This window comes from Pedobacter sp. R-06 (assembly GCF_049913135.1).
Classification (GTDB): Bacteria; Bacteroidota; Bacteroidia; order Sphingobacteriales; family Sphingobacteriaceae; genus Pedobacter.
The window spans coordinates 2,133,647-2,248,989 of the sequence record NZ_CP183977.1 but is presented as its reverse complement, the minus strand read 5'-3'; the positions used below and the strand labels follow the sequence as shown (position 1 = coordinate 2,248,989).

Sequence of the window (115,343 nt, the reverse complement as noted above, 5' to 3'; positions counted from 1 at the left end):
AATAGAAAAATACTGGTTATCAAAATTACTTGATAAGCAGGCTTCAATACTTGATGATGTATTGATCGATATAGAATCTGATCTACGAATAGATGAAATTGCCCGGAAGTATAATTTTTCAAGACAGTATCTGCATAAGCTATTTATAGCCAACATAGGCAAATCGCCTATAGAATATCGGAAAATCCATAGGTTTAGAAATTCAATTACAGATCAGGGGAAATCCAAAAATTTAACCGAATTGACATATAACAATTCATTTTACGACCAATCTCATTTTATTAAGGATTTTAAGCAGTTTACCAATATTAGCCCTAACACGTTCTTTCAAAAGGTAGATACCAGCAAAGAAAATATCTGGCTTTTTATTTAGCGGTTACATTCTTACAATTTTTACTCTTTCCCCAGCAGTAGTTTTGTTGAAACTGTACACTGATTCTCTTAAAGACAAGCAATGAAATTAAAACTGACTCTCCCATTTGCGCTGACATTCTTAGCATTAACTTTTGTAATGCATGAAGCTCACGAAATAGTACATACCACCATAGGAAGGCTAATTTGTGGCTGCTGGGGAAACAGAGACTTTAACGTTTGGTCTTTATGCGGAAATTGTTCCGAGCAAATACCCTATTCTGTACTATCTACGTTTGCCGGCCCCATTTTCACTTATCTGATGATCTGGCTTGGAACCTATTTAATGAATAATCCAAAGGACCCCCAAAAAGTACTGGGGTTTTCATTGGTTTTCGCAAATATACCTTTTACAAGAATTTTTGGGTCCGTGACAGGGGGTGGCGATGAAGTTTGGGGATTAAACCTAATGTTACATAATCATAATGTGGCTTGGCTTCTTGGCACTATTATAATACTTTCTGTTGTCATCTACCCACTTTATAAATGTTTTAAACTAATTGGAAACGAAAGTCCGGTTGTATGGTTTTTAGTATTTTTATTAATCCCGGGTCAGATAGATACCTGGGTAATTTTAATTATTCTAAATTCTTTGCTACAAAAAGGGCTTTTAAGCAATTACTGGATATTAGGGTCACCGGTTCTTGTAACGGTTTGGACAGCTAGCATAACATTAACCTATATTTTGACTAGAAAAAACATTTATAAGTTAGCTGATAACAATAATATTGATTATTAGAAATAAACACCCCAATGCGGTTCTAAACAAGTATGCGTTTACGTACATTACCAAAGCCTTGCTACAAGCGAACTATTTCCGATCAAAATAAGGTAAAATGTAATTGATCATGATGTCAAAAGGCAGTTTTGACTTTGGAGAATTATAGCTATTTCCATTAAATGATACAACCATGTTTAAATCTTTTACCACCATTATATACTGTCCGCCATTTCCGGAAGCGAAAACAATATTGTAGGTAAAGTTTTTGGTCTTTGCTTCTTCATTATACCATGTGTAAGAATAATACGTGGGCTGAGGAACTGCAATACTGTTTTTAGATATTGCCACATTGGAAAAGTCTTCAATTTTATGGCGTTTTTCTGTCATAACTTTTATCCATTTTTCAGATACTATTCTTTTACCGTTGAAAACACCATCGTTTAATACTAACTGCCCTATTTTATTTAGGTCTCTGGTAGAAATATAGAAAGAACCTGCTGCTGTTTCGTGCCCCATTGGGTCTTTAGTCCATCTATAGTTGGTAATGCCTAATGGTTTGAAAAGGTAAAGGTCTGCAAAATCCGAAACTGTCATGTGGGAAGCATGAGCAATTATGCCTCCTAATAGCATTGCATTTATTGATGTATAATCCCACCGGGTCCCCGGTTTGTTTTTTAAGGGCAGGTCAAGACAAAATTTTATCCAGTCTTGCTTAGTTTGCATGTCGTCTTCACAATCCTTGGCCCCGTTCCATTCTTCGCAGTCAAAGCCAGATTTCATCTCGAGTAAATTTTCAATGGTCATACTGTCTTTTAGAATATTCCAATTCCCATAAGGTTTATATTCAGGAAAAAAAGAATATACTTTTGCATTTATATTTTTAATAAATCCTTTGTCAATAGCAATACCGATTAATATTCCTGCAACAGACTTAAAAGCAGAACGGGTATCATGCAGACTGTCTTTGCTAAATCCATGAAAATAATTTTCATATATCCGCTTACCGTCTTTGGATATAACAAGCCCTTCAAGGTTGGTATAAGCGCCGTTACTTACTGCAATTGATAGCTCTTCTAATTTATTTGCAGCTGTCTTTTGTCCATGCGCTGCAGAAAAAAACAGAATTAATAAAATCAGTGTTATGAATTTGCTCATTATCTATATTGTTTGAGTTCGAAATCGGGCTATAGCTGTCGGGCTTTATGCAGGCTATGATCCATTACCAAAGCAGATAAGAACTTCAGATCAAAACATAAAACCATCTCAAATTCAATGCTTTAAAAAGATAAAACAAATTATGGACTGTTTTGTAGATGCACAAAGTATCCTCTATCAAATCTACAAAATATATAAAATCAAAACATGATAATGAAAACAAATCTTCCATTAATCAATATCAGATTGTTTTACGCTACAAAACCGAAGCATAAAGTTGTGGAAATAATAAAAGCTTCTTTGGTTTTATCGAATTGACCAAGATCTATTTCCGGTGAAATACCCAGTTTAGCCAAAACTGACATTTCTCCTTTGAAATTCAGGAGACATATAATTAAATTTTCGGCTACAAGAAAACATTTTTCGGCTACAAGAGTACAGAAACGAAATCTGAACTTTGCTTCATTAAATTATATCAAAATGAAAGTATTTGTTACAGGTGCTACAGGTTTCGTAGGAACTGCGGTAGTAAAGGAATTATTAGCCCATGGGCACAAGGTTTTGGGATTGGCTCGTTCGGAAGAATCAGTAAATAAATTGATTGCAGCCGGCGCCGAAGCACACCGCGGAGATTTAAACGATTTTGAAAGTTTAAAATCAGGAGCTATCGCTGCAGATGCAGTGATTCACTTAGGATTTGTTCACGATTTTACAAGATTCGAGGAAATGTGTACACTTGATGGAAAAGTGATTGAAACAATAGGTGAAGCTTTATTGGGAACAGACAAATCTTTTCTCATCACTTCAGGAACTGCACTTTTTTCAAAAGACGGAATCACAACTGAAAAAGATCTTTCCGCAAACAATCCGCATCCCAGAATTGCAACAGAAAATGCAGCCGATGCCATAGCCGCAAAAGGCGTGAAAGTTGCCGTTGTAAGACTCTCTCCTTCTGTTCACGGTAAAGGAGATTTAATCGGTTTTGTTCCGACATCGATTCATATTGCGAAAGCAAAAAGAAAAGCTGCGATTATTAATGGAGGCAATAATTTCTGGCCTGCTGTTCACAGGCTAGATGCAGCAAAATTGTACCGGTTAGCTTTGGAAAAACCTTTCATAAGCGGAACAAGATATCATGCAGTTGCAGAACAGGGAATTCCGTTTAAAGACATTGCAACCTTTATTGCACAAAAATTGCAGATTCCAGTTGTTTCCCTAACAGCCGATGAAGCAGCAGAACATTTCGGCTGGTTTGCACATTTTGCAAAGCTTAGTAATCTGACTTCAAGTGAAGCAACTAAGGCTGCATTAGGTTGGAATCCTCAACATCCAACCTTGATGGAAGATTTACAAAATGATGTTTATTCCTTTGAGATAAAATAGTCTGTAACTTTATATTCGTTAAATTTGATTAAATATTAAACTGATGTATGATGCGCCAATAAGAATAAAAACCATCTCTCAATTCCATACTTTGCGTGGCTTGCCAAAGCCAAAACATCCGCTCATCAGTGTGATAAATTTTGAAGATATGGCGCCGGCTTTGGAAAGCGGAAAGCAGAGTCTGATGTTTGATTTTTATATGATTTCTGTTAAACGAGATATGAATCATAAATATAGATACGGGCAGCAGGATTACGATTTTGATGAAGGCGTGATGTTCTGTATGGCTCCACATCAGATACTGAGCGTTATTCGGGAAGAGAATGGCAAAAATCCGTCCGGATGGATGATGATGATTCATCCGGATTTTCTTTGGAGTACGCCATTGGCAAGCACCATCAAGAAATATGAATTCTTTGATTATTCTGTCAATGAAGCATTATTTTTATCGGAAGATGAAGAAATAAAAATCCAGCAAATTACGGATAACATCAAGCAGGAATATCAAACCAATATTGATAAATTCAGTCAGAACATTATTATTTCTCAGCTGGAAACGCTTTTGAATTATTCTGAAAGATTTTACCAGCGACAGTTTATTACGCGCCACAAAACGCATCATCAATTTTTAGAACGACTGGAAATTCTGCTCAAAGATTATTTCGAAGGTAATAACCTCAAAGAACAAGGTTTGCCTAGTGTTCAGCTTCTTTCTGACAAATTCAATATGTCACAATACTATATGCGCAGTCTTTTGAAAACTTTAACCGGACAAACCACACAACAGCATATTCACGAAAAGCTAATTGAAAAAGCCAAAGAAAAGCTCTCAACAACTGAGCTTTCAGTAAGTGAAATTGCTTATGAATTGGGCTTTGAGCATTCTCAGTCTTTTAGTAAATTATTTAAAGCTAAAACTGATATTTCCCCTTTGGAATTCAGGAAGTCTTTAAATTAAAAAGTTATTCTAAGTCTTCTTAATTTCAGTTAAGTTTTATTTATATGACTGAAATTTTCTAAAAACAGAAGTCTGTTTCTTTTAGAAGGCCTGAATGCAGTTTAAAACCGGGGTATTATTCAAACCAGGAACCAATGAACCCTCAAACTGTCCGTTCGAAGGTTCATTGGTAAAAGCACGTTTTAGTTTGCTTATTTTTCTCTCCTATTTCATCAGGCTGATATTGGTGAGACCACCGTCGGAAAGAATTTCCGTACCCACTATAAAGGATGAATCATCAGATGCCAGAAATACAGCAGCATTTCCGATATCCGAAGGCAATCCTTGCCTACCAACCGGTGTAATATCGATCCACATCTGCTTCAACTGATCCAATTGCTCTTCGGGGACGATCTTTCCGAAAACCGGGGTATCAATAGATCCGGGTGAAAGCGTATTCACCCTTATTTTTCTGGGTAGTAAATCCAAAGATAAACCTTTGGCCAGCGATATTACAGCTGCTTTTGCCGCTCCGTAAATGGTCATTCCAGGTGCAGCCCGATGAGCAGCGCTAGATCCGATCAAGATAACCGATGCACCGTCATTTAGGTAAGGCAGGGATTTTTGGACAGTGAAATAGGTGCTTTTCAGATTGAGATCCATATAACTGTCATAGTTTTCCTCGGTAACTTCATTGATTGCGGCCATCGGCATACCATCAACAATACCTCCGGCATTTACTACAAGTACATCGATCTTGCCAAACCGCTCAATGGTTTTCCTGAAGATGTTTTCCAGATCTTTGTTAACGGTTACATCTCCTGCTACACCCACAAAGTCTTCGCCTAGTTCGGTGACCGAACGGTCCAAAGTAGCCTGGTTTCTGCCGGTAATTACACCCACTGCACCTTCATTTTTGAAAGCTTCCGCAATTCCAAAACCAATCCCACTGTTGCCGCCGGTAATAACAGCGACCTTATTCTTTAACTTATTCATTTTTCGTTATCTGTTATATTCCGTAAATACCTCCTGAAACTGAAATTTTCTCTCCTGTGATCCATGCCGCCTCATCGGAGGCAAGAAATACGGCCACTTTTGCTATATCTTCCGGCTGTCCGGTACGTCCAAGCGGTGTGGTGGCAACTAATCTGGCTTCAAATTCACTCCCAATAAATCCTGCACTGTGCGAACCTTCTGTTTCCACAACACCTGGCAAAATAGAATTGATACGGATATTTCTGCCACTAAGCTCCTTCGATAAGGCAATGGTTACGGCATCCAATGCTGCCTTGGTTGCAGAATATACACTCCCTGTTGGTAAAGGGGTATTACTCGCACCTGAACTGATATTGATGATATTCCCACCCTTATCGCCGAACAGCTTTAAAGCTGCCTGAATGGTAAAGACAGCGCCTAAAACATTAATATTAAACTGCTTATGAAAAGATTCCTCCGATACTTGTTCAATAGGTAGGTATTGGTAAATGCCTGCATTATTTACCAGGATATCCAATGTACCGAAAGCTTCTTTTGTTTCTTCAAATAACTTGCTTACATCAGCCTGATTTGATATATCGCCCCGTATAGCAATAGCAGTTCCACCGTTATCTGTAATCGTTTTGACAACTTTATCGGCGTCTTCTCTGCTTGATGCATAATTTACAACCACTTTCGCGCCCTCTGCGGCAAAATGACGGGCTATAGCGGCACCTATTCCTTTTGATGCCCCGGTAACAATAGCCACCCTGTTTTTTAATCTACTCATTTTATTGCTTATTGAATTATTAAGCAACAAAGCTAGGCTATGTTAATATATTTTAGTTACTTTGTTTCAAAAAGTAACAGTAACCTAGAGGTAACAAAGTAACATATGGAGTGCAAACCAATAGATCAAAATGATCGTAAAAAAGAGATGATGGCCATCCATGATTCGATGGATGTTTTAAGTGGAAAATGGAAAATCTACATCATTTCATCGATATGCCATTATAATAAACGGAGATTTTCAGACATTTTAAATGATGTTATCGGAATTTCAAATAAAATGCTCAGTAAGGAATTGAAAGAACTGGAGATAAACAAATTGGTCAAAAGAACAGTTTTAGACACGCATCCTGTCACCATTCAATACGAGCTGACCAAGCACGGCAAAACGCTACAGACCATAATCAACAATCTGACGGACTGGGGAATTCAGCACCGAAAGGAAATTGTTGGATGAAAGCCATTCGAGGCCTAGCCCTTTTTACGTTTAACCATAAGGCTATTTATCCTCAAACAGGCTCATCCATCTTGCATCCTGACGGATGGCGTCAAATTCATGCATCTGCCGGATGGATTTTTTATCAAGTTTGTTCCTTAAATCGAGCAAATTGAGAAAATCTAGGGAAATATCTTTGTACTTCTGGTTAACCTGAACTTTATTTGCTATCACCGAAAAAAGCACAGCGGCTTCCAGACTCTCCTCATTGCTCATCCCGTCGGCAAAAGTTGATGCCGCATTATAACTGTCATAGGTTTGTTGAAAATCTCCAGCCTTATACGCAGATTTCGCACTATCAATCAGCCCTTTAATATTCTTATCGATCTGTTTTCGTGTGCGAACGCACTCCTGTTTTGTAGGCTTTGTGTAGGTGAATCCATAGCTACGCGCATAATCTGCTAACTTAGACAATCCTAATTTTTCTCTTCTTTCGTCAACCTCCCATTCCCTGCGTATATCACGGAATCCACTGGCCATCCCGTTTGCAGTCCAGTTTACCTGGGTACCGAATTCCTGAAGGTAGTTCAAATTGCAAAGTACCCTATCAGAAAGAAACGCGAAGTTTTCCAGATTTATTTCCTTGCTTTTAAGTAATGGTTTCATTTTTTCAAGGACTGTCCTTTGAAAGGAAATATCATGGTCAGCATGCTGCACAATGAGCCAAAGATTATTCTGTCCATCCTTACCGATATCTGAAAGTTTAGGCCACCCATGGGCTTCAACGATATTTTTTGCCTCACGCCAATTCTTTTGGTCTGATGCTACAAGCTCCTGATTAATTTTCTCTAATTCTTTTGCATCTTTAGTCTGTACTTTCTTATACCGCAGTTGCTGGTCTGAAATTACCATCATATTTATCTTCCGTCTTAAGGCGGGATCACCCAATTTTTTTTCATATTCCATTTCATTCTTCACAGCTTGCGCCACAATTTTGCTCCACCTTAGTAGGTCCACATGTTTCAGGTAGTCAAAATAAGGATCTACCATTAACCAGAGAGATTCTGTCCAACCATTATCTAACGCCAACTGTAGGTAATATTCAGATCTTTCTGCATTGCCACTGAGAGAATAAACTCCTGCCGCTTTATAGGCATTCGATGCATCCGGATGCCTGACTTTAAAAGCTGTTTCGTAACATTGGATTGCCTTGCCATAATCTTTCTGCAGATGGTAGAGGCTTGCTCTTGCTAATTCTGCATCAGCGGACAGGCTTGACTGTGCAGAAGCAGTTATGTTCAGCACTGCAGTGATGAAAAAAGACATCAGATATTTCATGTACCTAAATTAATTAATTTTTGAATGGCCATGATTCGGAAAGCTAAACTTCCTGATCGTTTTTTTGTACTTTTGGGTTCAACCATCTACTGAAAACGTTTTGTTTAAATTAAGAGATCCCCTACTTTTGTTAGCCATCACGCTGCTCTTTGTGGCTGGTTGCCATACCGTACCAAAGACGCCACAAGAAAAGGCAGTGGCTTTGATCAAGTCCAATTTTGAAGCGCCAAAAAACCAGACCTATCGTTATGAGGCCGGCGAATTCGGAAAACTCGACAGCGCATATTCGAGCTACCGGGATGATTCTGTTTACAAAGTATTTGAGGACAGTGTTTCTTTTTACTTAGATAAGGGAACTGCTGCCTTTGGAATGGTGGCCGATATTGGCTACCGCACAGATTCTACTACTGATAAAATTAAAAAAAAGAAATTGTGGAAACAGTTGCTTGCAGCTTCTGACTCCCAAAAAATGTATAACGACAGCGCACACTTTTATTCGAAGAAGGCCCAATTTATAAGCGATCATTATAAACCATTCTTTAATGGATGGAAAATGGATCATAAATTCAGGGCCAACAATAATTTCGGTTTTCAGGCTGCTCAACAAGCTGTATTTTATTTTGATACGCAATTAACCAAGATTACCAAATCTGAGCCTGTTGTTAAACCTTATAAGTAGCAGCAGGACACATCTTTTGGGTTAACTGGTTTTTGATTGGCAAAGCCGGTCGTCATTTCCTTTAGTTAAGCAAAGGAAATGGCGATACCGCACACTGTGTCATCCCAATTCTTTTTTTTAAAAATTGATTACACCAGGTCAACCTTCGATAAATCGGCACCCAAACCTTTGAGTGAAGCATAGGTCAGCTTATCCATCGTTGCGCCTTCAAAGCAGATTGTTTTAATAGCCTTGTAATATTTATTCGTAAGGGCAAAGGTAGAACGGAAAGATACGTTTTTAAGTGTCGCACCTTTAAATGTAGTTTCATTAAGTGCTGCATTGTGAAACAATACCCCTGTAAAAGTCTGTCCATCCAAACGGAGTCCGCGCAGATCAGAATAGTCAAAATCTACACCTTCAAATATGCAGTTTTCAAAAACTGTTTTTCTCAGGTCGGTTTTGCTGAGTTTTACCTCCGTTAGTCTGGTGTTGCTGATTTTTGCCCCGGCCAGCTCTACGGCATAGAATTTTGTACGCACCAAAATGGCCTGATCAAAATTAGCACCCGTAAGATCGGTAGCCGATAGGCTGCAATCAGTAAGGTTTGCCCCTTGGAAACTGGCTTCACGTGCATCGCTACCCAGAAATGAACTGCCCGTCAGGTCAGCGCCGGTAAAATCTGAGCCACGTAAATTACTCCCGTTAAATTTCAGCTTATGCGCAATAACACCAGCAAAATCGGTTTTGGCCAGATCGTTCCCGCTAAAATTGGTCAGCAACTGTGGCTGAGATGAACCTGCTAAACTTTTCACCTCTGGTTTTTCTTGTTCAGTTTCACTGATACCATTTGCAGAAGATGGGCTTGCTGAAAAATAATTGAGGTCTACATCCAGAATCTTGGCGAGTTGGTTTAAGGTAATAATATCTGGCATTGATTCTCCCCGCTCCCATTTTCCAACCGCCTGTGGGCTTACAAATACATGTCCGGCAAGTCCGGCCTGAGACATGTTTATTTTTTTTCGTGCTCCGGCAATTTTATTGCCGATCATTTTTGCATCCATATGTAACTGTCTTTTTTAATCTTTCGACATTGCAAATGTAGCCGGCCTGTTAGCCAGATTCAGCAAATCAACCGATCATTATAGTTGTAATTACGCTACTTTTTGTTGCTATTTAGCAACTGTAAGTTGTATTTAAGCCACAAGCGAATTTCTAAAAGCTTTAAGGCTTAATCCTCTCTGCGATTTGAAAAATTTATTTAAATGGCTTTCGTCTGTAAAGCCCAACTCATAGGCAATTTCATTGATCCGCATGTTACTTAAACGCAAACGTGCCTCAACCAGTTTAATCCGTAAATTTGCTATATATTGCTGAAGCGTTTCGTTGGTATGTTTCTTGAAATACTTACCAAAATAATTCTCAGAAATACCAAACTGGCTGCTCAATTTTACGGCCCTTAATTTCTCCGGATGATAAATATTCGCCTGAATATAGTTTAGTAAGGCCAGGGTTTTCTCTTCGGTATCTTCTTTAATGGCAACAGGCATGTATTTGGCAATATTCCGGGCTACCACAACAATCATCGTATCTACCATCTTTGCAATTAGCTCTTTGTTATACAGATCGCGGTTTACATATTCGGCCATCATCGCATCAATAAGCGACCGGATAAAAGGTTTATCCGAAAAGTTTTTTAGGATACAGCCTGGTTGATGACTGGCATTCTGCAGAATATATTCCATCCGCTGTACATCATCGGTACGGAACGCTTTCGACCGGATATATACATTTCCAAAACGTAGGAAGAAAAATTCGGTAGTGGTTTCGATCTCAAACGAATGGCAATCTTCCGGCGTAATGAGAAACATATGGCCTGCAGAGTAATTAAATTTATTGTTATTGATGCATTGCTTTCCTGTGCCCGATAAAATATATACCAGCTCGAAAAACAAATGTTGATGCCCTTCTTTCGGACATTCATCTAACTTTTTATAAACAATTTCAAAAGGTTCGTATAGCGTTTCTTTGTTCATTTTTTGTTAAACCATAGCGCAAATTTACCAATTAAAAGCAAATTTATACTGAATAATCACGCAGTATCGGTTTATATTTGCCTTACAGAAATCATAAAAAATTATACAATCATATAAAAAGACAATGAAAGCTATAGGATTTAAAACCTCACTACCCATTTCGGCAGAAGAAAGTTTTATTGAATTTGAAACAACTGCTCCACAACCAAGCGGACGCGACATACTGGTTAAGATAAACGCAATCAGTGTAAATCCAGTAGATTATAAGATACGCCAGAACAGCGCTAAAGATACGATATTGGAAAGCCCGAAGGTGATTGGATGGGATGCGACCGGAACAGTAGAAGCTGTTGGAGAAGCAGTTACTTTTTTTAAACCTGGCGATGCGGTTTATTATGCGGGTGACCTTACACGCAGCGGCAGTAATACCGAATATCAGTTAATAGATGAACGTATTGTAGGCTTAAAGCCAAGCACACTCAGCAATGCCGAAGCTGCTGCTATGCCCTTAACCGCGCTTACTGCATGGGAATCGTTATACGACCGTATCCGCATCAGCGGGCAAAAAGATAAAGGGAAAAGCATACTTATTATTGGAGGTGCCGGTGGCGTAGGTTCAATTGCGATACAGCTTGCAAAAAAAATAAGCGGACTAAAGGTAATTACCACAGCTTCGCGTACGGAAACGAAAGAATGGTGCCTGGCCATGGGAGCCGATTTGGTAGTAGACCATAAAAACCTGGTTGAAGAAATACGTTCGGCAGGTTATCAGGAAGTAGACTTTATACTAGATTTTGTTGATTTAAATGGCTATTGGGATGCCATAGTAGAATTGATCAAACCACAAGGCCATATTGTTTCCATTACCGGTTCAGCCACTCCTGTTGCGTTGAATAAGTTAAAAAACAAAAGTGTTACTTTTTCGTGGGAGTTGATGTATACCCGTTCGATGTATAAAACCGATGATATGGAAGAGCAACACCATATTTTAAATAAACTTGCCGAGCTTTTTGACAATGGCACGCTTAAAACGACGTTAAAAACCACACTGAAAGGATTTACAGCAGAAAACCTAAAAGAAGCACACCGCTTACTAGAAAGTGGAAAAACTATTGGTAAGGTTGTAATCGAATATTAATCGGTTAGCGGTAATATGGCAGATGGTATGATGCCATATTGCAATTGCCGTAAAACAAGAAAAGGCTACTCCTTTCGGAGCAACCTTCCCGTATTTTTGATCGATAAAATAAATTGGGCGGGTTATTTTTTCCCGCTCATATCCAGAAAAATGGATTTAATGCCTTCCAATAGCTCTTTTCTTTCGCTTGCCAGCACCAATGGAAACCATTCGTCTGTGTGTAATTCTACAACATGCTCATGAATCAGGTAATGCCTGCCAGATCTAACCCTTCGCTTATTGCCGGGAATGATTGTTCCTGATAACATTTTGATTATAATTTTCGTAATCATCCTAATGTATTTCGGAGAATCCTCATATTTACAATCAATAAAAAGGATCCATAATCCGTTCATGGTATTGTATTGTATACTTGCTTTCATTTATGAAGCTTATTAAAGATGATTACTAAGGAATACCCGTTTTATAAACTGAAGCCCCAGGCGATTCTGAAGCCTACAAAGTTGTTCGTATGATCGCAGTGGTAGAATTTGCCATTGCTTTCATAGCGTAATCCTGCATCGATATAGTTATTGTTGTGCAGATAAAATATCATTCCTGCCTGCGGCGCGTATACAAATGCAGCTTTTTTGCCCTCAACACAATTTGTTTTATTTAAAAGGAAGGAGAAACCTATTTCCGATTGCAGATAAAGGTTACTTCTGTAGAAATATTTTAAGCCTGCTTTAACTGGTACAAGCTGTAAATCATCAACCAACCGTGAATAATTACCTGATACAAACATGTTATTAAACCCGGTATTTACCGAAGCATATAAAATGCTTTCGGTAATGGGAAATTCTGCCTGAACGGAAACGCCAAGCGGCGCTTCGTACTTTTTGGCCAAATAGCCAGTAGCCAAACCTGTTTCGATACCAACTGAGTACCGAATACCTGTACCGCCATAAACCTGCGATTGTGCTTTGACACCTTGAAAAGCAAACAATGGTAACAGTAGAGTTAATGCGTTAATTGTTTTCATGATTTCGAAATTTTAGTGAATAGAAATCCATCACCATAAAGCGTGCTTATGGCGAATTTTTTAGAGAGATACTATAAAAAAGGGAGTGTTCACCGGAATGGTAAACCCTGAGAAGATACGAGTTCGAGATTAATTAAAATACCAGCAATGGTTTAAGAAATAGACCGATTGTTATTTCTTGGCATAGTATGATGTGCAACCGTTTCAGAAACACTCTTGTCTATGTTGTTATTGCTCAATATTTCATTGTATTTTTCAAGTAACTTGATGTATTTATTCATCCAGAAGTATACAGAATTCGCATCACCTTTGGTTTGATCCCCTGCATGTGCATCAAAAGCTTCATGGATATAGTTACTGTTTTTAGCAAAAGTTTCGGGTAATTCAACAGAAAAATCGTGACCGATTACGGTACCCACTTTCCAAATAATTTCAGGGTTTAGACTTTTCTGATCAAACCAATTGTAAATAGTTCTTCTACTTACATTCAATTTCCGGGATAATTCACTTATCCCCATTCTGTCTCTGCGTACAACACGCTCAAGAACTTGGCCTACATTTAAGCTCATAGCAGTTAATTTAATTTAAAATAAAACATTTAAATTCGATCAACAATCTGGGACGACGATTACTATTCAATGCAATTTAATAATTATTTCACGAACAAAAGTAAAATAATTTTAATAGGGTATTTTTACGGTAATTAATTGGCAACCAATAAGTCTAACTCTTCAAATCTTGAGTTATTACTGATGTAATCAGGTATAATTTCTTTCATTTTCTTCACCATATTCAGATCGTTACCATCGTTATTCAGTATAATCAGATCTTTAATAATCTGATTAACGTACAAATAATTGTAAGCTACTTTTTGTGATATCTTAATTTTTGGATGATGGGTGGGTATAATTTCTTCATCAATAAGCAAAAGTTCTTCATACAGCTTCTCTCCTGGCCTTAATCCTGTAAACACTATATCGACATCCACATAAGGGGTTAAACCCGCTAATTTGATCATATTTACAGCTAAATCGACAATCTTAACTGGCTTACCCATATCGAAAAGATATATCTCTCCTCCTTTGCCCATTGCTCCGGCTTCCATTACCAATTGAACGGCTTCCGGAATCGTCATAAAGTACCGGGTAATTTCAGGATCGGTTACCGTAATGGGACCTCTTTTTTCTATCTGGCTTTTAAATCTTGGAATAACAGAGCCATTTGAGCCCAAAACATTTCCGAAACGGGTGGTTACAAAACGGGTGCGCGAAGCTTGTGTGGTAATTTCGCCGGTTGATATAATCTCAGGACTGTTTAGCGACTGAATATAAATTTCGGCCAAACGTTTGGATGCTCCCATTACATTGGTTGGCTTAACAGCTTTATCGGTAGAAATCATTACAAACTTTTCTACACCAAATTCCATTGATATATCGGCCATGTTTTTAGTGCCCAGTACATTGGTTAAAATGGCTTCAGCTGGATTATTCTCCATCATAGGAACATGTTTGTAAGCCGCAGCATGGAAAACAATTTCAGGTTTATAGAGTTCGAATAATGTTCTGATCCGGTTTAAATTCTGCACATTGGCCATAAATATCTTCACGTTTGCATCCTGGAAGTTATCTTCGAGTTCGAGTTTTAAATCGTGAAGCGGTGTTTCTGCCTGATCGCATAGAATTACCGATTTAGGATTGTACTGTAAAGCCTGCCGAACAATCTCGGATCCAATGGAGCCCGCAGCACCTGTAACCAAAATGCATTTACCACTTAAATCTTTCAGGATATTCTTTTTATTGAGCTTAATCGGTTCACGTTCCAGCAAATCTTCAATTTTCAGGTCGCGTAATTGGTGCGAATCTAACTTGCCGTACAACCATTTATCTGACGGTGGCACCATAATTACTTTAATACCCTCGTTAACACAGATATCGATAATTTTCTTTTTGTTTAAAGTGTTTAATGCATCTTCTGCAAAAAGTATCTTTTTTATATTGTGTTTTTCTTTTAATAATGCTACTGAGCAAGAGTGGTATACTTTTTTCTGCTCGAGGTACTTATCAACGCGATCTCTGTTATCATCAATAAAACCGATAATATTCAGGTCAGAATCTCCATTCTGTTCTATTGCTTTTTTGATCAGGATAGCTTTTTTTTCCGATCCGTAGATCAGGATATTCTCTTTGGTTTCCGATTTGAGTTCTTTAAAAAAGAAAAACACACCTTTTACCAATATACGCATGAGAATAAGCAACGATGAGGAAATAAAAAAGTTCAATATCAATGCTTTATCCATTTGGTACCAAAGCAATTGAAAACGTTGCGAAAGTATTTTATTTACGCTCACGAAGAGTAAACTAGTTACAAAAACTGCGAGGAAAACCCTCAAAATATCTTCGGTATTGGAGTAACGTATAATACCGGTGTGTATTCTTAATGAAATGAAAACACCTGCAGCGATGGAACAATAAAGTGTCACATAAACAGCATTGCCTGAGTTAAAAACGTCGGTGTAGTTTAATGTATTGGTTAGTACAATGGATATAAACAATGTCCATACAACGATCATTTGATCAATCAATAAAATTAACCACCTTGAGTGTGCTCTGTCTGGAAAAAAGAAATTTTTCATAATTGAGAATCATTAAATATTTGTTTAAAGTTTATTGAGGTATCATTCTATAAAGAGGAAAGAAGTCAACATCTGTATGTATTTGGTTACCCGATTTTTCGACTAACTGATTGTAGACAGCCTTATTGGCAATAAAACGCCAACTTGAGTATGCTAAAACCATATTCGAAAAACCAAGCTTCCATTCAAAGAGCGAATCTTCTTTAAAACCAAGTCCGCCACCTAAATGATAGTATTTCATATTCCATTTGCGGCCTAACACACTAATTTCATCAACCAAAAATTTAGCTGGAGAATTTTTAAGATAATAAGCATTAGTGGCAATTAGGTGTCCTTCTATAATACCATTGGTACATATAATGATACTGCCACAAACTAAATCATCGTTCGAATAAACCAGGATTAACTTACAATCGAATTCTGTAGCGCGAATAAGCTTGGTAAAGTATTCTTCAGTAAAAAGATAAAAATCAGTAGCACTGATGCGGTTCATATTAGATTGATAGAGCTTCGTGAAAGCGGCAATATCTTCTTGAGCAGTAACTTCAACAGCAACATAACCAAACTTTCTACATTTCTTAATACTATCTCTGGTTGTTTGTCTATATTGTTTCCGCTGTTCTTCTATGTTTTGTTGTAAGTTAATGGCAACCGTTTTTCCATTTTCATATATGCCATCAGTTTTTTGTAACAGTATATTCTGATTAAAAAAAGGATGAAGCCGCGAAAAAACAGAAACATAACTCCCTTTATGTAAGAATGCTGAAAAAGCATTTAGAAAATTCCCTTTCAAACTGTCGCTCATATCGGTAAATTTCAGGTTAGAAACCGGACCTGAATATCCGTAAACGCAATGCAGATCGTAATAAGGCGTATCCTGGATTGCGCGTTCCAATAAAGGGATAGCGATAAAATTATTGACTTCGCAATACACAAATAAAATAGGTCTTCCATTGGTTGCCATAGCATGGTAATGCCAAGTATGATAAAAATCATAATCGGCAGCCAAGCTAATATACTTTACCCAATCATCCTTTTGTGTTAAAGTTAATTGCAAAGTGGTACCTGTAGCATTCAACATGTCCATTTATTAAAAAGAAATAATAATTAATTATGAAACAATAACAGGACTACGATAGAGTGGAAAAAAATCAACAGTCGAAAAAGGATCAAGCGATCTTTCGTTTAAAAGTGTATTGTATAATTCATTATTGGCTATATACCGCCAGCTATTAAATTCGAAACATAAACTAGAGAAACCCATCTTCCAGCCGAAAAGGCTATCTTCTTTAAAATTAACCCCGCCACCAAGGTTAAAATATTTATACCCCAATTGCCGGCCAATTACAGTAATTTCATCAGTTAATAATTTAGCTGGCGATTCGAAGAGGTAAGTGGTTCTGGTAGCCAAAAGATGCACCTGCATAATTTCATTTGTACAGACTACAATAGCGCCCGATATGGCTATCCCATCTTTATAAACCAAAAAAAGCTTGCTATCAAATTCATCAGAAGAAAGTAGCGCAACAAAATAGGCATTATTAAAAAGGTAATGGTCTTTTGCGCCTATGCGGATCATATTTTCGGTATATATTTCAGAAAATATGCTCGCATCATTAATGTCAGTAGAAATTCTGACTTCATAATCACGCTTTCGTAAACGCCTGATTTTTTCCTTTACGCTTTTTCGGTAACCCGCCCGTTGACTTTCAATGGTTGTGGTTAAATCGATAGCCACTGTTTTCCCATTGGCATATACTCCAGAAAACTTCTCCATTAACCTTTCCTGATTAAAAAATGGATGCAATCTGGAAAAAACGGTTACATTTTGACCAGTTTCAAGAAACGCTATGAATGTATTTTTAAAGCGTTCCATAAAATCATCGTCCAAAGCATTGAAGTCCATGTTTGAAATGGGCCCCGTATATCCATAAACCGATGTAAAGTCGAAAAAATCAGAACCGGGGATGTTCCTCTTCAAAAGTGGGAAGGCAATGTAATTCTCTCCTTCTTCATATACAAATAATATGGGCAAACCACTTTTATCTAAGGAGTGATAATACCAGGTGTGATAAAAATCGTAATGTAAAGCACGCCTTACATAGGCAGACCATTCTCGTTTATCATCAATTGTAATAATCTTTCTCATTTTGAGCTATTAAATTAGGGTAGATTTAAAGTAAATAGTTCAGTTTGCGGTAAATAAAACAGAGGAATTAATTACCATTTTTATGAAATCTTCCTGCTGCGAAACAGGTTGAAAACCTACTTTTTTATAAATAGAATAAGCAGCCAGGTTATCTGAATGTACTTCTAAGAAAATGTGTTTAAGGTTAAGGTTATAAAAGGCATATTTTAACAACATTAAAGAGGCGTTATAGCCTATGCCCTTTCCCCAGTATCTCTTTTCGCCAATAAAGAGGTGAAATTCTGCACTATCGTTTCTGATATCGAGCAACTGAATATTGCCAATGTATTCATTCGTGTTTTTTATGCAGATGGCAAAACGTTTTTCATTGGTCAGATTTAATTTGTTTAATAGCCATTGTTTTTCAACCTCGGCGGTAATTGGATCTTTTAACACAAATTTGGTATACGACCATACTTCAGGGTCGTTTCTCCATTTGTACGACACATCAGCATCTTTTAATGTTAATGGCCTTAAGTAAATCTGAGTGTTCATATGAGCGGTTTTAGAGCTTTAACAATTACTTTCATATCGGCTATACTATAGCGATGATCGATTGGTAGCGAAACAAGATGTTTAGCCAGAAAATATTCATAACTATCAACATGTGCCCATTCGTAAACATTAGGCCAATAGGTGGCTATAAATATTTTTTGATTGATGAGCTGCTGTTTAATAGACGGATCTTCCGCCAGGAGTGGGTAAACCATTGGCACATCTTCTCCTGAAAAATTTAGCCTCAGAATATTTTCCTGCCCAAGTTGCTCATCCAGATAAGCAAAGTTCTTTCTTCTGATATCGGCACACTTATCGTAATCGATGCTGGAAAGAATGGTTCTTGTTAATACCGACATCTTTTTGATTTCGTTATTGCACAGCTGCTTGTTGTTTTCTATGTAATCGGCATACCCTTCTTCAATATCGATATCAATACTTTTAATCAGGTGAGCGAACCGATCTGTTGATATATCCTGTTTTAAATTTAAACCCAATGTATTAGAGATATTAAGATAAGCACCGTCTGGTACGCCGAAAAACTTGCGGCATGAGTAGAAAGTGTCACAGTTGTTTACCGGCTTAGAAAAAAATGCCTGGGCATTATCTATAATCAGGTTCTTGATTTCTTTGGTTAGCTTTTTAACGGTTTCCGTTTTAAGTCCGAAGTAATTGGTGTAAAGTAAGCAGCAATGTTCGCCTATTTCAAAATCTATTACCGGATCTAAATCTTCGTCTATATGATAAAAGTGATACTGTACGTTTAATTTTTGGAGCGGTTCTAGCAAAACCTCGCAGGTGTAGTATGGAAGATATATGGTGGAGTACTTTCTTGTCCTTAACACATACTCCAATGCATTTCTACCTGTGTTAAGTGCAATTAAATCTGGGTAATAAACTTCACCTTTTGATAATTCGAGCGGGATGTAGCCACCAATAGTTTTGGGGGAGTGCGTTTCTTTTTCCATCGTTTTATTCCCTACCCTTGATCTGCTTTATACATTCTGTTTTCTACAGGTCTGTAATATTCCTGTAAACTGGCCGGTACCCTGGCATTGTAACCAATAATCTGCCTTAAATCGCTGTCAATTTTTTCGCCAAATTCATATCCTAAAAATCTGGGATAATCGAACTGTTGTTTAATGTAAGGTTTGGTAAAACCTAAGGTTAAGGCCCTACGCTGTTTCCGGGTGAAATTAATCCCTCCTGCATGCCAGATATTGGAATCGAATAATATAATACTTCCCTTTTTGGCAATAGCCTGTTTAGCGAAAGCTTTAAAGTGTTTTTCTTCGGGTTTGATATCTAATTTATGTGAGCCCGATAAAAAGTGCGTGGCGCCATTAAAAATGGTAAAATCATCGAGCACAATAATCATCTGAATCATAAACTTAGATTCAGAAGAAAATGTACGTACATCGCGATGGATATTTTGGATATAGGATTTGCTGTTTTTAGTGTTAATTACCCCATTTATCCCATTAAGAATGTAATTTCCGCCCAAAAAATCACGGATTTCTCTGTGGCAGTACAACTTACTCAGAAGCTCAATAGCGAAATTATCTTTCTCGAGCAAGTGATGTAATGTTCCCTCCATATTTTCTTCAATTCCATTTAAAACCTGTATTTCTCTTCTTAACAGATAAGAAGTTTCGAAACCTGTGGTTATTTCAGAAATTAATTTCTGATTGATTGCCTTTTCATATACAACCCATCCATACTCATCAATAGCTTCCCTAAAGTCGGCTAAAGTGGCTCGTTTGTAAATAAATGTATTGTTCACAATTTTAGGTTTAGTTTATTTATTTGGTTAGTTTAGTGCTTGATGTGTAAAGGGTGGTTAAGCCTGTAAACGCATAATTTTAAAGAGTTCTGCATTTACGATATTCACATCAAATTTTGTTTTTGCAAATTCATGTCCTTTGTTTCCAAAAGCAATAATATCATCACGGTTATTAATAAAATATTCCATTTTATTAGCTAATGCATCAACATCTTTAACCGGAATAAGAAATCCATTGGCCTGCGTAGGATCGTTATTAACGGTTTCACGGCATCCTACAGAGTCGCAGGTAATTATAGCCCTGCCTATGGCCATTCCTTCTAGCACACAGCGTGGAACGCCTTCTCCGTAATAAGAAGGAAGTACCATTACCGAAGAGCGCTCAATATCTGGCCGCACATCATCAACCTGCCCTATATATTGAATGGTATCTCCACTCGCAATTTTTTGATACAGCTCGGGTGCAATGGCGTCGATATTCAGATCGTATGGTCCAATGAGTTTAAAAACGGCTTGTGGAAACCGTTGTTTAATTAATTTAGCGGCATCGTAATATTCTTTAATGCCTTTTGCATTAATAAGCCGTGATACCATTAAAAAGGTTATGGGCGAGGTACTTGGTTTAGTATAGTGATAATGACTTAAGTCTACACCCGATCCGTTTACCACGTAAACCTGGTGTTTTTTATTCAGGATCTTCAGATCGATTAAACGTTGAGAATCGTCCTTGTTCTGAAAAATTATATTTAACCGCGGATTGGGTTTCAGACTCAGTTTTAATAATAATCTTGTTATTTTAACAATTAGTTTATTACTGGCAGAATTATCGGTAAAGTTATATCCCAAACCGGTAAGCATGGGGGCAATTAATTTAACCTTGCATATTTTAGCTAAAAAAGAGCCATAAATAACAGGTTTAAAGGTGTAAGGAAAAAAAATATCAGGTTTTATTTGCCTGATGAGTTTATACAACGAAAAGATAAACCTTAAATCGGATAAGATAGAAACGTTACTACCATCTAATTTACTTTCGTAGGTAATCACATTTAGTTCTTTCAGTTTACTTCGAACCGCTTCTTGTTCAATTTTAGGTGTAAACACATAAACCTGGTTATGTTGCTGCATTTTTTCGATCAGCTTGCCTCTAAAATCGAGCAGTGATCTGGAAGAGTCGCAGACGATAAAAATCTTTTTCCTCGTTATATTCATCATGTCAAAATTTTAATTTAAACTGCAAAGCCACCTATCCAGGTGGCTTATTGCAGAAAAAATATGAAGGTTTTGGTTTACCTATCTGGCACCAGCATTTGCCGTAACAATTGCAGGCACACTCGCCGCATCGTTAAGGAATGATTTGTAATCATACTCTGGAACCCAGGTAGAAACTGCCGTCGTTATATTGTTTGCACCACATTTATCGTAAATGTTGGTGGTAATACCGCTAAAATATCCTTCCGGATCACTTGCCACTTTTGTAGTTAATGGTTTAACACAATTTAAGAAATACTCATTATCTGTTCTTACTATACCGCCTGCTCTTGTACCGATTGAGTAACCTGAGTTGTTAAGGTGATAGTTGTTAAACATGTGTACACTGCCGTAATTCATTGATGGTTCTCTTTCGGTAACATTATACCACATGTTGTGGTGCATGGTTACGTGCAATTTGCCTTTATCTGCCTCGTGACCTTCGATACCGCCACTAATTAGTACCGATAGGTTGGTATCATGAAACTTACTCCAGGAAACCGTTACATAATCAGATTCTCTGGTAATGGTAATGTCCTTACCCCAATATTCCCAACCATGAGTACGATCTGTAGAGAAATCGCAATGATCTACCCAGATATGGTGAGCAGCTTCTTTAATTTGTACTGCTGCCTGTTCTACGTAATTTTTAAAGGTGATATTCTGGATTATAATGTTACTTACCGTATAAATAAACAGATTCACACCTTCAATAACAGCACCAGATCTACCAATAATAGATTTGTTTGATTTTACATATACAATATCCTTACCAGCGCCTTTAATGGTACCACTTACATAAATAGTACGTGTAATGTTATCACCAACAGCTGCTTTTAATTGATCAAGTGTTGTTACTGTAGTTTCGACACCGCCCTGACCACCTGTTGTTTTACCATTAACCAAAGCATAACCTACCAAGGCAGCATTAATAGTTATATTTGTAGGTGGAGTTATCGTTTCTGCCGGAGGTATAGCTGCACTGGTGCCCCCCATTACATAAGTATAAGAACGGCCGTTTGTTCTTGGGTCTGTATTATCCGATGCTGAAAATATTACCGTAGTACCCCAATGGCTAAACCTTCCTTTACCTAAATTCCTAATGTCATCGTGTACACTATGGGCAGGGCCAAGTTCTACTCCGTTTTCAAATAATCTTAAAACCGATTGTTCTTTCGAAGTAGCATTGTCACCGCCAGAAATGGATTGTGAAATTTTATATGCATAACCTCCTTCAGACTTTACTCCTATCAGGCTTAATTTACCTGTACTGCCACTGGTGGCGGCTAATACTGAGGTTGAATCGCTTGAAAACAATTCTGTACTGTCGGCTAATGTGTCATTAGCATTCACACTTTTTTTACAATTACTAAAGAAGATAATTGTCGTTAACATTAAACCAATTAAACTCACTTTTTTAAACAATTTTGCCATTCTCTGCATTTTTTATTTTTTTTAAATTTACAACTTAACGCTATATGCGATAAATGAGTATATCTAATAAAATGCAGTTAAAACGCTGATAATTAAATAATAGGCTTAATATTCGACATTACCTATACTGTAAACCAATTGCTTACAGATAGTAAAATGACAGTTTAATAATTCAGTTTAATAAGATTTATTATACAACTAGTTTACATAGTCATGACAAACTAAATTGCCACAACGGTTGTTTTTTGAACCAACTGTAAATTTGGGTGATAAAATGTTGTAAACCAGTTTACAAAATTCTTTACACCTTTGTGAACTGAAACAGATGGTTCATAATTTAACAGGTTTTTTAAATCATCTATATCTGCAGAAGTTTCTGCCACATCACCATCTTGCATGGGCATAAATATCTTTTGCGCGGTTAATCCGGTTTCTTTTTCAATTTCTTCAACAAAGTCTAACAGGTTAACTGGCGCTCCTCTCCCAATATTAAATACGGCAAAAGGTGCAGCAGATGTAGCTGGATCAGGGTTTTGGTTATTCCAGTTTGGATTTGCCTGTGCCGGTTGATCAAAAACCCTTACAATACCTTCAATAATATCATCTACATAGGTAAAATCTCTTTTCATTTCACCGTTATTAAAAACTTCTATGGGCTTTCCTTCCAAAATTGCTTTTGTAAATAAGAACAAAGCCATATCTGGGCGGCCCCAAGGGCCATAAACTGTAAAGAAACGTAAACCTGTGGTTGGTAGATTAAATAAATGGCTATAAGCATGTGCCATTAATTCATTGCTTTTTTTCGAAGCGGCATATAATGAAACCGGGTGGTCTACATTATCATGGGCTGAAAATGGCATTTTTTTATTTAATCCATAAACACTGGAAGAACTGGCATATAATAAATGGCCAACTTTAAAATGACGGCTACACTCCAGGATATTTAAAAAACCTTTAATGTTTGCTTCTATGTAGGCATCTGGATTAGTTAAACTGTAACGCACACCTGCCTGAGCGGCCAAATTACAAACCGCATCGAACTGATAGGTTTTAAAACAGTTTTCTAAACTCTCTTTATCGCAGATATCCAACTTTATGAAAGTGTAATTTTCATATCTACCACTTACCTGAGGAAGTCCGTAAACCAAATCGGTATGGTTAATACCAGTTTGAGCCAAGCGGGCGTGTTTTAGATTTACATCATAATAATCGTTGATGTTATCAATACCAACAACAACATCTCCTCTTTCCAATAAGCGTTTTGCCAAATGGAAACCAATAAATCCGGCTGTACCGGTAATTAAAATTTTCATAAAATTTAAGTTTGAGAAACAGTTAAGAATGGCCTCAAAAAAGGCTTGATTGTTTGTTTTTTAGGATACAGCAAAGCATCCCATCAGAAAATGCGGTAATGGTTTGTTTATATTTTGGGCTTAGTTTTGGTGCTGCAAAGCGTTTAAAATAGATTGAGCAAATATTTCTGGCCTGCGACTGTACAAATATTTCATCGCCATTTCAGAATTTTGGGGTTGGTTTTGCTTTAATTTTTTGCCCATCGCTTCTGCAAGGGCTTCTACATTATTTGCCTCTACTTTGGTAATAGCCGGAATTTCGCTGATGCCTCCTGCGCAAAGTGTAGAAACTACTGCGCTGTTTACCGACATCATTTCTAAAAGCACATTCGGAAAACCTTCTTTTATAGATGATACTACGCAAAGTTTGGCCTGTTTAAAATAAGGGGCCGGATTATCTATCTGTCCCTTTAAAAAAACCGAATCGCTTAAATTATTTTCCTGAATAATGTTGCTTAATAATGCTCTTTCTTTTCCCTCTCCCAGTACGAGTAATTTAAGTTTAGGATGTTCGTGCTTAATCAGTTTAAAAGCTTTTATCAGAACCTGAAATCCTTTTTCGGGGATCAACCTTCCTGCAGAACAGATAAAATCTAGTTTTGCGTCGCCATTAATTAAAGGCTGGACAGATTTAGCAATGATCTTATTAAAATCGACGGGATTAGGTTGAACCAATATTTTGTGGTTCAATAAAAATCTATTGTGGTCAAGCAGCTGAATTTTCATTATCGCAGTTTGGCAAACCACTAAATCTACAGCCGGATAACCCATGCGATAAATGATTTGATAAATGCGTTTTTTAATTCCGGTGAAACGGGTAAAAACAGAAGTACATTCGCGTACAATTAATTTCGATCTGAGATACCCTATCCGTTTCAAAAAACCCAAAAAAGCATTTAGATACGGGTGTGTGCTCATTACCACATCATCCTTTTTATATTTTCGAAGTAACGGTATCAGTTTTACAAAACCCCAAAAAATTGCTTTCTTGGAAAGATATCTTTTGGGAATACCTTCAGAAATTTTAAGTCCTGTAAAAGCATGTTTTTTTAAAAAATACATTTCGCCATTAACAGCGGTCGCCATCATCAGCAGCACATTTTCAGCACCATTGGGGGCGTCGGTTAACGAAATGAAAATCATTCTTTGTACTGGTGTGTTCATTTCGAATGGTGAATTATCTTTTTTTAAAATTTCGAACAATTTTTTTAAATGGCATTATCCAGCTCAATACTTTCCGCTTGCCATCTATTACAATAATGTTATTGGCGAAACTGATGTTGTGGAGCCCTTTGCTGTAAGGTTTATCTGGTAATATTTCGAATTTATAGGCAGTTTTAAATTCTTTTTCGTTAAGTGTTTCAATTTCATTGATGATAATTGAGCCTCCGTAGTGGTTAATGGGATTTTGTGTTGGTCGATAGAGTGATTTACCAACTTTAAATAAACTCCCAGCAGCCCTACAATGCTCTTTTTCTACAGGAATAGGGTTCTGGTAATGCCCGGTGTACTGACCGTTTAAGGTTTTTGAATGATAAATGTACAGGAGATCTTGATCTCCGGATACACTGGTAAAAAGCCAGTATTTATTTTCGTAATAAATAACAGAACTATCTACAAAAGCTTTTCCGCTAACCAGTACTTTTATTTTGGTTAACCGGCTTGGATTTTCCTGATCAACCTGATAGAGTGCTATTTCTTTCGCTTCTGACGTTTCCGGAATGCAGTATAAACAACCATTCTCTTCAATGAGATAAGGATAAGATAAATGGATCGCATCGGGCTTTATGCCCTGCACTTTCTTCTTGTTTTTGAAGTCGAACCCATCAATCATCATAATCTCGCCCTTCCCTTTCCAAAAATCCAGTTCTTCGTAATAGATCCTTGGTGCGTCATTTATACTCACCACAAAAGGATCAGCCGCATAATCGATATTATCTTCCTGTAACCAGTTTATCGCCGTACCAAGCTTTTTTGTGCTGATCAGCTCTTCAGGCGTTTGATAAACAAAACCAATGTTCCATTTATCAGCTGCGAATATTTTATTAAAGAGGTTAACTGTTATATTCATCTTATTATGCTACTAATGAAACTTTATCTGCAGTCGATTTATTTTTAATTAACCATTGAGAGAGCACCAGCAATTTCCAGATCTGTGGATACCTGTTCCACTTTCCAGTCATATGTTCATTGATAATTTCTTGTGTTCTTTTTACGTGGATACCTGGAATATTTTTCAAATTATCAGCCGATAAATTATCCATCACATAATCTTTTAATTCATTTCTGAACCAGTGCTGAAAAGGCATGGTAAAGCCAGCTTTTGGCCTATCGAACATATGCGCAGGAACGCGATCGAACAATAAATCTTTTAATATCCGTTTTTGGTTTCCATTGGCGTATTTAAATGCTGTTGGCAGGCTTCTAGAAAACTCAATTACCCGATAATCCATTAAAGGAGAACGCGATTCAAGCGAAAAGGCCATTGAAGCACGGTCTACTTTCGTATTGATATCGCCATTTAGATAGGTTTTAATATCAAAATCAGAAATCCGTTCTAATAAAGGTTTAGCTGGATTGGTTAAAATATGCATCAATGGATTATACTTGGCCAGATCGGGTTGTTTTACCCATGAGTTTTCCATGTTGCCAAACATCTTTACATATAATTTTTCTACGTCTTCCATAGAAATGCCCATGGCAATTAATTTATGGCGATAGCTCGGCGATTGATTAATTAAGCCTGCCAATGCTTTTCGAATGCCATGTGGTGCATAGAACAGACCGTTTACCTGTTTAATCCATTTGTAACGGTGGTACCCTAAAAAAGCTTCGTCGCCAGCATCGCCACTTAATGCAACAGTTACATGTTTCCTGGTATTTTTACTGAGCAACATGGTAGGTATAGCACTCGAATCGGCAAAAGGCTCGTCGTAAAAACGGTTAAAGTTTTCAATCAATTCAATACCATCATTGTAATTACACTCAATGGTATAATGATCGGTACCTAGGTGTTTAGCAACCTGACTGGCATAAGCACTTTCATCGAAACCTTTTTCATTAAATTTTATAGAGAACGTTTTAACATGGTCGATTTCTTTTGTGGCCAAAGCAGCAATTAAGGAAGAATCTATACCTCCTGATAAAAATACGCCCAATGGTACATCTGCATTCATCCTGATTTTAACCGCATCGGCCAAAATAAGCGCTAGAGCTTCTTTAGCTTCTTCATAACTTCCATCAAATTTGTTCTTCCAGCCATAATCTAAAGTCCAGTATTCGGTAATTTTAATCTTATGGGATTTAAGATCGTATTTAAAATAGTTAGCTGCAGGCAACTGTTTCACCTCTGCATAAATAGACTGAGGCTCTGGCACATAACCCCAAATTAAATATTCGCTAATAGCTTTTTCGTTAACACTTAGATCCCGATCTATGTTGATTTGTGAGGGTTGACTTGCAAATTCGAACGATAGATGATCGTGCGCATAGTAAAAAGGTTTTTTGCCAAAGCGATCTCTGGCACCAAACAGCTCGTTCTTATGGGTGTCGTAAATCACAAAAGCAAACATCCCGTTAAAGCGCGTTAAACAATCTGCACCATATTCGAGATAAGCGGCACATATTACTTCAGTATCGGAACTGGTGTTAAACTGGTAATTTTTCCGTTCCATATCTTTTCTAATGTCTTTATAATTGTATATTTCTCCGTTAAAAACAATATGGAGGTGCATATACGAAAACGGCTGATTGGAGCGTGCATCCAGATCGATAATTGCCAATCTATTGTGTGCAAAAATAACCTGATCGTAACGTTGAACGCCTGTATAATCTGGTCCCCGAAAACTGATTCTTGCCATTTTCTCACGGATAGTTCCGTTTGAGTAAGGTATGGTTGTGCCGTATATTCCACACATAGCGATAAAATTTTAGATTTTTAACTGATTAATTCTTCATATTGAGCGCTGATTTTATCAAGCGCGCATTTCTGGTATACATTTCTCCTAATCTCAACTGGGTTCCATTGGCCTTGGGTGCAGGCCTGGATAATTCGCCGCCTAAAGCCTGCCAAATCATCCTGTTCTAAAACAAAACCATTAAAGCCATCAATAATTAACCCCGGGATTCCGCTCACCTTAAAGGTTACCACTGGCAAGCCTACGGTAAGTGCTTCTAAAACCACATTCGGAAAACCTTCTGTATAAGAACTCAGCACCATTAAATCATGCTGAACCATAACCTCATGGATGTTTTTAATCTCTCCTAAAATTTTAAGTCTGTGGTCGAGCTGAAGGTTCTTAATTTTGGTGCTAATCTGATCTTTCAGCACTCCTGTTCCCACGAAATCGAGATGATAATTTTCGGGCAGATGCGCCATAATATCTACCAGTCGTTCTAAACCTTTTTCTAGTGCAAAACGGGCTACAACTAATAATTTATAAATTTTATCAGGTGTTTTCACCTCCTTTAACTTATTAGTTTTCAATACCGGATTGGCAATTACCTTAATCAGTTCTTGATTAACATTATAAGTAGCAATCAATGATTGTTTCATTTCTTCTGACTGGCAAACAATCTGTTTGTAACCCTGATAACTTGCGCTGGCAAAAAACTCGTAAAACCTCGACTTAAATCCTTCAAACAATCTTTGTTCGTGCGGAATATTGGAGGCCCTTGCAATAAGCATCGGAATTTTTAAAAACCGGCCAACTAGTGAGACTAAAATATTGATGTGATCGGTAGTAGAAAAAACCGCATAAGGTTCTTCTTTTTTTAACACGTTGTAAAGTGCAAAAAAGGATTTGGAAGCTTTTTTGGTTTTTAAATCGATAAAACGTACACCATCTAAATCCATCGAGAAACAATTCACGGTAGAATCCAGAATCACAATGGTAACATCAAACTTATCTTTGTTAAATCCCTGGGCCAAATTCCAGAACACCCGTTCTGAGCCACCTGAAGTTAACGAGCTGAGTATAAAGAAAACTTTCTTTCTAAGCTTAACTTCTTCTTTAATAGTTTTTTGTGGAGCGTACATATTATTTTAGTTGATGACAATCCTATTAATCGTTAACCAAATAATTTTGAAATCGGTTAGGATATCGTTATGATGGATATACCTCATGTTCTGTTTAATTTTTGCGGGGATAATCCTTTCTATATAATAAGTTTCAGGATCTTCGGCATGTTTTAGTAGCTCATTTTCATTGCAAAACTCAACCGATGCCCAATCGGTAATACCCGGTTTAACGGATAAAACGTAACGTTGTTCTTCATTGTAAAGATTTACGTATTTCCTAACTTCTGGCCTTGGTCCAACAAAACTCATCTGCCCTTTCAAAACATTTAATAACTGGGGCAATTCATCTAACTTGTATTTCCGCAACCAGTAACCTATTCTTGTAATGCGATTATCTCTGTTCCCGATGGTGAGCAAGCTATTGTTGCTCTGTGTTACATACATGGTCCGAAATTTCACCAAATGAAAATCTTTCATATTCCGTCCAACTCTGATCTGTTTAAAAATAACAGGACCTCTCGAGTTGAGCTTGATTAGGATGGCAATCAGAATTAAAAGCGGGCTGAACAATACTAAACACAGAATTGCAAATACCACATCGAATATTCTTTTCTTATTTATTTTCATGATGCTACTGCCATTTGTTTATGTCCTGAAAAGCCACCTTCTTCAATTTCTAAATTGCTATTTAATTGAATATGCACACAACTGATTACCGACGTGATGATAAATTCTACTTCTGTATCCGTTAATTGCGGATAAATTGGGAGAGAAATCTCACAGGCATAATTCTGATAGGCCACGGGATAATCTTCAATTTTATAACCCAGGTTTTTAAAGAGCGTAAGCATTGGCATCGGGATAAAATGAACATTGCTCGCAATCCCCAAAGATGCCAGGTCTTCAATGATCTGATCCCGCTGCATCTCGGTTAAACCTTTAACCCTCAAGGGGAAAAGATGGTAACAGGATTCGCGCTGCGTACTCACTAAAGGTGGGGCAATAAACCAGTCTTCGTGCTGGAAACCCTCACAATATTGCCGGGCAATTTTCTTACGCTGAGGTAAAAGATCCTGATTATATTTCCTGATCTGTGCTAAACCAATTGCAGCGCAGATATCAGGCATATTGATCTTTAGTCCCTGAAACAGGATATCGTACCGCCAGCCAGCACCTCTTGATTTAGAAAGTGCATCTTTGTTCTGACCATTAAGCGTATACATTTTTAAGTAGCTGTATTCTTCCTGAGGATCAAATGCACCTGGAAGATTTAAGCAGATTGCACCTCCTTCGGCTGTCGTTATATTTTTAACGGCATGGAACGAAAATATTGTTACATCGCACATCTGTGCAGCTGGTTTATCGTAATATAAACTGCCTATTGAATGGGCAGCATCCGCAATCAGTAATATCCTTTTAAGCAAGGATTGTTTATCTGACTGACATTTAAATTTTTTCTTAATATCAGCACGGTTAATCAATTCTTTTAAAGCAGTATAATCACACGGCCAGCCAGCAATATCTACCCCAATTATAGCTTTGGTTTTTGAAGTAATTGCCGCTTGAACCTTTTCAGGATCGATATTAAAATCATCAAGCACATCAACCATAACCGGAGTTGCACCGCAATGAAGCACAGCTAACGCCGTGGCACTATAGGTATATGCAGGCACAATTACTTCGTCGCCGGCTTTAATACCAAACCATTTTAACATTAAAATAGCGCCCGATGTCCAGGAGTTTACACAAATCACCTCATCAGTTCCAGTAACCGCTTTAATTTCATATTCAAGGGCTTTTACTTTTGGCCCTGTGGTAATCCATTTGTCGTTAAGTGTTTCTAATACCTGATCAACAACAGATTGATCGATAAAGGGCGGAGAGAATGGGATATTCATATTCTTCAATTTAATTGTGTTAATTGTATTCAACCAAAATGGGATCTTCCATTTTGATTTTTGAGAGTTGTAGAATGGCAAAATAGAGGAACAATGTTGGACCACTCGTTGCCAGAAGCCATTCGTTATGAAAAAATGAATTGATGGATATGGCCAGAAAAGAACAGCTTAAACAGATTAACAGCGCATTTTTCTTATCCTTGATATGCAGAAAGGCATAAAAAATGATCTTCCCTACCTTTCGATATAATAAAATAAGTAAAATAACCCCCAGTAAAGGCCCCAAATAAGTAATAAACATTAAATAGGCATTATGGGATGTAATTACGATGGGGCCTTTTTTGTAAACAAAATTGTGTTGCACTACATCGTTCCAGGTTTTCCCATAAAACAATAGCCCAAAAGGATATTCGGTTATAATTTGAATGTTTTCTCCCATTAAATCGCCGCGCTCTTCTTTACCTTTTGCATTTTCGGCACTTTTATTTAAAATATTCTGTTGTTTTTTCCCCTCAGAAAATTGTTCAATTGAACTTTGCGCGATAAAAAATACAGCGCAAAACATTCCGAATATTAAAATGGATTTGGCTTTATAATAGCTTAAAAAAAATAATCCTGTTACAACTGCAAAAGCGACCAAAACCGACCTTTGCATACCGAAGAAGATAAGAGAGAGCGACAACCCAAATAAAAGAAGGTTAATTAGCCAGCTTCTTTTAAACAGTATCGCATTAATCACTAAAAATGGTGTTAAAGCAGCCATCTGGTAGCCGAAAGTAAAAATAGTAGTCGATATACCTGCTGGTGCCTGCAATACGTCTTCCTGTACCAAAAGCGAACGAATAGCCGCCATATTATACTGGTGATCGATAAACATGATGATTCCGGAAAGCAGCAATACACCAAAGAAAAATCCAACTGCGATATTCATCCGCTTTAAATTCGTACCGATAACATAATTGAACAACAAGGCAAAGCAAGCGGCAACAATTAATAAGGCAAAAAAACCAGTAACATCTGCCTGACCTATGAGATAAAAAAACAGGGCGGCAATAAAGAAAACAAATAATTCTTTGCCATATAGAAAACCTGTTTCTTCTGTTCTATAGAAATAGATTAACGGCACCAGGAAAACTATTGGTGCCGGAATTCTGAAAACTCCAGTCATGAAGATGTTGAATGTTGTTGCATAAACATAGGCAAACAACAAAAAGAGAAACATTATTTTTTTAATCATGACATGATGAGTTGCTCCCAATTGGCAGAAATGAGTTCAATAGAATTTGTTCTATTGATTGATTTTGCTTTTGCTGAAAATTTACTTCTTAAGTTTCTGTTATTAAGTATTTTATCAATTGACAATGAAAGTCCTACTATATCTTCTTTAGCAACCAGAAGTCCGTTAATTCCATGTTCGATAATCTCTGAAGGGCCAAACTCACAATCCATTGCCACACAGGCACAGCCCATTCCCATGGCTTCTACCAGTACATTCGGATAACCTTCATTTCTGGATGAGAGCACAAAAACCTCTGCCTGCGCATAATAATCTTGCAGGTTCGATTTAAAGCCGATCAATTTAACTTTACCCGTTAAATTTAAATCCGTAATCTGCTTTTGGAGGTTTTCTCTTTCAGGTCCTTCACCAGAGATTAAAAGATCAACATCGGGCGCACGTAAATGACTATAAGCATCAATAAGCAAATCAAAACCTTTTTCGCGACTTAATCTTCCAACAGAAAGTATAAATGCTTTATCGTTTACGGTATCTTTATTGGGTTTTACAAACTGATTGATCGGATTGTGGATGGTTTCAAAATTATTCAGTTTTTCGAATTGCTTAATCCTTTTAAATCCTTTAAACATTCCAAAAGCTGGTAGCACAATGGCTTTTGATTTTCTGTAAATATGAAATATGAACCACTGTAGTAATTTGTTGTATTGTTGTATGGTACTATTTAGGGCAGTTCTTTCAGAAACCAGATAAGGCAAACCTAAAATCATACAACATAAACCTGCCCACACGTTCGCCGATGTCATAAAACAAATGGTACAGTCTGGTTTTTCTTTCTTTAACAGAGATAGCAATCTGTAAAAAGTTAAGTAAGCATACCTAATCCTATTTAAGAGATTCTGACTATCTTTTCTTTCTACCAGATTTACAAATTTAATCTGTTTATTAATCTGATATTTAACTTGAGCTGTATTAAGGCAAATCATTGTAACACTGCATCTTTTATCACTAAAATGATTAGCCAGATTACTAATTACCCGCTCAGCTCCGCCACCTTCTAAACTGTTGATTACGAAGCATAATTTAGTAGTCATTCGAATTAATTTACAATGGTTTTAATGGTCTGGAAAGCGTTTCCAAAGGTTTTATATTTCACTTCGAAGAGGAAGTATTTTCTGAGGTAGAAGTTCAAAAGTTTAACTTTTTGTAAACCAGTATAGGTGAAAATTTTAATGATGATATAGAAATCGCTCAGTTGCATCTTCTTTAATGGAATATAAGCAACCGGGCTCCAAATACCTCCGGGGTGACGCCTGTAGCAACTCATTACTTCGGGTAAAACGTATATTTTTTTACCGGTTACCCAGGTGCAATAGAGTTTCAACAGTTTATCGCAGGCATGGCACTTTAAAAACCAATCGTTTTTATAAAGATTTTTAATGGCTTCAATGTTGCGGTAAACAATAGTTGCGGTACAGGTTTCTACCTGCCTGTTTACAATCAGATCGCTAAAGCTATACTGCAATGGAACAGGATTAAAATCCATATAAAACAGCTCAGTATCATCAAAATTTATTTCACGTGTATAATGGCAGCACATGACATATTCTGGATTATTTTCTAAAAAATCTACCTGTTTCTGCAGTTTATATGGGTCTAACCAATAATCGTCGCCATCGCATGTGGCTACGTATTTACCTTTAGTTTCTAATGCAACCCGAATTACGTTTTGTGTAGCACCGATATTCTTTGGCGCTTTTAAACGCTTAATTTTACCGGGATGTTTGGCAACATATTCATCAATAATTTCTGTCGTCCCATCGGTAGAACAATCATCCCCGATGATAATTTCTGTTTTAAAATTGCATTTCTGCATTAGAAAACCATCTAGCGCTTTAGCAATAAATTTACTATGGTTATAAGTGATGCAAAAAATGCTAACCATCACTTCATTATTATCTTCTTTCATAATAAATGACGCTTTTAATTGCCATTAACTACCATGCCAATGCTCCCATTAACCATGGTACCATAATCGGCCAGTTTAAGCACTTGTTTTTTACGGTAATTCTGTGTTCTTAAAATGATCCTTACTACTAAATCCTGATCTGCGCTGGTTAACGTATGATAAAGTGGCAAACACATGATGCGTTTCGAAATAGAATCGCAAATGGGCATATTTATTTTATCTATATATGGCAAGGCCGATAAGGATGGATAGAAGTACCGCCTGCAATACACCTGAACAAGCTCTAGCTGTTTCATGCAATCAAGCATTACTTCTTCGGATCGGAATATCACAGGATAGTATGCATAATTAAATTCCGTATCGACTTGAATAACCTGAAACTGGGCCTCAATTTTATTCAGGCGCATTTCGTAATGCTGCGATAGCTCTTTGCGTTTACTTAAAATCTGATCGATATGTTTTAAATTGCAAAGGCCCATAGCGGCGTGAAACTCGGAGTTTTTAGCATTGGTTCCGATCTCTGAAAAAGTATCTACCCCACTGTAACCGAAATTACGCATCAGTGCCATCTTCTTTAAAATTTCAGGGTTTTGAGTAAAAACTGCCCCACCTTCAATCGTATGGAAGAGTTTAGTGGCATGGAAGCTTGTTGTGCTTACATCGCCATAAGCGAAGATAGATTTACCCTTATATTTTGTACCAAAACAATGAGCGGCATCATAAATCACCTTTAGCTGGTGTTTCTTAGCAATCCGGTCTATCGCTTCGACATCGCAAGGATTTCCAAAAACGTGAGTAGCCAAAATGGCTGTCGTGTTTGGCGTAATAGCGGCCTCAATTTTATTGGGATCTATATTCAGCGTATCCTCATTAATATCCACAAAAACGGGTTTACAGCCCTGCCAAACAATGCTGCTGGTAGTAGCCACGAAAGAAAACGGTGTGGTAATAATTTCACCTTTCACATCTAAAGCCTGAATAGCCAGTTGCAAAGCAATTGTGCCATTGGTAACATATAATAAATGAGGTAGATCTAAGTATTGTTGCAACTTTAACTCCAATTCATTTACCAAAGGACCATTATTAGTGAGCCACTGTCTGGCCCAAATGCTACTTACATAGCTTTTAAAATCTGCCTGTTTAGGCAAAAAGGGTTTGGTTACAGGTATCATTGTTTGAGGATTAATTGTTTAAAATCAAGGAGTGCAGCGAGTTTGATACTGCTACTTATGCCAAGGTAAAAACTGCCATAGATGATGCTTATGCCAGCGATACGCAAAATATTGTTGATGTGATAATGTGTTAAACACCAGGCATCAAGGTAATAACAAGCTATACCTAACAGACTGGATAACATTAAAATAGGTACTATATCATGAAGCTGTTCTTTAATTGGGTAATTGATTAATTTTCCACTATATATCGAATTGATATAATAGGCGAAAAGAGTAAAAAAGAGCTGATAATATAAAAGCCCCATTATCCCAAAAGGAATTACACAGATAATCCCGATTACGCTTAGTACCTTTTTTATAATTTCTAATTTCAAAAACTGCCCGCTATGGCCTTTAACCTTTAAGATATTTAAGTTGTATGCGTGCAATGGGTACAGAATACCCGCAATACATAAAATTTGAAAATATGGCACTGAAGGCAACCATTTATCGGTTAAAAGCAGCGAAATCAGAGGTTGTGCAATGAGCGCTAAAAATACCAGAATGGGTGCGTTCCAGAATAAAACCTGCTGCATTAACCTTCGGTATACCATTTTGAGTTTTACATCATCATTGCTGATGTTCGAAAACATGGGATAGGTAACTTTATTGATCGCAGTAGAAATAATCCCGATAGGCAACTGACTTAAACTATCTGCCCTGGCGTAAAAGCCCAATTGGGCTGCCGCGTAAAATCGGCCTATAATAACGGTATATAAATTTTGATAAATGGTGTCCAGCAGACCAGAAAGCGTCATCTTGTAGCCAAAATGAAAATGCTTTCTGAAACTTTTTTTATTAAAAATCAGTCGTGGTCGCCAATCTGAGTAAAACCAATGCAATACGGTAGAAACACTCGCACTCAGCAAACTCATCCAAACCAAACTCCAGGTTCCATAACCGTTTTTTGCCAGGTAAATACCTAAACAACCGCCCAGTATTACTGCAGGTATTTGAATTACCGTTTGCAGTTTAAATTTCATTTCCTTAGTTAATAAAGTACTCTGAATACTAAAAAAGGCGTTTATCAAAAAGGTTAATCCGTAAACCCTAACAATATTGGTAAGTGTTGGCTGCCTGTAAAAACCAGCTATTAGCGGTGCTGCAAAGAATAAAACAACATATACAATGATGCTTCCAAACAGGTTAAAAAAAAATATGGTAGAAAAATCCTTCTGCCCTGCAGTTCTTGTGCGGATGAGTGACGATGTTAAGCCACTATCCATTAACGAATTGCCAACAGCGATAAAAATAGAGAGCATTGCGATTAAGCCAAATTCTGCTGGGCTTAATAAGCGAGCCAATATGACGGTAACGAACAGGTTTATGAATTTAACACCAAACTGCTGTCCAATCGACCATATAATGCCCGATCGCGCTTTATATGTTAAACTCATGACTTTACAATCGAACCGTTTCTATAGATTGTGGTAATACGGCTTTTATATCATACACCACGCATTCCGGTTTACGCAATGCTGTGATATTTAAATCATTAAAAGCTTCGTGCGCTACTGCCAGTATAATCCCATCGTACTTTCTGGTTTTTGATGAACCATTTTCGCAGATAATGCCATAATTATGCCTGGCCTGATCGGCATTTGCCCAAGGATCGTGAATGGTTACTTTAACTTTGTATTCTTCCAATCGCTTTACAATATCAATAACTTTGGTATTTCGCACGTCAGGACAGTTTTCTTTAAACGTAAAACCTAACACCAGCACTTCTGCCCCCACAATGTGAATGTTTTTAGCGATCATTTTTTTGATGACCTGATCAGCCACATATTTACCCATCCCATCGTTTACACGTCGTCCGGCTAAAATAATTTCAGGGTGATAACCAGCTTCCTGTGCTTTTTGCGCCAAATAATATGGATCTACGCCAATACAATGCCCACCAACCAAGCCTGGTTTGAAATTCAGGAAATTCCATTTGGTTCCGGCTGCTGCTAAAACCTCAGAAGTATCGATGCCGATCTGATTAAAAATCATAGCCAGTTCATTTACAAAAGCAATATTGATATCTCGCTGGGCGTTTTCAATCACTTTAGCTGCTTCGGCCACTTTAATAGACGAAGCTTTATAAGTTCCGGCAGTAATTACCGAACGGTACAGTGCATCTATTTTTTCGGCAGCTTCGGGAGTAGAACCTGATGTGATTTTTAAGATATTGGCAACGGTATGTTGTTTATCTCCAGGATTAATGCGTTCTGGAGAATAACCAGCAAAAAAATCTTTATTGAAAACCAAACCAGATCCTTTTTCTAAAATGGGCACACATTCGTCTTCAGTTACACCAGGATATACTGTTGATTCATAAACCACTATATCTCCCTTCTTTAAAACTTTAGCCACAACTGCACTCGCTTTAATTAAAGGTGATAAATCCGGCCTGTTGTTTTTATCAACAGGCGTTGGCACTGTAACAATGTAAACCGATGAGCTGCGTAATTTTTCGATTTCATTGGTACAGTACAGGCCTTTTAAAGTTGTGCATTCAAATGTTAAAACCTCATTCAATTCGGATTCATTAACTTCCAGTGTGTTGTCGTATCCGGCTTTTAATTCTGCTATCCTGCTCTGGTTAATATCAAAGCCAAATACCTTGTATTTTTTTGCAAATTCTACTGCCAACGGCAAGCCAACATAACCAAGGCCAATTACCGTCATTTTCAGATTATCTTCAGCGTTATACATAATGTTGTTGTGTATTTACAGTTAATGTTAAGTTACTTATTGGCACTCTGGTAACTAAAGCGCAGTCTAAATGATCGAAGGACATTAAAACATGTTTGCCTTGAATCTGGATCACCTCTCCTTCCTGATTATGGAAGAGACCATTACTGATCCGAACACGGTCTCCTTTCGAAACACCGGTTAAACTCACCACATCTACATCATTGTAGGTACCCATAATGTGTTTCAACTTTTCAATCTCACTATCCCTAACTACTGCAGGCTTGCCCATGTAATTAATAAAGTTTAAAACACCGAGTGTATACCTGATTTTGTAACCTTCACGCTCATCTATTTTCACAAATACATATCCGGTAAAAAGCGGCAGGCTAACTATTTTCTTTCTATCGGCCCATTGATTTTCTACATTACGAACAGGGCAAAAAGATTCAAAACCTTGCTCTTGCAGCAAACGGTCAACTTTTTTCTCCCAACGTGGACGGGTATAGATCACAAACCATTTTTTTGCGAACGAGGGCTTGATGTTAATTATAGATTCCATTTTTTTTTGATGAGTTATAGTTTGTTTTTTAGGCGATTTTGATACAGCTTCGCTATATCACTTACATGACTATTATTGGTTAATTGTTTTAATTGTAGAAACCGGTTAATTTTAATTAGTATTTCCGATTAACCAATTAACCGCTTTACACAGTTAACCTGTTTAAACACTATTCTAAATTTGTTTGCTCACCGGATACAGCTTCGCTATATCACTTACATGACTGTTTTATTTTTAAATATTATTTTGCTTTTTGGGCAAACGGGCAATCTAATTAAGAATTGTTTACAAGGTGCTAATGCTTAAATGATACTAAGTTTAGGCATCAGGGCTTTATCGTTTGTAAACAGAATTAAATCGTTTGGGGACGTTTATTGGTAAAGGGCATTGGTATTCTCTTTTAAAACATGGTAGATTTAGTTTGCCATGGCATAACCGTAACCACCATAGCTGTATTTTTGGCTTTTCTCCCGTTTGGCATCGTTAAAAACAACCATCGGATTTTTAAGCTTATTGTTTTCACAAATATCTTTCAGTATGGCCAACTGGTATTTGTTGGTGTAGTTATAACGCACCAGGTAAATACTTACATCGGCATATTCTGCCAAGCTAAAGGCATCAGCCACCTGGCCAACCGGCGAAGTATCAATAATGATATAATCGAACCTCTCTTTTAGTTCATCAAACAATAGATCCATTTTAGGGCTCATCATTACTTCTGCAGGATTTTCAGGTGATTGGCCACATCCAATAACCCATATATTATCTGAAACACTGGTAGGTTTAATAATATCATCTAACACAGACTCACCAATTAAATAGTCGGTTAATCCCTTAGTTTGCTTTAAACCAACTTTATTCAAGAGGTCAGGCTTTCTTAGATCGAACTCCAGTACAACAACTTTTTTATCAAGCATACCTAAGGTAGTAGCCAGATTTACGCTAAAGAATGTTTTACCCTCTCCTTTCATACTAGAGGTAACCAGCATTACTTTATTTTCGATATTGTTAGACATCAGTCCTAAATTCATTCTGATGTACCTAAACAGCTCTGATATTGTAGAACGGTTGTCTTTTTGAAAAACGATGGTGCTTTTATCCAGGTTATGAGAAAGTTCACCAAGCATTTTGGCACCGGTTAGCTCAATAGTGCTGGCATCCTGTACCTTATTATTAAAAAATCCTTTGGCATAAATTACTCCAGCTGGTACAAAAAAGCCAAAAATGAATCCACACAGATATAAAAGTGGTTGTTTAGGACTATTGGGTATAGTATTGTAGGCCGGTTTATCTACCACTTGGGAAGTTGGTACGGTAGCAGAAAGTGATAAAGCAGTTTCCTCTCTTTTTTGCAGCAAATATTTATACAACCCCGATTTTACGCTTTGTTCACGGCTTCTTTCTAATAAGCCACGCTCTATAGTAGGTACGGATTTAATTTTATTGTCGAATTGAGAGTAGTTGGCACTCAGATTATTTCTTTCAATAACAAAACCTTGTTTAATACTTGACAGGTTTTCCAGGATATTAGTTTTTAAGCTTGCTATTTGTTCGTTGAGGTTTAGCACCAAAGGATTTTCTGCATTAGCGGTACGCAGCATCCTATTTCTTTCCAGTTGGAAATCGTTAAATTTTGAAATCAATGAATTCAAAATCGGATCTTTTAAGCCCATTGCACTTGGAGCCAGGTTAAACTGACTTTGTTTACCTTTGAAATAATTTTCGATTGACCGTAATATCCTCAGTTGTACAGATGATGTTTCCAGTAACTGATTATACTCTCCTGAGCGTGCAGCATTCATCTGCGCATCCATATTAACATCGGTAACACGGTTTTGTTGTTTGTAGTTTTCTACATCCTCTTCAGTACCAGTAAGATCTGCAACCAGATATTTTAGGCGATTATCGATAAATTTAATGGTATTACGGGCAATGGTATTTTTATTATTAACGTTATTGATGTTATAAGTTTCGATCAGATCGTTAAGAATATCGATTCCCCGCTGAGGGACCACATCGTTCAAACTAATGGTAATGGTATTGGCGTCTTTAACAACCGGAACTATTTTTAATGAAACCAGGTTATAAGCCTCTGTCATTTTATATAAATTTTTAAACTGAAGCCTAATTTTGCCAAATTCGGTTTTATATGCTGGGCCCTTATCTATTTTAATTGCGTAGTCTTTCGTATTAATGGTATCGCCATACTTTACAATATTGGTCTTTAGGCTATCCTGAATGATGTAAGAGATTTCATCCAGATAAGAAACGTTAATTTTTCTTCCGTAAGCACCATTTTTTAAACTGATAGCGGTAACTACAAGCGGCGAAGTTTTTCCATAAAGCTCTTTTTCTCTAATCCCCTCTTTTTTAAAGTAAGCAGTTTCTAGGTTTAGTTTCTTCAATACTTTAAAAATCAAATCTCTCGACCGTAAGATCTCAATTTCATTATCAACCGTTTTAACCGTTTGAAACATGTTAAGATCACTGAAAGCGGTACTATTAGACATTGCTGCACCATTTTTATCATCAGAGATTAAAAGCGTGCTGCTCACTTTATATTTTGGTGGGGTAACGTATATAAAAGCATATACGGCAGCCATAGAAATAATGATACTGATTAAGAAATAGTGCCAGTTTCTGGCAAATCTTGTCATAGTTTCTGCAAAATCTTTTGCGCCACCATTTGTACTTTGTTTAAGCATGATATAATGTTTTAAAAGGCGTTTATCGACGAAGAACAGCTGTGATTAATACTGCAACTGCTGATATAGAAGCAATTACTACTGGCATGATGCGTGTATTGGGACTGTATTCAATCGCTTTTGATTTATCAGGCTCTACATACACAACATCGTTTTGTTTTAGATAAAAGAATGGAGAATCCATCACGTCCTGATTGTTCAGGTTAAGTCTTTTCATTACCCTTTGACCATCTTGTTGCCTGATTACTAAAATATTTTCCCTTTTGCCATAAACAGTCATGTCGCCAGCCATTCCCAATGCTTCCAAGAGATTAATGTTATCTCCCTGTACAGTAAAGGTTGATGGTCGGTTTACCTCGCCAATTACCGTTACTTTAAAATTGACCAGCTGAACATCAACTACCGGCTTTTTAACATATTTATCTAATTCTTTTGATATGGCAGCTTGCGCCTGCTCGATGGTTAAACCTTCCAGGCGAACATTACCTACAACAGGCAGATTAATCATCCCGTCTTTACTTACCCGGTAACCTTCTACCTTATAATTGCTTTCAGCGTTTGCATTTTTGGTATTAACAGCAAATAAAACATTCGACTCCTGATTTAAGCTGTTTATGCTTACGCTTAAAAGGTCGTTTTGCTGAATTTTAACTTCCTGACCTTGAAGTTTAACTTCGCTAGTTTGTTTAGCCAGGTTACTAAAGTATACAAGATCTCTTCTGGGAGCGCATCCGGTGATAATGCATGTATATATTGCGATAAATAATATTACTTTCTTCATAGCCTAAGTAATGTTTAGTTTTTTGTTTCGATTTATTAAGAACTAAGCTATACAATTAAGCGTCAATGTTTTATAGACAGATTGGGGTTGTATTTAAATTGTATAAAATATAAGCAGCATGCACAGCATTTTAAATACTGTGCCCATAAATTGCACATCATTTGTAAATTTTACAACGCAGAACATGTATAATATTTTGGCAGTATTTTCACTCAAAAAAGCCTGGCTTTGGCTAAAATCTTACTCTGTAAAACTCAAAAAACATCAGAAAATGTTTTAACATTTAAAAAAGCTGTTTAATACTACAATTTATAGGGGGTATAAAACGATTATTATAAAATCTGCAAGAAAAACTGCCAATTACCAAGCTTAGATTTACGGCTTAACCGATTATTTTTCCCTAACCAGACAGTAAACAAGTTATGCTTCGCATATTTCTGTGCAAGCTGTTTTACAATACATTTCTAATTGTCTAAAAACACATTCTGCTTAACACAATTAAACTTTGCGTAATAACAGTATGTTCTTGGCGAACAAATCAGATAAAACGATTAACATAAAAGCAATATCCCTTTAAAGCAGCGCAAAAAGTAAAAAAATGCCCAACTGTGAAAGCTGTAAACAAGAATTAGCAAAATGTGTACAGTATGCTTTAAAAAGGTTGAAAAGCCTGTTTTATACATAAATTCGTTAGAAACCTAAAAACAAGAATTAAATATGAAAGTTATTATTTATGGAACTGGAAAAATGGCTGAGTTTATCTGTTACTCATTTATGAATGACAGCGACTATAATGTTGTTGCCTTTTGTGTTGATGATGCGTATGTGCCTCCTGCAGGAAGTATGCTATTAGGATTACCTATTTTAAGTCTCACCCAGGTGATTAAAGATTTTCCTCCAGAAACCCATAAAATGCATATTGCCATTGGTAGAAACAATGCCAGGGAAAGTGTGTACCACAGGGTAAGCGAATCTGGCTATAGTTTTGCCAATTATGTTTCATCAAAAGCAAATGTATGGCCTGATCTGGTAATCGGCAACAACACTTTCATCGACCAATGCTGTGATATACAACCCTTTGTAACCATTGGCAATAATTGTATGCTTATCGGTTCCCGCATAGGCCATCATTCTACTATTGAGAACAATGTTCTATTATCGGGCAATATCCTGGCGGGAAATGTAACCATTGGTAATAATTCTTTTTTAGGAATTAATTCTGCAGTAAAGGAGGATATTGTTATTGGCAGCCACAACATTATTGGTGCAGGCGTTTTTATAAACAAGAATACTGAAGATTACGCCATTGTTTCAAATGCAACAGTACCTCAACGCGTTGGCGATTCTAAACGTTTTGTGATGTTCAATAAAGGACAAGATGTAAAACAGGGCTAATAAACGCTATCCATAAAAAAAGGGAGACGTTAACGTTTCCCTTTTTTTATTAAGCTTAATTTTTAATTAAACTTTTGTTCTATTTTCAGCACTTCGCTTCAGCTGCGTATTAATACGCTCCAAAACATCATAAATATCAAAAGGTTTACTGATATAATCATCAGCAAATGCATCAATAGCCTTTTGTTCGCTATTATTCTGTGCAGACATTACAATAATTGGGATGTGTTTAGTGAAAATATCAGTTTTTAAATCTTCACAAATTTCTGCTCCGTTTCCATCTGGTAACATTACATCAAGTAAAAAAAGATCAGGCATTGCATCCTGGATATTTTTCTTTAACTCAGCAAATGATGATGAAAGCTGCAATTCGAAACCTTCATCTTTTAATAGAATTTCAATAACGTTTCTGATCTCCTGATCATCCTCTAAAATGTGTATTCGTTTTCTTTCCATGTTCAAATTATAATGTTTGGATTATACCGTTCGCGTGGAATGCGCTATACGATAGTAACAGTAACACCCAAACTCTCTAAATGTTTAACAATTTGTTCAGAAATTCCTTTATCGGTAATAATATGATCAATTTCTTCTAATCCACATATCTTTCCAAAGCCTCTTTTTCCAAATTTGGTAGAATCGGCAAGTACAATCGTTTTTTGTGATGCACCAATCATTTTGCGGTTTAAATGTGCTTCCATGGCGTTAGTAGTGGTTAATCCAAAATCAAGATCAATCCCATCAACACCTAGAAATAGTTTATTAAAATAAAAATCCTGCAAAACCTGTTCTGCATAAGCACCCATTACCGATGAAGAACTTTTTCTAAGCAATCCGCCTAATTGTATTACTTCAATACTTGGTTCGCGCATTAATTCGAGCGCTACATTTAATGCAGAAGTTACAACAGTTAAATTTGTTGCTGGAACAATATTCTTAGCAAAATAAAGCACTGTAGTACCTGATGCAATAACGATAGAATCGTTATCATTTAGCAGTGCAGCAGCAGCAATACCTATTTTGTTTTTTTCTGTAGATTGTATTTTCTCTTTCTCATTAACCGGACGGTCTACCGTGTATGGATTATTTACGGTAGCTCCACCATGAGTCCTAAACAATAGGCTCTTATCTTCAAGTAGTTTTAAGTCCTTTCTTATTGTTACAGACGAAACTTTCAACTCCTTACATAAATCGACTACATTTATGTATTGATCACGTTGCAGGCGACTTAATATAAACTGGTGCCTCTCAGCCAAATTCATCATAGTATATTTAATTAGCGTGCTGCAAATTAGCAATAAAAACATTCTTTAAAATATTTTGCACAAATATTTAATAAATTTTTAACACGCGTATTATATTATTTCGATTATGATTTCTTATAATTGCGTATTGTTTCGTTTTATTATTTTTATAAATTTAAATGGAAAGATTACACCCGCATCATCTAACAGAAAACATAAATTGGGACTTCATAATTATTGGTGGAGGTGCCACAGGTTTGGGCACTGCATTGGATGCTGCAAGCAGGGGCTTTAAAACTTTATTGGTAGAACAATCTGATTTTGCCAAAGGAACATCCAGCCGGAGTACTAAACTGGTACATGGTGGCGTTCGCTACCTTGCACAGGGCGATATCGGTTTAGTAAAACATGCCTTAAAAGAACGTGGCCTATTACAACAAAACGCAAAGCACCTGGTAAATAAAGAAGAATTTCTGATTCCCTGTTACGATTGGTTCTCCGTTATAAAATATTTAACTGGACTTACGCTTTACGATTGGTTAGCAGGTAAATATAGCTTCGGCAAATCTAAGTTTTTCTCTAAAAAAGAAACCTTAGCCATGATGCCTGGCATTAAGGAGAAGGGATTAAAAGGAAGCATCAGGTATTACGACGGCAAGTTTGATGATGCCCGTTTAGCCATAAATATTGCACAAACTGCTATTGAAAACGGTGCCTCATTATTAAACTATACAAAGGTAACCGGCTTGTTAAAGAGTGGCGACATAGTTACAGGCATTGAAACAGAAGACACCATAACTGGCTTAACCGCTAAATATATTGGCAAAATAGTAATTAATGCCACGGGCGTGTTTGTGGATGATATCCTGCAAATGAATAACCCGAATTCAAAAAAAATGGTACGTCCTAGCCAAGGTGTACATGTGGTGCTAGATAAAAGTTTTTTAAACAGCGAATCGGCCTTAATGATACCAAAAACTTCTGATGGCCGTGTTTTATTCGCCGTTCCATGGCACGAACATTTACTAGTGGGCACAACAGACACTCCGCTAAACGAACATAGTTTAGAACCCAGGGCATTAAAAGAAGAGGTAGATTTTATTATGAGTACGGCGGCGAGTTATTTTAACCGCAAACCCATGGAAAAAGATATCTTAAGTGTATTCTCAGGCTTACGCCCTTTGGCCGCTCCTACCAATGGAGATGGAAATAGTACAAAAGAAATTAGCAGAGACCATAAACTTATTGTTTCTGCAAAGGGATTAATTACCATTACCGGTGGTAAATGGACCACCTATCGCAGAATGGCAGAAGAAACGGTCGATTTAGCCATTACGCATGCTGGTTTAGAACCGAAAGCATGCGTAACCCAAAATTTAAGCATACATGGTAGTTTAACCACTGCCACAGATAGTCATTTGGCTATCTATGGATCGGATCGCAGTAAAATTGAAGCTTTAATTGCGCAAGATCCAAGTCTTGGCAATAAATTAATTCCCACGTTCCCTTATACAGAAGCAGAAGTGCTTTGGTCTGCAAGAAACGAAATGGCCGAAACAGTAGAAGATATTTTAAGCAGAAGATTAAGGATACTGTTTATTAATGCACAAGCAGCCAAAGACATGGCCCCTAGAGTAGCTTCGCTCCTGGCCAAAGAATTATCGGCTGATAAAAACTGGGAAATTAACCAAATCGAAACTTTTAATAAATTAGCCGATGGTTATGTTTATCATTCTACACCTAAAATAACCGAATCGGCATTAGCCAACTAACCAAATTCCTAATTATGAGTAAATACATCTTGTCTATCGATCAGGGAACCACAAGTTCGAGAGCAATTATTTTTAATCACAATGGCGAAATTGTTGCCATTGCACAACGAGAATTCACACAGATTTATCCAAAAGCTGGCTGGGTAGAGCACGATCCAATGGAAATCTGGTCGACACAATTGGCTGTTGTAACAGAAGTGATTGTTAAAGCCGGTTTAACCGTTGGCGATATCGATTCTATTGGCATTACCAATCAGCGCGAAACCACCGTGGTTTGGGATAAAGAAACCGGACAACCGATATACAATGCCATTGTTTGGCAAGACAGGCGCACTTCTGCCTATTGTGATGAAATTAAAGCACAAGGACTGGCCAATAAAATACAGGAAAAAACAGGGTTGATTATAGATTCTTATTTCTCAGCTACCAAGGCCAGATGGATCTTAGAAAATGTTGCCGGGGCAAGGGAAAAAGCGGAAGTCGGAAAACTTGCTTTCGGAACCATCGATACCTGGTTAATCTGGAAATTAACAGCTGGCGAAAAACATGTAACAGATGTAAGTAATGCATCAAGAACAATGCTTTACAACATCCACACCCTAAGCTGGGACGACGAATTGCTCGAGCTTTTTTCGATACCGAAAGCCATGCTCCCTGAAGTAAAATCATCAAGCGAAGTTTACGGCGAAACCGCAGGACGCATACTGGCAGCAAAAATCCCTATTGCGGGGATAGCCGGCGATCAGCAATCTGCTTTATTCGGGCAAATGTGTACCGAAATCGGGATGGTAAAAAACACATATGGTACTGGCTGTTTTATGCTGATGAATATTGGGTCGAAGCCAAAAATATCAGCCAATAATCTATTAACTACTATTGCCTGGCAGATTAATGGTGAGGTAAATTACGCTTTAGAAGGGAGTATTTTTATCGGTGGTGCGGTGGTGCAATGGCTTCGCGATGAAATGGGACTCATTTCTAAATCAGCAGACGTAGAAACCTTAGCTAAAAAAGTAAAAGATACCGATGGGGTTTATGTTGTTCCTGCCTTTGCGGGTTTAGGTGCGCCACACTGGGATCAACATGCAAGAGGCACCATAACCGGATTAACCCGCGGCACAAACAAATCGCATATCGCCAGGGCAGCCTTAGAAAGCATTGCCTACCAAACCATGGATGTTTTAAAAGCGATGGAAGCTGATGCAGGCGTAAATATTGCCGAATTAAGGGTAGATGGTGGTGCTACGGCAAACAATTTATTAATGCAATTTCAGGCCGATCTGTTAAACTGTAAAGTAATCAGACCAGATGTAACAGAAGTTACCGCCATTGGTGCTGCTTATCTGGCCGGATTAGCCACTGGTTTCTGGAAAAGTATCGATCAGATCCGTTCGCAATGGAAGATCAACAAAACTTTTGTTGCTGAGGAGGGAATTGACAATACAGAAAGAATAAAGGGCTGGAATAGAGCCATAAAAGCGGCTAGAGTAAATGCAGAGGACTAATTGGACAAATTTAATTGGATAAGAATTTAATTATATGAATGTATATCTTGCAGAATTTATTGGCACAGCGCTAATGATTCTTTTAGGAAATGGTGTTGTAGCTAACGTAGTGCTTAAAGGTACCAAAGGCAACAATAGTGGATGGATTGTAATTACAACAGCCTGGGCACTTGCCGTATTCGTTGGCGTTGTGGTAGCAGGTCCGTACAGCGGAGCGCACTTAAATCCAGTTGTAACCCTCGGACTTGCCATCGGAAAAGGCTTCAGCTGGGCACTGGTTCCGTTTTATATTCTTGCACAGCTGGCTGGCGCAATGACAGGGTCTTTTCTGGTTTGGCTTATTTACAAAGATCATTTCGATGCTACAGATGATCAAGGTTTAAAGGCGGCTCCCTTCGCAACCGCTCCAGCCATTAGAAATATATCGTCAAATTTGGTATCAGAAATTATTGGCACTTTCGTTTTAATCTTTGTGATCTTTTATTTTACTGATGCCAGTATGGGTACTAAAGAAACAGTTACTCCTATTGGCTTAGGCTCAATGGGTGCCATCCCGGTAGCGTTTTTAGTGTGGGTAATTGGTTTGGCTTTAGGCGGAACAACCGGATACGCGATTAATCCGGCAAGAGATCTGGGACCTCGGATTATTCACTTTTTAATCCCAATGAAAGGGAAAGGAAGTAGCGACTGGGGTTATGCCTGGGTACCAATTGTTGGGCCGATAATTGGCTCAGTATTAGCTGCTGTGGCTTTTTTGTTGATTAGTAAATAATGGCATTTATGTTGTCAACTTTTAATAGCTTTTTCGCTAGAAAGTTGACAACGCTCTTTTCATGATTGTAGTTGTGCAGGCAGATGTTACCATCTTACTATAAACAAATCTAAATTCATTAACCAAAAATGAGAATTGAAGATTTCAATTTCAAACCTTATTTAGTGTCAGATGGTAACATCTGACATCACGAACAATGACGAACGCTATTACTGAAAAGCGGCTCTTCCTACCTGTTCATCGCCTAAGTATATCCAAATGGCACCTTTTAAATACTTTCCGAAAGAATCTTTCATGTTCTGCAAGCTTACCTTGTTAAAATTGGCTACCATATTCTCGGTAATACTATAATCGCCAAGCACTTCAGCTTCACCTAAATCTTTCACTATCGAACTTGCGCTTTCCTGATGCCTGTAGTATCTATCTCGATGCTCTTTTTTTAATGCCTCAAGATAACGTTCACCATACTTTCCTTCTTTAATGTTGTTGTATACCGTAATCATCGCTTTAAAAGCTTTTTTAGGTTGGGTAGTACTTACAAACATAGAAGTATATGGAATCTGTTGTATTTTAACGGTTGCTCCTGGCGCATATGATAAACCCAGTTTAGTTCTCAGTTCATAATTCATACTGCCACTTAATGCATTAATTGCTAGCACAAAAGCATAATAATCGGCATTAGTCATGGTTGGGGCATTCATAATACAACTCATATAATTAGTCGCAATATCTCTTTGTTCGATTACCAGATGCTCACCTGTTAAAGTCTTACGATCGTAAATCGGCGGCGTGTAAGCTTTTCCTTTAAGGGTATTAAAAGAAGTTTGAATTTTCTTTTCCAGTTCTTCTTTTGTAATGTTTCCAGCTACGACCAAAAACATTTTATTCTTGTTCAATAATTCGTTATGGTAATAATTGCTAACCATTTCAGCTGTAAAACCACCTAAAGTTTTACTTGTGCCTAAGGGATTAATACTGTAAGGCGAATCTTTAAACATGCTTTCCATACTCAATTGCTCAATTCTTGTTTCAGGATCGGATTGACTATGATAAATACCCGTAATCATACGTTCTTTAGTTGTTTGAAATTCCGTTTTATCAAAAGCCGGATTAATTACGGCATCCGAAAAAAGCTTCCAGCCCTGATCAAGATACTTAGAAATACAATCCATGTTAATTGTACCATAATCAGTTGTAGATGAACCAGAAATATCAATTCCATATTCATCAGCCAACTCCTGATAATCAACAACACTGTAATTTTTAGTACCACAGGTAGCGGCAGATGCCAAAGCCAGATTTTCGATTCCAGCTCTTTCAGCGTTGTAATTCATTACCCCGCCTCTAAAAAACATGCTCATACTAACTGTTTCTTTCTGTGTAGACTTTAAAATCACCTTTAAACCATTCACATCAAATGAAATGGCCTTGGTTTGCGCGTTGACAATATGGAAAACTAAGATAAAGTTTATAAAAAATATGACTTTTTTCATCGAGCGTCAGGTTATTTGGGTGATTTAAAAAATGTTTCTGGCTTTACTTCATTCATACCTGTTTTATCCATCATCAGGCCAGCACAATAAGGTTTGTCTTTAATATACTTGCGTACATAATCAAGTAAATCTTTCCTTGTTACTTTATTTACATTTTCTTCGTAGTGCGTATAATAATCAATCGATGCCGAAGCCCACCAGAAGGAAAGTAGATGTGCATAATCGGAAGTTACCTCTCTTCTTTCTACCTGTTCTATTGATAATAATCTTTTGGCCCTTTCAATCTGTAGATCAGACAAATAATCTTCATTGGCCCAAAGCGAAATCTGCTTTAGCACTTCCTGATAACATTCTTTTATTTTTGCGGGGTTAGGACTCACCATTAAACTAATCGGTCCGGTATATTTTTGGGTGTAATAATTCACATCGGCCTGTTGGGCTAATCCTGAATTAATAAGCGCCTGTTTCATTTTAGAACCGTTTTGATTCACGATGAAAGAAAAAACATCAGCAGCATAAGTGGCCGGAATATCGTTTCTGGTATCCGGACCATGCCAGCTAAACAGCATAAACGGAACAGGGCTTTTATTAGACTCTACAAAATAATAATCGTTTTTTTGAAGCGGTTTAAACTCAGGGATTGGCCATTTCACAAAAGGATCAACCGGCGATCGTTTCCAGCTTCCAAAAACAGAACTTACATAACTAAAAGCTTCATCAACTTTAACATCACCAGCAATTACCAGAACTGAATTATTTGGCCAGTAATATTTATTTTTAATGGAATCCATTTTTGATGGAGTAGCCGATAAAATTACTTCATGGCTACCGATTACGTTTTTACGGGAATAGTTTGCCCCCCACATATGCCGCGAATTGGCCTCTATCAAAGCAAATACCGGACTTGATTCATGTCTCGTAAATTCAGCATTTACCACTTCATTTTCCAAAGCCATATCTTCTTTTATAAATTTCGGATAACGGATAGATGAATTCATTAAACTTAATCCGGGCTTTAAATTAGCAGCAGGAAGCGTAAAAAAATAATTCACCACTTCTTCTCGTGTAGTGGCATTCGAATTAATATCCAGATCGTTCATTCTCGAATTTAAACGTTCGAAATCGGGATAATCTTTATTAGCCTTAAAGAATAAATGTTCGTAAAGGTGACTTAGGCCGTTAAATTCGTCGGTTTCGGTAAAAGAACCATTTCTACAGGCCATTTCAATGGTAACCAGAGGCACTGTTCGGTCTACAACCACCAGTACTTCTAAACCATTATCAAGTTTTTTGAAATGCATGTTTTCTCCAAGCTTTTCCTGGGCAAAAACAGAACTAAGGCACAGTATACAAGCTAAGGAGCTAAAGAATAGAGAGCGCATATTTTAATTAAATTTTGGCACCAAATAAGCGTTAATCTTTCAATTTAACAAATAAAAAACACTTTATTTAACAATCCTCTTTATTAAAGGATATATGAATAATTACAGTTTATATTGTTAAATAATTATCTTTGAAGTAGATCAATCTTATACGCTAACCATTTAAAATTGCAAGAATACTTCCTCGTTGTTGATACTGAAACATCAGGCCTACCTAAAAACTGGAAGGCGCCTTACGCTAAAGAAAAGAACTGGCCTCATATTGTCCAAATTGCCTGGATTATTTATGATCAGTCTTATCAGGAAATTAAGCGGGAGAATCACTATATCAAAAACACCGACTTCACCATTGATAAAGCTGCCCTAAAAATTCATAAAATTACACCTGAATACCTTCATGCACATGGAGAAAGTAAAGAAAAGGTAATGTTGCAGTTTTCTGAAGATATAGAAAAATACCAGCCACTGGTTATCGGGCATTTTATTGAGCTCGATTATCACATGGTTAATGTTGAATTATATCGTATCGGAAAGGAAAACATTTTTAAAAACCTGGCTTTTTTCTGTACAATGAAGGCTAGTGCACCCTATATCACCAATACAGTAATCAGTCATTTAAAGCTGGATAAGTTTTATACCATTTTATTTAATGAAGCACCCGAAAATACGCACAATGCTTTATCCGATACACTAAACACGGCAAAGATTTTCTTTCATCTTTTAAAAACAGGCAAAATTAGCTTAACTTCAGCCTACCATCAGGAGCATACTTTTAACCTGGAAAAGGAAAAGACAAAAGAATTTTCATTTAAAAGAATTTTACAGGGATTTTTTAATGGAAGATAGACTAGCCGATCAAATTTATACTGCCCGTATTGGAGACATTACCTTCAAAAAGATAGTGAGTTGCAGCCCGGGCACACCTATTTTCGAGGCTGCAATTAAAATGTCAGAACACAAAACCAGTTGCCTCTTTATTAAAAATGATCAGGATGTTTATCTGGGCTTCGTAACCGATATTACTTTAAGGGATAATGTAATTGCCAAACAACTGAATCCAAATCTGCCGATTGATAAGGTTATGGACACCAATATTGTCACTATAACTCCTGATGCTTACGTGTATGAGGCGATATTGATGATGTTCAGCAAAAAATCGCGCTATTTATTGGTAAACGACAATGGTAATTATGTTGGCTTTTTAAGCAGGAACCGCCTTTTAAGCGAGCAGGCAGAATCTCCATTAGTTTTTATCCAATCAGTAAAATCTGCTGTAAATACCGGCGATTTAAAATTAAAATGGCAGAAAGTCCCCGGCATCGTGTCGCAATTATTGGCTAGAGGCGTGCATTCGAAAATTGTAAACGAGGTGGTAACAACCATTGCCGACACCATTTCCTTTAAAATTATTGAAGAGGTAATTGCCAAACTAGGTCCGCCACCTGCAAAATTTGTATTTATGGTTTTGGGAAGTGAGGGGAGAAAAGAGCTTAGCCTAAAAACTGATCAGGATAATGCCATTATTTACGAAGATACAGGAGAAGATAAAAGAGCTGCCGTACGTTCTTATTTTCTAGACCTGGCTACCCAGGTTTCGGATAAATTAAATTTTGTTGGTTTTGTATACTGCGATGGCGACTATATGGCGACTAATCCGAACTGGACACATTCGTTATCGCACTGGAAGTACAATTATAAAAACTGGATAGAAGAAGCTCTACCCGAAGCTGCTGTAAAATTTGCTGCATTTTTCGATTGCAGGGCCATTTATGGCGATTTAACCATTATGGAAAGTTTACGGTCTTTTGTTGATGAAGAGCTGCAGAAACCTATCGAAAAATTCTACGTATACCTGGCCAAAAATGCCTTACTCTATGAACCGCCGCTCACCTATTTTAGAAATATAAGAACGCAAAAAATCCATAAAAAAGAAGTATTCGATATTAAAACAGCCATGACCCCTATTGTAGATTTAGCAAGGGTTTATGCATTACAGAACAGAATTTTTCAAAAAGAAAATACAGGCGAACGTTTAAAGGCCTTAAGAGAACTTGGTGTTTTTAGCGAAGAACAGTTTAACGAACTTTCACAATCTTATTATTATTTGATGGGCTTGAGGTTGAAACATCAAGCTAATCTGATTATCAATGATCAGGCTGCACCCAATAACTTTATCGAAATTGATAGTTTAACCAAAATTGAGAAAGTAACCTTAATCGAAATTTTCAAAATCATCCAGAACTTTCAAAGCGGCATCCGAATGAAATTCACAAATAGTCTGGGTTAAATTATCATTAATTCTCTTGTCTGCTTATTGTAATTGCTTACAAACTTTAATAACTTTAGGAATAATACCTACTTATTTTAGGTTAAAATGCTAACCAAGTACTTAAATTAAAATCAGACCTATGGGAAAATTTGTAATTACTAAGAGATCGAACGGAGAATTCCAGTTTAATCTTAAAGCTGGTAATGGCCAGACCATTTTAACCAGCGAAGGCTATTCGGCCAAATCGAGCTGTGAAAACGGAATCGAATCTGTTAAAAAAAATGCACAGGATGATTCCAGATTCGAGAAAAAGACTTCTTCTAACGGCAAGTACCATTTTAGTTTAAAGGCTACAAATGGTCAAATTATTGGTTCCAGCGAAATGTACGAAAGTACAGCCGCCAGAGATAATGGCATCGAATCGGTTCAAAAAAATGCACCTGATGCAAGTACTGACGACCAAAGTTAAAAAAATTATACAGCGACCCGAGATTTCCGAATCAGGTCGCTTTTCATGCCCTCCACACCCCACTCTAAAAATTAACGTAAAAATTCTTCTGTACAGCATAAAGCAATTAATCTACAGTAATTTGCTATAGCTAATCTTACCTTTACAGCCATCCCCCACATCGCCAGCTGTAAACCTAAATTTACTCAGACACCTATTGCTTAATACAAGCCCGGACAAACGTTTGCGCTTTATAAATCCAAGGTTATTTTAAATACCTAATCAGATAGCCGTAAAACCTGACCAAACTACACTTCTACCACACCATTCAAGCTTATTACATTTCATCCCACACAAACGTTTGCGCGGTTTTAATTCAACCTTACTCATAAGTTTGTTTGTAACTTAAATCCAGATAAGGTAAAAATCTATTTACAATACGCTCTTTTTAAGGTTTGGAATAGTGGCCAAGACTGGCAAATTATGGTGAAGCAAAGGGGCTGAGCGCAGCATATAAAAAAGCAACAACAACCAATACCAAATATTATCAACCCTAAACCTAAAATTATCGTATGAAAAAAAACAGTCTACTTTTAACAGGGCTATTCTGTGCCTGCCTGTTCGCCCTATCTTGTAAAAAGGCCGAAGTATTACAACCAGAGGAAAAAACCTTCTCTATTAACAAAAAACTGGCTACAACCAACATTATTACCCAAAGCCGCAATGTAAATATTGTGTATTTTGTACCTAACGATCTCGACACCCTTGCGGGTTATAGAAAAAGATTGAGTGATCTTTTATTATGGACACAAGATTGGTACAGACAAGAAATGAATCGCAATGGCTATGGCAATAAAACATTTGGCCTTGCTGATGATGGCGCTGGAAATGTAAAAATCCTAACCATTAGAGGAACGTTGCCAAAAGCAAGTTATCCATACTCTGGAGGTAGTGGGGCAGTTGCAAGCGAAGTAAATGCTTATTTTGCTGCGCACCCGGCAGATAAAACCAGTGATCATACTTTGATCATTATTCCAAGGTATTCTATCGGTTCGAATGGAACACCAAGCGGAGGTCCATTTTATGGTACCGGCAGATGGTGTTATGCCCTGGATTATGAAGAAATGGACATTGCAAATCTTGGCTTAAGCACTACCGTTGGTAATCGCTTCAGTGTTTGGTTTGGTGGTATGGTACATGAACTTGGTCATGGATTGAATCTACCACATAATAGGCAAAAAGTTTCTGAAAACTCAACTTTAGGTATGGCATTAATGTGGGCCGGTAATGGAACCTTAGGAAAAAGCCCTACATTTTTAACTGCCGCAGATGCAGCTATTTTAAATGCCAATCAGGTTTTCAATAATAACGCAAACACTTATTACGGTTCAGTAACCAGCAGTATTAATAAAATATACGCAAGCTATTCCAGCACTTTAGCTTCTATAGTAGTATCAGGGAAATTTACTTCTACCGGCAACGTAACCAGTATTTTATATTATAACGACCCTAATGTAAATAACGAAGGTACTGGCGTAAATAAGGATTATAATGCCATTACCTGGGAGTCGAAGAAAATAGGCACTGACAGTTTTAGGGTGGAAATGCCAATTGCCGATCTGCAGGAAAAAGCTGATGGTATTCCATACGAACTGAAAGTTAAATTGGTACACGACAATGGAACCGTAACCGAACAGATCTACGCCTATACTTTTTCAGGAGGCTTACCTGTACTCAATTTCTCAACCAAAAATGAGTTAAGCAAAACAGGATGGAGTATTGCTTCATTTAGTTCCGAAGAAACCAGTGGAGAAGGTGCTATAAATGGTAGGGCCAGTAAATTGATTGACAACAGTGCGAGTACGTATTGGCATTCGCGATGGAGCAGCTCGGCCACAAGCTACCCGTATACTATTGTGATCAATTTGGGCGCCTCAAAAACGGCAAGTGGCTTGAGTTTAACACAAAGAAGCGGTTTGAGTAGGGCTGTGAAAAACTTTGAACTCCTCACCAGTACAGATGGTATAAACTTTACTTCGGTTAATAACTATGTGGCCCAAAATGTAAATGGCGCACAGTACTTTGATTTTGGCAGCGCTAAAACATTCCAGTATTTCAAAGTTATTTTAAATTCAGCGCAGGATGGTCTACAGTTTGCGAGTCTGGCAGAATTGGGATTATATTAGATTTTCAAAACTAAACAACAAGAAAAAGGTCCCGATTTACATCGGGACCTTTTTTAAATATGATTATCGCTTAAGCGAAAATTTCTATTTTACTGCATCAATTACAGCTTTGAAAGCTTCTGGATGATTCATTGCTAAATCAGCCAATACTTTACGGTTTAAACCGATTTCTTTAGAAGCTAGTTTACCAATTAATTGAGAGTAAGAAATACCGTGCTGACGAGCACCTGCATTAATACGTTGGATCCATAATCCGCGGAATTCTCTTTTCTTAACTTTACGGTCACGGTATGCATATTGCAAACCTTTTTCTACTGTGTTTTTAGCAACAGTATAAACCTTACTTCTTGCTCCCCAATAGCCTTTGGCTAGATTAAGGATTTTTTTTCTTCTTCTTCTCGAAGCTACTGCGTTTACCGAACGTGGCATGTTGTTGTTGTTTTTTGGCAAGCGGCGTTCCGTTTAACCGGAAACTTAAAGCCTGATACCTGGTGAATTAATAAATTACTTTCCGATACAAAGCATACGTTTAACGTTACCCATATCAGCATCAGATACGATACTTGCTTGACCTAAGGCACGTTTACGTTTAGTACTCATCTTTGTTAAGATGTGACTTTTGTATGCGTTGTTTCTTTTGATTTTACCTGTTCCAGTAAGCGAAAAACGCTTTTTAGCACTGGAATTGGTTTTCATTTTTGGCATAACCTGTTTTTTAATTTATAAACCTATTTTTATTTTTTTGCTACTTTAGGCGCAACTGTTAGGAACATACGTTTACCTTCTAACTTAGGTAATAACTCTACTTTTCCTACATCTTCTAAAGCCTGGGCGAATTTTAACAATAAAATTTCTCCCTGCTCTTTGTAAACAATTGCTCTACCTTTAAAATGCACGTAAGCTCTAACTTTCTCACCGTTCTCTAAAAAGCTTACTGCATGCTTCAATTTAAACTGGAAATCGTGATCGTTGGTGTTAGGGCCAAAACGGATCTCCTTAATTACAGTTTGTTTCGCATTAGCTTTAATTTCTTTCTGCTTTTTCTTTTGCTCGTAAACAAATTTACTGTAATCAATAATTCTACAAACTGGTGGTACGGCATTTGGAGATATTTCTACCAAATCCAATTCCAGTTCATCAGCAAGTGCCAAAGCTTTTGCCAAAGGATAAATCCCTGGTTCAACATTATCGCCAGCTAAACGCACTTCGGGCGATTTAATATACTGATTAATGTTATGCTCTGCTTCTTTTTTCTTAAAAGGCGGACGTGGTCCCCTGTTAAATCCTGGTCTTCCTAATGCCAAATTTGTACTATTTAATTTAAACTGTTATTTCTTTTCTTAATAAATTGTTGAACTCTTCCAACGTCATTTCGCCTAAATCTCCCTCACCATGTTTACGGACAGAAACTTTTCCTTCTGCCATTTCTTTATCACCGATAATGAGCATGTATGGGATCTTTTTAACTTCCGAATCGCGTATTTTACGACCGATTTTCTCATCACGAAAGTCAATCAGCCCGCGAATATCGGAATTATTTAGTTCATCTAAAACTTTTTTTGCATATTCTTCATATTTTTCTGAAATAGGAAGAACAATAAATTGCTCCGGGCTTAACCATAATGGGAAGTTTCCGGCACAATGCTCAATCAAAACAGCAATAAATCTTTCTAATGAACCAAATGGTGCACGGTGGATCATTACTGGTCTGTGCTTCTGGTTATCGCTACCAGTGTACTCCAATTCGAAACGCTCTGGCAGGTTATAATCAACCTGAATAGTACCTAACTGCCATTTTCTGCCTAAAGCATCTTTCACCATAAAATCGAGCTTAGGACCATAGAAAGCGGCTTCACCATATTCTACAACAGTGTTTAAGCCTTTTTCTGCAGCTGCTTCAATAATGGCATTTTCAGATAGCCTCCAATTTTCGTCAGAACCAATATATTTCGATTTGTTCTCCGGGTCTCTTAATGAAACCTGAGCAGTATAATTATCAAAACCTAATGATTTAAATACATAAAGTACCAGATCGATTACTTTTTTAAACTCTTCTTTCACCTGTTCTGGCATGCAGAATAAGTGTGCATCATCTTGAGTAAAGCCACGTACACGGGTTAAACCATGTAATTCGCCACTTTGCTCGTAACGATAAACCGTACCAAACTCTGCAAAACGAACCGGAAGATCTTTGTAAGAACGTGGTTTTGTTTTGTAAATCTCGCAGTGGTGAGGGCAGTTCATCGGTTTTAAGAAGAACTCCTCTCCTTCTTGTGGAGTTTTAATCGGTTGGAACGAATCTTTACCGTATTTCTCCCAGTGACCTGAGGTTACATATAAATTTTTGTGTCCGATATGTGGTGTTACTACTTGCTCGTAGCCTGCTTTAGCCTGTGCTTTAGTTAAAAAGTTCACCAAACGCTCGCGCAAAGCAGTTCCTTTAGGCAACCATAAAGGCAAGCCCATTCCTACTTTTTCTGAAAAAGCAAATAGCTCTAACTCTTTCCCTAATTTACGGTGATCGCGTTTTTTTGCTTCCTCAATCATTAAAAGATATTCAGTAAGCTCGCTCGCTTTAGGAAAAGTTACACCATAAATACGGGTTAACTGTTTTTTTGTTTCGTCGCCACGCCAGTAAGCACCAGCCACATTCATCAGTTTTACTGCTTTCACAAAACCGGTATTCGGAATGTGCGGACCGCGGCATAAATCGGTAAATGAACCTTGGGTATAGAAAGTAATTTTACCATCTTCCAGACCGTCAATTAAATCCAATTTGTACTCATCGCCTTTTTCGGTAAAATATTTTACCGCCTCAGCTTTGCTCACACTTTCCCGCACAAAAGTTTCCTTTTGTTTAGCCAGTTCGATCATTTTGGTTTCTATAGCTTTGAAATCGTCCGAAGAAAATTCACGGTCGCCAAAGTCTACATCGTAATAAAAACCAGTTTCAATAGCCGGACCGATACCGAATTTTGTACCTGGATAAAGCGCTTCTAAAGCCTCAGCCATTAAGTGAGCAGATGAATGCCAAAAAGTCGATTTTCCGGCAGTATCATTCCAGGTCAATAATTTTACTGATGAATCAGACTCGATCGGTCTTGTTGAATCCCAAACTTCGCCATTAACCTCAGCGGCTAACACGTTACGGGCCAAACCCTCAGAAATTGACAATGCAATTTGATGGGCAGAAGTGCCCTTTTCATACTGACGGACAGAACCGTCAGGTAAAGTAATGTTAATCATCTACAACTATGATTTAAATTTTAAAATAAAAAAGTTTAAAGATCACTTACAATGTGATTCTATTTTGTGCAAAGATACGATTTTCATACCGTATTTGATAGATAAACTTGAAATTCTACTTTGGTTGCAGGCCCACTTCATTCAGGTATGCTTTCTGTATTTCCAGTAAACGATCAGGGTAAGTATCCAGTTTTTCATACTTTAACATAAGTTGGTCATGCAGTTTTTTCTTTTCGTCAATGGTTTTTACCTGCAGCATTTCTTGTGCTGTTTTTCCATAATCATTTATGGCTGTCAGGTATGCAATTACACCTTTGTTAAATTTTACAGCTTCTTTACCTGGTTTAAGATCAGCAATATTGGCAAGATCCATTTTTGAATTATTGATCAGATTTTCTGCCTTTGTGGATAGTAAAATAGAATCACCAAAACCTTTAGCATATACCTTCAAAGTATCTCTAAAAACACTATCTGTTTCATCGATCTGTTTCATTTCACTCAAAAAAATTGAAGTTACTTTTTCATTATAGGCATAATCATTATTTGATGAGTTGCAGCTAAACAGCAGAATTAAGGAAAGGGAAAGCAAAACAGGTTTTGAAGGTTTCATATTCTGTTATCGTTTAAAAATTTTTGTTTAAGGTATTTACGCAAAGGAATATCTACAAATCTCATTACCATATAAGAGAAAACGATTAAAAGCAGTACCGAAACCGGGATAATCACCCAAAGTGAGGATGCTGGTGGCTGAACTTCTGCTACATAGGTTAAAAATATCCATACAAATGGATAATGTACCATATAAAGCGGGTATGATATTTCGCCAGAGAGATTACAGATCTTTTTAAACGATGGGTTTAATGCTGTACCTGCTCCCAATGCCACCAAAAGCGGAAAGTAAAACAGCACAAGTATCGGCTCGGTAATCCAATTGTATTTATCATTAAAAGGAACTAAAAAGGCCGCGAGCAAAAGCACAATCATGCCTAAAAAGCCAAGTTTATTTTTAATTATCCAATTTAAACGGTAAACCAGCATACCGGCTGTAAAAGAATACAGCACACGCGCTCCACCGTCCCAAAAATTCTGTCCTCCCCAGCCGCCACCTACGTTGGTAGCGCGAACAGCTACATAGCAAAGGCATACCGCTCCTATAACAACCAAAGCGATCAGTGATTTTTTACCTAACCGATAAAGCACGAAAATGTAAAAGATATTGGCAATATATTCCCAAAATAACGACCAGGCGGGTGCATTTAAGCAGAATAAGTTGGTATACCGCTCGGGCATGGCCGGATAAGGGATCAAAAAAGCTGAGGATAAAAACAAAAGAAAGGTTTTCCCTAATCCATAAATTTCATAAAGATCGCTGTATGGGTCGATCAGAAAAGTGATCAGTCCTAAAACGGAACCAATAACCACCAGCGGGTGCAGGCGGATAAGCCTTAATTTAAAGAACTGTGTAATCCCGATATGTGGCGCACGGCTATCGTAAGCGTAGGCAATAACAAAACCGGATAAACAGAAAAAGAAATCGACTGCGAGGAAACCATGTGAAAGAAAATTCTTGTTATAATTGGTAATCGCGATTTCCATAAAATGGTAAACCACTACTACAATGGCCGCTATCCCCCTTAGTCCATCTAAAATTTCGAAATGTTGTTTAGTTGCTAATAAATTTGTTTTGTTCTCGGCTGAAATCACTTTTGGCTAGGTTATATTCAACTCCAATAATAGTTATTCTCAATTTAGATGCAAAAACTAAAGTCAACCTTTTCAAAAATGATACAAAAAAAGCCCTGAACGTTTATACTTTCAGGGCTAATAGAATTATTTATGGTGGTAATTTATGTAAAGACATCAGAAGTTCGCATGAGGCACAGCCCTAAGCTCAAACTTCGGATATCTGGTAACGAACGGAATTAATTCATACCAAATGATCTGATCTGTCCGCCGCCGCCGGGTCTGTTCTGTCTAAAACGTTTCATCATGTTCTCCATTTTAGTTTTATACTCTTCAGCGGTGATCAGTTTTGCTTTTTTAGGTGCGGTTACATCTTTTGCGCTTACATTCCTATACTCGATGCTTTTGGCAATTGAGCTGTTACCTCTACCTTCGATCGCTAAAACTGCACCTTCCGTCCACATATTTGGGTTCGGAGAAAAGTCGAAGCCCAAATCTTTTGTATACCAGATTTTGGTTTCTTCTACTACGTTTTTATCCATATCCAAGATTTTAATAGCCCTTGTAGATCTTATAATAGCCTGGTGACAGGTAAAACCGATAATCTGTTTAGTAGAATCTGTTTTAACTACTTCGATTGTTGGTGCCGGAGCTGGTTTTGCTTTAGTGGTATCATTAGGGTTTCTACCGCCCACTCTCATAGAACCTATCGGTCCAGAAGTAGATAAAGTTAATTTACTCGGCATATAATAAGTAGTATCGTTCAGGTCGAAAACCTCTGTAAGTCCTTTATCTGCAAAGGTATAGTAGTATTCTCTGTTACCACCGCCACCACCAAAACGCATCATCATACGACCCATGCCGCCACCGCCACCACCTGCTCCGTTACTGTCTTCAGTTTCTTCAACTGGCATATAACTTGCATTTGTAGCTGTAAACAACAACTCGAAGTTGCTTTTGCTAGAGGAGGGCATTCTGGCTTTCATCTGATCGGTTAGCTGGATACCACTTGCCGAAGCCATAGCTGCCGGATCGATAATATTTTCAAATTGTATGGCCCCTGAAGTTTTTTTCTGCTGCGCATTTGCAACTGATGCAATTGATAAAACTCCCAGTAAAGCGAAGATTATTTTTTTCATTACGATTTTGTTTTGCTTGTTAGATACAAAAGCCTTAAAAAGGTTTAACAAAGGTATTGCAGATTGTAATGTAAAACATGTTAAATTGTGTTAAAACCAATAATTGGACTGGCTTAATGAGTCTTTAAAGGCAGATGTAATTTATTTTTTACAATTGAGATTTTTTTTGAAAAGCAAATACAGTGGTTCTTTGGTTACGATAGTCCTGCCCTCTGCTTAATCCCGATAGAATGGACCGTTTAATTTTAAATTGATCATTAAATCGGGATAACGCTGGCGGCCAGGTTTATTTAACAAAAAACTGTGGTTCTTTTAAAAGAAAACCTCGCAGGTCTAATTCGGGACATTTAGGCATTTAGCTGCCCTTCTCCTCGGCCTGCGTCATCACAGACCAAAATTTTTGATTATGACAGTGATGAGAAAGGCTTTTAAGGAATATAAATGCCGGATGTAATTTATTTTTCACAATTGTTGTAGGTTTTAGAAAGCAATGCAGAGGTTCTTCAATATGGAGCCTAATAATAAATGTAAGGTATAAATTGATTTGGGCGTTACCCAAGCTACGCAAGGGTCGGGCTTTTCAGGGCTGCGCTACGGTACCGATGAAAAATCGGCACTGAACCCTTACAATCCCTAACGCGGATTTATTTTTATTGCATTAAGATATTTTTTAATTGTCTGCTCGTTCCAAACGCATGCATAGATAACTTGACGATTTTATGATCCGCATTAGTTTAAGGTTATAAAGAACCACATGCCCAGATTAAATAAACCTGATAGAACGGAAAGCCTGGAGCGAGGTATCCCGATTCATCGGGAAGGACTTGGAGTGATAGCAGGACTGTGGTAACGAGAGGTGCCAAACCCTGATTTTCAAAATAATATTGATCATCCAAGTCAACTTAATACACTTAAGTATTTGGCCGGCCTCATTATCTGTTAGAACAAGCCCCTGCAGGTTTAAACTAATATTCTGTACTTTCCAGCCAACCATTACACAATACATCGGCGATGTGCATGGTTTTAATGGCCAGATTATTTTTATCTATGTAACCCTGAAGGTGTAAAAGACACGATAAATCAGTCGAAATGATGTAATCTGCCTGTTGTGCGAGCGCATGATTAACTTTCTGCTCAGCCATTGCAGATGAAATGGCATCGAATTTAACCGCGAAAGTTCCGCCAAAGCCGCAGCACATATCGGTATCTTCCATTTCGATCATTTCCAAACCGTGTACTTTCGAAAGCAACTGGCGTGGTTCATCTTTGATTTTACATTCGCGTAAGGCGCTACACGAATCGTGGTAAACAGCTTTTCCTTCTAACTCGGCTCCGAAATAATCTCTTTTGGCTACGTTTACCAGAAAATCAGAAAGCTCCCAGATATTTGATTGCAAACTCCGGCATTTGTTATGTACAATGGTATTGGTAAACAGATCGTTAAATCCACCTTTCACCATACCAACGCACGATGCCGATGGTGCTACAACATAGGTGTTTTCAGTAAAATCATTTAGAAATTTTGTACCCACTTCCTTAGCCTCATCCCAATAACCCGCATTGTATGCCGGTTGCCCACAACAGGTTTGTTTTGAATTGTAGGTAACATCACATCCCGATTTTTCTAATAACCTTAACGTATTAAAAGCGGTTTCAGGATAGAGCTGATCTACAAAACAAGGCACAAATAATTCTACTTTCATAATATTCTTAACGACTGCAAACTTACAATTTTAGCGATTCTTTATGTTCGTTTTTTCTTAGAAGCACTAAAAGAACTAATCCAACAATAAAAAATGATGCCAAAGCGATAATTGAGTAGCGAATATTTCCGGTTAAATCTTCGATGTAAGCAAAACTGAAAAGGCCAATTACAATCGCCAATTTCTCTGTTACATCATAGAAACTAAAAAATGAAGTGCTGTCTTTTGTATCAACAGGTAAATATTTAGAATAGGTAGAACGCGATAAAGATTGAATTCCGCCCATAATTAAACCTACAATTGCGGCTAATGAATAAAACTGATATTCATTAGTGATGTAATAACCAAAAACACAACAGCCAATCCATACTACAACTACCATAATCAACACATTTATATTCCCTATCTTTTTAGCTAAATAAGACATGAGCATGGCGCCTGGAATAGCCACAAGCTGAATGATCAGTATCACAGCAATAAGTTTTGCAGTCCCTAGTTTTAATGTTTTTTCTGCAAAACCCGCAGCAGCAAGCATAATGGTCTGTACCCCCATGGAGTAGAAAAAGAAAGAAACTAAAAATCCTTTTAAAACCCTCATTTGTTTCACCTGTGCCCAAACTTTAGATAGCTCACTAAAGCCATCTTTCAGGATATTCGTTTTTACTCTATCGTGCTGAGGTGTTCCATTCGGAAGTGCTGAAAAAGGAATCTGAGAGAAACCGATCCACCATACGCCAACCAATAAAAAAGATAACCTTGGTGGAAATGAGGCATCAGTAATACCGAACCATTCTGGTTTTAGTACAAACAGGAAACAAATCAGCTGAAGTAAAACTGAGCCAATGTATCCATAGGAAAAGCCTTGTGCGCTCACGCGATCCTGATGTTCTTCGGTTGCAATTTCAGGCAGATAAGAGTTGCTGAATAATACACCTCCAATATAACCCATTGCTGCTAATGCGAACAAAATGACACTCATTTCGAGCGTATCTAACTTAAAGAAATATAAACCGATACATGCTGCCCCGCCTACATAGGTAAAGAATTTCATAAACGACTTCTTATTCCCCCTTCTATCGGCAATAGATGAAAGCATCGGCAAAGCAAAAGCCATTATCAGATACGCAAATGATAAGGCATAATTGGAAAGCGAGGTATTTACAAAGGTTCTACCAAAGAACTCCACTTTATCACCATGTTCTTTAGTGGTGGTAATAATGGTATAATAAGCCGGAAAAATGGTAGAAGTGATGACCAAGTTATAGGCAGAGTTTGCCCAATCGAAGAACGCCCACGAACGGATGGTTTTCTTATTGTTTTTTGTTATCATTAGTTTTAAGGAGGTTAACTGGTTAATCGGTTAATTGTTCAACTGCGACAAATCGTACAATTAACCGATTTCGACAGTTTAAACAGTTAACAGTTTTAAACTCGCTAAAGATAATACTTCTTCCCATCAGTTTTAATCTTACCGGCATCTAATAATTCTCGAATGGCATCAATCCTTTCGGCTTCGGCTCCATTTTTAATATTTGTAACCAGATCATCAAGACTTAAAGGTTGTTGTTGCAGCAAAGAAACGATCTCAAATTCAATTTCCTCTTCCATCTGGCTCTGATTTTCGGCTCTTTTTTCAGCCAGACAAACATCGCATACCCCACATTTTGTAGCATGATGTTCGTCGAAATAATGAAGGAGTTGAATACTCCTGCATAAATTTGATGAAGTGTAAGCCACCACAGCGTTAATCTGCTTATGCAGGATTTCCTTTCTCAGTTCCAGGTATTTTACATCTAAATCGAAATGATCCATGTCTACCCTCGGCCTAATGTATTGCAATTGCGGCTGGTCGGTTTGCTGAATGTAAGTAAGTAACTCAATAGCCTGCAATTTATTAAGCAGTGCGATAATCTCTTTATACGACAATCCTGTTTTTTTGGCTAAATCGGCTTCATTAATCTTAACAAAACCGTCGAAAGCGCCGCCATGCGAACGCAGAATGGTTTTTATAATACCATCGTAAGCCTTATTTTCAATCTGGAAACGATAAATATCTTCATGACTGGCGATAAACATCATTCTCGATGGGAGAAAGACACTTTCAGATAAGGTAAGATAACCGTCATGCTCTAAAAACTTCAGCGCTGAAATTGTTTTTAAAACACTAATATTAAACCGTTTGCAGAAGTCAGCGATATCAAAAGTAAAAGTTAAACCCTCGCCTGCACCAAATGCCAACTGAAAATAATTGCCGAGATAGTGATAGGTCTTTCTGATCTCGTCTGGAGTAGGAAAACTATCGAGATACCTGGATTCTAAGCCCAGAACGTCAGATTGATTAGCTAGAAGAACCGCATAACTTCGCTTTTCATCACGTCCTGCCCTACCTGCTTCCTGATAATAGGCTTCTAAACTTTCAGGCAAATCTAAATGCACCACAAAACGAACATCTGCCTTATCTATCCCCATCCCGAAAGCATTTGTAGCCACCATAATCCGGATTTTGTTATTTTTCCACTCTTCTTGTTTTAAAAAACGTACATCACGCTCCAATCCAGCGTGGTAAAAATCGGCCTTAATATGGTTTCTATTGATAAAATTAGCCACTTCGGCAGTTTCCCTGCGGTTACGTACGTAAACTAAACCTGTACCTTTTACTTTCTGGCAAATATCGATCAGCTTTTTATATTTATCTTCATTGCCGAAAACCACGTAGCTTAAATTATCCCTGGCAAAACTTTTAACAAAAACCTGCGGGTCTTTCATTTCAAGCTTCTCTATAATATCTTTCCGCACAAACTCAGTAGCAGTTGCAGTAAGTGCCAAAACAGGAACATCTGGAAGGATTTCGCGGAGTTTGGCGATTTGTTGGTATGGCGGACGAAAATCGTACCCCCACTGCGAAATGCAATGCGCTTCATCTACAGCAATTAAATTCACATTCATGTACGAAATACGGACACGCACTAACTCAGACAATAAACGCTCCGGAGATAAATAAAGGAACTTGATTTTTCCGTAAATGCAGTTATCCAGCAAGATATCAATTTCGCGTTTGCCCATCCCTGCATAAATGGCAATGGCTTCAATTCCTTTGGATTTGAGGTTCTCTACCTGATCCTTCATCAAGGCAATTAACGGTGAAACAACAATACAAATTCCTTCCTTAACTAAAGCCGGAACCTGAAAACAGATCGATTTACCACCGCCAGTTGGCAATAAGGCTAAACTGTCTTTTCCTTCTAAAACCGAGGAAATAATATCTTCCTGTAAAGGCCTAAAAGCTTGATGTCCCCAATATTTTTGTAAAATCTCTATTGCTGTCATAAATCGGCGGTATCAAAACTATAAAAAAGCTGTTGATATTGCTAAATTGCGCCACAATTAATCAAAAATTTGATGAAACATCTCTATTTTCTATCCGCTCTTTCCTTATTATTTTTCAGTTCTAACGCCCAAGAGAAAAAATGGGATATTGAAAAATACCAAGGCACAACAAAAAACTTCACTTTAAATACTGATGAAGGCACATGGATGAACCTTGATGTAAGTGCTGATGGACAGGAAATTGCTTTTGATCTACTTGGCGATATCTACGTGATGCCAATTAGCGGTGGAGTTGCAAAACTAATTAGTGGTGGTATTGCCTGGGATGTTCAGCCCCGGTTTAGCCCTAATGGAAAATACATTTCTTACACCAGCGATAAAAGCGGTGGAGATAATATATGGATTATGAACCGTGATGGTTCTGGCAAAAAACAGATTACAAAAGAAAGCTTCAGGTTATTGAATAATGCCACCTGGATGCCAAATAGCGAATACCTCGTGGCCAGAAAACATTTTACCGCAAGCCGATCGTTAGGCGCAGGCGAAATGTGGATGTATAGCATAAATGGTGGAGATGGCGTGCAGTTAACCAAACGTAAAAATGACCAGCAGGATGCAGGCGAACCTAATGTTTCGCCAGATGGCAAATATGTTTATTTTAGTGAAGATGTAAGCCCAGGGCCTAATTTTGAATATAGTAAAGATCCTAACGGAACCATTTATGCCATCCGTCAGCTGGATTTAACGACAGGAAAATTAACTACTTTGATTAATGAGCAAGGTGGTGCCTGTCGCCCGCAGGTTTCTCCGGATGGAAATTTGATTGCTTTTGTTAAGCGTGTAAGGCTAAAATCTACTTTATATGTACAAAACCTGAAGACTGGTGAAGAATGGCCTGTAAACGAAGATTTATCACATGATCAACAAGAAACTTGGGCTATTTTCGGTGTTTATCCAAATTTTGCCTGGACTCCGGATAGTAAAAGCATCGTTTTCTATGCAAAAGGAAAAATCAGAAAAACAGAAATTGGGACATTGATCAACAGTACCATTCCTTTTCAGGCTAATACGATTCAAACCGTTCAGAAGGCATTACATTTTGAGCAACAGGTTTTCAGCAATGAGTTTTCAGCTAAAATGTTAAGACAATTAACTACATCACCTGATGGAAAAATAATTGTTTTTAATGCCGCTGGATACTTATACAAGCAAGAATTACCAGCAGGAACACCAGAAAGATTAACCAATGGATTGGATTTCGAATTTGAACCCGCCTTTAGTCCTGATGGAAAATATGTTGTTTATACCACCTGGAGCGATGAATTACGCGGAGCAATAAAGCGTACGGATGTAAAATCAGGAAAAACCATCATGCTAACTGATGAAAAAGGCTTTTATTATTCTCCCCAATACTCAACAAAAGGTGATAAAATCGTTTTCAGAAAAGGAAGCGGTAACGATGTTTTAGGTTATAACTATGGCCGCGGAACAGGTATTTTTGTGATGCCAGCCAATGGTGGTGCAAAAACACTGATTTTAGATAATGGAATCCGCCCACAATTTAACAATACCGATACCCGCATTTATTTTCAGAGTTATGCAGATGGCAAAAAAGCATTAAAAAGTATCGATTTAAACGGAGCAAATGAAAGAACACACTTTACTTCTCAATATGCAAATCAGTTTGTTATTAGTCCGGATAATAAATGGGTGGCATTTAACGAGTTATTTAACGTTTACATCACACCAATGATCAATATTGGTACCGCACAGGATGCATCAGCAGGCAATAAAGCCATTCCGGTTACAAAAGTGACTACTGATGGTGGAACATATATTCAATGGAGTGCCGATAGTAAAAGTCTGCATTGGACATTGGGACCAAAATATTTTACCATTGATGTAAATAATGCTTTCAACTTTGATGGAACTACCCCGAAAACCGAAGCCTCTTCTATCGACATCAATCTGGTATTAAAGTCTGACATGCCTACGGGAATAGTGGCGCTAAAAGGCGCAAGAATTATCTCGATGAAAGGCGACGAAGTTATTGAAAATGGCACCATCATTACCGATGGAAATAAAATTACTGCAATAGGAAAAGCAGATGCAGTAAGCATTCCGGCCAATGCCAAAGTAATTGATGTTAATGGCAAAACCATTATGCCAGGCATTGTTGATGTTCACGCTCACTTACGTACCAGCCCGGACGGAATAACTCCACAGAACGATTGGAGTTATATGGCCAATCTGGCTTTTGGAGTAACTACTTCGCACGACCCATCAAGTAATACCGAGATGGTTTTCAGCCAGAGCGAAATGCTTAAAGCGGGTAGAATGGTTGGTCCAAGGGTTTATTCAACCGGTAGCATTTTATATGGTGCTGATGGCGATTTCAAAGTGGTAATTAATAGCTTGGACGATGCGCTGGCCAATCTTCGCAGGTTAAAAGCCGTTGGTGCATTTTCAGTTAAATCCTACAATCAACCACGCAGAGAGCAACGTCAGCAGATTTTAGAAGCAGCCCGACAGTTGAATATGGAAGTTGTACCTGAAGGTGGATCTACTTTTTTTTCCAACATGAATATGGTAGCTGATGGCCATACAGGAATCGAACACAGTATTCCTGTTTTACCAGTTTATAAAGATGTGACCACGCTTTGGAACAATACCGATGTGGCTTATACACCTACTTTAATTGTAGCTTACGGTGGCCAATGGGGCGAAAATTACTGGTACGACAGAACCAATGTTTGGGAGAACGAAAAATTGATGACTTATACCCCACGCTCGATTATTGATGCAAGAGCCAGACGGAGAACAACTTCTGAATACAGCGATTATAACCATATCGAAATTGCCAAGGCCGCTAAACAGATTGCTGATGGTGGTACTAAAGTTAATCTTGGTGCACACGGGCAAATACAAGGTTTAGGCGCTCATTGGGAGTTATGGATGTTTGTTCAGGGTGGCTTTACCCCAATGCAAGCCATCAGGGCTGCAACATTAAACGGTGCAAGTTATTTGGGTATGAACAAAGAAATCGGCTCACTAGAAGTTGGAAAACTGGCCGATATGGTGATTATGGATGCCAACCCTTTAGATGATATCCGCAATTCGGAGAAAATCAAATATGTAATGATCAATGGAAGGCTTTACGACAGTGCTACTTTAAATGAAGTGGGAACCAGAGAAAAACTGAGGGGCAAGTTATGGTTCGAAAATACCAGAGGAAACGGTTATATTGTTCCAAACGGAGAATCAGAAACCTGGACTTTTACTGTTCCGCATTGCGATTAATTTTTAGCATAATAATCTAATTTTGAGTAAATTTGTTTTATGGAAACCGTATTACTACAGATCAATAATAATAAAGCATACCAACTTCTTAAGGATTTGGAAGACTTGAATATTGTAAAGGTTTTAAAAAAATCAGTACTAACTGATAAAAAAAAATCAGCTCATGATTTTATAGACCTGATCTCAAAGTCAGATATGGATTTGATTGACAAAGCTGTTGAACAAGATTGTGAAAACATTGACTTAGATGGCTGGAAATAAGGTATTATTAGATACCAATATCATTTCTGCATTGTTTAAAGGCGATGTTAGCGTAGCAAACCACATTGATAAATCTGAAGTATATTTATCTTCAATTGTTATTGGAGAACTATTTTACGGTGCGGAATATTCAGTTAAAATTGAACAAAATATCGCCAATATTAAACAGCTAACAGCAACCTACAATATTCTAACTATTGATGAAGAAACAGCGCTAATTTACGGTAAAATTAAAGCTGATTTAAGAAGAAAAGGTACACCCATTCCTGAAAATGATATTTGGATCGCGTCATCTGCAATACAACATAAACTTAAGCTAAGTACAAGAGATAAACACTTTCTTCAGATTGCAGACTTAAAAATATTGGCCTGGTAATGTTAAAATCAGCCTTAGATCCGTATTACGATTAATCTATATTTGTGCAAAAATTACATGAAACCGAATAAGCTCTATGTTACCGCCTCCGTTGTATTCTTAATATTAAGCTTACTGGTTTTCTCTTATAGCGGATATTACATTCTGGGTATCCAAACTATAAACCTGTTTTTAGCGCTGATTGCGATGGCTTATATCACTGCTTTTATAGCGGTAATGAAAGACCGGAAATCGATCATATCATGGTTGTTACTGATCTTAAATTCAATTATACTAATCTGCATCATTTATTTCCTGACGCATTTTAAAATGAAGATGTAGTAAAATAATGTTTGCGCTCGTTTTTAACGAGTGCAACGATAGAATGACGATTGAATCGTCGAAATATTTTACGCTCGTTGGAAACAAGCGTTAGCAAAAAAAATAAAATTATAACACCAGCAAGCCGTATTCTCTAAGTGTGTTGATCGGTTTAGAATACCAGAACAGCTCGAAATTCTCCATTTCATGCTCAAAATCGGCTTTAACCTCTTGAAAAGTGTAAACTTTTTCGTGTGAGATAGAAACTTTATCTAAAAGATCAGTGAGCCACTCACCTTCCTTTTTATTGGTTTGCACAGTAAAAGTCTCTTTTTTATCGTAAAAAGTTAATGATGCCATTTCCCAGGTATTGCCCTTTTTCGATTTGGTAAAATACTCGGTAGAAGGCTTTCCTCCTATCCAAATTACTTTTGCAGTAGGTTTCGTGTTAAACTGGTCTCCATCATTTAAAGCTTTTTCAATAAAATCAGCTGGAATTTTCGTTCTTGGGATTTTAAAATCAAACCAATCTTGCAGTTCATAATCAAAACAGATACCATGCATAAAATTGAAAAGCGATTTTTTCAACCCGTAGCTGAATTTATTGTGGTCAATACCTGTTTTATCGGTATAATTGATATCGTTATTGGCAAAAGTGCCAATCACTTCAGTGTCTTTTACCACGCCAAACTTTTCCGGATACATCCCTACCGGACTGTGTGCCGTCATGGCAAATTGATGCCAAAAGCCTGATTGTAATATTCCAACCTCAAACAACTGACGTACCATCTCCAAACTGTCGATCGTTTCCTGTACCGTTTGTGTAGGGTAACCATACATTAAATAAGCATGCACCATAACTCCAGCTTCGGTAAAATTACGGGTAACCTTAGCCACTTGTTCTACCGTTACGCCTTTATCGATCAGTTTTAACAAACGATCTGAGGCCACTTCCAATCCACCAGAAACCGCTATACAACCTGATGCCTTTAACAATAAACATAGATCTTGAGTGAAGCTTTTTTCAAAACGGATGTTCGTCCACCAGGTAACGGCTAATTTTCTTCTGATGATTTCCAAAGCTACCTCGCGCATTAATGCAGGAGGTGCAGCCTCATCAACAAAGTGAAAGCCATTTTGCCCTGTTTTTTCATATAAATCTTCAATCCGATCCACAATCAATTTAGCAGCAACCGGTTCGTAAACTTTGATGTAATCGAGCGAAATATCACAAAAAGTGCATTTGCCCCAATAGCAGCCGTGGGCCATGGTGAGTTTGTTCCATCGTCCATCACTCCACATGCGGTGCATCGGGTTAACGATTTCAATCACCGAAATATATTTATCCAATAACAATCCTGTATAATCTGGTGTACCTACATCAGCCTGCTTATAATCATTTCTGAAGGCATCGTTACGGTAAACCACCTGACCGTTTTCGAGCAGGAAAGTCCTTTTATAAAAATGGGCTTCGGCTGGAACTGGGTGTGTAATATTTTGGTATAAAAGTTCAATTGGCAATTCACCATCATCTAAGGTAATGTAATCGAAGAACTCGAAAACCCTTGCATCCGACAATGATCTTAATTCTGTATTTGGGAAACCACCACCCATAGAAATTTTAATTTCCGGGTGATTGGCCCTGATCCATTGTGCACAACGAAAAGCGCTATACAAATTGCCTGGAAAAGGAACTGAAATCAGAAATAACTTAGGCTGAACCGTTTCAATTTTTCCCTTTAAAACCGAAATCAGGATCTCATCAATGTAGGTTGGTTCTTTATGCAAAGCATTGTAGAGCTCATCAAAAGAATTAGCGCTTCTGCCTAAACGTTCTGCATAACGGCTAAAACCAAAATTTTCATCAACACACTCTACTATATAATCAGATATGTCTTCAAGATACAGTGTAGCCAAATGTTTGGCTTTATCCTGCGTACCCATTGCACCAAAAGCCCAATCTAACTCTTCCAAAGCAGCAAACCGCGAAGCTTGAGGCAGAAAATCATCACTACAGATCTGCAATGCCAAAGTTGGATTTTTACCCTGTAAAAACGCAATTACAGCATCAATGGTTTTTAAATATTCGTCCTGTAAAGCGAAAATACGTTTAGCATTGTCACTTTTTGGATTTGAATCATCAACACATAAACTTCGGTCAGTGTGACTGAACAAATCTTGCAATCCTTTTTTAGAGAACAGCTGTAAAATAACCTCAATACCTAAATCGGCTTGTGTAGCACTGATATTTTTAGTGTTTAGAAAACCTTTTATATACGCCGTTGCTGGATATGGGGTATTCAGTTGGGTAAATGGCGGCGTAATTGCAAATATTTCGGTTTTCAAAGGGAGTTATTTTTCTGCAAAAGTACGGGAATTTTTATACAGTCGTCACCTTGAATTTATTTCAGGATCTATTTTTCGGAAGAAATGCTAATCCCAATATAATACCTGTGATGGCATAATGAGTCGTGAGATATAATTCAATTAAACTAAAACACCAATCCAAACGTTTTAATCCTACATCAACACGTTTTCTACCTGAATGAAAGTTTTTTGTTTTTACATCCTGATGCTCTGTGTGCAAATCGGCTTTGCGCAAAAAACATTTATATTCCCTAAAATTAAAGCACATGGAGCTTCTGCCGAACAATTTACCCCTGCCAACTGGACCGTTATCGATCAGGTTTATGGCGATTTAAACAACGATGCTTCAGATGACTTAGCGGTAGTTTTTGAATGTAATAAAACAATAGATGAAACACGTGTATATGGCGATAACCATACCGACATTATAAAAGAAACCCAAAAACCGAGGATACTGGCTATCTTTTTTAAAGATAAATCAACAGGTAATTACAGCTTATCTACACAAAACAACGATTTCATTCTACGCTCAGAAGAAGGTGGGAAGCTGGGCGATCCATTACAGCAGATTGCCATTAAAGACCAGCAACTCTATTTGCGCTTTCAAGGCGGTTCTGAATGGCGCTGGGAACTGGGTTATACCTTTAAATTCGAAAATAAAGACTGGTTTTTAACAAGTGCAATCAATCTTTATTATAACCAGAACAATGGCGATATGACCGAAAGGGTTTACGATTTTAAAACCCGTGAGTTATTCACCACTGTAGGTAATCTACACCGACGGGATATTGCAAACCGAAAAACAAGTGAAGTTCTTTATTTTTCGCAGTTGAGAACTTTTAAGACCTTTAAAAAGCCATGGGCATGGGAAATCATGCCTAATGTTTATTTGTAGCAGTTACATCGTCATTGCGAGAAGGCTTTTTCAGCCGACGAAGCAATCTTAAAGCGATAGAAAGCTTCTTATTAAAGTAATATGATTGCTTCTGAGCAAGCTATGACGTGTAGAAATATTGTTATTTAATTTCCCTCCTATCTTCAAAGAACCGCAATCTCGGGCTAGATAAACCTGATAGGACGGAAAGCCCGGAGCGAAGTATGAGTGAGGACTTGGAGGGATAGCAGGGCTGCAACATCCGAAGCACTACAGCCTTTCATTTCCAAAATAATATTGACTATCTAAGAACATCTAAGTGTTTATGTTTTCAGCTGCTTTATTGAGGCATATGCCATTTAAAAGCGTACGAGGCTTAGATAGACTCTGAAATAAATTCAGGGTGACGGATATTATAAATTCTGCGCAATTACAAAACCACTGGCCCAGGCCCATTGAAAATTATAGCCGCCCAGCCAGCCCGTAACATCTAAACATTCGCCACCAAAAAACAGGTTCGGAATCTTTTTACATTCTAAAGTTTTAGAAGATATTTCGTTCGTATCAATTCCACCACGCATTACTTCAGCTTTATCATAACCTTTATCACCAGCAGGTTTAACTTTAAAGTGGTGGATCGTCTGTTCAATTAAATCAATTTCTGCCTTTGTCAATGCAGCTACAGGCTTGCTTAAAGGCAAAAACTTGCCTAAAGCATCGGTAAACTTTTTGGTATAAAACCTGTTCAGCAATGTCGACAGTAGTGTTTTGCCGTTATTTTTCCTTTCCTCATCTAATAGTGAAACGATATTTTGATGTGGCAACAGATTTAAATTAATCGTTTCACCTCTTCTCCAAAAAGAAGAAATCTGCAAAATAGCGGGGCCACTTAATCCCCAATGGGTAAAAAGGATATTTTCTTCGAAAGAAATCTCATCATTGTTTACTTCGCAGAAAACAGAATTACCCGAAAGCTGTGCAAACCATTCTTCATCCTTACCGGTAATGGTCAAAGGAACCAAAGCGGGGGCCGTTTCAATAATTTTTAAGTTATGTTTTCTGGCAAAACGTAAGGCGAAATCGGTAGCGCCCATTTTTGGGATAGGTAAACCTCCAGTGGTAATCACCAGTTTCTCTGCAGTTAAAATTACGGTTTTACCATTTTTCTCATAACTTACTTTAAAGCCTTCTGGCAATATTTCAATATCCTTTACATCTGCGTTACACCTGATTTCTTGCCCGAAATCTTCGCAAATGGAGGTAAAAACCTCAACAACATCCTTAGCATTTTTATTGTCAGGAAATAATTGGCCTAAAGTTTTTTCTTTGCCTGTTATGCCATAAGTTTCAAAGAAGCTAATGGTATCATCAACTGTCCACTGGGTAAAAGCAGATTTGATAAAATGTGGGTTTGCTGATATAAACTGCTCAGCTGATGCAAATTGATTAGTATAGTTGCAACGGCCGCCGCCAGAAATTAAAATTTTGGCACCTGGTTTTTCATTTTTTTCGAGCACAATTACTTTTTTACCCAGATAGCCTGCCTGCACCGCACACATCAATCCGCAAGCACCTGCACCAATAATTATTGCATCAGCATTCATCAATAAAATTTATTATGGTTACTTTTGCACAAAAGTAGCATTATTTTCAAGCGCATGGCAAAACAGATTAGCGAATTAAAATTAGGTATTTTAGGTGGCGGACAATTGGGCAGAATGCTCATTCAACAAGCAATCAATTATAATGTAACTACATTAGTTTTAGACCCGGATCCTGATGCCCCCTGCAAACACATTTCTAATTATTTCGAAAACGGCTCAATTACCGATTTTGATACCGTGTACAACTTTGGAAAGAAAGCCGACATCATTACCATTGAAATTGAAAAAGTAAATATCGATGCGCTTGAACAGCTTGAAAAAGAAGGTAAAAAGGTATTCCCACAATCGAGGGTAATCCGTTTAATCCAGGATAAAGGTGTGCAAAAACAGTTTTTCAAAGAAAACGATATCCCAACCTCTCCTTTCCAGATTGTAAATACGAAGGAAGATATGGAGAACAGTAATATCCCTTTTCCATATATTTTAAAATTGAGAAAAGACGGTTACGATGGTAAAGGTGTGATGAAAATCAACAGTGCTGCCGATCTGGATAAAGCTTTTGATGCGCCATGTATTATCGAAAAGCTGGTTGATTTTGAAAAGGAAGTTGCAGTAATTGTTGCCCGTAACGCCAATGGCGATATGAAAACTTTCCCGATGGTAGAAATGGAATTTAATCCAGAGGCCAATTTGGTTGAATTTTTAATCTCCCCATCTACGTTTGCCGAAAGCTTGCAACAAAAAGCAGAAAACATTGCTAAAAATATTGCCTCAGCAATGAACATCACCGGGATTTTAGCGGTAGAAATGTTTGTTTGCAAAGATGGAGAGTTGCTGGTTAACGAGGTTGCCCCTCGTCCGCATAATAGCGGTCACCAAACTATTGAAGGCAATTATGTTTCTCAATTTGAGCAACATTTACGCTCTATTTATAATTTGCCACTTGGCGATACCACGAGTATCACCAATGCCATTATGATCAATCTTCTTGGCGAAAAAGGATTTGAAGGTGTGGCCAAATATGAAAATCTGGAGAAAATATTAGCCATCGACGGTGTTTTCGTTCACTTGTATGGCAAAAAATATACTAAACCTTTCCGCAAGATGGGCCATGTAACCATTGTGGATATCGATAGAGAAAAAGCCATAGAAAAAGCACGTTTTGTACAAAAAACACTAAAGGTAGTGGCATAGGCCCCCTAGCCCCCTGAAGGGGGAACTAATAGCAAGGTCGAGATGCCAAAAGCTTAAAAGAACAATATAAAATATAAACAAAGACTAAACGATATATATGAACGCTGGAAATTCAAAGTCCCCTTCAGGGGATTTAGGGGCATTAGTTGGAATTATCATGGGTAGCAAATCAGATTTACCTGTTATGCAAGATGCTGCTGATGTATTAAAAGAATTTGGAATAAACTATGAAATTACGGTTGTTTCTGCCCACAGAACACCAGAACGTATGTTCAATTATGCTAAAGAAGCACAAGGCCGTGGCCTAAAGGTAATTATAGCCGGTGCCGGTGGCGCTGCCCATTTACCAGGAATGGTTGCTTCTATTACCACACTACCAGTAATCGGTGTTCCGGTTAAATCATCAAACTCTATTGATGGCTGGGATAGCATTTTATCTATTTTACAAATGCCAAATGGTATTCCGGTTGCTACAGTGGCTTTAAATGCAGCTAAGAATGCAGGTTTACTAGCTACGCAGATTTTAGCCACAGCCAATGAATCCTTAACGGTTAAAATGCAGGCTTATAAAGATGAGTTGAGAAGAAAAGTTGAGGAAAGCGCTGATAGTCTTGAGGCTTAAACGACGATAACTAAACTCAAAGGTTCGTCATTTCGAGCGGAGTGCAATGGAGTCGAGAAATCTAGCTAAAGGGATATTCCAGATAGATCTCTCCATTTCACTGCGTTTCAGTCGAGATGACGAAACTTTATATAAAATTATAAACGGATCAGTTCAAACTCGGATCAACTGGGAAATTACTTATATGCGCATATTTTGGGCCTAGGTTTACAACTACATCCCTCCAAAGCTTTTCATCATCGTTACTAAAAATGAGATCAGGATTAAAAATATCGCTCACCATCCAGGCATTCTGCTCTATTTCGCGATCAAGCTGTCCATTATCCCAACCAGAATAGCCCATAAAAAATTTCACTTCATCAGCGCTTATAGCATTGGTGTTTAGGAGGATTTTAAGTGTTTCGAAATTGCCACCCCAATACAATCCATTCCCGATGGGCTCACCGCTTTGTAATTTATCATAACTTCGATGGATGAAATGCAAGGTATCAGCTGCAACTGGTCCACCAAAATAAATGTAGTTTTTTGCATCCCACAAATCCGGGATCACATCATTTAAAATCAGATTTCCTACCTGGTTCAGGATATAACCTACAGTGCCATCATCGCCATGTTCGGTTAACAGCACCACAGATCTTTTAAAATTCGGATCGGCCATAAAAGGTTCTGAGATGAGCAAGCGGCCTGTTTTTGGTTTTATATTGTTCAGCATGATGATAATCATTTGTTACACCGTAAAAGATGTCTATTTTTGTTAAATGCAAGTTACAAATGAATTTCTACAAAACCTGCGCCAAGATTACAAAAGCGCTTCGCTGGATGAATCTGACGTTGATCAAGACCCTATAATCCAATTTAAAAAATGGTTTCAGCATGCTGTTGATGCGCAGATATACGAACCCAATGTAATGACTTTGGCTACAGCTGATAAAGCCGGCAGACCCGATGCCCGTATCGTTTTACTTAAGGGTGTTGATACAGATGGATTTAGGTTCTTTACGAATTACTTAAGTGCTAAAGGAAAAGAGCTTAAACGCAATCCATACGCAGCTTTAGTATTTTTCTGGCCTGAATTAGAAAGACAGGTAAGAATTGAAGGAACGGTAGAAAAACTAGACAAGGAAACTTCTGAGGAATATTTCAATACCAGACCGATTGATAGTCAGATTGGAGCGGTAGCTTCTCCACAGAGCCAGGTTATTCCGAATAGGGCGTTTTTAGAAGAAAAATTTGATGAATTAAAGGCTAAAAGTACAGATAAAGGTATTGCAAAGCCTGCACACTGGGGCGGTTATATTGTAAAACCAACTAGAATCGAGTTCTGGCAAGGAAGAAACAGCAGGCTACACGATAGGATAAATTTCGAAAAGGTTAAGGGAATGTGGATTAAAACCAGATTGGCACCATAGCTTAATATAAAGTAAATAGAGATCGGACTATCCAATAAGATCTCTATTTTAACTAATCATTTACTATTAAATTCTCTTTTTTTAATCTCTTAAGATGAAACAAATCGCAGTTATAGGATCTGGCACGATGGGAAATGGTATCGCTCATACCTTTGCACAATTCAATTATCAAGTCAACCTGATTGATATTAATCAAGCTGCATTGGATAGGGCCATACAAACCATTACCAAAAATTTAGACAGGCAGGTTGCCAAAGGCACATTAACAGCAGATCAGAAAGCGGCCACTCTCGATAACATCACTACATATACCTCAACAAAAGATGGCGTTCAAAATGCCGATTTAGTTGTAGAAGCAGCTACCGAAAATGTAGACCTAAAACTGAAGATTTTTAAAGATTTAGATGAACATGCCCCTACGCATGCGATTCTGGCTTCCAATACATCTTCTATTTCCATTACCCAGATTGCGGCGGTAACTGGCAGAGGCGACAAGGTAATTGGGATGCATTTTATGAACCCTGTCCCGGTAATGAAACTGGTAGAAGTAATCCGTGGTTATGCCACTAGTGATGAAACAACCAGTACCATTATGTCGCTATCACAAAGTCTGGAGAAAGCCCCTGTTGAGGTGAATGATTATCCTGGTTTTGTGGCCAACCGCATTTTAATGCCGATGATTAACGAAGCCATTTATACCTTATATGAGGGCGTTGCTGGTGTTTACGAAATTGATACGGTAATGAAACTTGGAATGGCACACCCGATGGGCCCATTACAGTTGGCAGATTTTATAGGTTTAGATGTTTGTCTGGCGATATTAAAAGTTTTGAATGATGGTTTTGGCAATCCTAAATATGCGCCATGTCCATTATTGGTAAACATGGTGGCTGCAGGTAAAAAAGGCGCAAAAACTGGAGAAGGTTTTTATAAATATACTGCCGGATCAAAAGATCTTGTAGTTTCTGATAAATTTAAAAAATCCTAATTTTTTTAGCATTTAATTTTATATTTGCTGTATGAATGAGAATCTGGATCCTGAAGCAAGCAACCTAACCCCTACCGATCGCGATATTGAAAGGGTATTAAGGCCGCAGGCTTTTGAAGATTTTACGGGGCAGGAAAAAGTGATGGAAAACCTGAAGATTTTTGTTCAGGCGGCGAAACTCCGTGGCGAGGCTTTAGATCATGTTCTTTTGCATGGTCCTCCGGGATTGGGCAAAACTACACTTTCTCATATCATAGCCAATGAAATGGCTACTGGCATTAAGGTAACTTCTGGTCCTGTTTTAGATAAACCTGGCGATTTAGCCGGATTATTAACTGGCTTGGATGAAGGTGATATTCTTTTTATTGATGAAATCCATCGTTTATCGCCGCTGGTAGAAGAATACCTATACTCTGCCATGGAGGATTTCAAAATTGACATCATGCTCGAAACTGGCCCCAATGCCCGTTCGGTACAGATATCGCTTAATCCTTTTACGTTGGTTGGTGCGACTACCCGCTCCGGACTATTAACAGCCCCTTTAAGGGCACGTTTTGGCATCAATGCCCGTTTGGCTTATTATGATGCTAAATTGCTCACTACAATTGTGCTACGCTCTTCAGATATACTAAAAACGCCGATCAGTGATGAAGGTGCATACGAAATTGCAAGACGTAGCCGCGGAACGCCCCGTATCGCCAATGCACTTTTACGGAGGACAAGAGATTTTGCACAGATTAAAGGAAATGGAAATATCGATACCGAAATAGCCCGCTACGCTTTAAATGCACTGAATGTAGATGAACATGGCTTAGATGAAATGGACAACAGGATTCTGGTTACCATTATCGATAAATTTAAAGGCGGCCCTGTGGGTTTAAAAACCATTGCGACAGCTGTTGGAGAAGATGAAGGTACTATTGAAGAGGTTTATGAACCATTTTTAATCCAGGAAGGCTACATTATGCGTACTTCACGTGGTAGAGAAGTTACCGAAGCGGCTTACAAGCATTTAAAGAAGAATTATCCGGGCCAAACCGGGAAGTTGTTTTAATACAAGATTGTTTCTTGCCAAATCGTCATTTCGACTGAAGTGCAACGGAATGGAGAAATCTAGTATCGTTGTGTTTAAAGATCTCTCCACTGAGGTCGATATGGTGCGCCACTTTCCGTCATTGCAAAGAACGAAGCAATCTTTTTCGTTCGTCCTCCTGAACTTGTTTCAGGATCTTCAAAGAAATATATAATCTATCTGAACATTTAAGTCCTTTTGGTGTTCATCAAATAGAAATCAAACATTATGAATATTGAATTACGTAAACTAACGCTCGAAGATTACGCAGATCTTAAAGAATCAATGCTCCAGGCCTACGACAGTATGGGCGGTTCCATCTGGCCAAAATCAAGTATTGCAAAACTTCTAAATATTTTTCCCGAGGGTCAGCTTTGCATCGCAGTTGATGATAAGGTTGTGGCCTGTTCCCTTGCCATTATTGTAGAGTACGACGAATATGGAGATCGGCATACCTACAAGTTGATCACTGGTGATTATTCTTTTACAACACATGATCCCAACGGCGATACACTTTATGGAATCGAAATTTTCGTACACCCAGACTTTCGCGGTTTGCGCTTGGGAAGAAGGTTATATGAGGCTCGTAAAGAACTCTGCGAAAGCCTAAACCTAAAAAGCATTATTGCCGGTGGTAGAATTCCAGGGTACCACCAATATGCAGAGCAGCTGAGTCCGCGGCAGTATATAGACAAGGTAAAAGCAAAAGAAATTTACGATCCTACGCTTACTTTTCAGATCTCTAATGATTTCCACGTAAGGAAAGTATTAAAGAATTACTTACCAGGCGATAAAGAATCAAAAGAATATGCCACCTTAATTGAGTGGAATAATATTTATTACCAGGGTATCGATGCTTCGGCACGTTCTGCAATGACCATACGTTTAGGTTTAGTACAATGGGAAATGCGTTTATTCCCCAATATGGACGCATTTTATGAGCAGGTAGAGTTTTTTGTTGATGCGCTAAGTGGTTATAAATCAGATTTTGTGATGTTCCCTGAACTATTTAACACGCCCTTACTGCAACCTTATAATCACTTACCAGAGATTGAGGCCATGCGTAAACTCGCAGAAAAAACAGAAGAGATCGTACAAAAAATGCACGAGTACTCATTAAGCTACAATACTAACATCATTACAGGGAGTATGCCACTTATTGAGGATGGTAAACTTTATAATGCCACTTACCTTTGTCACCGTACCGGTAAAATAGATGAGTACAGAAAAATCCACATTACACCGAATGAGCAGAAATATTATGGTATGATCGGTGGCGATAAAGTACAGGTATTTGATACCGATTGCGGTAAAGTGGGCATCTTGATCTGTTACGATGTAGAATTCCCTGAATTGAGCCGCATTTATGCCGATCAGGGGATGCAGATTTTATTTGTGCCATTCCTAACCGATACCCAGAATGGTTATACACGTGTTCGTCATTGTGCTCAGGCCCGGGCGATAGAAAATGAATGTTATGTGGCCATTGCTGGCTGTGTGGGTAATTTACCGAAGGTAAATAACATGGATATCCAGTTTGCACAATCGGCGGTTTTTACACCTTCTGATTTTGCTTTCCCAACCAATGCCATAAAAGCTGAGGCCACACCAAATACCGAAATGGTGTTGGTAGTCGATGTTGACTTGCATTTGCTAGACGAGCTGCACCATTATGGAACGGTAAAGGTGTTAAAAGACAGGCGGAAAGATCTTTATCAGGTTAAATTGTTAAAATAAATACCCATAAAAAATGCCGGTCAAATTAATGTACCGGCATTTTCATTTTTAATCTAAAGCTAATTATTTTCTCATCACAAACCATATAATCAGGCCAATAATCACTGCTAGTGGCAATACCCATTTCAAAGCTTGCCCGCCACCGTTTTCATCTTTCTCAGTTACCGCTGGCTTTGCTGGCCCTGGATCTTCTTTATGACTTTCGTAATCTTTTTCGATCGGTTTAGGAGCTGCTCCTGATTCCGTATGTTGTGGATCTATATTTTCCATAGCTAATACTCTAAAAGTTCTTCCTTTCTTAGTGTTATTCCAATCAGGATGAACCAATCAATTAATTTAGTTTCTATATTTAGAACAAGTGATTAATGAAAATGTTTTAAATCCTAAGCCTTATCTTTGCAGATCGGTGTACAATAATTCTGCAAAATATAGCCAATTAATCAAAGATGAAGCCATACGTTTGGGCTTTATGGCCTGTGGCATTTCAAAAGCTGAATTTCTTGAAGAAGAAGCGCCCAGATTGGAAAACTGGCTAAACCAGAACCATCATGGCGAAATGAAATACATGGAAAATTATTTCGATAAGCGCCTAGACCCCAGGTTACTGGTTGATGGTGCCAAATCGGTAATTTCCCTATCGCTAAATTATTATACAGAAGAAAAACAATCAGACCCCAATGCACCGAAAATCTCTAAGTATGCTTACGGACGGGATTACCATACTGTAATAAAAGATAAACTAAAAGAACTCACTCATTTTATTGAAGAAAATATTGGAGAAGTTTCTGGAAGGGCATTTGTAGATTCGGCTCCGGTTTTAGACCGTGCATGGGCCAAGAAATCGGGAATTGGCTGGATTGGTAAAAATTCTAATCTGATCAGTAAAACTGATGGTTCCTTTTTCTTTCTTGCAGAGTTGATTGTTGATCTGGAGCTGGATTATGACCATCCTTACCAGGCCGATTATTGTGGAACTTGCACCCGCTGTTTAGATGCCTGCCCCACTAATGCCATTATTGCACCACAAGTTGTTGATGGAACGAAATGCATCTCCTATCTTACCATTGAGCTCAAAAATGAAATCCCGAATGAGTTTAAAGATAAAATGAGCAACTGGATGTTTGGCTGTGATATCTGTCAGGATGTTTGCCCATGGAACCGGTTCTCTAAAGCTCACAATGAGGAAGCCTTTAGGCCCGAGAATGGATTACTGGATTTGAACGCAAAAGACCTGATTGAAATTACGGATGATGTTTTTAAAAAGGTATTTAAAGGATCGGCAGTTAAGCGCACTAAATTTACCGGATTGAAAAGAAATATCGATTTTCTGAAACCTGAATAAGTGTATTTATAGGTTCATGAATTAATACGGGCGTCATGCTGAATTTATTTCAGCATCCATCATCAAGAATTAAGTTAAATAGATCCTGAAATGAATTCAGGATGACGATCGCCATAAAACTTATCTATGTTAAGGAAGTCAAGTTTTTTGGGCGATCGTCCAACTTGACTTCCTCGGTATTCATCTAATTCAACGAAAAACTATTATCGCTTTTCACTTTATCAGGCGTGTGCGGATTTCCCATCACCACTTTTGATAACTTCTTGCTTGTTTCTACATTTATTTTCACTTGCTTATCCCCTTTTTCCCAAATACCAATGGTACTATGGTTATTTTCGACAGAACCATCTTCATAAATCAAGGATAAATCGATTGGTAAAGGTTTAACGCTTTTGTTCTCAATGGTAATTGTATATCCAACTGATGTTTTGTCGACAGCTTTAATAGCCATATCGGTAACACCGTCTTCAAAAAACCATGCCTTCCAAAACCAGTTTAAATTTTTACCGCTTCCCTCGTTTATGCTGTTAAAGAAATCATAAGGCATTGGGTGCTTACCATTCCAGTTTTTAATATAAGTATGCAAAGCTTTGGTAAACAGTTCATCTCCAAGATAATCTTTAACAAATAAATAAGCCAAACCTGGTTTAGGGTACGAATTGGTAAAAGATCCTGATCCTTTTAAATCAGGCGTTAAAGTCATTATTGGAGTATCATCTTTACCACCAGAAGACGAAGCTGTAGGTTGTACGCCGTATTCATCAACAATGGTAGAATCAATCATTGGAGAAATCAACCACTCGCCTATTGTGGCCCAGCCTTCGTCCATCCAGCCATATTTAGTTTCATTTATCCCCATGTAAAAGGGAAACATAGTATGAAAAATTTCATGGTCGGTTAAGGTAATGGCATCTGTGCGATTATCAACGGGATTATCGTTCACCATCATTGGGTATTCCATTTGGTCTAAACCATCAAATATCGTTTCATGATTGTATGGAAAAGGCCATTTAGGAAAAGTATAACTCATGGCTTCAACCGTTTTACGGGCAAAATCGATCACTTCGTAATAATCTTTATGTTTCGGGTTAAAAACAGCATCCACACGCGTTCTCCTTTTTGTTTTAGGATCAACTACTAAACTGCTCGATTTCCACAAATAATGATCGCTTAAGGCAAATACAAAATCGGTAACATTTTTAGCTTCGAATTTAAAGGTATTAAAAGCATTAGGCTGAGTTACTTTTTTATCGGCTAAATCTTTGTCGGTAATCACATCAATTACAGCATCATTTTTTTCGGCAGATAACATTCTAGAAACAATATCTTTCTGGAAAACTTCTGAAGGGTTTTTCAGATCGCCTGTTGCCCAAACTCCATAACCACCTGGAACTGTAATTGAAGCATTAAACTGATCAAAATCGTTATAAAACTCTTCAGCTCCTGTGTAAGGGAATTTATTCCATCCATCTACATCATCATAAACCGCAATCCGCGGAAAAAAATAAGCCACAAAATGAGAACCTTCATCTACCTGACCTGTACGCATATGAGATCCTTTATTTAAAGTATAACTATAATCAATGGAAAAGCTAATCGTTTTTCCAGGCAAAACCGCTGGAACATTCACCGTCATGTTGGTTCCATCAATTTTAAAATCAGTGATTGACTTTCCGTTTGCTGCCAGTTTCTCAATAGCAACCCCATCACCCAAATCAGACTCTGCCAATTTAGATTTTCTCGGTGTTCCTTTTTTGTACAGATTGGGATAAAGTTTAAACCATATTTCCTTAAGCGTATCAGGACTATTATTGGTATAAGTTACCTGAACCTTACCTTTTAACAGCCTGCTGATTGGATTAAAATCTACATTAAGATCGTATTTTGAAGTGTTTTGCCAATAATTTTTCCCGGGCTTTCCGTCTGTATTTCTCGTTTCCTTTTGATAGGTTTTTTGAAATTCAGGTGCTATTGGTAAAGTAGTTTGCGCGCCAGCGTAAAATGCTGTACACAATAAAAAGCTAAATATTTTTATAGATTTCATTTTCTGAGCATAGGGCTTAGCGCAAGGCGTTTAGCGTTTGATTTAATTTAAGCAAAAGCAATGTAACAAAAACCAATTAACCAATAATTTCTATTTACCAAACTTCATTTTCAATTGCTCCAGCATATCGGTATTAATCGGTTGTGCAGGTTTTTCTGGCTTCGGCTGAGGTTTCTGTTGATATTGAGGTTTATTTGCTGGTGCATTATTTTGAGGTCTAGCCGTTTTGTTTTCGTTTTTCTTTGCATTGAACTTTGCCCACTCCTCGTCTAATTTCTTCTTCGTATACAATGGGAAATCGCCATTTTTCATCCAGGCATAATAACTAGGTTCTACAGAAAATACCTGAGCTATTGTTTTACCTTTATGTTTACCGAAATTGAAACACACTTCATCATTATCATTATAAACCAATCTACCGGCAAAATCTACAGGTTTATTAATATTGGTAAAAATATGGAGTGCATCTACATCATTTACAACTGGAATACTTTTTACACCTTGTTTATTTTCAAACTCGGTTTCCTTGTACATTTCTAATTGTCCAAGTAAAACTTTATAGGTAGCAATTACATCCGCCTCTGCAGCATGTGCGTTAATTAAATCTTCCTGACAATAGAATTTATAAGCCGCTTTTAAGGTGCGTTGCTCCATTTGGTGGAATATATTCTGTACATCAACAAACTTGCGGTTGCTCATATCAAAATCTACCTCAGCCCTTAAAAATTCTTCTAAAAGCATCGGAATATCAAATTTATTCGAATTGTATCCCGCCAGATCACTTTCGCCAATAAATTCAGCAATTTCTGCTGCCAAAGTTTTAAAGGTAGGCTCATTTACAATGTCTTCATCATAAATACCGTGTATTAAGGAAGTTTGCAAAGGAATCGGCATTTCTGGATTTACGCGCCAGGTTTTAACAAGTTCAGAACCATCTGGCATGGCTTTTAAAATCGCTATTTCAACGATCCTGTCAGCTCCAACATTAACTCCAGTAGCTTCTAAATCAAAAAATGCTAAAGGGCGCTTTAAATTTAATTTCATTTCTTATGATGTGAGATTGGCGACATTAGATTTGAATCGGAATGTCAAATTCTTTTTTTCAAAAGTGCTAAAAAGGTTTCATTAGTTCTGTAAAACAGCTTTATTAATTTATAAATTTAATTGTCAAATTATTTCAGAATGTTAGTTTGTAGGATTAAATTGCGACAATTTATATACGCTCAAATGAATAAGACATTAGCCATACTATTCCTCCTAATTTTATCGTTAACTACTCATGCTCAAAACTTTAACTTTGGCGCAATCACTTACGATGATTACGAATTCGACAGAAAAAAGTTAGACAGCAATGCCAATGCTATTGTATTAAAAGAATTTGGTACGGCATCAATTCAGCGCGACGACAATACAGGCAGTTTAGAGCTGATTTTTGAACACCATGTAAAAATCAAAATCTATAATAAAGAAGGCTTTAAGGAAGCTAATATTGTTATTCCAACCTATAAAGACGAATCCCGCGAAGAAACGATCAGTGATTTAAAAGCTTCTACTTTTAATTATGCAAACAATAATTTTGTAGAAACCATGATGGACAGAAAGGCTGTTTTCACTGAAAACCGATCAAAATACACCAGACTAACCAAGTTTACGCTTCCAAACCTCAAAGAAGGCTCTGTAATTGAATATAGTTATAGGTTAAAATCGCCCAACTTATTTAATTTCAAAACATGGGAATTTCAAGGTGATATTCCAAAGGTAATTAGCGAATATTTGGTTTACATTCCAGGCATTTATAATTACAATGTTTCTTTACGCGGATTTCAAAAACTGACGGATCAAAAAGTAGAATTAAGCAAAGAGTGTTTAAGGCTTTCAGGTGTAGCTATCGATTGCTCAAAAATCAACTACATGATGAAAAACATTCCGGCATTTATTGAAGAAGATAATATGACCGCTCCCAGTAACTTTAAATCGGCCATTTATTTTGAGCTTTCGGATGTACAGAATTTGAATGGAGGAAAAACATCTTATACAAAAACCTGGAAAGATATTGATTATGAACTATCATCATATAAAACCTTGGGCGATCAGATGAAAAGGAAAGATGTTTTTAAAGACCTCATTCCAGAAATTACGAAAGGAAGTACTACCGATTTAGATAAAGCAAAAGCTGTTTATAATTACATCAAAAAACAGATCAAGTGGAATAATTATTACGGAAAATATGCAGAAGATAACATTAAAAAGGCTTTAGAAAACAGGTCGGGCAATGTGGCAGATATTAATCTAAGTCTAATTGCGGCACTTTCTGCAGCTGGTTTAGACGCAGAAGCTGTTATCCTTTCCACCCGTGATAATGGAACAGTAAACAAACTTTATCCGGTAATGAGTGATTTTAATTACCTGGTTGCTAAAGTAAATCTTGCCGATAAAAGTTATTTATTGGATGCTACTGAACCACTTCTACCTTTCGGATTGTTACCACTTCGGTGTATTAACGATCAAGGCAGGGTAATCAACTTAAAGAAACCATCTTACTGGATCGATTTAAAAGCCAGTCAGAAAACAACTACCAGTTATATCCTTATGGGAAAAATGACTTCTGAAGGAAAAATTATTGGCACTTTAACTACACATACCATGGGTTACGCTGCTTATAGCAAACGTAAAGATATTCTTCGATACAATTCGCCAGATGAGTATGTAGAGAAGCTTGATGAACGTTTAACCAGAATTAAGATACTGGACCATCAAATTTCGAACCTGGATAGTGTAGAAAATTCTTTAATAGAAAAATACGAGGTAGAGTTTACCATAAACGATGGCACCAATAAAGATCAGTTTTATTTTAGCCCATTTTTTATTAATACTATTTCAAAAAATCCGTTTAATTTAAACGAACGTACCTACCCAGTTGATTTGGGCGCAGCTTCTGACGAACGGATCATCATCAATGTACTTTTACCAGAAAAATATCAATTGCTAGAAAAACCAAAAGATATGGCAATAGCTTTACCCAATGCTGGTGGAAAGTATTTATTGCAAACAGGTTTAGATGGAAACACCATTTCGATGAGTCAGATTTTACAGTTTAACAACGCTATTTATCAGCCAGAAGAGTATCTATTCTTAAAGGAATTCTACAGCAAGATCATCCAAAACCAAAAAACAGAATTTTTATTAAAAAAGGCGAATTAAATGAGATTCTTATTCACCATATTTCCCCTGCTTTTAGCTTCTGTTGTTGGCTTTGCTCAAGACAACTATGATGTTGATTTAATTCCCGCCAACCTGCGCAACCGGGCTAACGCCTGTATCAGGAACGAAGAAACAACCATTGATATGCGCTCGCCCGATAACGTACTACTCAATGTAAAAAAGGCCATTACGGTATTTAACCAAAATGGAGAGGACGAAGCACGTTTGGTACTCTATTACGATAAAAATATTTCGATTAAAGGGATAAAAGGGGAAGTTTACAATAGCGTTGGCAAACTTACCAACAAGTTTTCGCAGAATGATTTTGCCGATATGAGCGCGGCCGATGGGTTTTCCTTATTTGTTGATAGCCGCGTAAAACACTATCTGCCATCGGTAAACGAGTATCCTTACACCGTAGTTTACAATTATGAAATTAGAAATAAGCAAAATCTGATTATACCCGATTGGAGTCCGAAACCAGCAGATGATGTTTCGGTAGAGAAAAGTACTTATACCTTTATTTGTAAGCCAGCAGATCAGGTAAGAATAAAAACCCAGAATTATAGCGGAACACCAGAAGTACTAGCTGATGAGAAGCAGAAAAAAACGATCTGGAAGGCAAATAATATCCTGGCGTCTAAAACTGAACCCTATAGCCCGGCACACGAAACTTATGCAACCAACATCCAGATTGCCCCGCAAGCGTTTTATTATTACAACCATAAGGGCAGTTACACCAACTGGAAAGAGCTCGGCAAATGGATTTATGACGATTTGTTAGCAGAACGCAAAGCCCTGCCACCTGCCACCATCGAAATGGTAAAAGATCTTGTAAAAAACGAAAAAACAGACAAGGATAAAGCGCGTAAGATCTATCAGTATTTACAAGACAAAACAAGGTACATCAGCGTGCAAATTGGTATTGGCGGTTTTCAGCCGATTGCAGCCAGTGAAGTTGATCGGTTGGGTTATGGTGATTGTAAAGCTTTAGTAAACTATATGCAAAGCCTGCTCAGTGCAGCAAATATAGATTCTTATTACTGCGTAGTATCGGCTGGTTCTGAAAAGAAAAGTATGGACCCGAAATACGCCAGTATGGTACAGGGCAATCATATTATTTTATGTATGCCATTAAAAGGTGATACAACCTGGTTAGAATGCACCAGCCAAAAAATACCCTTTGGGTTTTTAAGCGACTTTACGGATGATAGATTAGTATTGGCCTGTACTACTGAAGGAGGAAAACTATTGCATACACCAAAACTAACAACTGCTGAGAACTTACAGATACGTAAGGCCGATTTAACGCTTCAGTTAGACGGCAGTGTATCTGGGAAGATGAATACTGTTTACGCTGGCTCACAATACGAAAATCAGGAATCATTGATTGGTAAATCAATAACCGAACAGTATAAACTATTAAAGGAAGCATACAACATTGACAATATTGATTTCGAAGCAGTTTCCTTTGCGCAGAAAAAAGACATATCGCCCAAATTAACGGAAGAAGTGAGCATTAATATCAGAAATTACGCCCCTGTTAATGGAAATAAAATGTTTTTACAGCTCAACGCCTTTAATTTGAGGAGGTCAATTCCTGAGATAAAAAATAGAACACATCCTGTTTACATTAACCGGGGATATACAGATGAAGATACCATCATTTATACCTTGCCAGACAATGTAATTACGGAACTGATTACTGGACAAGACAAAGCTTTTAAAACTCCTTTTGGGGAATATGTATGTAAGGCAAGCTTAGTAGGTAACAAACTAACCTATTACCGGAAATTTATACTAAACGATGGTACATTTCCTGCAGCGCAGTATAATGAGTTTTCGAAATTCATTAATGATATAAATTCTGCAGATTATTTAAAATTAGCACTTAGCTTAAAAAAATAATCCCGAGGCCAATACCGATAATCATGATCAGGTACATTAAAATTTCTGTTGATGCAAATTTTTTGTACTTGGTCCAGAAAGAGTAATCATTTTCTTCGTTTGGCATTTTATGTTCGTTATGTGGCAAAAATAGGCAAATAGATTTAATTATCAGGCTTGTAAGTCGTAATCTCTTTGGCCATCCCCTTAAAGAGTATAATATGAAAGGGCCACATGGCATACCAATATACCCTGCCCCACAAACCTTTAGGTCTAAAGGTAGCTATTTGCGATAAAAATGCTTTTCCATGAAATTCTACAAGTTTTAGTTCGAGCCATGCCTCACCAGGTACTTTCATTTCAGCATAAAGCAATAATCGCTTACTGTTTTTATCAGCCAGTAAAACACGCCAGAAATCGAGTACATCTCCTGCCTGTAAATCGGTATTACTGGTTCTTCCTCTTCTGGTACCTACCCCACCAAACATTTTATCCAAAAAGCCACGTAAATGCCAAAGCCAATCCATAAAATACCAGCCTCTATTGCCGCCAATGCTCCAAATGTTTTCAAAAACTTCTTCGGCTTTACGTTCGAATGGCATTTTCACTTTATATTCTAAGGTTCCATTTTGTGGTACCTTAATCTGATCCATAAAATTAGAATTTAAATAGCCACGATTCAGGGCATCCTTCCAGCTCGAAACAATAGAATTCTGATCGATTTTTTCAAACGCTAAGTGTAAAGCTTCGGCATAGCTTAAACATTTTAGTGGTACAACTTCTTGGATACGGTTATCTTTACATATTACCTCATTCTTCATACTATCTACCAAACTACGGGCTAATGCATAAGGTACTGAAGTAATCATATTTAGCCACAAAGAAGATAATCTTGGTGTTAAAACAGGAACGGTGATGATCCAGCGTTTTAATCCACGTTCTTTAGCATAGCCCAAAAGCATTTCCCGATAAGTTAGAATATCTGGTCCGCCGATATCAAAAGTGTTATTATAAGCCTTATCATTGCGTAGAACACCAATCAGGTAAGCCAAAACGTCACGTATCCCAATTGGCTGGCAACGGGTTTCTACCCATTTGGGCGTAATCATGAAAGGAATTTTTTCAGTTAAATCTCTAATAATTTCAAATGAAGCACTACCCGAGCCAATGATAATAGCCGCTCTTAAAATGGTACAGGCTTTTCCTGATGATTTAAGTTCTGCTTCCACAGCTAATCTCGATCCCAGATGTTCTGAGAGGTGTTCATCATTTGCAATCCCAGTTAAATAAATAATCTGTTTACAATTGGTATTTCGTATGGCTGTTGAGAAATTTTCAGACGAAACTTTCTCCATATCAGAAAAACCGGTTTGGCTCGAAGACATGGAATGAACCAGGTAGTATGCGGCATCAATATCCGTTGGAATTTCTTTTAAGCTTTCTGCATCTAATAAATCGCCCGTAATAACCTTAACCAGATCACTTAAATCAGACGCTGAAATAAACCTACGCTTATCCCTTACCATACAAATGATTTCGTGCTTTTCTTCTAACAACAGCGGGAGTAGCCTGGTGCCTATGTAACCGTTTGCTCCCGTTAATAAAATCTTCATTTGTACAGTTTAATACATAACACCAAATAAAAAAGATTGTTGGCATTATTAGTTTTCAGAAATTTAAATCCACATTCCCAAAAGCTATATAACCAGACTTTAAGTCACAACAATGTAAAACCAATTGTATTTAGAACACTACAAAATTGTTTTGGGCAACATTTAGACACAACAACCGTATAAATAGCTCAATATCAAACTAAACCATACTGAATGAAGAAATACATCCTGGACATTGCTACGATTTTTTTGATGGGTATGAGCATTGTCGGAACAAGTTGGAAAGCGGTGGAGCTTCCACGTACACAACAAGAAGTAGTTAAGCATATTGCTTCAGATAGCCTATACAACCAATATATCTCTAATATTTACCATCAGGTCCATTTAGATTCTGCCGGATTAAGTGAACAGGTTTTTGAAAAAGCCCTGACTGGTTTTTACAACTTAAAATATTCTGGTCTGTTACATGCCAAATCTATTTTGACCATTGCAGATTTTGATCAGGAAAGTTCTAAAAAACGCTTATATATTATCGATCTTGCCAGCAAAAAGCTCGTATTAAATACTTGGGTAGCCCATGGGCAAAACAGTGGTGGCGATAAGCCAACTTACTTTTCCAACAATATCAACTCGAATCAGAGCAGTTTAGGTTTTTATTTAACAGGAGAAATCTATTACGGAAAACATGGCCGTTCGCTTAAATTAGATGGCATGGACCAAGGTTTTAACAGCAATGCAAGAGAAAGGTCTATTGTGGTCCATGGCGCCAGCTATGTAAGTCAAAAAAGCATAGATCAATTAGGTAGATTGGGTAGAAGCCAAGGTTGTCCTGCTGTTCCGGCTAAACTGGCCGATCAGGTGATCAATACCATTTCTGACCGAACGGTACTGTTTATCAATAATTCAGAACAACAATACAATTCATCATTTTTAAATGAAACACTGGCAGCAAGTGTTGTATTAAATCAGGAACAGATTTTAGCAGCGCAAGTGGATTAGTATTGTTTAATATTTTTGGCGTTCAGGCTTTTAGGTAAAATCCAGATAAAGATCGATTTGCTGCTGGCCAGTAAATCCCAAACCCAACGGTTACTATCTACCCCCTTTTCGCCGCAGTCTACAACTTCTGCACGTTTGAGCAGTTTTTTAACTAAAGCCTGAATCCATTTTATTCGCACCACGCGATTGAAAGATAGTCCCAGGTAATCGCAATACACATGTACCAGGATTTCTACAATAAGCGAGGCATTAGAAATAGCCAGTATTTTACCGAAATGCTGTTCATAATCGGCTTTAATTGTATTTATCAAAAGCTCAAACCTTGGCTCTGCTTTTCCATCAAGATAAGCCCAGAGTTGAGCATTACTATATACGCGGATTAACTGCGGTTCGAGCCCTACTTTAATTTTATTGCCTGCCAGTTCATAAATTTTATCCATTCATTAAAAATCAATTGCAGCTGTTAGATAGAGATATTACCGAATTGTTAATCAATCCGATATAAAAATTCCCGACACAAATAATGGGACAAAGTTATCTGATAATTGTTTGCCAAAACGAATGTTAAGTAGCATTGTGAGTAATTTTTTTGATCGGTTGCCAATATTTTAATCATCTTTGGGGTTGAAAAGATAAGCCCATTCATGAAGATTGTAATTGCAGAAAAACCCTCTGTTGGTCGTGAGCTTGCTAAAGTTTTCGGAGCAACCACCAGAAAAGATGGATACATTGAAGGTAAAGGATATTCTTTTACCTGGGCATTCGGGCATTTATTGCAATTGGCTCCCCCTCAAGATTATGGCTTTATTGGCTGGAGGAAGCAACATTTACCCATGCTTCCGCAAAAGTTTAAACTTGCCGTTAGAAAGATTAAAACAAAAGATGGCTTTGTAGAAGATCCCGCAGTGCGGAAACAATTAGATACCATAAAAAAACTTTTTGATGAGGCGAGCGAAATTATTGTGGCAACGGATGCGGGGCGTGAGGGCGAATTAATTTTCAGGTATATTTATTATTACCTGAAATGCAAAAAACCTTTCAAACGCCTTTGGATCTCTTCGCAAACAGATGAAGCCATAAAAGATGGATTCAGAAACTTAAAACCTGGAACCGATTACGATACCTTGTTTAATTCGGCTCATTGCCGTTCAGAATCGGATTGGCTGGTGGGAATGAACGCCACTCAGGCACTAAGTATTTCGGCAGGTAACAGAACAGTTCTTTCGTTAGGGCGGGTACAAACGCCTACCCTGGCCATGATCTGCGCCCGTTTTTTGGAGATTAAAAATTTCGTTCCTCAAACTTATTATCAAATCAGCATTTTACTTTCTAAAGATGAACAGGTTTTTAAGGCTATATCAACCTCGAATTATAAAGAAAAGGAAGAAGTAGAAAAGTTATTTGCGCTTGTAGAGGATGTGGCTTCTGGTTTTCCAACGGGCGGAAATATTACGGCTGTAGAAGCTAAACCAAGAAAAGAGCCACCTCCGTTATTACACGACTTAAGCAGTTTACAGCAAGAAGCCAATAAGAAAAAAGGATATACTGCCGATCAAACACTTAATATCTTACAAAACCTGTATGAGAGCAAATTGGTTTCTTATCCCCGTACCGGATCTCGATATATTGGTGATGATGTTTTCGCCGGCGTTCCAGATTTGATCGCAAAATTCACCGATCATGCTGATTTTGGAAAGCAAGCGCAGTTTTTACAAACCATTACTTTAAATAAGCGAAGTGTTAACGCTAAAAAAGTAACCGATCACCATGCTGTTTTACCAACGGGCGAACAGGCTTATGGGCTAAGTCCAGATAAACAAGCAGTATACGATATGGTTGTTGGGCGCATGATTGAAGCTTTTCACCAGGAATGTATTAAGGAGTTAACTAAAATAACCATTCAATCGGGAGTCACTTTTGTGGCCAATGGAACAGTAATCCGTTCTGCGGGCTGGCGGGCTGTTTTTAACGACCCTGAAGACGATAAAAAGGATGAAGACAACGCCGCCTTACCAAAGGTTGCCGTTGGAGAACAATTACCTATAACGGAAAAATCTCTTTTAGAAAAGCAGACTAAACCAAAGCCAATGTACAACGAAGCTTCATTATTAAAAGCGCTCGAAACCTGTGGTAAAGAGATTGAAGATGAAGAACTGCGTTATGCCATGAAAGATAGTGGTTTAGGTACTCCGGCGACTCGTGCGTCCATTATCGAAACCTTAATCACCAGAGAGTATATTACAAGGGAAAAGCGAAATCTTGTACCTACCAATAAAGGTTTGGCTGTTTACGAAGTTGTGAAGGATAAACAGATCGCGCAGGCTGAGCTTACCGGACAATGGGAAAAAAGATTAGAAGAAATACGTTCAGGCTCATCCGTAAAAGATTTTAAATCAGAAATCACTGAATATACAAAAATGATCACAAACGAACTGCTGATTGCCGGAGCAAGCATATCGGGGAAACTGGAAGAAGAAAAGAAACTGGAAAAGGTTTAGCATCAACTTGCGTCATATAATGTGAAGCAGATATAAAAGTAACAATTTATGGCTACAACTCCATAAATTCCCAGGCGCTGTGGTATGCGTTCAGTTGTTCAGCATACTGGATAAATTCAGCATAAAAACTAGATTTCGATAATGTAGCGCTATCGCCAATAACAACCAGCTTTTTCCTTGCCCTCGTCATGGCAACATTCATTCTCCTCGTATCTGATAAAAAACCTATACTTCCATCGCCATTACTCCTCGTGAGGCTAATATAAACCACATCACGTTCCTGCCCCTGAAAGCTATCAATGGTATTTACTGCAATTTTATTCCGATATGGATTTAAAATTTCATTTTCCTGAACCAATGCATTTAAAATCTGAACCTGCTGTTTATAAGGGGAAACAATAGCAATAGAAGGAAAATTGTCAGTTAAAGACTGATCTCTCAAATTATTTACTAAATGCGTTAAATGTTTGACCAAAAATGCAGCTTCATCAGGATTGGTCGTGCTTGTTCCATCTAATTTTTCGTCGAAACTACAACCTGCTGTATCAATAAATTGAATCGGCTGATCGCCAGTAAACAATACATGATCGGCAACAGCGTGATGCGCTATTAACTCGTTTCTATAAAATACCTGAGATGAATAACCCATAATATCTTTGTTCATTCTGTATTGCTCTTTTAACAACACAACCGACTCTGGATGAAGGCTTACGGCTTTTTCGAGCAAAGTATTACTTAAACCATTTCTGGCTGCCTCATTTGATTTTATAGTTGGAGAAAGCTGAAAATGATCGCCGGCTAATATTACTTTCTGAGCTTTTAAAATCGGTATCCAACAAGCAGGCTCCAAAGCCTGACCAGCCTCATCAATTACAATAGTATTATACTTTAAATTCCTGACGGTATAGTGGTTGGCTCCCACCAGGGTGGCAGTAATAATCTGTGCTTTAGTAAACAGATTATCCATAATGTACTGCTCCGTTTTTTCTACTTCCTTTCCAATTTTATGCGCTTCATCAAACAAGGCCTTACGTTGCTCCCGTTCTGCTTTGCCAAAACTCCGCTTGTATTTGTGGGCCATGTTTTTATACTCGCTGGCTTGTTTTTTTAAAGCCTTAATTGTTTTCATCTCCGGATGATCGGCCATTTGATGATCAAGAGTAGCCGCAAGCAATCTTTCTGAAACCCTCGCCGGATTACCCACACGGATTACTTTTAGTCCTTCGGCCGCTAACTTCTCAGTAAGTAAATCAACAGCGGTATTACTTGGTGCTACCACCAGGATTTTTTGATCGCTGTGTTTAACCAACGATTTTATAGCATGTACAAGTGTTGTTGTTTTTCCGGTACCTGGCGGACCATGAACCACTGCCAGATGATCAGCTTCAATAATTTTATTCACCGCTAATTGCTGCGAGTCATTTAGCGCATTTGGAATGATAAATTTCTCTTCGCCTTGAAATGAAGGTTTTTCTCCTTTCGTTAAAATACGGATCAGTTTATTTTCTGATTCGTTTTCTGCTAAGTGCGTAGCCTGTTTAAGAGCACTCTGCATTTCGTCGTAACTGTTATTATCAAAAAGTAAGTCTACACCGAGTTTGCCATCTCTGGTCCAGTCTGGTAGTTCATCCACACGGAAGCTGATTTTCATCCTGCTACCACTTTGGTGATTTATAATCCCCTCTATCCGATCTTCTTTGGCATCATGATTAGAAAATAATACCACGGCAGAACCAAAACGGAACTGATGAGAAAAATCTTGATGGGTAGTCCTTTCCAACTCTACAGTTAAATAATCGCCACGGCCTATTTCGGTATTCCTGATTGCAATAGGGTACCAGGTTAAACCCAGGGCTCTCCTATCTGCGGCCGAAGTATTTTCAGTAAGTTTTAAGTACGATTGTAAATCTACTTCACGCTCCGTATCGAGCAAATCCTGAAGTTTTTTAAAATATTCTTTTGACAACGGAAAGATTGGTTAACTGTATAAATTGTTTAACTGGTTAGTTGACTAATGCAAACTGAGAATTGTTAACTTAAAACTGATTACTATAAAACAAGCTCATTATGCAGCCTTAACAGAGTCTCTTCTGCATCATCGCAAAAGCCAGGATGCACTTTTGAGCACTGCACTACGGTACTTCTGGTTGCCGTGAGCCACCTAAAACGAGAAGCCTGGTCGTATTGACCAATGGGACCTGATCCTTTTGCACCCGTACTTATTCTTTCAAAAGCGCATAAGTTATCTTTTAGCTCTTCTAAATCTAGTTCAGCAGAAAAGGCCTTTACTCTTTTCTCATCTAGCGCAAAAACACTTTTCAAAAACTTTTGCTTAGCACAAAACAAAATAATGCCTACATTAATAAACTCTTCACGTTCTACCCTTGGCATTACGCGAATCACAGCGTACTCAAATAAGAATTTCCCTTGCATGCTGTGCTTCTTTTAAAAATATAGTTGAATGAGTTAATCTGGTAGTAAGAAAATGTGTATAAGCATTGCGATGCTCCGCTTTACTTTCAAAGTTCGTTTCGCCTTCTAACCAGTCATCAGGAATTAAATTAATCACCGCTTCGATCTTCTCAGGGCTAAGAAGTTTACTAAATTCCTCATTTACGCTTTCCAGTTCTGTGGCCCATGGTAACAATACATGGTCTTTTACCAAAAAGAAAGGTTTAATAGCCTGTTCTTCCCAGTTCTGCCAAGAATGATGAAAATATAATGCTGCACCATGGTCGATTAACCAAAGCTCTTTATGCCACAGCAACATATTGGTATTTCTGCAGGTGCGGTCCATATTGGTTAAAAAACAATCTAGCCATACAATCTGCGAAGCAAGTTTAGCATCAACGGTAGTTACAGTCGGGTCGAATGTTATTGCGCCAGATAAATAGTGTAATGCCAAATTTAAGCCCACGCTGGCTTTTAGCAGATCCTGGATTTCTTCGTCGGGTTCTGTTCTCCCAAAAGCTTCATCTAAATTGGCAAAAACCAATTCAGGTACACGCAAACCTAAATAACGGGCTATTTCGCCGCCAATTAGTTCGGCAATTAAAGCCCGGGGCCCCTGCCCTGCTCCTCTAAATTTCAGTACATATAAAAAGTTATCATCAGCTTCCGCAATGGCAGGCATAGAGCCACCCTCGCGCAAAGGCGTAACGTATCTGGTTACATTTACTGTTCTAAGTTGTAAATCGTTCATATCTGCAGATAAAATGGCCATTTATTTTATTTAGGCACAATTCTAAACTTGCTGCAAATTTAGCAGAATTCCAATAATAAATCGGTCAAAGTTTAGTCTTAAAGATCCTGACGACGTCTACTAAGCAATCGTTAAAATTAAGTCGTAATAGTCTTTTTTTTGAATCGCAATACTTGTAACCATTAGGAAGGGTTCAGTCCTGCTGTCCATTCCACCCGAAGAAAATCGGGGTCCATTTCCATCAGGGCTATTTAGCTTTAGAATAGTATTTTAGTAAGAAGCCTAAAGTCGGCAGTCTTAAGTCAATTATCAAGAGTAGATTGGCTATTGCAAGGAAACTGACATCATAGCAAAAGACCGATTAACCTAAGCCAGCCCATAGTGAAACGCCCCGGTTCTTCATTTGCCAGAAACGGGGCGGGACTACATTAAGCGAAGAACCACTCCAACTGATTTCCAAGTCATGAGAAGTGATGATTATAATTAGCTATTTACTACGCATTCGTTAGCACAACTAGTCATGCCCTAAATAAGCATTTCCCGCAGGCGTCATAGCAGACGACCATTGTACCGATTCGCGGTTAATTTTAATCAGGCCCATGCTTTCTAATTCTTCATATTCTTCTTCCATCCCACCTAAAACCGAAGAACTAACCTGTTGATTGATTACCTCAAGTAGAGATATGATTTCTGATCTTTCCATAACAATAAGTAATTAGATATATCTTAATTAACATAAATATACTCAAAATGTTTATCGCTTAACTAAACATTTTCAAGGCTTTAAGGTTGTACTTATACCTGAATTGATCACCATGGAAGCACACAGCTATTATCTCTTTATTATGGCCTTGCCCGTAGCTTGCATCGCATGGACAGTTACCAAAGAAGAAATTTTCAAAGAAGCGCGTGAATTTTGTGTAGACCGTTCGAAGAATTGCAATAAATTGATTAAAAGAAAGTTTTTTTATGTTTTTACCTGCGAATATTGTTTCAGTCATTATGTAACAGCAATCTTGCTTTTCATAACCAAATTCAAGTTAATTTATCCCGATTGGCGTGGCTATGTTATTTCTTTTTTCGCTATTGTATGGATTGCCAACGTTTACATGAGTTTGTATAACATTATTCGTATCGATCTGAAAAAGGAAAAGATTAAAGCAGCTAAAGAAGAATCGGAGCTAAAAAACGATTAAAACCATTTTTAAAAACAGCTGTTTTTTTAAGGTGTAAACCTAAAGTTATGCCATCATCAGTGATCAAATATTTTAGTTATGATGCAGCTGCTAAAATACTCAAAATCATATTCGTAACAGATATGGTATACTTCTACAAAAATGTTCCGGAGCGGGTTTATAAAATGTTAAAAGCTTCTGGATCAAAAGGAAGGTACTTTAACAGCAACATTAAGGATAAATTTAAATTCCAGAAACTAGAGGAAGAATAATATGCCTGAAGGTCCATCAATAGTAATATTAAAAGATTTAATCAAAGCGCTCCATTTGGGTAAACCGGAAGTACTGGAAGTAACAGGCAATGCAAAAAATTTCGACAAAGATAGATTGCTCCATGAAAAGATACAGGATTTTAAGAGCTGGGGTAAACATTTCTTGATCTGTTTTAACGATTTCACAGTCCGTATTCATTTTATGCTATTTGGCAGTTATTTAATTAATGAGCGCAAAAAAGCACCATTAAAATTGGGGCTTGTCTTTAAAAAAGATGAGTTAAACTTTTATACCTGCAAAGTCGACCTTCTGGAAGGAAATGTTAAAAATCATTACAACTGGGAAAACGATGTAATGGCAGATGAGTGGGACAGCAGTGCAGCCATTAAAAAGTTAAAAGAAAAACCCCAGGTGCTGGTTTGCGACGTATTACTGGATCAGCAAATTTTTAGTGGAGTGGGTAATATTATTAAAAACGAGGTTTTGTACCGTACCCGCATACATCCTTTAACTAAAATTGAAAACTTACCCCCCGCGAAATTAAAGGCAATGGTTAAGGAAGCCAGAAATTATAGTTTTGATTTTTTAAAATGGAAAAAGGAATATAAATTAAGTAAGCATTGGGAGGTATACAGTCAGAAAGAGTGTCCGCTTAAACATCAGATAGAGAAAGAAGAACTCGGCAAAACACATCGGCAAACTTATTTCTGTAAAAAATGCCAAAAACTATATGTCTAGCTAAAAAAATATTTTTTGGCTTAAAATCTTCCACTTATAAATATAAACCACTAAATGTTAAGCATTTAAATTATAGTACAACTTTCTTCAGAACAACGGACTATAATCTTAAAGTAAAAGATATGTTAAACTTTTAGGAATTTTACAAACTGTTCCTATATTTGTCCTCGAGAGCGTTAATTTAGATACGGGTATATGGCTTAGGCTGTATGCCCGTTTTTTGTTTTAGCCGTTGATGCATACGTTACAACTTTATCCAGGCAGATTCTCAACCATGGGGTATAGGTAGTCGGATTAACCGCGATATCTTGCGCTAAGGCCTCCAAATCCATATACTTAAAGGCTTCTACTTCATCATGGTTTATAACTGGTAATTCATCACTCATACCAAAAAAAACATGATCAACCTCATGTTCCGTTAACCCATCTTCAAATATTGCCTTGTAGGTGAATTTAAACAGATAGTTCAATTCACAGTCCATCCCCATTTCTTCCATCAACCTCCTTTTTGCTGCGTGGATATTACTTTCTCCAATCCGTGGATGACTACAGCAGGTATTTGTCCACAAACCTGCAGAATGATATTTGCTCATTGCTCTCTGCTGCAATAATAGTTCTCGTTTAGAATTAAAAATAAAAACAGAAAAGGCACGGTGCAATACACCTTTTTCGTGTGCTTCCATTTTATCCATCTGCCCTTTCGGCACATCCTCCTCATCAACCAGAATAACTTGTTCTTCCATTTAAATTACATTTAACTTGTTACGAATAATAGAACCAAACATCAAACCAACTTTACGCGTGTTCGAAATTCTTATCCTTTCAGTCATAATTTTTTCGGCACTTAAACGCTTTATCCTAGCGAATAATTTTTTATAATAGATATAGGACAAATATACGCCATTTCTGGATGCTGTGGGCAGTAGCTTAATACCAGTTAATGCGAGTGCAAATTCTGCTTCGATTTCTTTTTCGATTTCTTTTTTTTGATGATCGCAGAATAGGGCTAAATTAACGTTAGGAAAATAATTTCGACTAAGTGTTTGATGATCAGCCTTCACATCCCTCAAAAAATTAACCTTCTGAAATGCAGAGCCCAATTTCATGGCGTAGGGCTTCAATTGTTCGTAATCTGCGACATTGCCATTGGTAAAAACCTTTAAACACATCAAACCTACCACCTCTGCAGAGCCTAAAATATATTCGTTGTAAAGTTCTGGTGTATATTCTTGCATAGAAAGATCCATCTCCATACTCCTCAGGAAAAGAACTATCAGCTCCTGATCTATCTGGTATTGATTTACAACCCTTTGGAATGAATTTAAAATGGGGTTTAAACTAATCCCCAGTTTAATGGCTTCGAAAGTATCCTCCTTAAATTTCTCTAATAAAAAATTCTTGTCATAGTGATGAAAACTGTCTACAATTTCATCTGCTAAACGCACAAAGCCATAAATGGAATGTATGGGTTGGCGCAGTTCTTTACCAAGAAAATAAATACCATAAGAAAAGCTGGTACTATACAACTTAGTGGTAAGCCGGCTACAATTGGCAGATAGTTGATCAAAAATTTCTTTCATGTAAAACAGGGTATTGTATTGTTTTTTCAAATTCATCGAGCGTTTTAAACCAGTTGAAGTGATTGATATTGTTTAGTTTACCGATAACCTCACTATTTCCCGCAAGATGGATTTTAGCGGATGAGCATATTTCAGACAATTGATTTATGTATTTTTGTGCTGCAGGTTCCAATCTGGATTTTATCATAAAAAGCAAAACATGGCCTACATTTAATGTGGAAAATATTCGCTTAATTGAATCCAACGGAACTTTGCTTCCTAAGAAAATAACTTGATGATGATGCATTCTCAGCATATAACTGGCAAAAAGCAGCCCAATATCATGATCCTCGTCTTCCGGTAAAAAAAGAAGCCAGCTTTCACCAGTATGACTTGTCAAAGGAAGGTTATTGATATGTGTAAATATTTTTTGACGGATAATATTTGATAGAAAATGCTCATGTGCAGGGCAAATATCATCTTTTCGCCACATTAATCCCAAACGGACCAATAATGGATACATTATTTTCCGGTAGCAATCAGAAAGCCCCAACTGACCAATGCTTTGATCAATTAAATGATTAAATGAACGCTCATCAAAAGCCAAACCATGCCTAATAAGTTGCGAAACATAATCTGCCTGCTCATCATCCTTGGGATATGAGAACTGTTGGTCGAGAAGTTTATCAATCGCTTCATCAGAAAGGTTGCAGATCTTAGAAATTTTTAAACCGCCTTTATTTAAGCTTACAATGTTTAATAGCCTTCGGAGCTGCCTATCATCATATAAACGTGTATTACCTTGAGACCGCATCGGACTCAGGGCATTATACCGCTGCTCCCAGATCCTGATGGTATGAGAATGAATGCCCGAAAGCTGTTCAAGATCTGAAATAGAGTAAGTCATTATTTTGTTTAAATATATCCAATAAAATCTAAACAAAAAAATGAAAGAAAAGTTTTTACTCAACGTGCAACAATTACATCGTCAGCTACTTCAATGTTGATCGTTTAATTTAGGGCCATGTTCACTAAATAGTCCTTATTAGAACGCAGCAAATTTTAACAGTAGATTACGGTTAAATTAAAAGAACATGAAGTGATGGATTAAAATACCCTTTCGGTAAGCAATACACCTCTTTCACCGTTACCCGTTTCAATGGTATGCACATTTTTATAAGAATGGCTAAAGAAATCGTAGCCGTGCTCCCTTTGTTTAATAGCAACCGTACTTAGCGGATAGCTTAAATTAGTTTGCATGCAATGTAAACTACCGTTAGCCAGTAGAAGAAAATCACAATCGTAACCTTGCTCCTGCAGTTCAATAACCTTTTTAGTAATAGACACGTTTAATCTATTGGCGGTGCGGATTCTATTTTTCATGGGATATTGTTTTAGGTAATTAGGGATGATTATTTTGGTTATTAAATATATCTATTAATAACTACGATTCAAAATACAATATATTGTTATACAAGTAATTAAATAAATTTGTTTTATTCTTTTCGTAAAAACCTTCATCATCGGTTTTCGCTGATCATCTTTCCTGTATAAAAAACATATACGTATCATATTTACTACAAAAACCAACTAAACATCGTTGCAGGCCTAAAATAATTTCTTTATTTAAAAAGCAACCTATAATTTCGTTTAATCTTAAAATACGCCTAATGAAATTAACCTGTATCGTAATTGATGACGACATTCACGCCGTCAACGGTATAAAATCATACATCAATCATCTTACAAAGATTCATTTAATAAACTCGTATACAGATCCGTTACAGGCATTAAATGAAATTACGGCAGGAGATCAGGTTGACATTGTTTTTATAGATGTTGATATGCCTATGATTTCGGGATTAGAATTATCAAAAGCAATAAGGCATAAAACAGACAAATTAATTTTTACCACTTCGCATTCTAAATATGCCTATGAAGCTTTTGAAATGAATGCAAGCGCTTATTTATTAAAACCATATACCTTTGCCCGTTTTGCTGAGACCATAAACAGATTATTTCCCCTTAGTCCCAGCTTACCGAATGTTAGTATTAAACAAGAGGATGATTACTTCTTTGTAAGGAATAAAAATGAGAAGAACAACTTAATTAAAGTAAGGTATACTGATATTATTGCGATAGAAAGCCTGCAAAACTATGTACGGATTTTCACTCTAAACGAAACGATTGTATCATACATTGCACTATCAGAGATAAAGATCATTTTAAAAGACTATCAGAATTTTGCCCAGGCACACCGCTCATTTATTATTGCTAAAAACTACATTGAGAAAGTAGAAGGCAATACCCTAAAAATGATCAATGATTTAACCATCAATATTGGAAATAGTTACCGTGAGAGCATACAGGACTACATAAAAGAGAAAACGATTAAAACTAACCGCTCTTAAACTAATTTTTTAGTATTTTCGTTATCTAAACAATTAAACGCTTACGGTTTCATTGTTTAGCATATATAGCCGTTCCCCAATTAACTAGCCAAATGACGCTTACTACTAAAAAAAACAAATTACCCAAAATTTTAAACTGGTTTTCAGAAAAAAGACTTCACATTTTAGTTTGGACCATATTTATATTTTATGAGACCATCATCATCGGCATCTTTGCCGGTAGGTTCTCTACGCTGAGCACTTATGTTATTTTTTATAGTTTAAACATAGCCACGTTTTATTTTCACGCACACGTTGTTTTATTTTTTGCCTTAAAAAACCTTCACAAAAGATGGTGGAAATTACCTTTATTTATTTTACTCGAACTGAGCGCTTATTTAATACTAACGGTTTGTTTAGATTATATCGTAATTAATTATACCGATTATAATGGCCCCATTAAACTGGTATTTAATGCAGCTTTCTTTGCTGCACCGATTTATCGTGCTATATATTTTATGTGTTTTGCCACCAGTTACTACTTTCTCCTTAATTTTCTAGAAGAGCGCAAGAAGATTGAAGACCTGGAAAAACAACGGTTAAATAACATTATTCAAATAGCTAAATCAGAAAATGCTTTTTTAAAGGCACAAATACAACCTCATCTGTTATTTAATACGCTCGATTTTATTTATCAAAACGCTAAAGATTCATCTCCAGTTGCTGCAGAAGCCATTCATTCTCTGGCAGAGATGATGCGTTATTCGGTTGACAGCAATAAGGATAAAGAATTCATTTTGCTTGATGAGGAGATTAACCAGGTAGAAAACCTCATCAACCTTCATCAGCTCCGTAAAGATCACCATGTACAGCTCCGTTTCTGGTACGACGACGAAATACGCAACATTAAAATCATTCCTTTAGTGTTGGCCACTTTGGTAGAGAACATGTTTAAACACGGCGAGCTGCTTACCGAATCACATCCTGCCGAAGTGAGTTTGAGAACTGAACATGATCAGCTTATTATAGAAACCTCAAACTTAATAAAGGCAGTTAAAGATAATTCAGGTTTAAGTTCTGGCATGGAAAATATAAAGAAGCGTTTGGCCTACACCTATGGCAAAAATGCTGAGTTCAGCTACTTTACTGATTCTAACCAGTATTTCAAAGTAATTCTGGTGATTAAAATTAGATAAGAAAATTTGTTTTAATAATTTTAGTTTAAAATTTCAAATTACACAATAATTTCAAAAGAAAAACTAATTTTCCTTGCCGAATACATAAAAATCCGTTTCGAATGTGTTTTTTTTTTCATTTTAATGGTTGAAATTGTAATTTGCATCAACTAAACCTATAAAAAAATGTCAATAAGTTGTATCGCTATTGATGATGACCCTCATTCCCTAGAGAGTTTAATAGCATATATGGAGAAGCTGCCTGATTTAAAGCTTATCCAAACTTTTACTGAACCGCTCAAAGCTCTAGCAGAAATATCTGGATCTAATCCTGTCGACATTATTTTTATGGATGTCGAAATGCCTTCGCTCTCTGGAATCGAATTAGCAACCTTATTAAGGCAAAAAACAAAACACCTGGTTTTTACTACGGCGCACCCAAGATATGCCATTGATGCTTTTAAAGTTGATGCAGATGCTTATTTACTTAAGCCCTACTCTATTTTACATTTTACTAAAACAATAAACAACCTCTATCCAACTGGAAAAAAAGCACAACATCCTTTTTCCGTTTTCGAAGATCATTTCTTTTACATCCCTTTACAAGGAGAAAATGCTGATCTGGTAAGAATAGATCTGAATGAATTGATTGCAATAGAAGAGATGGGGGAAGATATTCAATTTAAAACTACAAAAAATGCTTTTCTAAGTTCAAAATCCAATTTTACCAAGACTTTGAAAATGTTAAAAAAACATTCGGCATTTATCCAGGTTAACCCTACTGTTGTTATTGCAAAACAGCACATCAAAAGTGTACTCGGCAATAAAATACTGCTTTCTGGCGAAACATCCTTTACCATTTCTGGTACATATATAGAACTTTTCGCAAATTTTATCAAAAACAATCTGCTTCAGGAAAAACCCCGTCCCGGCACCATAATGTAGCCTTTAATAGTCTACCATCAACATCGAATCAATTTTTAACGTATAATCAAAACATTACGCCTAAAATTTTGTATTAGGATAGTCTATTTTATTATTAATTAATTGATTTATCTGTTTTGAAAAGAGTGTTGGTTGTGGATGATGATCCAGATGTATTAGAAGTTTTCCAGGATGTATTAGAAACCGAACATTATAAAGTTTACCCACTACTATCGCCACGGTATATTTTTAAAACAATAAGAGATTTTAGTCCCGATCTGATTATTCTAGACATTATGTTGAATGGAATGGATGGGCGTGCTGTGTTTAAAGAGTTAAGGTTAAATCCTGAAACAGAGCGTATTCCCATTATTATGGCATCGGCCAGGTACGATGAAAATTATATTACATCGCAAAAATATCATCCCGATGATTATTTAGAAAAACCCTTTAATATGGCAGATTTGCTCCAAAAAGTAAGTGCTTTAACCGAAAATTAAAAAATCAGATATGAAATTAAAATTACTATTATCTCTTCTGTTGTTATGTGCAACAGTATCCGTCAAAGTAAAAGCACAAAGCAGACCAGATAAACTCTATTCAATGAGTGGAATTGGCTTTGCATTCCCAATGGGCGAAACTTCGGATTATTTTAAGCCGAAATTTTCAACATCATTAGGTTTAAACCTGGGTTTGGGCGACGGTGGTTTGTTCTTGTTCCCCAAGGCAAGTTTACATGCTTTTACTTTTAACCAGATAACGCCAGACGCGGGTTATACCTACACCTTACAAAAAGGCCGTGCAACCACCTACTTGTTAAATGTTGCTTTAGGGTATCGTAAAATTGTAAACAAATGGGCTTTTTATGGTTTTGCCGGTGCAGGCGGAGGTTTTATTCTTACACCTCAAGCTAGTGTTAATACTACTACCCTGCAGGTTACCCAAGATAATAAATCAAATGGTTTGGGTATTGCCGAAGGTGGAGCCGGTATTGAATATAATATTGGCGGCGCTAACTTATTTGTAGAGGCCAGTTACATGTATGGCTTTAGTAAAATCCAGAACAGAGCTTTTAACACTGTACCGATTTCTATAGGCATTAAGCCTAATTTGAGTAAACTATTAAGTAAACTTTAAACATTTACATACAAAATACCAGAGCGGTTACGTTAAATACGTAACCGCTTTTTTTATGCTAAAGAAATAATCAAAATTATTTTCATACTAATTATTTTAGCATAGATTTGTATTTCAAATTAATTTAATGTTATACGCAGTTGTAGATATCGAAACCACTGGCGGTCATGCCTCAGCAAATGGTATTACCGAGGTTGCCATTAACATCCATGATGGCAATGAAATAGTTGAATCTTACACTACCCTAATTAATCCGAAGCAGCCTATACCCGTTTACATTACTGCGCTTACAGGTATTGATGATAACATGTTGTTGGATGCCCCAACTTTTGATGATGTTGCTTTGCAGATTTATCAATTATTAAACGATAAGATTTTTGTGGCGCATAATGTAAACTTCGATTATTCCTTTTTGAAGCATCATTTGGCAGCTGCAGGATATGATTTACAATGCAAAAAACTTTGTACGGTAAGGTTGAGTAGAAAACTAATTCCCGGCAAATCATCTTATAGTTTAGGAAAACTTTGTACAGCCTTGCAGATACCGATCCAAAATCGCCATCGGGCAGCCGGAGATGCAGATGCAACCAGCATCCTATTCAATTTATTGTTAGAATATGATCAGCAGGGCATAATAGTAGAAATGCTGAAGAAAACATCGAAAGAACAGGTTTTACCGCCGCACTTAGATAAAGCTTCTATTCTGAGGCTACCTCATCAACCTGGTGTATATTATTTTAAAGATAGTAAGGGGAAAATTATTTATGTTGGAAAAGCAAAAGACCTTAAGAAACGCGTAACAAGTCACTTTACAGGTAATACACCTAACCGGCAACGGCAGGATTTTTTACGCACGATTCATCATGTAGACCATGTAATTTGCGGCACCGAACTGATGGCCCTAATTTTAGAAGCCAATGAGATTAAACGCCTTTGGCCTGAAAACAACCGGGCAATGAAACGTTATGAGCATAAATATGATTTATATGTTTTCGAAGATCAAAACGGCTATTTGCGTTTAGCGATAGATAAACATAAAAAAAACAATAACGCCTTCCAGAGTTTCAATAGTCTGTTGGAAGGTTATAATTTCTTAAATCAACTGGTTGATAAGTACCAGCTTTGTGCAAAGCTCTGTTACCTGCAAAAAACGGCAACTAAGTGTTATGCGCATGAAAATGGGCAGTGTTTTGGTGCATGCAGTGGAATAGAAACGGTTTCCGTTTACAACAAAAAATTAAATGCGGCGTTAAGCGACATTCGAAACCAACAACCAAGTTTTGCATTGGTAGATGAAGGCAGAAAAGAAGAAGAATTTAGCTGCCTGATTGTTGAAAACGGAAAATTTTATGGAATGGGTTATTTTACAGATAAAAATTACTTATCAGATGGCCTGGCTCCCATTAAAAAGGATTTATCTATCTATCAATCTAATAGTTATATCCTGAATTTAATTTTAAATTACGCAGAACAACATCCGCAGAAATTGTATAAATTGTAGAAAATTTAATTCAATGCGATTAAGCTATTCTGCAATAATCCTGCTATTATTACTTTCATCCACTTTGTGTTTTGCACAAAATATAATGTTTATAGAAAAGAATATTGGGAAGGAAATATATCAAAAAACGGAACATGGTGATACCAGATCTACGTATTTAGGAAAAATAACAGATAAAAACCAAAAGAATCTATTTTATGTAGTTAAAGAATTTAGCCGAGTAAAGGCTGCAATTATATATCATGGCAATAGTAGACTTATATTCTATAATGCAGATAAAAAATTCAAGGCACAATATCATTTCGATATGCCTGATGAGCTACCTTTTAAACTAAATGCCAATACACTATATTTTATCGATAAGGATCAAAAACCGGCCAAAATATTAACCTTATCAATAAACGACCGATTACCAGAGCAGATCCTCAACAGTCATCAAGCCTCCTTTACAAAGTAAAAAGCCTTATGGATAACTTAACCTTTACCACACATTGCCTATCTTTTGATGAAGTTATTGAATTACCTCATTTCGAAAAAATTTCTTTCCGGGTAAATAAAAAGATCTTTGCTACACTAAATCTTCAAAAAAAGCAGGCAACATTTAAATTATCGGAAATTGATCAATCTGTTTTCTGCGATTTTGATCGGAACAGGATATGGCCGGCTACTGGGGCCTGGGGCAAACAAGGATGGACAATTTTTGACCTAGCGGAATTAACAGATGATATGCTTATCGATGCACTTACACTTTCTTATTGCAACGTAGCGCCTAAAAAGCTTTCCGAAAAATATAAATATTAAGTGTATCATTCCTAAAGTGCTTGATGAGCTAAAATGTCTTAAATGGCAACAATTAACAGGTTGACCATATCAGAATCACAAGAACATACAAGCTGATAACCTTATTATGCTTTAATGGCCAAAATAGTAAAAACTTACCATAAAATAAATTGTCTCAAACAGCCCTGTTAATTTTCTTTTTTAGCAAGGGCAACGCTATAGCTGCTTACCTATCTTTACTTGCAACAAAATATAAAACGTTATGATAAAATCACTTTGGATAAACCTTCCGGTAAAAGACATTAACAAGTCTAAAGCATTCTTCACGCAACTCGGTTTTACGCTTAACCTCCAGTATGGCGCTCGCGAAGATTCGGCGTGCTTTTTAGTAGGAGAAAGTAATTTAGCGATTATGCTTTTTGAAGAAGCGTTGTACGAAGGTTTTGCAGGAACCAGTATTGCCGATAAACGCCATGGCGGCGAAGTATTATTCTCTTTTGACGCAGAAAGTCGGGAAGAAGTAGATAATCTGGCGGAAAAAGCGGTAGCTGCCGGTGGTACACTCTATGGCGAACCTGGCTACAAAGATGGCTGGATGTATGGCTGTGGCTTTGTTGACCTGGATGGCCAAAGATGGAGTATTCTTTATATGGATATGAGTAAAATGCCATTGGGGTAATTTTTATTCATGCAAAAAAATTAAACTAAATTTGCGTAAGCGATCACTTACATTTATATTTGTAAGTAATTACTTACGCAATTAATTTTATGAGAAGAGATGTATTTCAGGCCATTGCCGATCCTACCCGAAGAGAAATCATTAATCTGATTGCACATAACACCTTAAATCTAAATGCAATTGCCGAAAATTTCGACATGAGCCGACCTGCCATTTCACAGCACATTAAAGTTTTAACAGAATGCGGTTTAGTAGAAATTACCCAACAGGGCCGTGACCGCTACTGTAACATACAATTTCAAAAACTAGCAGAAGTATCTAAATGGGTAGAACAATACCGTACTTTTTGGACAAGCAAATTAGACGCTTTAGAAATACACTTATCAAAAGACACTAAATCAAAATAAAGATGAAAAACGAACCAGTTATTGTTGAACGGGTGTATAACGCCCCTATCGAAAAAGTTTGGAAAGCTTTAACCGATAACAATGAAATTAAACAGTGGTATTTTCAATTAGATACCTTTAAACCCGAAGTAGGCTTTAAGTTTGAGTTTTCTGGCGGACCTGATGACGGGCCTCAATATTTACATCTCTGCGAAATAACAGAAATTGTTGAGGGCAGGAGACTAGCCTACACTTGGCGATATGACGGTTATCCAGGCAATTCGGTGGTAAGCTGGGAGTTATTTGAGCAGGGTGAGCAAACAAGGCTGAAATTAACACATAGCGGCATAGAAAGCTTTGCTGAGAACGGACCCGACTTTGCCAAAACAAGTTTCAATGGCGGCTGGACTTATTTTGTTAATGATGCACTTAAGAATTATCTTGAACAAGAAGCTTAATTTCAACCGTTTCGTCATTCTGAATTTATAGTAAAGTCAGGTGTTACCACCTGACTTAGCATATATCTAAAAGATTTGATGAAGTGTAAGATGTTACCACCTTACACCACAGATAAGATCTTCGACTCAGCTCAGACTGACAATTACCTTAAACTAAGCTATATACCGGTGGTGGCATTCACTACGACCTTAAAAGACACCTATATTTCTTCTAAAGCCGATTTTATGGCTGCATAGATATAATCGAGATCTTCATCGCTGATTACATACGGTGGGAGGATGTAGATAATATTGCCCAATGGCCTTAATATGATTCCCTTATCTAAAAAGTACGCATACAATAAATTACGGAGATTACTTAAATAAGAGGTTTCATTCCCAGTCTCCCACTCTACTGCTATAATTGTTCCGGTTTGCCTAATGGCTTTAACTTTAGGGTGCGTTTTAATTTCTTCAAGAAAAACAGCATGTTTGGCCTCCACCCGCTTAATATTCTGAAGTGTTTCACTTTTTAACAGAATATCTAAACTCGCTAAAGATGCTACACAAGCAATCGGGTTCGCTGTAAAAGAATGTCCGTGGTAAAGTGTTTTTAATTTATCATCACTCAAAAATGCTTCAAAAATCTCGTTCGTACAGGTGGTTACTCCTAATGGCATTGTTCCACCTGTTAAACCTTTACTTAAACAGATAATATCAGGCTTATTAGTTAATTTCTCACAAGCGAAGTAAGTTCCTGTCCTACCGAAACCTGTCATCACTTCATCAGCAATGATTAAAATTGCCGCTTCTTTACAGGCAGATAAAAGTTGATCCAAATATTTAGCTTCGTACATCAACATTCCACCCGATCCTAGAATGAGTGGTTCGAAGATAAAACAAGCGGTATCCTTAAGATTTGAGATATGAGATATAAGATCTGAGATGTTGTCCTCATTTGGAAGATCTATAAACTCGACATCGAATAATAGACTGTTAAAAGCGTCCGTAAAAATACTGCGGCCGCTAACAGACATGGCGCCAAAAGTATCGCCATGATAGGCATTTTTAAAGGCTAAAATCTTCGTTTTTGGTGCACCCTTATTATCCCAGTACTGCAGGCACATTTTTAAGGCTACCTCTACTGCCGTTGATCCGTTATCGGTATAAAAAACTTTATCTTGTTTGCCAGGCAATATGGGTAAAAGCCTTTCTGCAAGCAGCACAGCGGGCTCGTGCGTAAAACCTGCAAAAATCACGTGCTCAAGCATATTGAGCTGTTCAGCTACTTTTTGTGCAATATAAGGGTGTGAATGGCCATGAATATTCACCCACCAGGATGAAACTGCATCAATATACCTTTTTCCATCCTCATCAAAAACGTACACCCCTTCTCCCCTAACAATTGGGATATGAGGAAGCGCATTTTTCATTTGGGTATAGGGATGCCAGATTACCTTTTGATCGCGTTCAGTTAAATTAAGTTGGGAATCTGGAGTATGGAGTTGAGACGAATCGGACATCTGATTATAATTTAACTGAA

111 protein-coding genes (2 of these 111 running past the window's edge) are annotated in these 115,343 nt (G+C 37.4%); 45 read left to right on the top strand and 66 right to left on the bottom strand.

Features of this window, described 5'->3' with window-relative positions; translation table 11 throughout:
* Together ACN9MR_RS09250 and ACN9MR_RS09245 are read left to right on the top strand one after the other, a co-directional pair.
* On the top strand, positions 1-373 hold the 3' portion of the coding sequence (locus tag ACN9MR_RS09250) for a helix-turn-helix domain-containing protein (RefSeq protein WP_426329392.1). The gene continues 275 nt to the left of window position 1, outside the view; only the last 373 of its 648 coding nucleotides appear in the window; its start codon lies beyond the left edge, outside the window; it ends in the stop codon at positions 371-373.
* 81 nt (positions 374-454) lie between these two features.
* Positions 455-1,150, top strand: coding sequence for a hypothetical protein (locus tag ACN9MR_RS09245; protein ID WP_426329390.1), 696 nt, complete (start codon positions 455-457; stop codon positions 1,148-1,150).
* A gap of 72 nt (positions 1,151-1,222) precedes the next feature.
* On the opposite strand, the gene ACN9MR_RS09240 is transcribed toward ACN9MR_RS09245, so the two are convergent.
* Entirely contained in the window at positions 1,223-2,287 is a 1,065-nt protein-coding gene (locus ACN9MR_RS09240) for a serine hydrolase domain-containing protein (RefSeq protein ID WP_426329388.1), read from the bottom strand.
* Positions 2,288-2,767: 480 nt separating this feature from the next.
* On the opposite strand from ACN9MR_RS09240, the gene ACN9MR_RS09235 reads away from it, so the two are divergent.
* Positions 2,768-3,670 carry an SDR family oxidoreductase gene (locus ACN9MR_RS09235; RefSeq protein ID WP_426329386.1) on the top strand — a complete coding sequence of 301 codons (903 nt, stop codon included), beginning with the start codon at positions 2,768-2,770 and terminating at the stop codon, positions 3,668-3,670.
* A gap of 43 nt (positions 3,671-3,713) precedes the next feature.
* A complete protein-coding gene (locus ACN9MR_RS09230; protein ID WP_426329384.1) occupies positions 3,714-4,628 on the top strand; it encodes a helix-turn-helix domain-containing protein in 915 nt (304 codons plus the stop codon).
* A gap of 204 nt (positions 4,629-4,832) precedes the next feature.
* Here ACN9MR_RS09230 and ACN9MR_RS09225 read toward each other — a convergent pair whose 3' ends face one another.
* Positions 4,833-5,603 carry a glucose 1-dehydrogenase gene (locus tag ACN9MR_RS09225; protein WP_426329382.1) on the bottom strand — a complete coding sequence of 257 codons (771 nt, stop codon included), beginning with the start codon at positions 5,601-5,603 and terminating at the stop codon, positions 4,833-4,835.
* 13 nt (positions 5,604-5,616) lie between these two features.
* The gene (locus ACN9MR_RS09220) at positions 5,617-6,372 is read right to left on the bottom strand and encodes an SDR family NAD(P)-dependent oxidoreductase (protein ID WP_426329380.1); all 756 of its coding nucleotides are present in this window, start codon (positions 6,370-6,372) and stop codon (positions 5,617-5,619) included.
* Positions 6,373-6,477: 105 nt separating this feature from the next.
* Here ACN9MR_RS09220 and ACN9MR_RS09215 point away from each other — a divergent pair, with 105 nt between their 5' ends.
* Positions 6,478-6,828 carry a winged helix-turn-helix transcriptional regulator gene (locus ACN9MR_RS09215; protein ID WP_057934749.1) on the top strand — a complete coding sequence of 117 codons (351 nt, stop codon included), beginning with the start codon at positions 6,478-6,480 and terminating at the stop codon, positions 6,826-6,828.
* A gap of 42 nt (positions 6,829-6,870) precedes the next feature.
* On the opposite strand, the gene ACN9MR_RS09210 is transcribed toward ACN9MR_RS09215, so the two are convergent.
* Positions 6,871-8,145 (bottom strand): DUF6624 domain-containing protein, encoded by a 1,275-nt coding sequence (locus ACN9MR_RS09210; RefSeq protein ID WP_426329378.1) that lies wholly within the window; start codon positions 8,143-8,145, stop codon positions 6,871-6,873.
* A 100-nt stretch (positions 8,146-8,245) separates the two neighbouring features.
* Here ACN9MR_RS09210 and ACN9MR_RS09205 point away from each other — a divergent pair, with 100 nt between their 5' ends.
* The gene (locus ACN9MR_RS09205) at positions 8,246-8,824 is read left to right on the top strand and encodes a hypothetical protein (protein WP_426329376.1); all 579 of its coding nucleotides are present in this window, start codon (positions 8,246-8,248) and stop codon (positions 8,822-8,824) included.
* A 128-nt stretch (positions 8,825-8,952) separates the two neighbouring features.
* Here the strand turns inward: ACN9MR_RS09205 and ACN9MR_RS09200 are convergent, their stop codons facing one another.
* Positions 8,953-9,867 (bottom strand): pentapeptide repeat-containing protein, encoded by a 915-nt coding sequence (locus ACN9MR_RS09200; RefSeq protein ID WP_426329374.1) that lies wholly within the window; start codon positions 9,865-9,867, stop codon positions 8,953-8,955.
* Between the two features lie 132 nt (positions 9,868-9,999).
* Positions 10,000-10,839, bottom strand: coding sequence for an AraC family transcriptional regulator (locus ACN9MR_RS09195; RefSeq protein WP_426329372.1), 840 nt, complete (start codon positions 10,837-10,839; stop codon positions 10,000-10,002).
* A 124-nt stretch (positions 10,840-10,963) separates the two neighbouring features.
* Between ACN9MR_RS09195 and ACN9MR_RS09190 the strand changes: the two genes are divergently transcribed.
* Positions 10,964-11,977 (top strand): zinc-binding alcohol dehydrogenase family protein, encoded by a 1,014-nt coding sequence (locus ACN9MR_RS09190; RefSeq protein WP_426329370.1) that lies wholly within the window; start codon positions 10,964-10,966, stop codon positions 11,975-11,977.
* Between the two features lie 122 nt (positions 11,978-12,099).
* On the opposite strand, the gene ACN9MR_RS09185 is transcribed toward ACN9MR_RS09190, so the two are convergent.
* The 27 genes from ACN9MR_RS09185 to ACN9MR_RS09055 all read right to left on the bottom strand — a co-directional run bounded on the left by ACN9MR_RS09185 (position 12,100) and on the right by ACN9MR_RS09055 (position 42,192).
* Positions 12,100-12,399 (bottom strand): hypothetical protein, encoded by a 300-nt coding sequence (locus ACN9MR_RS09185; protein WP_426329368.1) that lies wholly within the window; start codon positions 12,397-12,399, stop codon positions 12,100-12,102.
* A 41-nt stretch (positions 12,400-12,440) separates the two neighbouring features.
* Complete coding sequence (locus tag ACN9MR_RS09180) at positions 12,441-12,998, bottom strand: hypothetical protein (protein ID WP_426329366.1); 558 nt, start codon at positions 12,996-12,998, stop codon at positions 12,441-12,443.
* 152 nt (positions 12,999-13,150) lie between these two features.
* The gene (locus ACN9MR_RS09175; RefSeq protein ID WP_426329364.1) at positions 13,151-13,567 is read right to left on the bottom strand and encodes a helix-turn-helix domain-containing protein; all 417 of its coding nucleotides are present in this window, start codon (positions 13,565-13,567) and stop codon (positions 13,151-13,153) included.
* A gap of 134 nt (positions 13,568-13,701) precedes the next feature.
* The gene (locus ACN9MR_RS09170; RefSeq protein ID WP_426329362.1) at positions 13,702-15,630 is read right to left on the bottom strand and encodes a polysaccharide biosynthesis protein; all 1,929 of its coding nucleotides are present in this window, start codon (positions 15,628-15,630) and stop codon (positions 13,702-13,704) included.
* A 31-nt stretch (positions 15,631-15,661) separates the two neighbouring features.
* On the bottom strand, positions 15,662-16,717 hold the full coding sequence (locus ACN9MR_RS09165; protein WP_426329360.1) for a GNAT family N-acetyltransferase: 1,056 nt from the start codon (positions 16,715-16,717) through the stop codon (positions 15,662-15,664).
* Between the two features lie 24 nt (positions 16,718-16,741).
* On the bottom strand, positions 16,742-17,779 hold the full coding sequence (locus tag ACN9MR_RS09160) for a GNAT family N-acetyltransferase (protein WP_426329358.1): 1,038 nt from the start codon (positions 17,777-17,779) through the stop codon (positions 16,742-16,744).
* A 39-nt stretch (positions 17,780-17,818) separates the two neighbouring features.
* Positions 17,819-18,313 carry a GNAT family N-acetyltransferase gene (locus ACN9MR_RS09155; RefSeq protein ID WP_426329356.1) on the bottom strand — a complete coding sequence of 165 codons (495 nt, stop codon included), beginning with the start codon at positions 18,311-18,313 and terminating at the stop codon, positions 17,819-17,821.
* Positions 18,310-19,281, bottom strand: coding sequence for a hypothetical protein (locus ACN9MR_RS09150; RefSeq protein ID WP_426329354.1), 972 nt, complete (start codon positions 19,279-19,281; stop codon positions 18,310-18,312). Before ACN9MR_RS09150 ends, ACN9MR_RS09155 begins: the two co-directional genes overlap by 4 nt.
* 11 nt (positions 19,282-19,292) lie before the next feature.
* Positions 19,293-20,096, bottom strand: a complete 804-nt coding sequence (locus tag ACN9MR_RS09145; protein ID WP_426329352.1) for a phytanoyl-CoA dioxygenase family protein — start codon at positions 20,094-20,096, stop codon at positions 19,293-19,295.
* A 57-nt stretch (positions 20,097-20,153) separates the two neighbouring features.
* Positions 20,154-21,308 (bottom strand): glycosyltransferase family 4 protein, encoded by a 1,155-nt coding sequence (locus ACN9MR_RS09140; RefSeq protein WP_426329350.1) that lies wholly within the window; start codon positions 21,306-21,308, stop codon positions 20,154-20,156.
* A gap of 78 nt (positions 21,309-21,386) precedes the next feature.
* Positions 21,387-22,787, bottom strand: a complete 1,401-nt coding sequence (locus tag ACN9MR_RS09135; RefSeq protein WP_426329348.1) for a pectate lyase family protein — start codon at positions 22,785-22,787, stop codon at positions 21,387-21,389.
* 212 nt (positions 22,788-22,999) lie between these two features.
* Complete coding sequence (locus ACN9MR_RS09130; RefSeq protein ID WP_426329346.1) at positions 23,000-24,091, bottom strand: NAD-dependent epimerase; 1,092 nt, start codon at positions 24,089-24,091, stop codon at positions 23,000-23,002.
* A 120-nt stretch (positions 24,092-24,211) separates the two neighbouring features.
* A complete protein-coding gene (locus ACN9MR_RS09125; RefSeq protein ID WP_426329344.1) occupies positions 24,212-25,294 on the bottom strand; it encodes a glycosyltransferase in 1,083 nt (360 codons plus the stop codon).
* A 13-nt stretch (positions 25,295-25,307) separates the two neighbouring features.
* Complete coding sequence (locus ACN9MR_RS09120; protein WP_426329342.1) at positions 25,308-26,201, bottom strand: glucosamine inositolphosphorylceramide transferase family protein; 894 nt, start codon at positions 26,199-26,201, stop codon at positions 25,308-25,310.
* Between the two features lie 4 nt (positions 26,202-26,205).
* Complete coding sequence (gene asnB / locus ACN9MR_RS09115; protein WP_426329340.1) at positions 26,206-28,047, bottom strand: asparagine synthase (glutamine-hydrolyzing); 1,842 nt, start codon at positions 28,045-28,047, stop codon at positions 26,206-26,208.
* A 20-nt stretch (positions 28,048-28,067) separates the two neighbouring features.
* Positions 28,068-29,168 (bottom strand): glycosyltransferase, encoded by a 1,101-nt coding sequence (locus ACN9MR_RS09110; RefSeq protein WP_426329338.1) that lies wholly within the window; start codon positions 29,166-29,168, stop codon positions 28,068-28,070.
* A gap of 6 nt (positions 29,169-29,174) precedes the next feature.
* Positions 29,175-29,777 carry a sugar transferase gene (locus ACN9MR_RS09105; protein ID WP_426329336.1) on the bottom strand — a complete coding sequence of 201 codons (603 nt, stop codon included), beginning with the start codon at positions 29,775-29,777 and terminating at the stop codon, positions 29,175-29,177.
* Positions 29,774-31,048, bottom strand: a complete 1,275-nt coding sequence (locus tag ACN9MR_RS09100) for a DegT/DnrJ/EryC1/StrS family aminotransferase (protein ID WP_426329334.1) — start codon at positions 31,046-31,048, stop codon at positions 29,774-29,776. The genes ACN9MR_RS09105 and ACN9MR_RS09100 overlap by 4 nt, the downstream gene beginning before the upstream one ends.
* A gap of 19 nt (positions 31,049-31,067) precedes the next feature.
* Positions 31,068-32,285, bottom strand: a complete 1,218-nt coding sequence (locus tag ACN9MR_RS09095; protein ID WP_426329332.1) for a hypothetical protein — start codon at positions 32,283-32,285, stop codon at positions 31,068-31,070.
* Positions 32,282-33,376 carry a glycosyltransferase family 4 protein gene (locus ACN9MR_RS09090; protein ID WP_426329330.1) on the bottom strand — a complete coding sequence of 365 codons (1,095 nt, stop codon included), beginning with the start codon at positions 33,374-33,376 and terminating at the stop codon, positions 32,282-32,284. Before ACN9MR_RS09090 ends, ACN9MR_RS09095 begins: the two co-directional genes overlap by 4 nt.
* Before the next feature lie 5 nt (positions 33,377-33,381).
* The gene (locus ACN9MR_RS09085; RefSeq protein ID WP_426329328.1) at positions 33,382-34,251 is read right to left on the bottom strand and encodes a glycosyltransferase; all 870 of its coding nucleotides are present in this window, start codon (positions 34,249-34,251) and stop codon (positions 33,382-33,384) included.
* Between the two features lie 14 nt (positions 34,252-34,265).
* Positions 34,266-35,423 carry a DegT/DnrJ/EryC1/StrS family aminotransferase gene (locus ACN9MR_RS09080; RefSeq protein ID WP_426329326.1) on the bottom strand — a complete coding sequence of 386 codons (1,158 nt, stop codon included), beginning with the start codon at positions 35,421-35,423 and terminating at the stop codon, positions 34,266-34,268.
* Positions 35,420-36,862, bottom strand: coding sequence for a lipopolysaccharide biosynthesis protein (locus ACN9MR_RS09075; protein WP_426329324.1), 1,443 nt, complete (start codon positions 36,860-36,862; stop codon positions 35,420-35,422). The genes ACN9MR_RS09080 and ACN9MR_RS09075 overlap by 4 nt, the downstream gene beginning before the upstream one ends.
* A gap of 4 nt (positions 36,863-36,866) precedes the next feature.
* Entirely contained in the window at positions 36,867-38,165 is a 1,299-nt protein-coding gene (locus ACN9MR_RS09070) for a nucleotide sugar dehydrogenase (protein ID WP_426329322.1), read from the bottom strand.
* Entirely contained in the window at positions 38,158-38,706 is a 549-nt protein-coding gene (locus tag ACN9MR_RS09065) for a UpxY family transcription antiterminator (protein ID WP_426329320.1), read from the bottom strand. The genes ACN9MR_RS09070 and ACN9MR_RS09065 overlap by 8 nt, the downstream gene beginning before the upstream one ends.
* Positions 38,707-39,122: 416 nt before the next feature.
* Positions 39,123-41,411 (bottom strand): GumC family protein, encoded by a 2,289-nt coding sequence (locus ACN9MR_RS09060; protein WP_426329318.1) that lies wholly within the window; start codon positions 41,409-41,411, stop codon positions 39,123-39,125.
* A 22-nt stretch (positions 41,412-41,433) separates the two neighbouring features.
* A complete protein-coding gene (locus tag ACN9MR_RS09055) occupies positions 41,434-42,192 on the bottom strand; it encodes a polysaccharide biosynthesis/export family protein (RefSeq protein ID WP_426329316.1) in 759 nt (252 codons plus the stop codon).
* A 717-nt stretch (positions 42,193-42,909) separates the two neighbouring features.
* Here ACN9MR_RS09055 and ACN9MR_RS09050 point away from each other — a divergent pair.
* Positions 42,910-43,587 (top strand): acetyltransferase, encoded by a 678-nt coding sequence (locus tag ACN9MR_RS09050; RefSeq protein ID WP_426329314.1) that lies wholly within the window; start codon positions 42,910-42,912, stop codon positions 43,585-43,587.
* Positions 43,588-43,653: 66 nt separating this feature from the next.
* Here ACN9MR_RS09050 and ACN9MR_RS09045 read toward each other — a convergent pair whose 3' ends face one another.
* Together ACN9MR_RS09045 and ACN9MR_RS09040 are read right to left on the bottom strand one after the other, a co-directional pair.
* A complete protein-coding gene (locus tag ACN9MR_RS09045) occupies positions 43,654-44,043 on the bottom strand; it encodes a response regulator transcription factor (RefSeq protein ID WP_426329312.1) in 390 nt (129 codons plus the stop codon).
* Between the two features lie 44 nt (positions 44,044-44,087).
* A complete protein-coding gene (locus ACN9MR_RS09040) occupies positions 44,088-44,852 on the bottom strand; it encodes a DeoR/GlpR family DNA-binding transcription regulator (RefSeq protein ID WP_057934180.1) in 765 nt (254 codons plus the stop codon).
* A gap of 158 nt (positions 44,853-45,010) precedes the next feature.
* Between ACN9MR_RS09040 and ACN9MR_RS09035 the strand changes: the two genes are divergently transcribed.
* From ACN9MR_RS09035 to ACN9MR_RS09025, 3 genes are read left to right on the top strand one after another with little or no spacing between them, the layout of a single operon-like run.
* Positions 45,011-46,603 (top strand): glycerol-3-phosphate dehydrogenase/oxidase, encoded by a 1,593-nt coding sequence (locus ACN9MR_RS09035; RefSeq protein WP_426329310.1) that lies wholly within the window; start codon positions 45,011-45,013, stop codon positions 46,601-46,603.
* 14 nt (positions 46,604-46,617) lie between these two features.
* The gene (gene glpK, locus ACN9MR_RS09030) at positions 46,618-48,108 is read left to right on the top strand and encodes a glycerol kinase GlpK (RefSeq protein WP_426329308.1); all 1,491 of its coding nucleotides are present in this window, start codon (positions 46,618-46,620) and stop codon (positions 48,106-48,108) included.
* A gap of 34 nt (positions 48,109-48,142) precedes the next feature.
* A complete protein-coding gene (locus ACN9MR_RS09025) occupies positions 48,143-48,880 on the top strand; it encodes an MIP/aquaporin family protein (RefSeq protein WP_426329306.1) in 738 nt (245 codons plus the stop codon).
* A 209-nt stretch (positions 48,881-49,089) separates the two neighbouring features.
* On the opposite strand, the gene ACN9MR_RS09020 is transcribed toward ACN9MR_RS09025, so the two are convergent.
* Together ACN9MR_RS09020 and ACN9MR_RS09015 are read right to left on the bottom strand one after the other, a co-directional pair.
* A complete protein-coding gene (locus tag ACN9MR_RS09020; protein WP_426329304.1) occupies positions 49,090-50,373 on the bottom strand; it encodes a M16 family metallopeptidase in 1,284 nt (427 codons plus the stop codon).
* 11 nt (positions 50,374-50,384) lie between these two features.
* Positions 50,385-51,674, bottom strand: a complete 1,290-nt coding sequence (locus ACN9MR_RS09015; protein WP_426329302.1) for a M16 family metallopeptidase — start codon at positions 51,672-51,674, stop codon at positions 50,385-50,387.
* Between the two features lie 249 nt (positions 51,675-51,923).
* On the opposite strand from ACN9MR_RS09015, the gene ACN9MR_RS09010 reads away from it, so the two are divergent.
* The 4 genes from ACN9MR_RS09010 to ACN9MR_RS08995 all read left to right on the top strand — a co-directional run bounded on the left by ACN9MR_RS09010 (position 51,924) and on the right by ACN9MR_RS08995 (position 56,658).
* Complete coding sequence (locus ACN9MR_RS09010) at positions 51,924-52,601, top strand: exonuclease domain-containing protein (protein ID WP_426329300.1); 678 nt, start codon at positions 51,924-51,926, stop codon at positions 52,599-52,601.
* Positions 52,591-54,042, top strand: a complete 1,452-nt coding sequence (locus tag ACN9MR_RS09005) for a DUF294 nucleotidyltransferase-like domain-containing protein (protein WP_426329298.1) — start codon at positions 52,591-52,593, stop codon at positions 54,040-54,042. The genes ACN9MR_RS09010 and ACN9MR_RS09005 overlap by 11 nt, the downstream gene beginning before the upstream one ends.
* Positions 54,043-54,163: 121 nt before the next feature.
* Positions 54,164-54,493: a YegP family protein gene (locus ACN9MR_RS09000; RefSeq protein ID WP_426329296.1), complete on the top strand. Its 330-nt coding sequence runs from the start codon at positions 54,164-54,166 to the stop codon at positions 54,491-54,493.
* 551 nt (positions 54,494-55,044) lie between these two features.
* Positions 55,045-56,658 (top strand): discoidin domain-containing protein, encoded by a 1,614-nt coding sequence (locus ACN9MR_RS08995; protein ID WP_426329294.1) that lies wholly within the window; start codon positions 55,045-55,047, stop codon positions 56,656-56,658.
* Positions 56,659-56,742: 84 nt separating this feature from the next.
* Here the strand turns inward: ACN9MR_RS08995 and rplT are convergent, their stop codons facing one another.
* The 10 genes from rplT to ACN9MR_RS08945 all read right to left on the bottom strand — a co-directional run bounded on the left by rplT (position 56,743) and on the right by ACN9MR_RS08945 (position 67,756).
* Positions 56,743-57,087, bottom strand: a complete 345-nt coding sequence (gene rplT / locus ACN9MR_RS08990) for a 50S ribosomal protein L20 (RefSeq protein WP_025144714.1) — start codon at positions 57,085-57,087, stop codon at positions 56,743-56,745.
* A 75-nt stretch (positions 57,088-57,162) separates the two neighbouring features.
* Positions 57,163-57,363 carry a 50S ribosomal protein L35 gene (gene rpmI, locus ACN9MR_RS08985; RefSeq protein ID WP_029279105.1) on the bottom strand — a complete coding sequence of 67 codons (201 nt, stop codon included), beginning with the start codon at positions 57,361-57,363 and terminating at the stop codon, positions 57,163-57,165.
* A 29-nt stretch (positions 57,364-57,392) separates the two neighbouring features.
* Complete coding sequence (gene infC / locus ACN9MR_RS08980) at positions 57,393-57,962, bottom strand: translation initiation factor IF-3 (RefSeq protein ID WP_051691975.1); 570 nt, start codon at positions 57,960-57,962, stop codon at positions 57,393-57,395.
* Between the two features lie 16 nt (positions 57,963-57,978).
* Positions 57,979-59,904, bottom strand: a complete 1,926-nt coding sequence (thrS, locus tag ACN9MR_RS08975; RefSeq protein ID WP_426329292.1) for a threonine--tRNA ligase — start codon at positions 59,902-59,904, stop codon at positions 57,979-57,981.
* Between the two features lie 115 nt (positions 59,905-60,019).
* Positions 60,020-60,514, bottom strand: coding sequence for a hypothetical protein (locus ACN9MR_RS08970; protein WP_426329290.1), 495 nt, complete (start codon positions 60,512-60,514; stop codon positions 60,020-60,022).
* On the bottom strand, positions 60,511-61,608 hold the full coding sequence (locus ACN9MR_RS08965) for an acyltransferase family protein (protein ID WP_426329288.1): 1,098 nt from the start codon (positions 61,606-61,608) through the stop codon (positions 60,511-60,513). Before ACN9MR_RS08965 ends, ACN9MR_RS08970 begins: the two co-directional genes overlap by 4 nt.
* 218 nt (positions 61,609-61,826) lie before the next feature.
* Entirely contained in the window at positions 61,827-62,726 is a 900-nt protein-coding gene (locus tag ACN9MR_RS08960) for a hypothetical protein (RefSeq protein WP_426329286.1), read from the bottom strand.
* Positions 62,727-63,691: 965 nt separating this feature from the next.
* Entirely contained in the window at positions 63,692-64,429 is a 738-nt protein-coding gene (locus ACN9MR_RS08955) for a (Fe-S)-binding protein (RefSeq protein ID WP_426329284.1), read from the bottom strand.
* A 22-nt stretch (positions 64,430-64,451) separates the two neighbouring features.
* The gene (locus ACN9MR_RS08950; RefSeq protein WP_426329282.1) at positions 64,452-65,759 is read right to left on the bottom strand and encodes an MFS transporter; all 1,308 of its coding nucleotides are present in this window, start codon (positions 65,757-65,759) and stop codon (positions 64,452-64,454) included.
* Positions 65,760-65,863: 104 nt separating this feature from the next.
* Positions 65,864-67,756 (bottom strand): RecQ family ATP-dependent DNA helicase, encoded by a 1,893-nt coding sequence (locus tag ACN9MR_RS08945; RefSeq protein WP_426329280.1) that lies wholly within the window; start codon positions 67,754-67,756, stop codon positions 65,864-65,866.
* Positions 67,757-67,828: 72 nt separating this feature from the next.
* Here ACN9MR_RS08945 and ACN9MR_RS08940 point away from each other — a divergent pair, with 72 nt between their 5' ends.
* Genes ACN9MR_RS08940 through ACN9MR_RS08925 form a run of 4 tightly spaced genes read left to right on the top strand, consistent with a single transcriptional unit; the run spans position 67,829 to position 72,014 of the window.
* On the top strand, positions 67,829-71,056 hold the full coding sequence (locus ACN9MR_RS08940; protein WP_426329278.1) for an amidohydrolase family protein: 3,228 nt from the start codon (positions 67,829-67,831) through the stop codon (positions 71,054-71,056).
* A 39-nt stretch (positions 71,057-71,095) separates the two neighbouring features.
* On the top strand, positions 71,096-71,317 hold the full coding sequence (locus ACN9MR_RS08935; protein WP_426329276.1) for a hypothetical protein: 222 nt from the start codon (positions 71,096-71,098) through the stop codon (positions 71,315-71,317).
* The gene (locus ACN9MR_RS08930) at positions 71,304-71,693 is read left to right on the top strand and encodes a type II toxin-antitoxin system VapC family toxin (RefSeq protein WP_426329274.1); all 390 of its coding nucleotides are present in this window, start codon (positions 71,304-71,306) and stop codon (positions 71,691-71,693) included. The genes ACN9MR_RS08935 and ACN9MR_RS08930 overlap by 14 nt, the downstream gene beginning before the upstream one ends.
* Positions 71,694-71,750: 57 nt before the next feature.
* Positions 71,751-72,014, top strand: coding sequence for a hypothetical protein (locus ACN9MR_RS08925; protein WP_426329272.1), 264 nt, complete (start codon positions 71,751-71,753; stop codon positions 72,012-72,014).
* Between the two features lie 108 nt (positions 72,015-72,122).
* Here the strand turns inward: ACN9MR_RS08925 and ACN9MR_RS08920 are convergent, their stop codons facing one another.
* Positions 72,123-74,339, bottom strand: coding sequence for a B12-binding domain-containing radical SAM protein (locus ACN9MR_RS08920; protein ID WP_426329270.1), 2,217 nt, complete (start codon positions 74,337-74,339; stop codon positions 72,123-72,125).
* A gap of 199 nt (positions 74,340-74,538) precedes the next feature.
* On the opposite strand from ACN9MR_RS08920, the gene ACN9MR_RS08915 reads away from it, so the two are divergent.
* Positions 74,539-75,255, top strand: a complete 717-nt coding sequence (locus ACN9MR_RS08915) for a hypothetical protein (RefSeq protein WP_426329269.1) — start codon at positions 74,539-74,541, stop codon at positions 75,253-75,255.
* Between the two features lie 392 nt (positions 75,256-75,647).
* Here ACN9MR_RS08915 and ACN9MR_RS08910 read toward each other — a convergent pair whose 3' ends face one another.
* A complete protein-coding gene (locus ACN9MR_RS08910) occupies positions 75,648-76,838 on the bottom strand; it encodes an NAD(P)/FAD-dependent oxidoreductase (RefSeq protein WP_426329267.1) in 1,191 nt (396 codons plus the stop codon).
* A gap of 54 nt (positions 76,839-76,892) precedes the next feature.
* Between ACN9MR_RS08910 and ACN9MR_RS08905 the strand changes: the two genes are divergently transcribed.
* Both ACN9MR_RS08905 and purE read left to right on the top strand, forming a co-directional pair.
* Complete coding sequence (locus ACN9MR_RS08905) at positions 76,893-78,032, top strand: 5-(carboxyamino)imidazole ribonucleotide synthase (protein ID WP_426329265.1); 1,140 nt, start codon at positions 76,893-76,895, stop codon at positions 78,030-78,032.
* Positions 78,033-78,129: 97 nt separating this feature from the next.
* Positions 78,130-78,654: a 5-(carboxyamino)imidazole ribonucleotide mutase gene (gene purE / locus ACN9MR_RS08900; RefSeq protein ID WP_426329263.1), complete on the top strand. Its 525-nt coding sequence runs from the start codon at positions 78,130-78,132 to the stop codon at positions 78,652-78,654.
* A 148-nt stretch (positions 78,655-78,802) separates the two neighbouring features.
* Here the strand turns inward: purE and ACN9MR_RS08895 are convergent, their stop codons facing one another.
* On the bottom strand, positions 78,803-79,366 hold the full coding sequence (locus ACN9MR_RS08895) for a YqgE/AlgH family protein (RefSeq protein WP_426329261.1): 564 nt from the start codon (positions 79,364-79,366) through the stop codon (positions 78,803-78,805).
* A gap of 46 nt (positions 79,367-79,412) precedes the next feature.
* Here ACN9MR_RS08895 and pdxH point away from each other — a divergent pair, with 46 nt between their 5' ends.
* From pdxH to ACN9MR_RS08875, 4 genes are all read left to right on the top strand, one after another.
* On the top strand, positions 79,413-80,063 hold the full coding sequence (gene pdxH, locus ACN9MR_RS08890) for a pyridoxamine 5'-phosphate oxidase (RefSeq protein WP_426329259.1): 651 nt from the start codon (positions 79,413-79,415) through the stop codon (positions 80,061-80,063).
* Between the two features lie 94 nt (positions 80,064-80,157).
* Positions 80,158-81,051 (top strand): 3-hydroxyacyl-CoA dehydrogenase family protein, encoded by an 894-nt coding sequence (locus ACN9MR_RS08885; RefSeq protein WP_426329257.1) that lies wholly within the window; start codon positions 80,158-80,160, stop codon positions 81,049-81,051.
* Between the two features lie 31 nt (positions 81,052-81,082).
* A complete protein-coding gene (gene ruvB, locus ACN9MR_RS08880; protein WP_121283333.1) occupies positions 81,083-82,105 on the top strand; it encodes a Holliday junction branch migration DNA helicase RuvB in 1,023 nt (340 codons plus the stop codon).
* Positions 82,106-82,351: 246 nt separating this feature from the next.
* A complete protein-coding gene (locus ACN9MR_RS08875; RefSeq protein ID WP_057935233.1) occupies positions 82,352-83,860 on the top strand; it encodes a bifunctional GNAT family N-acetyltransferase/carbon-nitrogen hydrolase family protein in 1,509 nt (502 codons plus the stop codon).
* Positions 83,861-83,923: 63 nt separating this feature from the next.
* On the opposite strand, the gene ACN9MR_RS08870 is transcribed toward ACN9MR_RS08875, so the two are convergent.
* Complete coding sequence (locus ACN9MR_RS08870) at positions 83,924-84,130, bottom strand: hypothetical protein (protein WP_086545979.1); 207 nt, start codon at positions 84,128-84,130, stop codon at positions 83,924-83,926.
* Positions 84,131-84,266: 136 nt separating this feature from the next.
* Here ACN9MR_RS08870 and queG point away from each other — a divergent pair, with 136 nt between their 5' ends.
* Complete coding sequence (gene queG / locus ACN9MR_RS08865; protein WP_426330221.1) at positions 84,267-85,202, top strand: tRNA epoxyqueuosine(34) reductase QueG; 936 nt, start codon at positions 84,267-84,269, stop codon at positions 85,200-85,202.
* Positions 85,203-85,386: 184 nt separating this feature from the next.
* Here queG and ACN9MR_RS08860 read toward each other — a convergent pair whose 3' ends face one another.
* Together ACN9MR_RS08860 and ACN9MR_RS08855 are read right to left on the bottom strand one after the other, a co-directional pair.
* The gene (locus ACN9MR_RS08860) at positions 85,387-87,246 is read right to left on the bottom strand and encodes a M1 family metallopeptidase (protein ID WP_426329255.1); all 1,860 of its coding nucleotides are present in this window, start codon (positions 87,244-87,246) and stop codon (positions 85,387-85,389) included.
* 90 nt (positions 87,247-87,336) lie between these two features.
* Positions 87,337-88,290, bottom strand: coding sequence for an exonuclease domain-containing protein (locus ACN9MR_RS08855; RefSeq protein ID WP_426329254.1), 954 nt, complete (start codon positions 88,288-88,290; stop codon positions 87,337-87,339).
* A gap of 183 nt (positions 88,291-88,473) precedes the next feature.
* Between ACN9MR_RS08855 and ACN9MR_RS08850 the strand changes: the two genes are divergently transcribed.
* On the top strand, positions 88,474-90,447 hold the full coding sequence (locus ACN9MR_RS08850) for a transglutaminase domain-containing protein (RefSeq protein ID WP_426329252.1): 1,974 nt from the start codon (positions 88,474-88,476) through the stop codon (positions 90,445-90,447).
* Entirely contained in the window at positions 90,448-92,355 is a 1,908-nt protein-coding gene (locus tag ACN9MR_RS08845; protein WP_426329250.1) for a DUF3857 domain-containing transglutaminase family protein, read from the top strand.
* Here ACN9MR_RS08845 and ACN9MR_RS08840 read toward each other — a convergent pair.
* Both ACN9MR_RS08840 and ACN9MR_RS08835 read right to left on the bottom strand, forming a co-directional pair.
* On the bottom strand, positions 92,339-92,461 hold the full coding sequence (locus ACN9MR_RS08840; protein WP_255497442.1) for a hypothetical protein: 123 nt from the start codon (positions 92,459-92,461) through the stop codon (positions 92,339-92,341). The two genes, ACN9MR_RS08845 and ACN9MR_RS08840, sit on opposite strands and share 17 nt — an antisense overlap.
* Before the next feature lie 37 nt (positions 92,462-92,498).
* Entirely contained in the window at positions 92,499-93,947 is a 1,449-nt protein-coding gene (locus ACN9MR_RS08835) for an SDR family oxidoreductase (protein ID WP_426329248.1), read from the bottom strand.
* Between the two features lie 213 nt (positions 93,948-94,160).
* Here ACN9MR_RS08835 and ACN9MR_RS08830 point away from each other — a divergent pair, with 213 nt between their 5' ends.
* On the top strand, positions 94,161-94,946 hold the full coding sequence (locus ACN9MR_RS08830) for a murein L,D-transpeptidase catalytic domain family protein (protein ID WP_426329247.1): 786 nt from the start codon (positions 94,161-94,163) through the stop codon (positions 94,944-94,946).
* Here the strand turns inward: ACN9MR_RS08830 and ACN9MR_RS08825 are convergent.
* Complete coding sequence (locus ACN9MR_RS08825) at positions 94,943-95,386, bottom strand: hypothetical protein (RefSeq protein ID WP_426329245.1); 444 nt, start codon at positions 95,384-95,386, stop codon at positions 94,943-94,945. The two genes, ACN9MR_RS08830 and ACN9MR_RS08825, sit on opposite strands and share 4 nt — an antisense overlap.
* Positions 95,387-95,590: 204 nt before the next feature.
* Between ACN9MR_RS08825 and ACN9MR_RS08820 the strand changes: the two genes are divergently transcribed.
* Positions 95,591-97,444: a DNA topoisomerase 3 gene (locus ACN9MR_RS08820; RefSeq protein ID WP_426329243.1), complete on the top strand. Its 1,854-nt coding sequence runs from the start codon at positions 95,591-95,593 to the stop codon at positions 97,442-97,444.
* 52 nt (positions 97,445-97,496) lie between these two features.
* Here the strand turns inward: ACN9MR_RS08820 and ACN9MR_RS08815 are convergent, their stop codons facing one another.
* The 4 genes from ACN9MR_RS08815 to ACN9MR_RS08800 form a co-directional block, all read right to left on the bottom strand.
* Positions 97,497-99,410, bottom strand: coding sequence for an AAA domain-containing protein (locus ACN9MR_RS08815; RefSeq protein WP_426329241.1), 1,914 nt, complete (start codon positions 99,408-99,410; stop codon positions 97,497-97,499).
* An 83-nt stretch (positions 99,411-99,493) separates the two neighbouring features.
* A complete protein-coding gene (locus ACN9MR_RS08810) occupies positions 99,494-99,877 on the bottom strand; it encodes a DUF3037 domain-containing protein (RefSeq protein ID WP_426329239.1) in 384 nt (127 codons plus the stop codon).
* Positions 99,855-100,667, bottom strand: a complete 813-nt coding sequence (locus ACN9MR_RS08805; protein WP_426329238.1) for a HipA family kinase — start codon at positions 100,665-100,667, stop codon at positions 99,855-99,857. The genes ACN9MR_RS08810 and ACN9MR_RS08805 overlap by 23 nt, the downstream gene beginning before the upstream one ends.
* A 493-nt stretch (positions 100,668-101,160) precedes the next feature.
* On the bottom strand, positions 101,161-101,349 hold the full coding sequence (locus ACN9MR_RS08800; RefSeq protein ID WP_057934571.1) for a hypothetical protein: 189 nt from the start codon (positions 101,347-101,349) through the stop codon (positions 101,161-101,163).
* Between the two features lie 112 nt (positions 101,350-101,461).
* Here ACN9MR_RS08800 and ACN9MR_RS08795 point away from each other — a divergent pair, with 112 nt between their 5' ends.
* From ACN9MR_RS08795 to ACN9MR_RS08785, 3 genes are read left to right on the top strand one after another with little or no spacing between them, the layout of a single operon-like run.
* On the top strand, positions 101,462-101,842 hold the full coding sequence (locus ACN9MR_RS08795) for a hypothetical protein (RefSeq protein ID WP_426329236.1): 381 nt from the start codon (positions 101,462-101,464) through the stop codon (positions 101,840-101,842).
* A gap of 47 nt (positions 101,843-101,889) precedes the next feature.
* On the top strand, positions 101,890-102,093 hold the full coding sequence (locus ACN9MR_RS08790; protein ID WP_426329234.1) for a KTSC domain-containing protein: 204 nt from the start codon (positions 101,890-101,892) through the stop codon (positions 102,091-102,093).
* 1 nt (position 102,094) lies between these two features.
* Positions 102,095-102,832 (top strand): DNA-formamidopyrimidine glycosylase family protein, encoded by a 738-nt coding sequence (locus ACN9MR_RS08785; RefSeq protein WP_426329232.1) that lies wholly within the window; start codon positions 102,095-102,097, stop codon positions 102,830-102,832.
* 200 nt (positions 102,833-103,032) lie between these two features.
* On the opposite strand, the gene idi is transcribed toward ACN9MR_RS08785, so the two are convergent.
* From idi to ACN9MR_RS08765, 4 genes are all read right to left on the bottom strand, one after another.
* Positions 103,033-103,575 carry an isopentenyl-diphosphate Delta-isomerase gene (gene idi, locus ACN9MR_RS08780; protein ID WP_426329230.1) on the bottom strand — a complete coding sequence of 181 codons (543 nt, stop codon included), beginning with the start codon at positions 103,573-103,575 and terminating at the stop codon, positions 103,033-103,035.
* On the bottom strand, positions 103,576-104,412 hold the full coding sequence (locus ACN9MR_RS08775; RefSeq protein ID WP_426329228.1) for a phytoene/squalene synthase family protein: 837 nt from the start codon (positions 104,410-104,412) through the stop codon (positions 103,576-103,578). It lies immediately after the preceding gene.
* On the bottom strand, positions 104,396-105,298 hold the full coding sequence (locus ACN9MR_RS08770; RefSeq protein ID WP_426329227.1) for a MerR family transcriptional regulator: 903 nt from the start codon (positions 105,296-105,298) through the stop codon (positions 104,396-104,398). The genes ACN9MR_RS08775 and ACN9MR_RS08770 overlap by 17 nt, the downstream gene beginning before the upstream one ends.
* A 200-nt stretch (positions 105,299-105,498) precedes the next feature.
* On the bottom strand, positions 105,499-105,774 hold the full coding sequence (locus tag ACN9MR_RS08765) for a hypothetical protein (protein WP_426329226.1): 276 nt from the start codon (positions 105,772-105,774) through the stop codon (positions 105,499-105,501).
* A gap of 287 nt (positions 105,775-106,061) precedes the next feature.
* Between ACN9MR_RS08765 and ACN9MR_RS08760 the strand changes: the two genes are divergently transcribed.
* The 11 genes from ACN9MR_RS08760 to ACN9MR_RS08710 all read left to right on the top strand — a co-directional run bounded on the left by ACN9MR_RS08760 (position 106,062) and on the right by ACN9MR_RS08710 (position 113,821).
* The gene (locus ACN9MR_RS08760) at positions 106,062-106,802 is read left to right on the top strand and encodes a LytR/AlgR family response regulator transcription factor (RefSeq protein WP_426329225.1); all 741 of its coding nucleotides are present in this window, start codon (positions 106,062-106,064) and stop codon (positions 106,800-106,802) included.
* A 92-nt stretch (positions 106,803-106,894) separates the two neighbouring features.
* Positions 106,895-107,977, top strand: coding sequence for a sensor histidine kinase (locus ACN9MR_RS08755; protein ID WP_426329224.1), 1,083 nt, complete (start codon positions 106,895-106,897; stop codon positions 107,975-107,977).
* 165 nt (positions 107,978-108,142) lie between these two features.
* Complete coding sequence (locus ACN9MR_RS08750) at positions 108,143-108,901, top strand: LytR/AlgR family response regulator transcription factor (RefSeq protein ID WP_426329223.1); 759 nt, start codon at positions 108,143-108,145, stop codon at positions 108,899-108,901.
* Positions 108,902-109,026: 125 nt separating this feature from the next.
* Positions 109,027-109,380 carry a response regulator gene (locus tag ACN9MR_RS08745; protein ID WP_426330220.1) on the top strand — a complete coding sequence of 118 codons (354 nt, stop codon included), beginning with the start codon at positions 109,027-109,029 and terminating at the stop codon, positions 109,378-109,380.
* Between the two features lie 10 nt (positions 109,381-109,390).
* Positions 109,391-110,017: an autotransporter outer membrane beta-barrel domain-containing protein gene (locus tag ACN9MR_RS08740; protein ID WP_426329221.1), complete on the top strand. Its 627-nt coding sequence runs from the start codon at positions 109,391-109,393 to the stop codon at positions 110,015-110,017.
* Between the two features lie 127 nt (positions 110,018-110,144).
* On the top strand, positions 110,145-111,518 hold the full coding sequence (locus ACN9MR_RS08735; RefSeq protein WP_426329219.1) for an exonuclease domain-containing protein: 1,374 nt from the start codon (positions 110,145-110,147) through the stop codon (positions 111,516-111,518).
* 85 nt (positions 111,519-111,603) lie between these two features.
* Positions 111,604-111,975, top strand: a complete 372-nt coding sequence (locus tag ACN9MR_RS08730; RefSeq protein WP_426329218.1) for a hypothetical protein — start codon at positions 111,604-111,606, stop codon at positions 111,973-111,975.
* 8 nt (positions 111,976-111,983) lie between these two features.
* Complete coding sequence (locus tag ACN9MR_RS08725; RefSeq protein ID WP_426329217.1) at positions 111,984-112,319, top strand: MmcQ/YjbR family DNA-binding protein; 336 nt, start codon at positions 111,984-111,986, stop codon at positions 112,317-112,319.
* Positions 112,320-112,560: 241 nt separating this feature from the next.
* Positions 112,561-112,977 carry a VOC family protein gene (locus ACN9MR_RS08720; protein WP_426329216.1) on the top strand — a complete coding sequence of 139 codons (417 nt, stop codon included), beginning with the start codon at positions 112,561-112,563 and terminating at the stop codon, positions 112,975-112,977.
* A gap of 89 nt (positions 112,978-113,066) precedes the next feature.
* Entirely contained in the window at positions 113,067-113,384 is a 318-nt protein-coding gene (locus ACN9MR_RS08715) for an ArsR/SmtB family transcription factor (protein ID WP_426329215.1), read from the top strand.
* 2 nt (positions 113,385-113,386) lie between these two features.
* Positions 113,387-113,821, top strand: a complete 435-nt coding sequence (locus ACN9MR_RS08710; protein WP_426329213.1) for an SRPBCC family protein — start codon at positions 113,387-113,389, stop codon at positions 113,819-113,821.
* Positions 113,822-114,021: 200 nt separating this feature from the next.
* Here ACN9MR_RS08710 and bioA read toward each other — a convergent pair whose 3' ends face one another.
* Both bioA and ACN9MR_RS08700 read right to left on the bottom strand, forming a co-directional pair.
* Positions 114,022-115,323 (bottom strand): adenosylmethionine--8-amino-7-oxononanoate transaminase, encoded by a 1,302-nt coding sequence (gene bioA / locus ACN9MR_RS08705; RefSeq protein ID WP_426329212.1) that lies wholly within the window; start codon positions 115,321-115,323, stop codon positions 114,022-114,024.
* Between the two features lie 4 nt (positions 115,324-115,327).
* Positions 115,328-115,343, bottom strand: partial view of an NUDIX domain-containing protein gene (locus ACN9MR_RS08700; protein ID WP_426329211.1) — the 3' portion only. The gene runs 437 nt beyond the window's last position; 16 of the gene's 453 nt are visible here — the last part of the coding sequence; its start codon lies off the right edge, out of view — the gene reads right to left on this strand; the stop codon is at positions 115,328-115,330.

What these genes read in the sequence shown, in the direction of transcription:
- ACN9MR_RS09170 (WP_426329362.1), bottom strand. Translation starts at nt 15,630, where the DNA reads ATGAAAAATTTCTTTTTTCCAGACAGAGCACACTCAAGGTGGTTAATT.
- ACN9MR_RS08840 (WP_255497442.1), bottom strand. Translation starts at nt 92,461, where the DNA reads ATGCCAAACGAAGAAAATGATTACTCTTTCTGGACCAAGTACAAAAAA.
- ACN9MR_RS08955 (WP_426329284.1), bottom strand. Translation starts at nt 64,429, where the DNA reads ATGAAAGTAGAATTATTTGTGCCTTGTTTTGTAGATCAGCTCTATCCT.
- ACN9MR_RS09090 (WP_426329330.1), bottom strand. Translation starts at nt 33,376, where the DNA reads ATGACTACTAAATTATGCTTCGTAATCAACAGTTTAGAAGGTGGCGGA.
- ACN9MR_RS09120 (WP_426329342.1), bottom strand. Translation starts at nt 26,201, where the DNA reads ATGAATATAACAGTTAACCTCTTTAATAAAATATTCGCAGCTGATAAA.
- ACN9MR_RS09080 (WP_426329326.1), bottom strand. Translation starts at nt 35,423, where the DNA reads ATGATACCTGTAACCAAACCCTTTTTGCCTAAACAGGCAGATTTTAAA.
- ACN9MR_RS08775 (WP_426329228.1), bottom strand. Translation starts at nt 104,412, where the DNA reads ATGAAAGAAATTTTTGATCAACTATCTGCCAATTGTAGCCGGCTTACC.
- rpmI (WP_029279105.1), bottom strand. Translation starts at nt 57,363, where the DNA reads ATGCCAAAAATGAAAACCAATTCCAGTGCTAAAAAGCGTTTTTCGCTT.
- ACN9MR_RS08870 (WP_086545979.1), bottom strand. Translation starts at nt 84,130, where the DNA reads ATGGAAAATATAGATCCACAACATACGGAATCAGGAGCAGCTCCTAAA.
- ACN9MR_RS09025 (WP_426329306.1), top strand. Translation starts at nt 48,143, where the DNA reads ATGAATGTATATCTTGCAGAATTTATTGGCACAGCGCTAATGATTCTT.
- ACN9MR_RS09165 (WP_426329360.1), bottom strand. Translation starts at nt 16,717, where the DNA reads ATGGACATGTTGAATGCTACAGGTACCACTTTGCAATTAACTTTAACA.
- ACN9MR_RS08835 (WP_426329248.1), bottom strand. Translation starts at nt 93,947, where the DNA reads ATGAAGATTTTATTAACGGGAGCAAACGGTTACATAGGCACCAGGCTA.
- ACN9MR_RS08905 (WP_426329265.1), top strand. Translation starts at nt 76,893, where the DNA reads ATGGCAAAACAGATTAGCGAATTAAAATTAGGTATTTTAGGTGGCGGA.
- ACN9MR_RS08765 (WP_426329226.1), bottom strand. Translation starts at nt 105,774, where the DNA reads ATGAAAAATAGAATCCGCACCGCCAATAGATTAAACGTGTCTATTACT.
- ACN9MR_RS09015 (WP_426329302.1), bottom strand. Translation starts at nt 51,674, where the DNA reads ATGCATTTCAAAAAACTTGATAATGGTTTAGAAGTACTGGTGGTTGTA.
- ACN9MR_RS09175 (WP_426329364.1), bottom strand. Translation starts at nt 13,567, where the DNA reads ATGAGCTTAAATGTAGGCCAAGTTCTTGAGCGTGTTGTACGCAGAGAC.
- ACN9MR_RS08830 (WP_426329247.1), top strand. Translation starts at nt 94,161, where the DNA reads ATGAAGAAATACATCCTGGACATTGCTACGATTTTTTTGATGGGTATG.
- ACN9MR_RS08860 (WP_426329255.1), bottom strand. Translation starts at nt 87,246, where the DNA reads ATGAAATCTATAAAAATATTTAGCTTTTTATTGTGTACAGCATTTTAC.
- ACN9MR_RS08855 (WP_426329254.1), bottom strand. Translation starts at nt 88,290, where the DNA reads ATGAAATTAAATTTAAAGCGCCCTTTAGCATTTTTTGATTTAGAAGCT.
- ACN9MR_RS09180 (WP_426329366.1), bottom strand. Translation starts at nt 12,998, where the DNA reads ATGAAAACAATTAACGCATTAACTCTACTGTTACCATTGTTTGCTTTT.
- ACN9MR_RS08755 (WP_426329224.1), top strand. Translation starts at nt 106,895, where the DNA reads ATGACGCTTACTACTAAAAAAAACAAATTACCCAAAATTTTAAACTGG.
- ACN9MR_RS09055 (WP_426329316.1), bottom strand. Translation starts at nt 42,192, where the DNA reads ATGAAGAAAGTAATATTATTTATCGCAATATATACATGCATTATCACC.
- ACN9MR_RS09105 (WP_426329336.1), bottom strand. Translation starts at nt 29,777, where the DNA reads ATGAAAATAAATAAGAAAAGAATATTCGATGTGGTATTTGCAATTCTG.
- ACN9MR_RS08935 (WP_426329276.1), top strand. Translation starts at nt 71,096, where the DNA reads ATGGAAACCGTATTACTACAGATCAATAATAATAAAGCATACCAACTT.
- ACN9MR_RS09140 (WP_426329350.1), bottom strand. Translation starts at nt 21,308, where the DNA reads ATGATGAATATAACGAGGAAAAAGATTTTTATCGTCTGCGACTCTTCC.
- ACN9MR_RS08945 (WP_426329280.1), bottom strand. Translation starts at nt 67,756, where the DNA reads ATGACAGCAATAGAGATTTTACAAAAATATTGGGGACATCAAGCTTTT.
- ACN9MR_RS09215 (WP_057934749.1), top strand. Translation starts at nt 6,478, where the DNA reads ATGGAGTGCAAACCAATAGATCAAAATGATCGTAAAAAAGAGATGATG.
- pdxH (WP_426329259.1), top strand. Translation starts at nt 79,413, where the DNA reads ATGCAAGTTACAAATGAATTTCTACAAAACCTGCGCCAAGATTACAAA.
- ACN9MR_RS08800 (WP_057934571.1), bottom strand. Translation starts at nt 101,349, where the DNA reads ATGGAAAGATCAGAAATCATATCTCTACTTGAGGTAATCAATCAACAG.
- ACN9MR_RS08715 (WP_426329215.1), top strand. Translation starts at nt 113,067, where the DNA reads ATGAGAAGAGATGTATTTCAGGCCATTGCCGATCCTACCCGAAGAGAA.
- ACN9MR_RS08820 (WP_426329243.1), top strand. Translation starts at nt 95,591, where the DNA reads ATGAAGATTGTAATTGCAGAAAAACCCTCTGTTGGTCGTGAGCTTGCT.
- ACN9MR_RS08850 (WP_426329252.1), top strand. Translation starts at nt 88,474, where the DNA reads ATGAATAAGACATTAGCCATACTATTCCTCCTAATTTTATCGTTAACT.
- ACN9MR_RS09195 (WP_426329372.1), bottom strand. Translation starts at nt 10,839, where the DNA reads ATGAACAAAGAAACGCTATACGAACCTTTTGAAATTGTTTATAAAAAG.
- ACN9MR_RS08950 (WP_426329282.1), bottom strand. Translation starts at nt 65,759, where the DNA reads ATGATAACAAAAAACAATAAGAAAACCATCCGTTCGTGGGCGTTCTTC.
- ACN9MR_RS09085 (WP_426329328.1), bottom strand. Translation starts at nt 34,251, where the DNA reads ATGAAAGAAGATAATAATGAAGTGATGGTTAGCATTTTTTGCATCACT.
- ACN9MR_RS08740 (WP_426329221.1), top strand. Translation starts at nt 109,391, where the DNA reads ATGAAATTAAAATTACTATTATCTCTTCTGTTGTTATGTGCAACAGTA.
- ACN9MR_RS09230 (WP_426329384.1), top strand. Translation starts at nt 3,714, where the DNA reads ATGTATGATGCGCCAATAAGAATAAAAACCATCTCTCAATTCCATACT.
- ACN9MR_RS08790 (WP_426329234.1), top strand. Translation starts at nt 101,890, where the DNA reads ATGCCATCATCAGTGATCAAATATTTTAGTTATGATGCAGCTGCTAAA.
- ACN9MR_RS08845 (WP_426329250.1), top strand. Translation starts at nt 90,448, where the DNA reads ATGAGATTCTTATTCACCATATTTCCCCTGCTTTTAGCTTCTGTTGTT.
- ACN9MR_RS08875 (WP_057935233.1), top strand. Translation starts at nt 82,352, where the DNA reads ATGAATATTGAATTACGTAAACTAACGCTCGAAGATTACGCAGATCTT.
- ACN9MR_RS09060 (WP_426329318.1), bottom strand. Translation starts at nt 41,411, where the DNA reads ATGCTTAAACAAAGTACAAATGGTGGCGCAAAAGATTTTGCAGAAACT.
- ACN9MR_RS08810 (WP_426329239.1), bottom strand. Translation starts at nt 99,877, where the DNA reads ATGCAAGGGAAATTCTTATTTGAGTACGCTGTGATTCGCGTAATGCCA.
- ACN9MR_RS08760 (WP_426329225.1), top strand. Translation starts at nt 106,062, where the DNA reads ATGAAATTAACCTGTATCGTAATTGATGACGACATTCACGCCGTCAAC.
- ACN9MR_RS08825 (WP_426329245.1), bottom strand. Translation starts at nt 95,386, where the DNA reads ATGGATAAAATTTATGAACTGGCAGGCAATAAAATTAAAGTAGGGCTC.
- ACN9MR_RS08720 (WP_426329216.1), top strand. Translation starts at nt 112,561, where the DNA reads ATGATAAAATCACTTTGGATAAACCTTCCGGTAAAAGACATTAACAAG.
- ACN9MR_RS09155 (WP_426329356.1), bottom strand. Translation starts at nt 18,313, where the DNA reads ATGAACACTCAGATTTACTTAAGGCCATTAACATTAAAAGATGCTGAT.
- ACN9MR_RS08930 (WP_426329274.1), top strand. Translation starts at nt 71,304, where the DNA reads ATGGCTGGAAATAAGGTATTATTAGATACCAATATCATTTCTGCATTG.
- ACN9MR_RS09190 (WP_426329370.1), top strand. Translation starts at nt 10,964, where the DNA reads ATGAAAGCTATAGGATTTAAAACCTCACTACCCATTTCGGCAGAAGAA.
- ACN9MR_RS09220 (WP_426329380.1), bottom strand. Translation starts at nt 6,372, where the DNA reads ATGAGTAGATTAAAAAACAGGGTGGCTATTGTTACCGGGGCATCAAAA.
- ACN9MR_RS09040 (WP_057934180.1), bottom strand. Translation starts at nt 44,852, where the DNA reads ATGATGAATTTGGCTGAGAGGCACCAGTTTATATTAAGTCGCCTGCAA.
- ACN9MR_RS09070 (WP_426329322.1), bottom strand. Translation starts at nt 38,165, where the DNA reads ATGTATAACGCTGAAGATAATCTGAAAATGACGGTAATTGGCCTTGGT.
- ACN9MR_RS08940 (WP_426329278.1), top strand. Translation starts at nt 67,829, where the DNA reads ATGAAACATCTCTATTTTCTATCCGCTCTTTCCTTATTATTTTTCAGT.
- ACN9MR_RS09005 (WP_426329298.1), top strand. Translation starts at nt 52,591, where the DNA reads ATGGAAGATAGACTAGCCGATCAAATTTATACTGCCCGTATTGGAGAC.
- ruvB (WP_121283333.1), top strand. Translation starts at nt 81,083, where the DNA reads ATGAATGAGAATCTGGATCCTGAAGCAAGCAACCTAACCCCTACCGAT.
- ACN9MR_RS08915 (WP_426329269.1), top strand. Translation starts at nt 74,539, where the DNA reads ATGAAAGTTTTTTGTTTTTACATCCTGATGCTCTGTGTGCAAATCGGC.
- thrS (WP_426329292.1), bottom strand. Translation starts at nt 59,904, where the DNA reads ATGATTAACATTACTTTACCTGACGGTTCTGTCCGTCAGTATGAAAAG.
- ACN9MR_RS08910 (WP_426329267.1), bottom strand. Translation starts at nt 76,838, where the DNA reads ATGAATGCTGATGCAATAATTATTGGTGCAGGTGCTTGCGGATTGATG.
- ACN9MR_RS09065 (WP_426329320.1), bottom strand. Translation starts at nt 38,706, where the DNA reads ATGGAATCTATAATTAACATCAAGCCCTCGTTCGCAAAAAAATGGTTT.
- ACN9MR_RS08895 (WP_426329261.1), bottom strand. Translation starts at nt 79,366, where the DNA reads ATGCTGAACAATATAAAACCAAAAACAGGCCGCTTGCTCATCTCAGAA.
- asnB (WP_426329340.1), bottom strand. Translation starts at nt 28,047, where the DNA reads ATGTGTGGAATATACGGCACAACCATACCTTACTCAAACGGAACTATC.
- ACN9MR_RS09130 (WP_426329346.1), bottom strand. Translation starts at nt 24,091, where the DNA reads ATGAAAATTTTAATTACCGGTACAGCCGGATTTATTGGTTTCCATTTG.
- ACN9MR_RS09200 (WP_426329374.1), bottom strand. Translation starts at nt 9,867, where the DNA reads ATGGATGCAAAAATGATCGGCAATAAAATTGCCGGAGCACGAAAAAAA.
- ACN9MR_RS09045 (WP_426329312.1), bottom strand. Translation starts at nt 44,043, where the DNA reads ATGGAAAGAAAACGAATACACATTTTAGAGGATGATCAGGAGATCAGA.
- ACN9MR_RS09235 (WP_426329386.1), top strand. Translation starts at nt 2,768, where the DNA reads ATGAAAGTATTTGTTACAGGTGCTACAGGTTTCGTAGGAACTGCGGTA.
- ACN9MR_RS08885 (WP_426329257.1), top strand. Translation starts at nt 80,158, where the DNA reads ATGAAACAAATCGCAGTTATAGGATCTGGCACGATGGGAAATGGTATC.
- ACN9MR_RS08970 (WP_426329290.1), bottom strand. Translation starts at nt 60,514, where the DNA reads ATGAAACCTTCAAAACCTGTTTTGCTTTCCCTTTCCTTAATTCTGCTG.
- ACN9MR_RS08805 (WP_426329238.1), bottom strand. Translation starts at nt 100,667, where the DNA reads ATGGCCATTTTATCTGCAGATATGAACGATTTACAACTTAGAACAGTA.
- ACN9MR_RS08770 (WP_426329227.1), bottom strand. Translation starts at nt 105,298, where the DNA reads ATGACTTACTCTATTTCAGATCTTGAACAGCTTTCGGGCATTCATTCT.
- ACN9MR_RS09000 (WP_426329296.1), top strand. Translation starts at nt 54,164, where the DNA reads ATGGGAAAATTTGTAATTACTAAGAGATCGAACGGAGAATTCCAGTTT.
- ACN9MR_RS09185 (WP_426329368.1), bottom strand. Translation starts at nt 12,399, where the DNA reads ATGAAAGCAAGTATACAATACAATACCATGAACGGATTATGGATCCTT.
- ACN9MR_RS08925 (WP_426329272.1), top strand. Translation starts at nt 71,751, where the DNA reads ATGAAACCGAATAAGCTCTATGTTACCGCCTCCGTTGTATTCTTAATA.
- bioA (WP_426329212.1), bottom strand. Translation starts at nt 115,323, where the DNA reads ATGTCCGATTCGTCTCAACTCCATACTCCAGATTCCCAACTTAATTTA.
- ACN9MR_RS09050 (WP_426329314.1), top strand. Translation starts at nt 42,910, where the DNA reads ATGAAAGTTATTATTTATGGAACTGGAAAAATGGCTGAGTTTATCTGT.
- ACN9MR_RS09245 (WP_426329390.1), top strand. Translation starts at nt 455, where the DNA reads ATGAAATTAAAACTGACTCTCCCATTTGCGCTGACATTCTTAGCATTA.
- glpK (WP_426329308.1), top strand. Translation starts at nt 46,618, where the DNA reads ATGAGTAAATACATCTTGTCTATCGATCAGGGAACCACAAGTTCGAGA.
- ACN9MR_RS08725 (WP_426329217.1), top strand. Translation starts at nt 111,984, where the DNA reads ATGGATAACTTAACCTTTACCACACATTGCCTATCTTTTGATGAAGTT.
- ACN9MR_RS09135 (WP_426329348.1), bottom strand. Translation starts at nt 22,787, where the DNA reads ATGCAGAGAATGGCAAAATTGTTTAAAAAAGTGAGTTTAATTGGTTTA.
- ACN9MR_RS09210 (WP_426329378.1), bottom strand. Translation starts at nt 8,145, where the DNA reads ATGAAATATCTGATGTCTTTTTTCATCACTGCAGTGCTGAACATAACT.
- ACN9MR_RS08730 (WP_426329218.1), top strand. Translation starts at nt 111,604, where the DNA reads ATGTTTATAGAAAAGAATATTGGGAAGGAAATATATCAAAAAACGGAA.
- ACN9MR_RS08750 (WP_426329223.1), top strand. Translation starts at nt 108,143, where the DNA reads ATGTCAATAAGTTGTATCGCTATTGATGATGACCCTCATTCCCTAGAG.
- ACN9MR_RS08795 (WP_426329236.1), top strand. Translation starts at nt 101,462, where the DNA reads ATGGAAGCACACAGCTATTATCTCTTTATTATGGCCTTGCCCGTAGCT.
- ACN9MR_RS09020 (WP_426329304.1), bottom strand. Translation starts at nt 50,373, where the DNA reads ATGAAAAAAGTCATATTTTTTATAAACTTTATCTTAGTTTTCCATATT.
- ACN9MR_RS08735 (WP_426329219.1), top strand. Translation starts at nt 110,145, where the DNA reads ATGTTATACGCAGTTGTAGATATCGAAACCACTGGCGGTCATGCCTCA.
- purE (WP_426329263.1), top strand. Translation starts at nt 78,130, where the DNA reads ATGAACGCTGGAAATTCAAAGTCCCCTTCAGGGGATTTAGGGGCATTA.
- ACN9MR_RS09110 (WP_426329338.1), bottom strand. Translation starts at nt 29,168, where the DNA reads ATGTACGCTCCACAAAAAACTATTAAAGAAGAAGTTAAGCTTAGAAAG.
- ACN9MR_RS08995 (WP_426329294.1), top strand. Translation starts at nt 55,045, where the DNA reads ATGAAAAAAAACAGTCTACTTTTAACAGGGCTATTCTGTGCCTGCCTG.
- idi (WP_426329230.1), bottom strand. Translation starts at nt 103,575, where the DNA reads ATGGAAGAACAAGTTATTCTGGTTGATGAGGAGGATGTGCCGAAAGGG.
- ACN9MR_RS08710 (WP_426329213.1), top strand. Translation starts at nt 113,387, where the DNA reads ATGAAAAACGAACCAGTTATTGTTGAACGGGTGTATAACGCCCCTATC.
- ACN9MR_RS09035 (WP_426329310.1), top strand. Translation starts at nt 45,011, where the DNA reads ATGGAAAGATTACACCCGCATCATCTAACAGAAAACATAAATTGGGAC.
- ACN9MR_RS09150 (WP_426329354.1), bottom strand. Translation starts at nt 19,281, where the DNA reads ATGGAAAAAGAAACGCACTCCCCCAAAACTATTGGTGGCTACATCCCG.
- ACN9MR_RS08785 (WP_426329232.1), top strand. Translation starts at nt 102,095, where the DNA reads ATGCCTGAAGGTCCATCAATAGTAATATTAAAAGATTTAATCAAAGCG.
- ACN9MR_RS08960 (WP_426329286.1), bottom strand. Translation starts at nt 62,726, where the DNA reads ATGAAAAAAATAATCTTCGCTTTACTGGGAGTTTTATCAATTGCATCA.
- ACN9MR_RS09225 (WP_426329382.1), bottom strand. Translation starts at nt 5,603, where the DNA reads ATGAATAAGTTAAAGAATAAGGTCGCTGTTATTACCGGCGGCAACAGT.
- ACN9MR_RS09160 (WP_426329358.1), bottom strand. Translation starts at nt 17,779, where the DNA reads ATGAGAAAGATTATTACAATTGATGATAAACGAGAATGGTCTGCCTAT.
- ACN9MR_RS09125 (WP_426329344.1), bottom strand. Translation starts at nt 25,294, where the DNA reads ATGAACACACCAGTACAAAGAATGATTTTCATTTCGTTAACCGACGCC.
- ACN9MR_RS09100 (WP_426329334.1), bottom strand. Translation starts at nt 31,048, where the DNA reads ATGAATATCCCATTCTCTCCGCCCTTTATCGATCAATCTGTTGTTGAT.
- ACN9MR_RS09240 (WP_426329388.1), bottom strand. Translation starts at nt 2,287, where the DNA reads ATGAGCAAATTCATAACACTGATTTTATTAATTCTGTTTTTTTCTGCA.
- ACN9MR_RS09075 (WP_426329324.1), bottom strand. Translation starts at nt 36,862, where the DNA reads ATGAGTTTAACATATAAAGCGCGATCGGGCATTATATGGTCGATTGGA.
- rplT (WP_025144714.1), bottom strand. Translation starts at nt 57,087, where the DNA reads ATGCCACGTTCGGTAAACGCAGTAGCTTCGAGAAGAAGAAGAAAAAAA.
- ACN9MR_RS09095 (WP_426329332.1), bottom strand. Translation starts at nt 32,285, where the DNA reads ATGATTAAAAAAATAATGTTTCTCTTTTTGTTGTTTGCCTATGTTTAT.